The following is a 115,343-nucleotide window of genomic DNA, read 5'->3' as shown; positions in this document are numbered from 1 at the left end:
CCTGCATTTAAGCATGGAATAAAAAAAGGGTTTCTGAAGAGTGTATACTCTGCAGAAACCCTTTTCTCATTTTACCTACATGATTTTTCCATCTACATAACACCATACTTTATTAAATTGCTTAAAAGTTGATTTTTCATGATGTATCTGAATCTCGGATTGTGGGTTCATGTAATGGGCTTTGAACTCTACTGTTTGCGGAGTTACATGAAGAATTTCGAGGTGCATCCACTTGTTTTCCTGAGCCCATTGTCTGATGTCTTTTTTGTTTTGAAAACGTCGGGTGGATGGATGAAAACTGTCGTAAATAAAATCCACCAATTCCAGGTAAAACGCTGTGTATCTTGCCCGCATCAATTTTTCTGCAGAAGTAGCTTCCTGAATGTTTTTATGTATATTCTGACAACAATTCGGGTAATCTTCACCACTACCACAGGGACATTTTTGAACCATATTAGCTTTTTAAAAAGCTAATATAAATAGATTCTTTCAGATGACTGCAGATTGGTTTTTGCCGAAGGTGTAAAATGACTGTTTCTGCATGTAATAAAGAAACTAAAATATGCTTACCGTTTTATTTTTACTACCCTAATGTCATGCGATTATCACATCATCTTTTAGTATAAACTATAATGTGTACTTTTACGTTATAGATAAAATTGCTAAATAGAATTAACCCCGTTATGACTTCAATAAAAAATGAACTGGTAGGGAGTTGGAAGCTCCTTTCATATATAGAATTACCCATCGATGGTTCCGATTCCTTATTTCCTGTCGGCAAAAATCCGGAAGGAATACTGATGTATAGTCCGGATGGTTTTATGTCCGTACAGATTATGGCGCAGAATCGTCCTCCTCTTATTTCCGGTGACCGATTTGCAGCAACACAGGAGGAATCACTGGCTGTTATCAATACGTTTATAGCTTTCAGCGGAGCTTATCAGATTCTGGAAAACAGAGTGGTTTCATATCAGATCAAAACTTCTTTGTTTCCGAATTGGGCAGGACAGACACAGGAGCGAACGTTTGATTTTGAAGGAGATGTGCTGTATCTGAAATCTACAGAACCTATTCTCTCGAATGGCGTGATGGTGAACTCGTATATGACCTGGCAGAAGCACAAAAAAGCTCAGTATAAAGAAGCACAGCTAGAGAGACAGACAGATTATTAGGTTAAAGATACCTCGAATAGAAAAAGGGTTCAAAATTTAAATTTTGAACCCTTTTTCTATATATGATTATACGGTGGCCTTAATTAAACCAAGCAAGTACTTCATCTTTTGTAGGCATACTTATTTCCAGTTTCATTTTTTTACGCATTCCGCCAAGATCGTTGAATACCTTGTTCGGATTTGCTTCTTTCAATGCCGGAATAGTCGTAAAACCCATTTTCTGCAATACAGGTACCCAGTCAGCTGGTATACCCAATGCAGTATAATCTTCTGTAGAAGCTACTTTCGTTACTTTTTCAGGGCGCATTTGCGGGAAGAACAGTACATCTTGTATAGAAGCCTGATTTGTCATCAGCATGGCAAGGCGGTCAATACCGATACCGATACCTGCTGTAGGAGGCATACCGTATTCTAATGAACGTACAAAATCGTAATCAATAAACATGGCTTCATCATCACCCCGCTCCATCAACTTAAGCTGATCTTCAAAACGCTCCAGCTGATCAATAGGATCATTCAGCTCTGAATAAGCATTAGCGACCTCTTTACCATTAACCATTAATTCAAAGCGCTCTACCAATCCGGCTTTCTCACGGTGTTTTTTTGTCAATGGAGACATCTCTTTTGGATAGTCTGTAATAAAAGTAGGTTGTATGTAGTTCCCTTCACACTTCTCACCGAAAATCTCATCAATCAGTTTACCTTTACCCATTGCTTCTGTGGTCGGGATATGCAATTGCTTACATATCTCTCTCAGACCCACTTCGTCCATCTCACTGACATCAAATCCGGTATATTCTTTAATAGAATCGTAAATAGAGATACGTTTGTATGGTGGAGCAAAGTTGATTTGATTTTCTCCTACTTGTACAGATGTAGTTCCGTTAGTGGCTAATGCTACTTTTTCAAGAAGTTTTTCAGTAGTTTCCATCATCCATACGTAGTCTTTGTAGGCTACATAAAACTCCAGCACTGTAAATTCAGGATTATGGGTACGGTCCATACCTTCATTTCTGAAGTTACGGCTGAACTCATATACCCAGTCAAAACCACCAACAATAAGGCGTTTCAGATACAATTCGTTTGCAATACGTAAATATAAAGGAATATCTAAGGCATTGTGATGGGTAATAAATGGCCTTGCTGCAGCACCACCCGGAATAGATTGTAATACCGGAGTATCCACTTCCAGAGCTCCCTGTTCATTCAGGAAATCACGAATAGCCGTTTTTACTTTGGATACTTTTACAAAAGTATCCCTGACCTGCGGATTGACTACCAGATCTACATAGCGCTGACGGTAGCGGAATTCAGGATCAGTTACAGCATCGAAAGTCTTACCATCGGCAGATTTTACAACCGGAAGTGGTTTCAATGATTTAGCCAATACAACAAACTGCTCCACATGAATACAGATAGCATCGGTCTGTGTTGTAAAGACATAGCCTTTGATACCTATGATATCACCGATATCCAGTAATTTTTTGAAAACGGTGTTATAGAGTGTCTTATCTTCTCCGGTACAGATGTCATCACGTTTGAAATAGGCCTGAATACGACCGGTAGAATCCTGCAATTCGATAAATGAAGCATTCCCCATTACGCGTCTCGTCATCATACGACCAGCAATACTGACGGTCTTATAGTTTAGCTTGTCGCGGTCATAGTTTTCCAATATATCTGCTGCCGTCACATTGACATCGAATTCCTCGGCAGGATATGGGTCGATTCCCAAATCAATAAGCGCTTGAAGAGCTTGTCTACGTTGTTGTTCCTGTTCGGATAATACAGTACTCATTTATTTTCGATTATTAAGTTGCAAAAGTAGGAATTTTATAGGTAAAATGGATACAGACATTTAAAATAGAAAAATGTAAGGAGGCTGTAGCGAAAGTGGTTTAAAGGCCGTTATATGCTAAAATATGTTTAAATCTTTAGTGCAGACTAAATGACGGTGGATTTCTAATGTATGCAATAATTAATAAATTGATGTTAAATTAGCAAAAAACAATCTCCGCCATTTGTGAAATTACTTCGTAAATACACTGACCAAAAGGAACCCATGAGCCTTCGTAAAGCTCTGGATGACTGTGGTATGGGGCGTGGAGAACGTGGTAAGGCATATGTGTACAAAAAGTATTATGGTTATTTGATGGCCATTGTTATTCGGTACATTAAGCATGAAATGGAATCTGAAGAGGTCGTAAATGAGTGTTTTGTAAAGGCCTTTGCAAAATTAGATTCTTTTAATCTCGATGTGGAGGAGGAACGCTTGGAAAAATCGTTTCGTTCCTGGATAGCACGGATCGCTGTCAATCAATCTATAGACTTTTTGAGAAGTAAGAAGCAAATGTTGATGCTGGATGACGTGTCCGAGTATGAGCTTGTTCCTCATGCTGTACATAATCATTCCTCACTGGAGGTTCAGGATATATTAAAATTGTTGGATGAATTGCCGGAAATTCAACGTACCATATTCAATATGTATGAAGTAGAAGGTTTTTCGCATGATGAGATTGCGTCGCTGTTGAATATTCCGGACAGCACCTCCCGTACGTATCTGACAAGAGCAAAACAGAAGTTAAGAAAATTATATGTAGAGCAGTTTCATACTGCAGATCACAGAAGTTAAGAAATGGCAAAGGATAATAAAAAAGAGTTAATTGATGACATAGCGCATAAGCTACGAGATTACGAATTGCCGTACCGGGAAGGCGCCTGGGAGAAGTTTGCTTCTTTGGATAAAGGAAGGAAACCACGTGTGCTCTGGCCTTACTGGAGTGCAGCTGCAGTGCTTTTAGCTTTAGGTATTTCCTATATGACATACAATACAGGCGATCTGCAGGGAGATAGTACTGGTGTAAGTACAATTGCAAAAAAAGAGAATACAACACAGCATGTAAATCCGGAATCAGAGAAGAATACGCCTTCAGCCGGTATTGAATCTTCAGATGCGAATGTAAATCAGGTTCATCCGAATATCATAAATTCTTCTTCAAAAGAATTGGATAACCGTCTGGCTTCACTTTATGACTCTCAACAGCATGCAACAACATATATTGCTGCAGATCAGTCTGCACGTGTAAGTTTGCCTTTCAACGAGTTGCGTACAGCAGCCCTGTCTACAGATCAGATCAGTAGAAAAGGATCTGAATTGCCGGATAAAACCGGAGCGGGGCTTTCCCATTATAAGGGTCTCTCCGGTATAAAAGCGGATGATGAGTCACAACAGGAGTCTAAATTCAGTCTGAGTATCTTAGGAACGGATAATCAGCAACAGACATTAGCCCATCAGCAGATAAACAGACCTAAAGGTATGGGACGTAAATGGGAACTGGGGGCTTTTGTATCTCCGGCCAGTGCCAGTAGTGAGGTGAGTATGGGTGGAGGACTTTCTGTTGCCTATAGTCTGACTAAAAAACTAAGTGTACGATCAGGAGTTGCCCTTCAGAACTATCAGATGGCTATGGCACTTAATCCCGGGAAACCCTCTTCAGCATCTCCGGCATATATGGATTCTCCTGCATCGAACAATGCTTATCTCATAGATATGTCAAGTGCACAGTCCAGAATGAATCCCAATTTTACTGCGGTATCCGGCTCAGTCCTGACACTGGATATACCTGTTGAAATGAAATATGCGGTAACACGCAATCTGTATACCTCAGTTGGTGTGTCGATGGTGTCCGTATTGCAACAGGAGCGCCTGAATCATTATGTGGAAAACATCAACGGTAATACTTTTGCAGGTAAAAATGCAAATGGAGTAGGAGCGGCCGAATCAAATAATATACAGGCGGTAAATAAAACGGTCAAATCTAATGAACAAAATGTAGAGACTAATGGATTTAACGGTTTTATCAATCTTTCGATCGGACGTAAGGTTCCGATCAAAAAGACGTTTTCAATATCTGTTGAACCTTTTTACAGAATGCCACTGGGACAGTTTAAAAATTCTGACGTTAATTATTCCAATGGAGGAATTAAGGTTATTACGAATTTTTAGTCTGCCCCAAATAAATTTTACAGCTGGTCTATCCTGACCCAGCCCATACCGGCATTGATGGCACCTTGTACTCCCGGATCACCATCTTCCAGTACAATACATTTTTGAGGATCGACACCCAGGTGTTTTGCTGCCAGTAAAAATGGTGCTGGATCCGGTTTCCCTTTAGGCGTATCTCCTGCACAAACCAATGTTTCGAACCGGCCTTCAACATCTATAACCTTAAGTGTGATCTGTAGGGTAGATCTTGTTCCTCCCGATACGACACCTATTCTCTTAACTCCTTCATTAGCCATCAGATGTGCCAGTACATAATCTACAGGCTGAGTGTTCTGAATAAAACGCTCAATAAAAATAGCGGACTTTCGCTTTGAGAATACTTCAAAATCAAATGTCGTTTGATAACGCTTTGCAATCTCTTGTGCTACAGCTATAGTGGGCCAGCCGGCAGTTTCATCGATAAGATCAGTATCCAGATCTACTCCATATTCAGCTGCTGCTGCTTTGTAGGAAAGTTTGTGTGCCAGCATATTATCTGCCAAAGTACCGTCTACATCATATAGTAAGGCTTCATAAGGAGCAGTGATTTCCTGGAGTTTCTGGAGTTTACGTTGGGATTCGGGAGTCATCGTTTGAAGATTGTACTAAATATTATTATGATTAAACAGCTACAGAAAGATTACTCTGCTTCTGTAGCTGTTTTTTAGGATTTGAAAAAATAGTGATTCACTATGCTCTTCTGGAAGATTTTCTTCTCTCTTTTTCTTTAATGATCAGAGATAGCTCGCGTCCGGTCTGTCCGCCGACAGAAGTGTTTTCCTGTGCACGGCGAAACAGATAAGGCATAACAGCTTTTACAGGTCCATAAGGCATGTATTTAGCGACATTGTATCCTGCAGCCGCCAGGTTGAAGCTCAGGTTGTCTGACATCCCCAGTAATTGAGCAAAGAAGATGTGGGGGTGTTGATGACTGATATTACGCTTATTCATTTCTTCAGCCAGTAACTGACTGCTTGCTTCATTATGTGTACCTGCCATTAAACCTATCTGATCAACATTATCCAGACAGAATAGGATCGCTTCGTTATAATCGATATCCGACGCTTCTTTTGTCGGCTGTATCGGAGAAGGATAGCCCTTTTGAGCTGCACGTTCTCTTTCAATTTCCATATAAGCTCCGCGTACTGTTTTTGCACCGAGATAAAAGCCTTGTGTACGTGCATAAGCAAAATCTGCTTTTAGCGAGGCTAATTTGTCATGTCTGTATAGCTGATAGGTATTATATACAATGGGTTTTTCCTTGTTGTACAATTCCATCATCTCTCTTGCGATATCATCAATCACGTCCTGTATCCAGGAGTGTTCGGCATCTACAAGTACTTTGATATCTGCTTCATAACAAGCTTTGCATATACGGTTGGTACGATCCCACATTCGCTGGTATTCGACCGTCTCCATATCGGAAAGTTCTTTTTTAGCATTTACTTTTTCAAACAATTCAAATCTTCCCAATCCTGTAGGTTTGAATACTGAAAACGAAATATAAGGATTGTTTTTAGCTGCGGCTACCGTACGAAGAATCTCTTCACATGTATAATCGAAAACTTCTTCCGTATCCTCACCTTCTACAGAGTAGTCCAGTATTGTACCAACACCATTTTCACCTAATTGCTGAATTGCAGGCGAACATCCCTGTATAGTCTCTCCGCCACAGAATTGCTTGTAAATAGTGTTTCTGATAATGCCTTGTATCGGAAGACCAATATTCAACGAAAAATTAGTAATCGGAGTTCCGATTTTGATCAGGGTATTGCTGGCCACCATTTTAAATAACCAGTAGGCGCGGTCCAGATCTTTATCACTCTTACTTTTAAATGCTATTTCCGTATTATCAAAGGATAATTTACCGGGTGCAGCTGTATTTGACATATTGTAGTTTTAATATGGGGACAAAATTAAACATTTGTTACTTAAAAGACCTAAATATTCCTGTTGGAATGCTGTTTTTTTAAATTATTTTTGTCTTATGCAAACGTTCAAATTAGAGGGAGAGTATATCGCTATGATTCAATTGCTGAAAGCAATGAATTGGGTAGAGCACGGTGCGATGGCACAATGGGTTGTAACAGAGGGGTATGTGAAATATAACGGTGAAGTGGATTTTCGTAAACGTCTCAAAGTGAGAGTCGGAGATATTGTTGAATTTGATGGACAGCAGGTAAAAGTAGTATAAAAAACGTATCTTAGCTTACAATAATTATAAACATGCACGTAATAAACAGCTTAGGGTATCAGGTCGTATTCGATGATACTTTAGCCTCCCTGAGAACTTTTCTAGCAGAGCGCGAATATTCAAAAATTCTGGTATTAGTAGACCGCAATACAAACGATCACTGTCTTCCTATTCTTCAAATGGTCCTTAACGATGTAAAGGATTACGATATTATTGAAGTCGATCCGGGTGAAGAAAACAAGAACATTGATTTCTGTATTGGAGTATGGAAAACCATGCTCGATTTTGGTGCAGACCGTAAAAGTCTGATGATAAATCTTGGAGGAGGTGTGGTGACTGATATGGGAGGCTTTGCCGCTTCGACGTTCAAAAGAGGATTAGATTTTATACAGATCCCAACTACGCTGCTGAGTCAGGTAGATGCGTCTGTGGGAGGTAAAACAGGTATCGATCTGGATAACGTGAAAAATATTATCGGAACATTCACACAGCCACAAGCCGTATTTATCAATACTAATTTTCTCCACACACTGGATAACAGACAGCTAAATTCCGGGTTTGCAGAGGTGATCAAGCACGGGTTGATTTTTGATCGCGATCTATACAATACTATCAAAGGAATGACGGATGTACGTGGTATCAGTACTGATATTATTTTTCGTTCCGTAGAGATCAAAAATGAGGTTATTACTCAGGATCCTACTGAAAAGGGGCTTCGCAAGATTCTGAATTTTGGACACACTATTGGTCATGCGATAGAAGGTTTCTCTTTATTTAACGATGATCAGCCTCTGTTACACGGAGAAGCTATTGCTATCGGAATGATCTGTGAAGGCTATCTTTCGTACAAATTGACGGATTTGAGCAAGGAAGACCTTGACGATATAATCACCACATTCAGAAGCCACTATCCGGATTACCGTATCTCGATCGAAAACTATGACGAGTTTATTGCGTTGATGAAAAACGATAAGAAAAATGCCGGCTCTAAAATAGGATTTGCTTTATTGACAGGTATAGGATCTTGTACATATGATCATTATGTTGAAGAAGAGTTGATTATCGAAAGTTTAGATTTCTATCGGGAACTAATTACATAAAATATGAGGAAAATAATCACACTATTCATTATTTCTGTTGCATGTGTACATCTTGCATTTGCGCAAACCGGGGAAAAAAATGTTTTAATTTTTAGTAAGACTGCAGCATTTCGTCATAAGAGTATAGAACATGGCGCTGCAGTACTTAAAGATCTTTTGGCGAAGAATCATATCACTTCTGATCACAGCGAAGACGCAGGTGTTTTTTCTGAAGATCAGTTAGCAAAGTATGATGCGGTATTGTTTTTAAGTACGACAGGAGATATCTTCAACGATAGCCAAAAGGAAGCTTTTCAAAAATTTATCCGCTCCGGAAAGGGATTTGTCGGAATTCATGCTGCCAGCGATACAGAATACCACTGGCCGTGGTATGGTCAGATGGTAGGTGGTTATTTTGTGAGTCATCCGGCTGTTCAGGAGGCATTGATCCATGTGCTTAATCGTAAACATCCGTCAACAAAACATTTGTCCAAAGAATGGAAACATAAGGATGAATGGTATGATTTCAGAGATATTCAGCCGGATAATAAAATCCTGATGAAGGTTGATGAAAATTCGTATAAAGGGGGTAAAATGAACGGTAACCATCCTATAGCCTGGTACAAAGAGTTTGAAGGTGGTCGTATATTTTATACCGGACTCGGACATACAGAGGAATCGTACGATGAACCAGACTTTCAGCAACATGTGCTGGGAGGATTGCGCTATGTGCTTAAGATAAAGTAGTTATAAGATCTGTTTCTTGATTGCCCTTAGTCAATAAACAGACCTGTTTTTTTTGTTTTTATCTCTAGCACAAGCATTATCGTAGCGGTGCTTGTGCTAGAGATAATATTAGTATAAACCTCTCTGCCCTGCGGGCATCTCTCCTTAAAAAGGAGAGAAAATATTAGCTGATTCTTAATCACTTTTCTGGTAAGCGTCCGCTTGTGCTTATCCAGTTATACATTAATATAATCTGATAAATTGTTATTATCTACTGAAAGAACAGTTGAATTTTGCACCCAGGCTGTACCAAATGCCGGGCATAGGAACGGCTCCAGCCTGTATGTACGTGACATTAAAAATATTCTGTACATCTGCATAAAGACTGATTTTGGTCCAGTTATAGGCTAACTTAAGATCTGACAGGAAATAAGATTTATAAGAAATCCGCTCGCTGAAGCGATTGGAGGTTGTCAACGACCATGCACTGTGTTGTACTGTCAGGTTTGCAATCGCCTGATGGCGCAGACTTTCTATCGCATATTTTGAATCTGTACCCGACTCTTCTTTTTTAATTGATGGGCGGAGATAGTTGTATCCGAGGTTAATGAAATACCGGGTTACATCCTGATCATCTCCAATCTGATAACGTAATGATGCATTCAACCCATTTACTTTATTGTTGCCGATATTAAAGGGTTGATAGGGGACGGTGCTGATTTCTCGTGTCCAGTCAATAAAATCGGATATAGAGCGATAAAAATATCCTCCCTGAATAATAAGGTTATTGTTGATATACTTCACCCCGGTCTCAATCTGATAAGCATTCTCCGAAGTAAGATCGGGGTTTCCTATATTCCCGGGCTGTTTCAGATAAAGATCCGTGAAAGAAGGAATACGCTGACTACTTCCTGCATTTAGTACCAGCTTCCATTTGCTGTCCAGATCATAGCCAAGATCGATTCCGGGAAAAACCTGCCATCCATAGTCCGAATTGTAATTGACATATGTACCTACGTTGATCATCAGATTTTGTATAGCTTCTGTCTTAAATTCTGCATAAGCCCCTTGATTTTCTCTTTTGTGTGTGCCTATATTGGAACTGTTGATCCGTTCCCAACGGGATTCAATTCCTAATCCGAAATCTCCGAATGAAGTCTGGTACACTCCGTTCAGTTCGGCTGTAAGGGAGTTGTTAAAATGTTTACTTCGTGCTTTTGAAAAATCCTGACGGTAATAGCGGTAGTCATCCTCATTGTAGCGATTGCTGATGCGGGGAGATACCGAAAGTTTTTCGGTAAGCTGATGTCTGGAAGATAGGGTTGCAAATGCTGTTTTTACGCGTTCCTGAGATTCCTTATCTCCCGGAGCGGCATAAAACCCGTTTGCCCCAAATTTGTTGTCAATATAACCTGCAGACCAGTTGATATGATCGGAATCTCCGGGATTATATTCACCCTGATAGTACAGTTTATTATTTTCGGAAGCTGTATTGTAGCGCTGTCCGTTTGATTTCTGATAGTTATAAAAGAAAAGATGATTGTGTTTTTCCTGGTGCCATGCGCCTCCGATTTGTGTGCCTGCACCGTAGTATTTTTCTGATGTCTTCTCTTCGTTATCTTTAAAGGAGCTGCCACCATATACGTGTGCTGAAATAAAACTTTCTTTTGGTTTCTTCGTGACGATATTGATTGCACCTGTCAGACTGTTGATTCCATATATTCGGGAAGCAGGCCCTCGGATTACTTCAATACGCTCTATCGCATCCAAAGGGATTGGCAGATTGAGGGCATGGTGCGCAGTTTGCGGATCAGCCATTTTTACCCCATTTACCAGTACCAGTGTTTGTTCAAAACTGCCGCCGTCAATGCTGATATCTGCCTGTGATCCAAAAGGCCCCCGCTGTCTTATATCTACTCCATTTACAGACTGCAGGATTTCATTTAAAGAATTCCCTGGCAATCTTTTTATCTCCTCACTGGTTATAATCTGAATATTTCGGCTTTGCTTTGCAAACGGGATTTGTAATCTGTTTTCACTGATCATGATCTCATTCAGTTTCGTTGTATCCTGACGAGTTTCCATTTCCTGCGTATTTAATGAAGCTTTTTGTCCATATACAATGATGGTGCTGCCTAAGGATAGGAGTATCAGTATTGATCTTAGCATAATCTTGTTAAAAATTTTGCCAAAGCTATAAAATTAAATATTGATCTGATACATTCCTGTATTTAAATATCCTAATGACAGAAATATTATTGTTGCTACGGCCATTCTTCTCTGCCCATAAATGTTTGTGAGGATGGGGAAGGGATTTCTTTCTCCGGTTCTGAATCTGTATTTTTTAATTTCCGCAGATCAGGTTGGCCGGCTTCTATCCAGGCAGAATACCATAGACTTCCAATGCGCTGAATAGCTTTTCGCATGCGTATTTCAACCATTCCGTTAAGAGCCTCGTGATAAGCTTTGGCATATGGATCCGAATAGGTAAGAATCAATATATTATTACGTGTGAGATAGGTTTTTTTCTGCGATGGTGAAAAGTGATCGGAGAGCTCTTTCTCTATACGGAGAACTGTATCTGCAAGAGGGGCACTTTCATATACAATAGTCCATCCTAACGCCGCCGGATCGGAAATAAACTGTGCTTTCCCGGTAGCCAGCTTGTAGCTTTGCGCAAACATTTCCGGTAGCCGGCTTTCCCAGAAGGCATGTATTCCTGTCTGGCCGGTATATTGACCATTGTAATTTTTCGTGGTATGTAAAGGAACATGAGCATCTCCTACATAATGTCCCAAATCTGCGGAATGTCGGATGATTTTAGTCTTATCACGTGCTATAAAGGCTTTTACAAGTTTTTGATAGGTGATATAGATTTGCCAGGGAACAATACCATTGGATAATAATCTTCTTTCATCGATTTTCTCTTTAGCTCTGGACCAATGAACAGGCAGAGTATCTAAAGCATCAGCATCGTATGTATCGAGATCAATAAAATGTCGTGGTGATTCAGCGGTATCAATATAACAGCGCTTGTCAGCATCTACTGCTTTTTCTGTAATCTGATCTATATTTTGCTTATAAAATGCAGCAAGTTCAGTGGGCAATGTAAATACTGCATGCCTGTTGATAAGCTTATGTGCATAAAATCCCCATGAACTGCAGAGCAGGATGATCAATATACCGGGGAGAATCACTGGTACTTTCTTCATATGACATAATTCAGGACCTCTAATGTACGTATTATATTAATGGAAAAAGGGATTTTTGGCATTAAGCGGGACTTTAAGAACGTGTAACTTAATAATTAATTAACGTTAAATTTTCCGTATTAATTTGTATTTTGCAAACTATATAAGGACGCTATATGAAAGTACTTTATGCTGTCCAGGGAACTGGAAATGGACATTTATGCAGAGCTATGGATATTGTTCCCTGCTTACGCAAAACAGCCGATGTTGATGTACTTGTAAGTGGTATTCAGGCGGATATCAACCTTCCGTTTGAAGTAAAATATAAGCTTCATGGCCTAAGCTTTATCTTCGGTAAATCAGGAGGAGTAGATTTATGGAAAACATTCATGAGTTCTACAGTGAGGAAATTTACACAGGAGATCAAATCTTTGCCGATCGAAAACTACGATTTGATTATTAATGATTTCGAACCTATTTCGGCCTGGGCTTGTTACTCAAAAGATAAACCCTGTATAGGGCTCAGCCATCAGATCGGTGCGCTGGATGCATCAAGTCCTAAACCGGAAGAAAAAGATATGCTGGGTAAATTTATTATGAAGAATTATGCCCCCAGCTCTAAATCTTACGGATTTCATTTTAAGTCTTATAATGACCATATTTTCACCCCTGTAATCCGCGAATCTATACGTAATATTGAGCCGGAAGATCATGGTCATTATACGGTATACCTGCCTTCTTATGATGATGCTCATTTATTGAAGCATCTGAGCAAATTTCCGGATATACGATGGGAGGTCTTTAGCAAACATAACAGTAAACCTTTTCGGATGCGCAATGTGTTTATACAGCCCATTAATAGTGAAGAATTCGTGAAAAGTATGTCCACAGCCTCCGGGGTGCTTTGCGGAGCCGGATTCGAAACGCCTGCTGAAGCCCTTTTTCTAAATAAAAAATTATTGGTCATCCCCATGAAAAACCAATACGAACAGCACCTGAATGCTGCTGCACTGGAGGAGATGGGAGTGCCTGTGATCAGTAGTCTTAAACAAAAGAATGAATACGCTATAGAGGCCTGGTTGAATAGCCGAAATAAGGTTGAAGTTCATTATCCTGATTATACACAGGAAATTATCGATAACATCTTAAACAAATACAAATAATAAAAATGAGAAAAGTTTTAGCGGTTGGTTTTCTTACTGCACTAACATTGTGTGCCGGAGCTCAGGTGAAGAAAAAAAGCACGGGTACATCCAAAAAAGGAGTATCTGCACAACGTCCTGCACAGCAGGGGATAATTTTGAAAAATTCTGCAGATTCTGTTTCCTATGCTTTAGGTTTCGATATAGGGTCCTCCGTCAAGCCTATGGAATTACCTCTAAATGTTGAGTTGATGAAAAAGGGCCTGGAAGAGGCGCTGAAAGGCAGCAATGGTAAATTTACGAAGGAACAGAATGTCGAGATTATTCGTAATGCTATTCAAAAAGCAGCTGATGCAAAGAATGCTGTAGCGCTGAAAACTGAAAATGAATTTTTTGCTAAAAACAAAACCAAAGCTGGTATCATCACAACTCCTGAAGGCCTGCAATATGAGATTCTTACCAAGACAGAAGGCCCTAAACCTACAAGAGAAGATGAGATCGTTGCACATTATAAAGGTACATTGTTGGACGGTAAAACATTTGACAGTTCATATGACCGTGGTACGCCACTTACCTTGAGTCTTCAAAGTGTAATTGAAGGTTGGAAATTAGGTATTCCTTTGATGTCTGTAGGTTCAAAGTACCGCTTCTATATCCCTTCTAAACTGGGCTACGGGCCAAATGGTTCAGGGCCAATTCCGGGAAACAGTACTTTAATTTTTGACATAGAATTATTAGAATTCAAAAAAGAAGAATTAAAGTCTTATCCAGTGGTTGACGTTACAGATGATAAAAAATAAACTAGGAAAATCAGATCTGGAGGTTTCTGCAATTGGATTTGGTTGCATGTCTATCCGTAAGAGTCTGACATTTTCCGGAGTAGACTTAATTATGCAGGCCTATGAAGGAGGTGTCAATTACTTTGATACGGCAGATCTGTATGATCATGGTTGGAATGAAGAGTTCGTCGGAAAGGCGGTCTCTTCTTTTCGACAGGATATTCTGCTGGCAACCAAAGTCGGCAATCAGTGGCGTGCAGACGGAAGTGGCTGGGATTGGAAAGCGTCCAAATCGTATTTAATCAAGACAGTGGAAACTTCTCTTTCCCGATTGAATACGGACTATATTGATCTGTATCAGCTTCATGGCGGAACTATAGATGACCCCATCGATGAAATTATTGAAGCTTTTGAGCAATTAGTGACTGAGGGCAAAATCAGGTATTACGGATTGTCCAGTATTCGTCCGAATGTGATACGTGAATATGCTGAAAGATCTAATATTATTAGTGTTATGATGCAGTATAATCTTTTGGATCATCGACCTGAAGAAACAATGCTGGACGAACTTTTGAAAAAAAATATCAGTGTAGTAACCCGGGGGACAATCGCTAAAGGGCTGTTAATAAATAAGCCTGCAGAAGCCTATCTGCAGTTTACTGCAGGAGAGGTGCAGCATGCGGCTAAACATATTACAAAAATTGCAGAAGAAAAACAGGTTTCGCCCTTAAGTGTGGCTATGGGGTATGTATTGCAGCACCCTGCTGTAGCTTCTGCTATCATGGGAATCCGTACTAAAGCACAATTGAATGAGGTCTTGGAGGCTTCGATGACATTAGATAGTTTTTCTGCTCAGGACTGGACTCGCCTGCGTCAGGAAATGCGTCCGTTTTTATATACGGAGCATCGTTAGGTATCTTCTGAAAATCTGGCACTTATCTTATTTCTGTTTTTAATGTTTTAATTTATTAGGATTCTCTATTTATTATCTTCATTTTTAAGATAATTACTAACCTACTCTTATGAAAAGAATATTTGTTTTTGCGCTAACCATTTGTCTGGCAGGGCAAACTTATGCACAGAAAAGAACCCGGGATTTTTTGCTTATCTCTCCTTCAGAGAAGGTTGAAACGAGTCTGTATAATACTATTGATGTTATTGATAATCGGGATTTCAAAGAAAATCTGGGTATTATTCAAGTTGGTCTCCTTAATTCTAAAGCGCAGGTCATACCCGAAATTCCTTTGGAGAAACAAATTCAGCAACAATTGGGTTTTCTTGTATCGGGCGAAAAGAGTGACGGGGCACTTACACTCGTAATACAGAAATTTGCTGTTGCCGAATTGACGGGTGCTTTCTCTGAATCAGGTTTTTTTGATTTGAGAGCCAGTTTATTCGTGAAGAATAAGGATGAATCTTATCAAAGGCTGGCTACAATTGATACAGCTCATATTAATAAGGGGATGGATGTAACTAAGGAGTTGCTCCGTCATGCCAGTTATATTGTAAGCCATTTTCTGAAAGATAATTTAGGAAAATCGCCTACAGATACCATCCGATATTCTCAATCACAGGTTTTGGATTTTGAAAATATAGAAAAGTCTAAGGTGACTCTTTACAGTAATGGAATTGTTAATGATGGGGTGTATTATGATTATTTACATTTTAGAGATCAGTTACCTCAAGCAAATGTGTCTCTCCTCAATAATGATTTAACGAAGGGGTTTTATTCTCCGGATTCTAATGGAAAACTGAAGCGCCTGAAAGCCAATAAGTGTTATGCTGTCGTTGTTGACGGATTGGCTTATATTTCAAGTGAAGGCACATTCTATCCGCTTTATAAGAATGATAAGGACTATTTTTTTAACGGACTAAGCAGGACGACAGCTTCTGCCAGCAATGTAATTGCTGCTTCTGTTTTATTTGGTGCATTGGGCGCGGCTCTCGCTGCGAATAATACAGAACAATATGTTACTAAAATTGACTTTTACAACGGTAGCTTTATCAAAGTGTCAAAATTATAGTTGATTTGCTAGAAGTCTGGGCAACGTGTATTAGCGCTATAAAAAAGGATAAGATAGATTTACCTGAAGTACGTCTGCATAATATGCTCCAGATCTTCCGGTGTATCTACAGCGATGGTCTCATGTGTAGTCACAGCAGTCTGAATCCGGTATCCGTTTTCTACCCAGCGCAGTTGTTCCAGTGATTCCGCTTTTTCAAGAATGGAAACGGGAAGCCTGGTCAGTTCCTGCAGGATGTTTGTGCGGTAACCGTATATGCCTATATGTTTATAAAACTGATGTGAAGTAAGCCAGTTTTTCTGTTCGGTATTCCGGATAAACGGAATGGTCTGACGACTGAAATATATAGCTTCACCGCTTATATTCCGGACTACTTTTGGTATATTGACATTCAACAGCTCGGTTTCAGTGTGAATTTCTTTGACCAGTGTTGCGATCTGTGTATGTTCATTTTCAAAACAGGAAATCAGCAGCTCGATCTGCAGTGGATTTATAAAAGGCTCATCACCCTGAATATTAATCGCGATATCAAATCCGGATACTTTGGATATAACTTCTGCACAACGATCTGTACCTGATTCGTGTATTTTAGATGTAAGGACTACATTTCCGGCAAAACTGCGTACATGTTCCTCAATCCGGGTATCATCTGTAGCGACTACAACTTCGTGCAAACCGGGTGTTTGCTTCACTTGTTCATATACACGCTGAATCATTGATTTTCCTGCAATATCGACTAGCGGTTTTCCCGGAAACCGGGAGGATGCATAACGTGCAGGGATTATTCCAATAGTTTTCATAAATGTATAGTGTATGTAAAAGATCAGGAAGTGATTCCATTTTATTTTTTGTCACTTCCAGATCTTAATTGTTTAGCTTTTAAAAAAGTCCGAAGAGTTCGGCTTCGATTTTTTGGATGATAAAACCCAGATCTTCCGGTTTACTGGTAAAGTCCAGATTGTCTTTGTCCAGTATCATCACTTTACCATCCTTATAGTTGTTGATCCATTTGTCATATTTGTCGTTTAATTTAGACAAATAGTCCAGACGGATTGCAGATTCATAATCGCGACCTCTTCTTTGTATATTATTGACAAGGGTCGGAACGGATGCTTTCAGATAGATCAGCAGATCCGGAGGTTTGATATAATGAATGATGCTCTGGAAAATATTACTGTAATTTTCAAAATCACGCTCACTCATCAGACCCATATCAAATAAGTTCTCAGCAAATATATAAGCATCTTCGTATATGGTACGATCCTGTATCATATCTATGCCTTTCTCCTGCAGCTGTACAATATGTCTGAATCTGCTGTTCAGGAAAAAGATCTGCAGATTAAATGCCCATCTTTTCATATCTGCATAGAAATCTTCCAGATATGGATTATTATCTACTGCTTCAAACTGAGGCTCGTATTTGAAATGATTTGCTAAAAGCTGAGTCAGGGTTGTTTTTCCTGCTCCGATATTTCCTACAATAGCAATGTGCATATTATTTTTCCTAATTCTTCTTTTTAATAAAACTTTTTAAATCCAATAATCTCCCGTACTTCTTTTATGGTCTTACGTGCAGATTCGCCGGCTTTGTCAGCCCCTAGTTTGACAACTTTGGAGATGTAATCGTTATCTGCAGAGATCTCTTCTATGCGAGAACGGACATCATCTGTCGCGATGATCATATCTTCTGCCAGTTGCTTTTTGAAGTCGCCATAGCGGATTTCACATTTTTTGTAAAGATCATCAAAATGTTGAACTGTAGAAGCCGGAGATACGACCTTCATCAGGTCAAAGAGGTTCTGTATAGGTTCAGGTTTTACCTGATTCATTTCAGTAGGTCCGCCATCTGATACAGCACGCATTACTTTTTTACGGATAGCGTCCGGTGTATCTGACAGGTATATGCAATTGGCATCTCCGTTGGATTTACCCATCTTACCCTGTCCGTCGAGTCCCGGTACTTTAACCAGCTTGTCAGAATAGGAAAAAGCGAATGCTTCTTTGAAATAATCTACTTCATAAAGTCTGTTAAAACGGTTCCCAAAGGTACGGGTCATTTCCAGATGCTGTTCCTGATCTTTTCCTACAGGTACTTTAGTTCCATGATGAATCAGAATATCTGAAGCCATTAATACCGGATAGGTCAGCAAACCTGCATTCACATTGTTCGGATCAGCTCTGACTTTATCTTTGAAAGAGGCTGCACGCTCAAGCTCTCCCATATAAGCATTCATGTTCATATACAGATATAGCTCTGCGACCTCAGGTACATCTGACTGAATATAAATGGTTGATTTTTCAGGATCGATTCCCGCTGCTAAATATTCAACAACTACCTGTCTCACCGTTTGTTGAAGACCGTGAGGAGTAGGATGGGTGGTTAAAGAATGTAGATCGGCAATAAAAAAGAAACAATTATACTCATTTTGCATTTTTACGAAATTGCTTAATGCACCATAGTAGTTTCCTAAGTGTAATTTTCCGGTACTTCTGATACCGCTAACAACAGTTTCCATATTGATGCGAATTTAGCGATTTTTATTTTGATTTACGTTGTATTTCGTGTCAGCTGCAGAGATTTGTATGCTCCTCTTATGCTATATGCTCATTGGGGACTGATTGATAGTAAAAACAAAAAAGGAGAGCATATAGCTCTCCTTCAGAGGTATCTTTAAAAAGACGGATCGGCTGGTGTATTTGTATTATTATCTCTTTCCTGAAACGGATAGGGAAAGAAATTACGTTTGCGGTCTGCTGTAGGCTGATTGAAACGTCTCATATCTTCTATTTTTAATCCCGAAGCGTAGAGTTCTATACAACGGTGTTTGTAGATCAGGTCATAGATTTGTTGTTGAGTAAAATTACCTTTCAATTCGGGTAATCCTGCTCCCAGTTTATAGAACGGATCAGATTCCGGTAGCTTCGTTATTACTTTATTCAATTCTTTCAGAGCATCGGGAATATTATTCTGACGCGCCAGTACTTCTGCTTTTGTCAGTATCACTTCTCCGGGTAAATAAATAGGAAATGGGGTAACTGTTGTATCAGCAAAGCCTTTCATCCTGATTGTGGGAGGTGTAGTTGGAGTGCCTCGATATTTAGTGTAAAAGGCAATACGTTTATCAGCCGCATCAGGCATATTGCTTCCCGTCAGACCTAAAGCATCATTTTGTGGCTGGAATACATTGTTTGAAGTGACAACAGCTGATAAAGTGTTAGGAGAAAGAGCATCAAATCCAAAGGATGATGCTTGTGTCAAATCTACTAGCAGAGCTTCATCATATGCTAAGGTATAATTTTCCGAAAATAAAGCATATCTTGATTTCAGTGCATGCAGCGTGTTGATAATATTTATATCTTTAGGTATCCTACCTAAAAATTCAGAAGAGATTGGATTTGCCTCAATAACTTTCAAAGCGTTATCTAATATTTCTATGGCTTTATTGAATGCATCCTTTCTGGTCATAAACGGAACATTATATCCCACTCCATTTGGTACATTTTCCCAGTATTGTGCCATATTGCCAATGGCCATTGCTTTAAAGATACTGGTATAGGCAATAAGGCCAGAAGCGTATTTTTTATCCCCCAATTTATCTGCATTTTGCAAGACCAGATCTGCATCATAGACGATCTTGTTGGAACTTGTCCATAGATTCGCCAGAATCGTATTGGTACCATCCACTGCGCTTCCTCCTGTACTAAGCTGTAATTCAGGAATATTACCTGCATTTAAAAGTTTTAATTCATTGGTTACAAATCCATTTGCAGTTACAGAGTTGAAGAGTACGCTTGTACGTCCCAATGTATAGACTCTTTGCAGGCCGATTGCGACAGCTGTGAGTCCCTGTGAAGTACCGAGAGCAGTATTATTATCCGCTCGTGACGGATCCATGTATTCTTTGGAACAGGAGGTGATCAGTAATATAAAGCTGAGACCTATACCAAAGAACTGACGTGAAGTTATATTTTTAAATTTTTTCATGATCTTTTTCGTTAAATAAATTAAAATTTAGTCGATAAACCTATACTGAAAGAGCGAGGAATAGGTACTGCTCCGAAATCAATATTTCTCAGGATAGTAGATTGTCCTCCTGCATTCAGTTCCGGATCATATCCTTTATAATTATCCCATGAGATCAGATTTCGTCCGCTGACATTAATGGTCAGATCCTTAATGTATTTAACTTTGCCCACATTATAGCTTAGTGATACTTCCCTTAATTTGACGAACGATCCATTGTCAATACGCCATTCTTCGATAGCGTATACTCCGGAAACATATCCCCGAGGTAATTCGCCTTTTTGTTCCTGCTCGGCTACTTTGCCATTTCCTACACCTTGACGGGTTCTCCAGTCTGCATTCCAGACATCTCCTCCTCTTACGGCATCAAGTTGTACATGAAGGCTTAATTTTTTATAACTGATATCATTGACGAAAGAAAAGGTATAATCCGGATTTGGGTTACCCAGCACTTTACGCAGTGTAGTGCCCGTAGGCATTCCGTTTGCGTCACGCTGTGGTGTAAATGTAGTCGCCGAATTTTGGATACCGCGTTCCATCATCGGAATACCTGCTGCATTGGTCAGTAAACTACCATCCGGATTGCGGGCGAAGAATGTGCCGTAGAATACCCCGATAGGTTGTCCGGTGATAATAGATACCGGAGCTCCTGAGTTAGTAGGAAATAATCTGAGACCGCCCACATCCAACGCTTCATTTCTATTTCGGCTATAGATAAAGGAAGTATTCCAGTTCCATTTTTCTCCTTTTACCGGTGTACCATTTACAACGACTTCTATACCTTTATTTCGCAGAGAACCGATGTTATCCAGTAAATTGGAAAATCCAACTGAAGGAGCAATCACACTACGGAGTAAAAGATCATCTACTTTCTTGTTATACCAGTTGAATTGCAGGCCTAAACGATTTTTGAAAAAGGAAAGATCTGTACCCAATTCAAGCTCACGCTGGCGCTCTGGTTTAACATTTTCATTTGCCAGCGTTGCGCTGGAGAATAGAGAAGCTCTACCCAGGAAAGACTGGGTCTCGTAGGCGTTGAATCTTGCATAAGCCCCTATACCTGTCAGGTTGCCGGATTCGCCATATGCTCCACGTATTTTGAAGGTATCCCACCAGGATGATACACCTAGTTTTTTCCAGTATTCCGTGGAAGATAATACATAACTCACACTACCTTTCAGATATTTCTGCGTACGGAAATCTTTTCCGAATACAGATGACTGATCAATGCGTAAGGCTCCGGTTACAAAGAGGTGGTCTCTGTATTTGAAATTTTGCTGTATATATCCGCCACTGACAGATAACTCTGTACGACCGTCAACTCCCGGAAGAGGAGTGGAAGCCGCATTTACGGTTTCGATGAGCGGAGCAAGCCCCCGGCCACTGATCAATGCATACTTGCTTTTTTCGTATTGATAGGAATAGCCTACTTGTGTGGTGGATGATAAAATATCTGATAACTTAGCTTCATATGTTGCATTCAGTTCATTATTAAACTGAAAGGCATTATTATTGGCTGTACTTGCATAGCCATTGACAGTCCCGTCCAAACCTGCTCCTCCGCCAAAGAAATCAGTGTTTACATTATACGCAAACGGTGGAATATAAGTAGTACCGTTCTGGGCAGAATTGTCAACACCCATGGTAAAATCTAAGGTCAGATTTTTTACAGGAGTAAGTTTTAGATTGGCATTCGCAATAATTCGATCTGTCTCTTGTCTTTGTTTGATGTCTTCAATAACCGAAACAGGGTTGACACGTCCGCGTTCACCGACAGCCATTAAGTTGCCGTTCTCATCCCGTGCAAATATATCATGGAAATTTCCAATAATTGTCACCGAGTTCATAGGGGAGAAGAAGGAGTTTCCATCCGGTTTTTCATTTGCAGAACTCTTCACATAATTCAGTCCGGCACTAAATTTAGCCCAGTCATTCAGTTTCTGGTCTAAATTTGTTCTGAAATTATATCTTCTGAAATTCGTGTTTTTGATAATCCCCTGATTGGAGAAGTATCCTGCGGAAGTATAATATTTGGTGTTGTCATTTCCGCCAGAGATAGAAAGGGTATTATCAGTTCCTGTGGAAGAACGGAAGATGTAATCCTGATAATTATACCGTTGAACAGGAGTAGTTGTCGTTTGTAACGGTGTAGCAATTACATCCTGTGTAAATACATTTGGGGAACCCCCGAATTTCACAGGCGATTCATTTACCTCTACTTGTTTGCGTAAGTGACCTACGGTCAGACTGGTTCCGAAATTAATCTGCGGGGCTCCGCTCGCACCTCTTTTGGTGAATATCTGGATAACACCGGCATTGGCTCTGGATCCGTATATAGCAGCGGCTGCTGCGCCATTTAGCACCTCAATACGTTCGATATCTGCGGGGTTGATATCTACCATTCTGTTTTGCCCGATACTCCCCACAAAATCACCTCCGTCATAGTTAGCGGAAGTGTTTGTTACTCTTGTTGTATTATTACTCACAATAACACCATCGATGATATAAAGAGGCTCAGAAGAAGAATTGACAGAGCTGATACCGCGTAATCTCACACTGATTCCTCCGGCCGGATCTCCGGAGTTCTGACTGATCTGGGCACCGGCTGTCTTGCCTTGTAAGGAAGCTAACACATTTCCACTTGGCGCTTTATTCAGATCATCGCCTTTTACAGAACTTACGTAACTGCCTAATTGTTTTCGGGTTGTTCCTTGCGAAGTACCGGTTACGATGACTTCATCCAGTCCGACGGCATCCGACTGTAACTGGACAGCTATAGTTGTTGAAGTACCGACCGTTTGTTCCTGTCTTACATAGCCAATATGTGAAAATACTAATACATCACCTTGCTTTGCTTTGACAGAATAATCCCCTAATTGATTCGTTAGGGTCGCTTCTTTTGTGTTTTTTACACTGACGGATACCCCGGCTACCGGAGTTCCGCCTGACGTAACTTTTCCTGAAACAGTTATTTGTTGCGCTATAGCCTGGGCCAGAAGCAGAAACGTACTTAATAGAAGTAATGTAGATTTCTTCATAATCGAATGTATTAAAATTGTTAGTTCGTTTTAAAACACGCAAAGTAGCGCATTTTTATTGTTTAATGTAAATTTGGTTAATTAAGCTTGATTTAAAAAATAAAAAATTGTTTTTGCGTGTAATAATTTGCAATTAATTATTAATAGTCTGATTTTTAACTAATTAAATTTTAAATTCATGTGAAGTGTTTGAAAGTTTTCCATTTTTTTAGTCAATTAAATAATTGTGCATATTGTTTTTAAGCATCTGTTTGTTAGTTTGTTATGTTTATTTTCTGATGTTTTATTCGAAAAACGCAATCATGCAACTTATTTCGGTATTATTTAGTAATAGCGAAATAAATTGCACTTTGTGAGTGGAATAAAATAGAGTTGGAATATACTTTTCTGAAGTAGGAATTGTTCAGAACAGGAGGTTAAAAGTGTAGTTTGCGCATTTGCAAATGCAGGGTGTCAAACAGTACAAATTCGTTGTGAAGAGTGGGTAATCCTGTTATTAGTTTTAATGCTTCCTGTGCCATCATGCAGCCTATAATACCCGGAAGTGTACCGATGACTCCGTTTTCATCACAATTAGGAACATCTTCTGAAGGTGGGGGTAAGGGAAACAGATCTCTCAGGTTTTTAGAGCCCTTGTGATTAAATACAGCGAGTTGTCCCTGGAAATTCAATACACTTCCAAAGACCAGCGGTTTTCCCAATGACACACAAGTATCATTACTGAGATAACGGGTGGCAAAATTATCGCTCCCATCAATAATCAGATCATATGTATCAAAAATCTCTGTTGCATTAGAAGGATCTAATTTTAGTGTATGTGCAATAAACTCAATACCTGAATTATGTTGCTGCAGTTTAGAGATGGCTGTTGACACTTTATCTTTTTTCAGATCGCTTTCTGTAAAAAGAATCTGCCGGTGCAGATTATCTGTTTCAACCCTGTCAAAATCAATAATTCCGATAGTACCTACTCCGGCACCTGTAAGGTAAGAAAGTACAGGTGATCCCAGGCCTCCTGATCCGACCACCAACACACGGGCGTTGCGTATTTTTTTCTGACCATCCATTCCGATTTCCGGAAGCATAATATGTTTTTTATAGCGTAGTATTTCTTCTCTGGGTAGCATTTGATATAATTTAAAAGCAGTAGAATCTGTTCAGTTTTTGTGGATGATTATGAAAATACAGAATCCCAATCCTTCCATACCGCTTCATATCCTTTGGATCTGATAAGCTGTTCTATATCGGATACTGGTCTTTCATCGGATATTTCAAACTGTTCCAGAGATTGCGGATCCACTGTATATCCTCCGGGATTTGTTTTGGATTCGGCACTCATGGTTGTGACACCCAGAGGAATGATATGGTTTCGGAAGTGTTCACTTTCCCGTGTGGAGATAGAAATCTCGAGATCTTCATTCCAGAGTCGATATGCACATATCAACTGGACCAGATCCCGGTCATCCATATGGAAATTAGGTTCTCCGATACCCGATGCAGGACGTAAACGCGGGAAGGATACAGAATATTTGGTTTGCCAATATGCTTTTTGCAGATAATCAATATGGAGTGCGTTAAAAAAACTATCTACACGCCAGTCTTCCAGTCCTAACAAAACGCCAAGTCCTATTTTATGTATTCCTGCCTGACCGATTCTGTCCGGGGTATCCAGTCTGAAATCAAAATTTGATTTTTTGCCTTTTGGATGATAGGTCTTGTATACTTCTTTATGGTACGTTTCCTGATATACTAAGACAGCATGTACTCCAGCCTGCTGAAGGAGCTCATATTCCTGTAAGGTAAGAGGTTGTACTTCAATAGAAATGTTGGAAAAGTAAGGTTTTATCTTGTCCATAGCATTCAGAAAATAAAGTAAATTGACTGTGTAATTTGCCTCTCCGGTGACCAGTAATACATGGTCAAACCCTTTATTTTTGAGAAACAAGACTTCACGTATCAGTTCTTCATCATTAAGTGTTTTTCTTCTGATCTTGTTGTCCATGCTGAATCCGCAATAAGTGCAGATATTGTTGCATTCGTTGCTAAGATACAGTGGTGCATACAATTGAATGGTTTTTCCAAATCTCTTTTTGGTCAGATGATGGCACTGTGTGGCCATATCCTCCAGAAAGGAAGCTGCAGCAGGAGAAAGGAGAATCAGAAAATCCTGCAGATTTCTTTTGGATTTGGCTAATACCTGTTTGACCTGTTGTTCAGTGACTGCATAAATCTTTTCCTTAATCGTATCCCAGTCGTATTGATCGAATATATCTTTAAATTGGGTTTTCATGGTTTTATATTAGGTCTGTTGCAGGAAAGAAGTGAATGGACTTGATGCATGGCTTTGTTGGACCACGGCTGGAAGCTTGGCCAGATAAGCTGTTCTGCCCGCCTGTACAGCGAGCTTAAAGGCGTGTGCCATGGCCTGAGGATCGTCTGCTGCTGCAATTGCAGTATTGACTAATACCGCATCGGCGCCTAATTCCATTGCTTTTGCGGCATCAGAGGGAGCCCCTATTCCTGCATCTATAATTACCGGAACCGAGCTTTGTTCGATGATGATCTCCAGAAAGTCAATGGTCCGTAGTCCTTTATTACTACCTATTGGCGACCCCAAAGGCATGACAGTTTGTGCACCTACATTTTCCAGTCGTTTGCAAAGTACCGGATCAGCATGTATGTAAGGCATGACAATGAACCCCAGTTGTACGAGTTCTTCAGCTGCCTGGATTGTTTCTATAGGGTCGGGTAGCAAATATTTAGGATCCGGATGAATCTCCAGCTTGATCCAGTTAGTTTCTAAGGCTTCACGCGCAATCTGAGCAGCCAACACAGCCTCTTTTGCTGTACGTGCACCGGAGGTATTGGGTAGTAAATGAATATGTGGATGATGCAAATGACGGATAAGATGATCCTGCCCGTCATTGGTATTGATCCGTTTCAGCGCTACGGTTACTAATTCGCTTTCAGAGGCTAACACAGCCTTTTCCAGCAACTCTCCGGAACCGAATTTTCCGGTTCCAACAAATAAACGAGAATGAAAGCTGCGGTTGGCAATAGTAAGATTATCCATAAAATTCATGATTGATATGTTGAATGATTGATTGCGTACTGACCGATTGAGTCAGCAGGGAAGAGACTGCCACACCGTAGATGCCGATATGCTGCAGTTGAAGAATATCCTCCTGTTTTATACCTCCGATAGCATAAATAGGAGGGTGATCTTGATCTTCTTTTTGTATCTCCTGTATAATGTTTTGATATCCTTCATAACCAAGAACCGGACTTAGGTTCTGTTTGGAAGAGGTGAATCTTAAGGGACCAAGACCTATGTAGTCACAGTTTTCAGCAATGCGCTGACGTACATCTTCTGCTGTATTGGCTGTACCTCCGATAATTTTATCAGAGCCCAGAAAATTTCGGGCTTGTTGTACGGAAAGGTCTGTCAGCCCCAGATGAACACCATCACTATTGACCTTGTAGGCTATGGAGACATGGTCATTGATAATATAGGTAAAATCGAATTGTTTTTTTAATTCGGTAACCTGATAAGCCAGATCGATCAGTGCTGTTTCTGGAGCATTTTTCCATCGAAGCTGTATCCAGTCTCCTTTATTTTCCAAAACCTTTCTGATGTTATTCAGCTGTTCATTTACCGTATTGCCGGTGGAGATATATTGTAATCTACTGTACATATGATATATTTTGAGAAATAGAAAGACATTTTTCAGCAGCAGAGAGGGGATTCTGATGTTTCCAGATATAGCCACACATAGCAACATCATCGTATCCTAAAGTTTTTAATTCAGATATATTGTATTCCGTGATTCCTCCTAAAGCAATCATTCTGCTGTTAAAATTGGTTCTGTGCTGTATATTGTGGATTTTGAAATCTGCTGTTGCCTGATATCCTTCTTTTGAAATACTGGGATATACCGGACTGATAAAAGCATAAGCGATATCTGCATCCAGACTGTTAAACTCATCTACATGATGTGTAGATGCGGACAGAATCAGATCTGTGTCTGGCAGGCTTATTTCTTTTTTCTTATCCGGGGAGATATGTACCCGTCTTATACCTGCCTTTAATGCAGTTTCTTTATGATAGTGTAATACAATAAAGGGATAGAGGTGTCTATCAATATCTTTAAGTATATGAATTATATCATCCTTTGGTGTAAAGGGTAAACGAAGATGATACAGCAGCTCATCCGACCAGGGAAAGGAGTGTATCAGTTCTAGATGTTGCGGAGTGATCGTATCCGGTGATATTATAATCATATCTGTCAGATATAAAGTTGTTTCCCGTTTTCGATAAATTCCTGTGATTTCTCCAGCAGTCCCTGTTCTGTCGCTTCCCGGATTTCCTGTGTTATTTTCATGGAACAGAACTTAGGTCCGCACATTGAACAGAAATGAGCGACTTTGGCTCCATCTGCAGGCAGTGTTTCATCATGAAATTCTCTTGCGGTATCCGGATCAAGAGATAGATTGAACTGATCTTCCCAGCGAAATTCAAAACGAGCCTTACTTAATGCATTATCCCTGTACTGTGCACCGGGATGTCCTTTGGCCAGATCGGCCGCATGGGCAGCGAGTTTGTAAGTAATGACTCCGTCCTTAACGTCTTTTTTGTTTGGTAATCCCAAATGCTCCTTTGGGGTTACATAACATAGCATAGCACAGCCAAACCATCCGATCATAGCGGCTCCGATAGCGGAAGTGATATGGTCATATCCCGGGGCAATGTCCGTCGTAAGAGGGCCTAAGGTATAAAAGGGTGCTTCATGGCATTCCTTCAGTTGCTTATCCATATTTTCTTTGATGAGGTGCATGGGAACGTGTCCAGGACCTTCGATCATAACCTGTACATCATGTTTCCAGGCAATATGTGTCAGTTCGCCTAGAGTTTCGAGTTCAGCAAACTGTGCCGCATCATTAGCATCTGCTATTGCACCTGGGCGTAATCCGTCTCCAAGGGAGAAAGCTACATCATAGGCTTTCATAATTTGGCAGATTTCTTCAAAATGGGTGTATAAAAAATTTTCCTTATGATGGAAAAGACACCACTTAGCCATAATTGACCCTCCGCGGGATACGATTCCGGTAACTCGTCTGGCAGTGAGGTGTATGTAACGTAGCAATACACCGGCATGTATGGTAAAGTAGGATACACCTTGTTCAGCCTGTTCGATAAGCGTATCTCTGAAAATTTCCCATGTAAGGTTTTCAGCTACACCGTTTACTTTTTCCAGTGCCTGGTAGATCGGTACTGTGCCAATGGGTACCGGAGAATTGCGGATAATCCATTCCCGTGTTTCATGAATATTCTGTCCTGTTGAGAGATCCATTATTGTGTCCGCTCCCCACCGGCATGCCCATACTGCTTTTTCTACTTCTTCTTCAATACTGGAGGTGACGACGCTGTTCCCTATATTCGCATTGATTTTAACCAAAAAATTACGCCCTATGATCATAGGCTCACTTTCCGGATGGTTGATGTTATTGGGGATAATAGCTCTGCCAGCTGCAATTTCATCACGGACAAATTCAGGTGTTATCTTTCCTGCTGGTGTATTGGCTCCGAATGAATACCCCTTGTGCTGATGTTCCATACCTGCTGTAGCCTGTTGTAACTGTTCGATTTTTTGATTTTCACGAATGGCTACATATTCCATTTCGGCCGTAATTATTCCTTTGCGGGCATAATACAGTTGTGTTACATTTTTCTCACCTGTTGCTTTTTTTGGTTGATGGGCGTATTCGAAACGCAGCGAATCAAGTTTAGGATCTTGTTTTCTTCTGATACCGTATTCTGAACTTATACCGGATAGTATTTCTACATCTTGTCTGTCCAGTATCCATTGTTCACGTATACGGGGTAAACCTTTGCGGACGTCTATCACGGCATTTACATCAGTATATGGGCCCGAAGTGTCGTAAATGGTAATCGGAGGATTGTGCTGTACACCTCCGTTAGCGAGTTTGGTATCACTTAATTTTATACGGCGCATGGCTACCTTTACAGGGTGGAGCTGACCTTCTATATAAACCTTTTCAGAATTAGGAAAGGGTGTGGCTGAGATGCTGTGTTGATCTTTCATGTTTTATGGAATAATGCTGTGATGAATTAACCTCCCTGAGCGGCAGTGAAGATGAGAATATTGTCATTAGATAGAATGGTGTGACCAGTCCATTGATCTTTTGGGATGACCTGATCATTGATAGCTACAGCAATACCAGTCTGTTTATCCGGAATTTCCTGATCCAGCAATTGCTTTAATGTGAGTGGAGAAAGAAGGGGTTTGGTCTGACCGTTGAGGGTAAAGTTCATATTCCTAAAGTTTAAAAGTGATAAATTTTACTTTAGGAATGGCTACGGTGTGTACGGGTACACAGGTCAGTCATCTACTTTTCCCTACGCTAGTATGAACTAGATCAGGTTCAAAGGGTAATTCTCAGCCTGCTCTCGCAGACACCCCTAAAGTATTACAAACATATGGATTTTTATGAGATAAAAAAATCTATATGCATATTTTAAGTTTATATAACTATTTGATTTTTTTAGCTTCGTTCCAGTAGACATCCATTTCTGCTAAGGACATATCCTGCAGTTTCTGGTTGTTTTCAGCTGCTTTTTCTTCCAGGTATGTAAAGCGCTTTATGAATTTTTTGTTTGTTCGTTCCAAGGCATTTTCCGGATTGATACCTGCATGGCGCGCATAGTTGATCAGTGAAAACAGCAAATCTCCGAATTCGCCCTCCGCTTTTTCAGCATCAATTGCTACTCCGTTATCGATGTTAAATTCCGCTTTAAATTCGGCCAGTTCTTCCTCAACTTTTTCCCAGACTTGTTTTTTATCCTCCCAGTCAAAGCCTACACCTCTTACTTTATCCTGTATACGGTAGGCTTTTACCAATGCAGGCAATCCTTTGGGGACACCTGAGAGTACGGATGCATTTCCTTCTTTTAACTTGATGGCTTCCCAGTTAGATTTTACCTGTTCATCATTTTCTACCTCTATTTCCCCATAGATATGCGGATGACGGTTAATCAGTTTGTCGCAGACTGCATTGATTACATCCACCAGGGTAAATCTGTTTTGCTCTTCTGCTATACGGGCGTAGAATACGAGGTGCATCATGACATCTCCCAGTTCTTTTTTGATTTCGGGATAATCTTCATCCAGAATAGCATCCGTAAGTTCGTACATTTCTTCGATAGTGAGGTGTCTCAGAGACTCCATTGTCTGTTTCTTATCCCAGGGGCATTCCAACCTTAATGTGTACAGGACATCGAGTAAACGTTGAAAGGCCGTAGCAGGACTGTATTGCGGAACGGGAGGAATATGTGCCATAGACTAAAATTATAGGTTAAAGTTACGGATATTGTTGGGGACAGTCGTAAATATTGTAGAATTTTAAAGGTATTAAACAAACAAATATGTGGTACAGTAAGTTATTATGAAGTTGTTTTTTGATAATTGTCAATGTTTACAACATCGTATTTTCCGAAGTTTGTACCCGTTATTACACATTGAATATTCTGTATGACCATTTCTAATTTGTTAAAGAAGATTACTCCATTTGCGAAACCGTATAAGAATCTTATTGTTTATACGCTGATCCTGACTGTTATCGGTTCTTTTGCGGCACAGGTAAACGCCTTCATTCTTAAATATACAGTAGACTCTATCAGTAATCTGCTGGTGGCGAAACAGCCTTTATCTAAAGGACTTTATCTGCTGACTGTTATTTCAATCATTTTGTTATTAAAGGAGATCATTTATTCCTGTGTGCAGTTCGGACAGAAATTTTATGGTGAAAAGCTGAGAATCTATATTGCAAGGGATTTTGCCCAACTGATCGTTGAGAAGATACTCAGCTACCGTATGGCTTTTTATACATCCTCCAAAAATGAATCAGGTAAGCTGCAGACACGGATAGATTCCGGAATCAGCAGCCTGACACGTCTGGTTCAGAATTTCTTTATTGACATATTGCCCTTATTCGCAAATGCTATTGTGGCTCTTGCCTGTATGTTTGCTGCTAATTTTTATGTAGGACTTGTCGGGCTATTGATCGTGCCGATATATTTTTACGTTAGTCAGGTACAGGCAAACCGGTTGAGTGGTTTTCGTCGTAATATGCGCAGATACCGGGAAAATAAGAGTAATCAGATTATCAACCTCATTGATTCGATTAATGTTATCAAGTCGTTTGTCAGAGAGCGACTGGAAGCAGACCGTCATGAAAAGATTCAGTATGAAATGACAGAAAATCAGATGGCAACGCGAAAAACAAGCTTTCTGTTTGATAGTATCAAGAGCTTTATAGAACAGATCGGAATCGTGATTGTCATTATTCTGACGGCTTATTTTGTATTAGACGGTCAGATGACCCTTGGGGCCATTATGTTTCATGTAATGCTATTCAACAATGTGTCGGCACCGATCAGACAGTTGCACCGTATTTATGATGAGGTCAATGATGCATTGATCTATTCGGAGAGTTTTTTTGAGATACTGGAATCTGATGAAGAGATTGAGCAGTCCGGCAAATACCGTCCTGCACGTATCAAAGGTTTGATAGAACTTAAAAATGTATCCTTTGAATACCCTAACGGAACAAAAGCGCTGAAAGGCATAGATATGACTATCCGGCCTAATGACATTACAGCTCTTGTCGGACTGAGCGGAGCTGGCAAAAGTACAGTTATCAACCTGATGGATAAATTTTATGAACCATCTTCAGGACAGATTTTGCTGGATGGGGTAGATCTGGCCGAATATGATACGGCTTTTCTGCGTGAGAATATTGGTCTGGTCTTGCAACGCAATCATATTTTTAAAGGATCGGTTGCAGAAAATATCCGCTATGGTAAACCTGATGCTACTATGGAAGAAGTGGTGTATGCTGCAAAACAGGCGTATATTCATGATCAGGTACTGGAGTTGCCGGACGGATATGAATCTGAGGCGCACCTGATGTCTGGGGGTCAGCAGCAACGGATAGCTATTGCACGTCTCTTTCTCAAAAATCCCCCGATTATTTTTCTGGATGAACCGACGGCTAATCTGGATGCTATTGCTACTGAACAGATAAAAAATAGTCTGGATGCTATAAAGGTGGGTAGAACAGTAATTATTGTCTCTCATAGTATCTCTCAGATTATAGATGCTTCTCACATCATCGTGATGGAGAAAGGACAGGTCATGGAGGATGGGACGCATGAGGAACTGTATGAACAGAAAGGAACGTATTATAAAATCTTTATGGCAATGGCAAATAGTCTGAATATCGATAAAATAACAAACTCTATACGGGAATAGATTGTTATATAATACGGAGAGCAGAATGAACTGTTCAGAATAAATAAAGTAATATATGATACCATCACATAGAGAAATAGCTGAATCATTTTCGTCTCTTGATTTTGATCTTGTCCTTCCTCATTTGTCAGATTACGTAGAGTGGCATATCAGTGAAAAGGAAGTATTAAAAGGAAAGGCTGCTTTAGTGGCGTACAGTAAAGAGTTGAAGGCTTCAGATACCACCGGTCAGGTTACTTTGGATATCATTAATGTTATTGAGGATGATAATAATGTCGTTATCCAGGCGAAAGTAGCTTTTGGTAATGAAGAAACGGGAGAGAAGGTAAGGCAGATCTGTACGGTTTATGACTTTGATGATCTGGATCACTTGCATGTAATCCGAACGTATACTATGACAGAAAAATAGGTAAAAAGACCTTTAGCATGATTTTCTCCGCTAAAAAAGGAGATCATGCTAAAGGTTTCTTCGGACAAGTTATCCTTCGAGTTCCATGATTTCTTCAGCCAGCTCTTCCCAGTTTTTCTGTAGCTGGTTTAGCAAGGCTTTTTCAGAATTGTACCGGCGGGTATGATCCTGAAGTTTGACCGCATCCGAATAGATTTCTTCTTTTGCAATTTCATTCTCTAAAAATTTCACCTCATTCTCTTTTTCGGAAATCTCCTGTTCAAGTACAGCTAATTCTTTATTTTTTTTGCTGATAACTTTAAATTTATCCTCTGTAGGAGCGATTTTTACCTTTTTAGGTTGTTCTGCTACTACTTTCTTCTCAGGTTTTTTCTCGGCAGGATTCAGGATGCGTTTGGCATTCCATTCTTCATACTCCTGATAAGTACCCGGATATTCTTTGATTTCCTTGTCTTCAATAAACCAGATTTTATTGGCTACATGATCCAGGAAATAACGGTCGTGAGATACGACGATTAATGTACCTTCATATTGTTGTAAGGCCTGTATCAGAATATTGACCGACTGCATATCCAGGTGGTTGGTAGGCTCATCCAGTACCAGAAAATTGGCATCAGCGGTAAGGGCCTTCGCCAGTGCTACACGTGACTTTTCTCCTCCGGAAAGCACTTTGATCTTTTTGAATGCATCATCACCTGAAAACAGAAAACATCCCAGAATGGATCGAAGTTCTGTTTCGGTATGTTTGGGTGCAAAAGCCTGCATTTCCGCAATAATGGAGTTCTCCAGATGCAAAGCTTCTAATTGGTGCTGTGCAAAGAACGTTTGTGAAACATTGTGACCTTTTGTACTGGTTCCGGTGTATTCATGATCTGCATCAGCTACAATACGAAGCAAGGTAGATTTTCCTTTACCGTTAGCTCCGATGAGCGCAATTTTATCACCCTTTTCTATAAGTCCGTCCGTGTTTTTCAGAATCTCCAGATTCGGATACGATTTGCTTATGTTTTCAAGCGTGACAACATGTCGTCCGGATGGTTTGGAAAATTTAAACTGAAAGTTGACCGTAGGATTGTCATCATCCACATCATCAATTTTCTCCATTCGGTCCAATGCCTTAATACGGGATTGTGCCATCTTTGCTTTTGAGGCTTTGGCTCTGAAGCGTTCGATAAGGCGTTCTTCCTGTTTAATTTTTGCCTGCTGGTTTTTGAATTGATTGGATTGAATCTCACTGCGCAGTGCTTTCTCTTCCAGATAGAAGCTGTAATTACCGGCATAAAGCGTCAATTTTCCTTTACGGGACTCTACTGTCTTCTTGATAATACCATCCAGGAAATACCTGTCGTGCGAAACGATGACAATGGCTCCTTCAAATGCCTGCAGATAGTTTTCTAACCACTTGATAGAAGGTAAGTCCATGTGGTTGGTAGGCTCATCTAATAAAAGAATATCAGGTGTCTGCAACAGGATCCTCGCCAGCATGACACGCATGCGCCATCCTCCGGAGAAGGTGGCTAAGGGTCTCTTCTGCTCATCTTCTGAAAATCCCAGACCCGCCAGTATTTCATGTGCACGGAACTCGATGTTGTAACCGTCCAGTGCTTCGAACTCCATCTGCTTATCACTTAGTTTATTCAGGATTTCATCCGAATAGTCAGTTTCTAGTTTTTGCAGGAGATTTTCTATTTCTGTATGAAGCTGATTCTGGCGTTCGAAAGCCTCCATCGCTACATGTAAAATACTTTTATCAGAGTGGTATGACAATAAATCCTGGTTTAAATAACCAATTTTTAAGTCTTTGGCCATAGAAATCGTTCCCGAAGTCGGTGTATACTGTCCGACGATAAGGCGCAATAAAGTTGATTTACCGGTACCGTTAGCTCCGATCAGACCGACTTTATCTCCTGGTTTGATATGCCAACTGGCCTCATCGTACAATGCCCGGGAGCCAATTTCAAATGTTAAATTATTTATAGATATCATTTCAGGTGCAAAAATAGTGAAATTTATGCTTCTTTCTCTACCTTTGCAAAATGTACAAACTGATCAAACCATTTTTCTTCTCCATGAACCCTGAATCTGCCCATCATACCGTAACAGGAGGATTGCAAACGTTCACGAAAATATGGGGGGCAAAATCCTTATTGAAATCTATTTATACGGTAGAGGATAAACGCCTGGAACGCGAAGTATTCGGATTAAAATTCAAAAATCCGGTTGGTCTGGCGGCTGGTTTCGACAAAAATGGAGAGTACATTGATGAAATGGTCAACTTTGGTTTCGGCTTTATAGAGATCGGTACCGTTACACCGAGACCTCAGCCAGGCAATGATAAACCACGTATGTTTCGATTGGTGTCTGATAAAGCGCTCATAAACCGTATGGGTTTTAACAATCAGGGGGCTGATGTCGCAGCAGGAAGACTGAGACATCTGAAGCAAAGAGGTAATATTATTATCGGCGGGAATATAGGTAAGAATAAAATAACTCCAAATGAAGACGCTGTTCTGGATTATATTTACTGTTTCAAAGCACTGTTTGACTATGTAGATTACTTTGTTGTGAATGTAAGTTCGCCTAACACCCCCGGACTGCGTGATCTGCAGGAAAAGGAGCCACTGATGAACATTTTGCGTCAGTTGATGGATATCAATAGTAAGGATGGCATTTCAAAACCTATACTTCTTAAAATCGCTCCGGATCTGACGAATAGTCAACTGGATGATATTGTAGAGATTGTACAGGAAACTCAAATTGCAGGTGTTATTGCAACGAATACTACCATATCCAGAGACGGCTTACAAAGTGATCCGAATCTGGTCAAAGAAACCGGAGGCGTAAGCGGACGGCCCCTGACAAACCGCTCTACAGAGGTGATCAGGTATCTGGCGGATAAATCAGGTCGTTCCTTTCCGATAATAGGAGTAGGGGGAATACATTCCGCTCAGGATGCAATAGAAAAGCTGGATGCCGGAGCGAGTCTGATTCAGGTGTATACCGGATTTATATATGAAGGCCCCGGGTTGATCTCTGATATCTGTAAGGGAATACTCAAGGCCGGAAAATAATGCTTTTGCGTTAGTTGGCGTCCTCGCCAACTGTATAGAGGAGGAAGTTTTTGTATTGGCTTATAACCTCTCTCCCGATTCATCGGGATCTCTCCTTGAAAAGGAGAGAAAGAGGCTTACTTAAAAAGCCTGTGTATGCACCTCAGTAACCACGACAGGATACGAAGTCAGCTTACCTCATCCGTTATCTTCTATATGGCAAAGGAAAATGCTTCTGCGTCAGTTGGCGTCCTCGCCAACTGTAGAGGAGGAGGAAGTTTTTGTATTAGCTTATAACCTCTCTCCCGATTCCATCGGGATCTCTCCTTGAAAAGGAGAGAAAGAGGCTTACTTAAAAAGCCTGTGTATGCACCTCAGTAACTACGACAGGATACGAAGTCAGCTTACCTCATCCGTTGTCTGCTATATGCAAAGAAAATGCTTCTGCGTTAGTTGGCGTCCTCGCCAACTGTAGAGGAGGAGGAAGTTTTTGTATTAGCTTATAACCTCTCTCCCGATTCCATCGGGATCTCTCCTTGAAAAGGAGAGAAAGAGGCTTACTTAAAAAGCCTGTGTATGCACCTCAGTAACCACGACAGGATACGAAGTCAGTTTACCTCATCCGTTGTCTGCTATATGCAAAGAAAATGCTTCTGCGTTAGTTGGCGTCCTCGCCAACTGTAGAGGAGGAGGAAGTTTTTGTATTAGCTTATAACCTCTCTCCCGATTCCATCGGGATCTCTCCTTGAAAAGGAGAGAAAGAGGCTTACTTAAAAAGCCTGTGTATGCACCTCAACCACGACAGGATACGAAGTCAGCTTACCTCATCCGTTATCTGCTATATGCAAAGAAAATGCTTCTGCGTCAGTTGGGATCCTCGCCAACTGTAGAGGAGGAGGAAGTTTTTGTATTGGCTTATAACCTCTGTCTTTGAGAATGTGCTTGCTTGAAAAACTGGCTGTAAAAAAAAGACGTCCCGAATTTCGGGACGTCTTTTTTTTATTATAGCAACCGGAGCTTAGTTTAAAGCATCGATTTTTGCCTGCACTTCTTTACTTTTTGCTTCATCCTGAATGAAGTCATAGTAACTTTTCAGGTATTTTAACGAATCTACATTTTTAGGCTCTAATTCTACCAGTTTTAACAAATAAGGTAAAGCTGGTTTTAGTTTGTCCTTAGCAGCAGCTACAGCAGCATTGTATTCTGCTGGTTTCAATGACCGGTCGTTGTTTGCTTTGTTGATATCTTCTCTAACCAAATTCATAATAGTAACAGCAGCATTTGTATTTGCTTCGAAATAATTAGGATCTAATTCGATCGCTTTTTTGTATGCTTCCAATGCTTTGTCTGTTTCTTTTGTAGCACTGCGTGCTATACCCAGATAGTAGAATAATGTTTTGTTTGTAGGATCTTTTGCCAGCTGACTTTCGATATCCGAAACGATTTTCTGCTCATTACCTGCGATCAGGTTAAGTTCGATATTCTGAACAGCAGCAGCATTGTCTGTAGGATATTCTTTAGCAGCGACACTTGCATATTCTAATGCACTTGTAGTATCCAAAGCCGAAAGATAAAGTTTAGGCAAATCTACTAATACACTTTTGTGGTTAGAAAATGTTTTTTCAGGGATCAGCAATTTATATTTTTCAATTGCACTTTTGTAATCCTTATTCTGAATCGCAGCAAGACCTGAATAATAAGTCAATGTTGTATCTCCCGGAAGGTACACAAGTCCTTTATCGAATGATTTGTAAGCATTTTGGAAATCTTGTTTCTCCCAAGCTGCAACTCCCTGATTGAAGTTATACTGACCTAAGATCTGAGTTGCTACCTTAATGTTGTCGGCATTTTTCTTATCGGTATCTAATTCAGTAGCTTTTTTGATTCCTTCTTCCGCTTTCTGTGCATCTTCAGCAGAATTGTTAATGGATGCATAGTTTGCGTTTACTAAAGCGTAGTATGTCCAGGTTTCCGCCAGATCTTTTGTTTTTTCATGAGCAATAGCTTCGTTTATCGCCTCAGAAGCTGTTTTTAAATTAGATTCTCCTAATTTAGCTTGTCCAGCACCTTTCAGTTCTTCAAATTTAGCAATTGCCGCTTTTGCTTTTTTTAAGTTTCCCGTTTGTGCAAAAACAAATGTTCCTGCAGATAACAGTACGGATAAAACTATTGTTCTTTTAATGTTCATGTTTAATTATTTGTAAGTTGGTTCAATAATAAATTGACACGATCCAATTGTGTCATATCATCAGCAGCTTCGTAATACAAAGCCAGTGATTTTAATGCATTAATTGCATAAGGTTTTATCTCATTTGCTTTCAAAAGATAGTTCTGCGCATTATACTGCGCTTCATTATTATCTTTGTTTGCCAGAAAATCCTTCAGATAAATCAATCCTAAAGCCAGATTGGCTTCATAATTATTTTTATCCAGACGAATTACTTTTTCATAATAATCCTTTGCTTTGGCGATATTGTTAATAGATTCATTTGCATATCCGGCCAGGTAATTCATTTCAATATTTTCCGGCTCGTAGGATATAGCTTCATCGATTACTGGCACAATAGCATCATAGGATTTATTATTTGAATATACCTGAATCAATTCAAACAGTATTTCTTTACTTTTTGGAAACTGTTGTCTTCCCTGACTCAGAACGTCTAAAGTAGCCTGTTTGTTATCCTGTATTGTATAAACATTTGCAAGTTGCAGATAATCGTTTGGTGTTACTTTGTCGGACTGAATGATGCCTTCATACAATTCTGCAGCTTTAGTGTAGTCTTTGTTCTGCACGGCCAGTACAGCCAGATTACTGGCTACAGCAGCATTGTCAGCACTTAATTCGTCTACACGCTCGTAATATGAATAAGCTTCTTTGTATTTTTTCTCGTTAAGGGCTTTATTGGCTTTAAAGATAAGTGCAGAGACCAGATTCTGTTTTACATAGCTGATTTCTGTTCTGAATTCATCATTCCCACCCTTTTTATCAATCAGCTTGAGCGATGCCTGTGCAATGTCAATCGGATCTGAAGGATACTTTTGCTTGCGCAGCGAATCGGTTACGGCATAAGAACTATATACCAGTGCACGTAAAATATTATTTTTGACCTGCGCTGAGTCTCTTTTGTTGGCAAAAGCAGCATCGGCAAATTTACGTGCATTATCCAGATTTTTGATATCTCCGGTTTTGGTATATAAGGCAAAACTGTTGTTGCCCTCCTTTATATTGGATTGGGCAACAACAGTTAAGCTGAATGAGGTAAATATTAATAAAGCTATTAAAACTTTCTTCATCATGATGTTTTATTCTTCAGTGGTATCGATGTTTGTATTTTCACCGTCTTCTCCTTCTGTTTCGATATCTGTGATTTCTTCCTCTTCTTCTCTTTCTACTTTAGTGATAGAAGCGATTTCATCATTATCTTTCAGATTGATCAACCGAACACCCTGGGTAGCTCTACCCATTACTCTTAAGTCTGCTACTCCTATACGAATGACAATTCCTGATTTATTAATGATCATCAGATCTTCGCTGTCGGTCACATCTTTAATCGCAACAAGTTCACCGGTTTTGTCTGTGACATTGATGGTTTTGACACCTTTACCACCCCGGTTGGTTACCCTGTAATCTTCGATATCCGTACGTTTACCATATCCTTTTTCCGAAACGACAAGTACAGTTACTTCCGGATTATTAACACTAATCATGCCAACAACCTCGTCTTTTTCGTGTGCCAGCGTGATTCCTCTTACACCTGTAGCTGTTCTTCCCATAGGTCTCACGGTCGATTCGTTGAATCTGATCGCTCTTCCCGAACGCAGCGCCATAACTATTTCGCTGCTTCCGTCGGTCAGACATGCTTCGATCAGTTGGTCACCTTCGTTGATGTTGATTGCGTTGATACCGTTAGCACGAGGGCGGGAGTAAGCTTCAAGAGATGTTTTCTTGATTGTACCCTTTTTGGTACACATAATAATGAAGTTGTTCTCCAGATATTCCTGATCTTTCAGATTGATTACTTTGATGTAAGCTTTGATTTTTTCATCTTTCGGAATATTGATGATGTTCTGTAAAGCACGTCCTCTGGAAGTTCTGCTTCCTTCAGGTATCTCAAAGGCTCTCAGCCAGAAACAGCGTCCAGCTTCAGTAAAGAATAACATATAATTATGCGCGGAAGCGGTAATGATATGCTCTGTAAAATCTTCTTCACGGGTGTTTGTTCCAATGGAACCGCGACCACCGCGTCCCTGTCTTTTGTATTCAGATAGCGGAGTACGTTTTACATAACTGTTATGTGAAATGGTGATGACAATCTCTTCATCGTCGATAAAGTCTTCCATGCGCATATCTTCTGCAGAATGCACTATGATAGAGCGGCGTTCGTCACCATATTTATCTTTGATCTCTAAAAGCTCGTCTTTGATGATTTTCATACGCAGACCCTCATCAGAAAGAACTTCTTTTAAGTATTCAATGGTCTTCATCAATTCATTGTATTCTTCTTTAATCTTATCGCGTTCCAGTCCTGTAAGACGACGTAAGGTCATGTCGAGGATAGCACGTGCCTGAAGATCTGAAAGAGCAAAGCGTTCCATCAAACCTGTACGGGCATCTTCCGGAGTTTCGGAAGCACGTATCAGTTTGATAACCTCATCCAGATGATCCAGTGCAATCAGATATCCTTCCAGAATATGAGCACGTTTCTCTGCTTCGGCAAGTTCAAATTTGGTTCTGCGAATAACGACCTCATGACGGTGTTCCACAAATTCGTGGATCATGTCTTTCAGATTCATCATCATCGGTCTTCCTTTTACAAGAGCGATATTGTTTACTGAAAATGAGGTTTGTAGGGCGGTATATTTATATAAGTTGTTTAATACAACATTGGCATTTGCATCACGTTTGATATCGTATACAACACGGAAACCTTCTCTGTCCGATTCATCTCTGATCTCCGAAATACCTTCGATCTTTTTCTCATTGACGAGTTCGGCAGTACGCTTGATCATATCCGCTTTATTCACCTGATACGGGATCTCGGTAACGATGATGCACTCCCGTCCGGATTTGGTGGTTTCGATCTCTGCTTTTGCGCGCATGACTACGCGTCCACGTCCTGTTTCGCAAGCTTCCTTGACGCCATTATATCCATAGATAATACCTCCTGTAGGGAAGTCAGGACCTTTGATATATTGCATCAATTCAGATATTTCAATTTCGCGGTTGTCGATAAAGGCTATTGTTCCGTCTACAACTTCTGACAGGTTATGAGGAGCCATATTGGTTGCCATACCTACAGCAATACCGGAAGCACCGTTGACCAGAAGATTAGGGATACGAGTTGGAAGCACTGTTGGTTCTTCCAAAGAGTCGTCAAAGTTTAATTTGAAATCAACAGTGTCCTTGTTGATGTCAGACAGCATTTCTTCCGCAATTTTTTTCAATCTTGCTTCAGTGTAACGCATCGCTGCCGGAGGATCTCCGTCAATCGATCCGTAGTTTCCTTGTCCGTCTACTAATGGGTAGCGCATACTCCAGTCCTGAGCCAGACGTACCATTGCGTCATATACAGAAGAGTCACCATGCGGGTGATACTTACCGAGGACGTCACCGACGATACGGGCAGATTTCTTGTAAGGCTTGCCACTGGTAACTCCCAGATCCAGCATGCCGTAAAGCACACGCCTATGAACAGGTTTAAGACCATCACGTGCATCAGGTAGTGCACGGGAAACAATTACTGACATCGAATAATCGATGTAAGCAGCTTTCATCTGGTCCTCAATATTAATAGGGATTATTCGGCCATTAGCCGATAAATTGTTTTCGTTTTCTGTTTCTTCAGCCATATTAAGTTGGGTTCGATAAAACTAATGCATTATCGTAGTTAAACTAATAACATACGCAGGCGAAGATACGAAAAAAATACCTATTTTGAGAAGCTTTCAGGGTGTTAAATTTTAGGTTTACAGGCTTTCATTTTTATGCCAAAAGCCCTCTTATGAAAGGGGAGGATTCCTGTGTTCCAATCTCCTTACTGATTAATCATTTGATTGGGAATGTCAAATATCATTTGGTGGTATAGAACGTAAGATAATAAGTTTAGTTATTGTATTTTTATTGTTGATGTAAAAATATTTAAACTTCTCATTATAAATATTTTATAATTTTTATTCCAGGTATTTATGAATAAATTTTAAATACGTTGAAGTATTTCTGCAGGTGTTCATGAAGATAGGTTTGTTTTATCCGGAGGCATCGTCGAGAGATGAACAGATCACCCGAAAATTGAAATTCCTGAATTAGAAATTGATTGCAGATTTTGTACTTCAAAGAAGTATTGCGGAGTCAGGTATTTTTATCTTATATTTTCTATGCTTTTCACTTCTGCACTATACCCGTTCAATGCATCTTTTTTGATAACAATTACCATGTTGGCCAATGACTGTTTTCCTGTACGGCGAATGTTCAGGATGAGTTGATCTTCTTTGGTATTGATTTCTGTGATTACATCATGTGCAATAGCATTCGCCATTAATTCTAAATAAGGATATTCAGATTGATAGATGTCGTTATTTATCAGTCTTAGTAATCCTTTGTAATTATCTCCGGAGTTTGAAAACAATAGCGGCGTATGCAGGTCGCAGTTTGCGGATGTATCTGATAGGGCATTATAATTTTCAAGACGTACAAAGCTGTATTTATCTTTTTCTATCTGAATTTCTTTAGGTGCTTCCTCAGAGGTGGCAGAATAAATATATTTTCCATTGATTATGGCCTGTTCGTCCTGTATCTGTATTCTTACATAAGCATATTTATTGCATATGCTGGTGTCATTTGCTGTAAACGGGTAGAGATGTTCACTGATACCCGATATTTTTACAAGCTTACCTTCTGCACTAAGGGTATCCGTCGCTTGTAAGCTGTCATCTAGTAAAGCGATCTGTTCTCCGATAATGAACCCTTCTGTTTCCATATTTCGGTAACTGAGGGGTAAGCTTAGAGCAGAGCTTCTTTCCGAAGAATCCTGTAAGGACAGACTATAGCTCTTACTGTTATTTTGACAAGAAGTAAAGCTAACGCTTAAGATAAACAGGGTTACTGCAGCGAAATTGTACAAAGTATTAGTCATAAAAATGTATTAATGTCTTCAAAAAGTAAAAAAAGCTGTGAGGGAATTTGCTGAAATACCCCTGATTTTTGTGTTGTATGCAAAAAATATACCTGTTTTCACTGCGCAGTGTAAACTTATTTTATAAGATTCATTGTTTAGGTTCAGAAATCATTGTGTTTTAGCGGAATAAGTCCTTATCTTTGATATATCCGTTCCGGTATTTAGTGATTTTAATAGTTATAAAGTAAACTGTTGTAAATTAATGAAAATTTAAACTGCGCTTTATAATTACAAAACAATAAATACGTTATTTCGTTTTTATCAATATACGCTTTCACTCTTTAATAAAATTATCTATGATTTTCAAACGTGTAAGTTACCAGATTTTGAGTGAATTAAAAGCCAAAGGTTTTAATTTATTAGTTTCGGATCATACCACTTCCGATCAGACTCCTATTTATTTTCCTATCAAGGTCGAAAATGTACAGAGTTATGTTGTCAGGCATTTTGATCGTGCGAGTGAGAAACTCTCCAAAACCAAATTGATGTTGCTCATCGATGAGGCAATGATGAAGTATGATGAGGAGCAGGTTTCAGGTGTCATTCAACTAGACTAATTCTAATTCCGGTCGTTGCTTTTAATGTAAAGGCTTAACTTAATAAGCTGCATATAATATATTGCGTTTGAATGAATAAAGCGCAGGGTATTTTTTTGCGTGCAATGCAATCTTTTCTTTGTAAGCTCTTATAAAATCTTCTTTTATTTCCGGGTCTATTCTTTCCAGATACGGAATTAATGTAGATCCTGCAATAAACTGGTACAGATCATCCGGAGATTGTGCAATTATAGGATATACCTTCTGCATGACTTCTTGTTTTTTACTTCCACTCTCAAAAAGTAACTGAGCATAATCATCTATACGGAGAACAGGGGATTCTTTTTTCCAATAATTCAGCGCTTTTGCGTAAGGCTCTTCCTGTGCCAACTCCAGAATCAGTATATTCAGAATGTTGTCATTCTGTGCCGGAATTTGTATGGCTAATTGTCCCCCCGGATTAATATGTCTTATAATGGCCGGAAATAAGGATTCATGATCGGGAATCCACTGTAACACTGCATTTGAGAAGATCAGATCCCATTTTTCATCTCTATCCAGTTGCTCCTGAATATCTCTCTGCAGAAATATGGTTTTGTCGTTTGCAAAAGGAGATGTCTGCGTCAGCATTTCGGGTGAAGCATCGATACCGGTGACGAAAGCGTCTTCCAGATAATCGGATAGTTTGCGGGTAAGTTCGCCGGTTCCACATCCCAGATCTATGGCCTGTATACCTTTTTTCTTTTCAATAGGAGTTATCAGATCATAGAATGGAGCGAAACGTTCTTTTTTGAATATAATGTATTGTTCTGGATTCCAACGCATAGCTTTTAATTTATGTTAGTCTATTTTTTTGAATGCAAGGTCATGGAAGTCGTAACTAAAGTCTGTAAGCGGGGAAATAGCATTCATTTTAAATCCCTGCAACTTTTCCTGGTTTATATCCAGAAGTAAAAAGGCATCTGCATGGAAGTATCTGTTGTTCCACCTGACGACATATTTATTCTCTTTATAGAAGAAAAGCTCACCTGTTAATTGTGGTGAACGTTTGGAGGCGAATATAAGTTTACCGTTTTCTTTGTAAATATTGACTTCCCCCAGCCAGTTATCAACAAATTTACCGGTCAACATGTTTTCATAAGGATTGGAATTTTTGTTTTTTTCTATGGTTTGCCTGACCTCTTCTGTTATTTTGTCTGCTGAAGATGTACTTGCTGCTATGCTGGATTGAAAAGTGGCGACCCAGTCTTTATGTGGCAATCCCAGATAGAAATCTTTGATAGTATTGGATATGGACATGAAGGCAGCTCCTTCCTGTTGATTGGTGAGTACTATTATTCCGAGCTGCAACTGCGGAAGCATGACAATTTGAGTGACTATACCCTCCAGTCCGCCGGTATGCGATACTTCGAGTTTGCCGGCTACATCTGTAAGTCTGAATCCTAATCCATAGGCCCGGAACAGTGAATTGTAAGGAGGGGTTGTGGCTACTGGCATAAGGGTTTGCGGAGTACTGAGCTCAGCAAGCTGTTCTTTACGAATTAGCTGTTTACCTTCAGCATCGCCTTTATTTAACTGAAAAAGCACCCATTTAGTAAGATCCTCTATATTGGAATAGATACCTCCGGCAGCATCTACGGTCGTGCCGCTGTATCTTTTAATGACCTGAAGTTTTCCGTCTATGGGCACGTGCGGATCAATGGAATTATCTTTGCTTCTTAACAAATGCCAGTTTGGTGCGGAGTGATTCATCTGCAGAGGTGTCATTATGCGTTCCTGTATAAACGATGCCCATGAGAGTCCTGAAACTTTTTCAATGACTACTCCAGCTATCACGTACAATAAATTGTCGTAATCGTATTTGGTCCGGAAATCAGACACTGGCTTCAGGTATTGCATATTCCGGATAATATCTTCCGGTGTAAAATCGTTTCCGTCCGGCCATATCATCAGATCTCCTGCGCCCAGACCGAGTCCGCTTCTGTGAGTCAGTAAGTCGCGGATTGTGAAATTATCGGACACATAATCGTTGTACAGTTTAAATTCAGGTATATAAGTGCGGACACGATCATCCCATTTGATTTTTCCCTGGTCGACAAGCATAGCCAACGCAGTAGCTGTGAAAGCCTTGGAATTGGATGCGATCCCAAAGTTGGTCAGCGGATCGACAGCTTGTCCGGTGTTGATACTGGATACACCGTACCCTTTCTTGAGGATGACTTTTCCGTCTTTAACGATACCTACAGCTATACCGGGTACATGGAATGTTTTCCTGACATGCTCTACCAGTTCATCTACTTTGCTTTCTTCGATTTGTTGTCCATAAGTGAAGTGGAAGCTGCAAAGGCCAAAAATAACGGCCAGATATATTCTTTTCAGGTTTCCAGGGGGTATCTTATACATATGTCTGTACTTTATTCCGGTGGTATATTATAATTGAAGCATGTTTTTAAGAGCAGGAATATCTTCTGCGATATAGGTTGCTCCCGCATGACTCAGCTCTTCCTGATCCCCAAAACCATATAAGACCCCTACAGAGTCCAGACCTGTGTTTTTAGCACCGATGATATCATGCTTTCGGTCTCCGATCATTAATGTTTCTGACAGGTCCTGAATCTTGTTTTCCTCTAGTACATATTCAATAACATGGGTTTTGGTTGGCCGGGAATCATCCAGTTCGCTACCTCCAACAAATTCGAAATATTGATCTAAATTAAAATGATGGAGTATCTGTACAGCAAATACTGTAGGTTTGGAAGTCGCCAGGTAAAGTTTGTGTCCTTTCGAACGGGCTGATGCCAAAAGTTCGGGTATACCTTCAAACAGGATATTTTCAAAAATACCTTTGTCTGCAAACCTTTCTCTGTATTTAGCGACACCTTCATTCGCCTTCTGCTCGTCAAAATGATATATTTCTATTAAAGATTGCTTGAGGGGAGGACCAATGAGAGGCTTCAAAGTGTTCAGATCCGTTGTCTCAATATCAAAGTGTTCAAGGGCATATGCAATTGATTTGGTAATGCCTTCAAAAGGATCTGTCAGTGTACCATCCAGGTCGAAAAGCAAATTGCGGTATTGTTTCATATATGTCAATATAACATAAAAGTGTGAATATATGATACACAGATCGGTTAAATTTTAATAATGGAATTATCACCTAATTGTTTTATTAGAATTGCAGTCCTGCATTAAGTTAATTATCACCCTGACAAAAATTGATAATCTTATTGGAGGATGATGTTGAAGAAAGGAGCAAAATTGATTAGTTTAGCGGCTGAAGTAAACATAAACTATGCAGGATTATTCTAAAAAAGGTAAATGGCCTATTGTTTTTATTGTAAAAGTTGTCGTATGGCTGGCATTGATCTTATCTTTTCCTCTTCTTCAGGATGTGTACAACAGGAGTGCCTATCTTTCTCAGATTGCATATGCATTGAATACTTTTCTGACCGCAAGTGTTTTATTTTCAGTAGGTCGCTTCGTGATGATCGCCTTATATACGCGCAGAACCGAACGCCAGAGTGTGCGCGGTAATTTTGTGCTGGGTATTAACAGGGTGACCGCAGTATTAAATTCCATTTTTGCCATTATTGCACTGATGCTTGCTTTCGGTATCAATCCTGTGGGATTTGTGACAAGTATGACCATCGTTGCGATGGCGATAGCTGTCACATTCAGAGAGTATATTACCAATATGATCAGCGGTCTTATTCTTATGTTTTCAGATCAGTTTTCGATCGGAGACCGGATTAAAGTAGGGGAGTATCATGGCAAAATCGTGGATATTACGTTGGCTAATATTGTGGTCAAGAACGATGAAGATGATATTGTGCTGATTCCGAATAACGCTGCTTTTACAGAGAAAATCGTTAATAAGTCTGTCAATCAGTCTAATAAACTATCTGTCAAATTTGAGCTTCCCTTATATGCTGCTGCAAATATGGAGGAGCTGGAAGATAAGTTAAAGAAATTACTAATGCATCATCCGGATGTACACTGGACAGATGATGTTGCGCTCAAAGTTGTGAATATAGGCAAAGATTATGTGCAATATAAAATTGAATTTAATGCGTTAAACAGCACCAATAAATTGCACCGTCAATTGGAAAATGAAGTATTAACGCTTATCTTAAAGCAGCAACGTGAACATTAAATTTTTCTGATTTTTACTTTTCTGACGAAGTGGTGATTTCCTTTTTCAAGGATCAGATCTGCGCGGTTGCGCGTAGGGAGGATGTTTTCTATCAGGTTGGGTCTGTTGATTTCGTTCCAGATATCAGTGGCCATTTGGGTGCTTTCTCCCTGATCCATGCTGGCATATCTGTGGAAAAATGATTTGGGATCCTGAAAGGCTGTGGCTCTAAGTGATTCAAACCGATCAATATACCATTCCATAATATCTTTTTCCTTGGCATCTACGTATATGGAATAATCAAAAAAGTCCGAGACAAAGACTCCTGTGCGCTGTGAATTGACCTGAAGCACGTTGATTCCTTCTACAATCAGGATGTCAGGTCCGTCGATGACAATCTTTTCGGCAAGAACATCGTAGGCAAGATGGGAGTATACCGGAACTTTTATATTGGATTCTCCGGACTTCATATCCGAAAGAAACGTTAACAGACCTTTAGTATCATAACTTTCCGGAAATCCTTTTCTGTTCATAATCCCTCTTTCCTGTAGTATCTTGTTGGGATACAGAAATCCGTCTGTTGTAACCAGATCTACTTTAGGTTTTCCGGGTAGCAGCGAAAGTACTTTTTGCAGCACACGAGCTGTGGTGCTCTTTCCTACAGCGACTGAGCCTGCTATACCGATAATAAAGGGTAGCTTCTTATTATTAGCCTGAAAAAAACTGTTTGTATCGTGATGTAATATTTTGGAATGTTGAATGTGTATGTCAAGCAGATGCGCTAACGGAAAATATACTTCTTCAATTTCTTCCATTGTCAATGGCTCATTCAACGCACGTAAATGTTGAATATCGCTATCTGAGATGCTGTGTGAAAAGTGGCCGTTAAGCTGTTTCCATTCTTCACGGGAGAGCTGTTGAAAAGGACTATTGACTGAATTTGGATTTGACATCAGTATATATCGATACTTGTGAGGTGCAAATATAAAATGTTCTTTAAAATATTAATGTAAAATAATTAAAGCATATTGGAGTCGATCACAATCGGATTGGATAATATTTTGTGCACAGGACATCTGTCTGCAATAATTGCTAATCTTTTTTTCTGATCGTCATCGAGATTCCCTTCAAATGAAATATGACACTTGATATAGGTGGTTTGCTGCTGGACACTTCTCTTGACTTCTGAAGAAAGACGGATGATTACTTTATTCAGCTCCCATTTTTTCTGATCTGCATACATCCGGACTGTAATCGCTTTACAGGAGCCTAAGGATGACAGTAAAAGTTGTGTAGGTGCCAGGCCTTTATCCTGTCCGCCCACTTCTGCCGGCTCATCTACAATTAGCGTATTTACATTGTCTGTAATTGTTGTCTTGTATTTTTCCTGTTCTATTGTAACGGTAATCTCTCTGTTCATGGGGAATGTAACGTCTGTATCTTTGAAAATATTAATCTTTATCTTCCAGCAAACCTTCAATAATAAGTGCACCGGTGGCAGGGTTGGTTGCTAAAGGTACATTGTAGAGGTCGCATATACGCATCAGCATCTGTATATCCGGTTCGTGGGGATGTTTACCCAGCGGGTCTCTGAAAAATATAATACCATTGACCAAACCTTCTGCTGCCATTGCTGCAATCTGTGCGTCACCTCCTTTAGGGCCGCTTAGTTTGAGTTCTACCGGCAATCCAGTCTGCTGTACATAGGAGCCTGTAGTGCCTGTTGCAACAAGATGTGCGTGTCTCAGGGATTCAATATGGTCTTTGACAAAGGCTACCATTTCGGCTTTTTTTCCATCGTGAGCAATCAGGGCTATTGTTTTTTTCATCTCTACTTTTTAAAAGTTAACCAAAGAAAATATATGCTATTATAATTGCTGCTATCAATCCTACCGCATCTGCAATCAGACCGCAGGTCAATGCGTGACGTGTGTTTTTGATGCCGACAGATCCAAAATACACCGCCAGTACATAAAATGTAGTCTCTGACGAACCTTGTATAACACTGGCTAATCTTCCCTGAAATGAATCTGCACCATATGTGGTCATGACATCAACCATGAGTCCTCTGGCTCCGCCACCACTCAGTGTTTTCATCAGACCGACAGGTAATGCGGGTACAAACCGGGTATCAAAGCCCATGGCAGCAAAAGCAGAACCAATTCCGTTGACAATGTAATCCATACAGCCTGTCGTGCGGAATGCAGATATAGCCACCAGTATGGCAATCAAAAAAGGAATAATCATGACGGAAGTTTGAAAACCTTCTTTCGCACCATCTATAAAGGCATCATATACATTTATCTTTTTTGCAGCTCCGTAAGCGATGAACAGTACAATAATAGAAAAAATGAGTAAACCTCCGATAAGACCGGTGATCTTTTCGATCTGCTCGGGCGGAAGACCGTTGAGGCCAAAATAAAGAGCGGCCATCAAACCTGCAAAAATACCCAGAAAGATCAGTATCGGAAGTTTAAAGAGATTGATCTTCTGAAAGAAAGCAACGGAGATCATCCCTGCAATAAAAGAAATAAAGGTACCTATCAAAGAGGGGATAAAGATATCGGCCGGATTGGCTGCTCCGTTAGCCAGGCGAAGGGCTATTACAGAAGTCGGTATCAGAGCAATTCCGGCAGTATTAAGCACCAGAAACATAATCTGTGCATTGGTCGCTGTATCTTTCTGCGGATTAAGTTCCTGCAGTTCTTTCATAGCTTTCAGTCCTACAGGAGTGGCTGCATTGTCCAGTCCCAACATATTGGCGGAGAAATTCATAATGATAGAACCGTTTGCCGGATGGTTTTTAGGTACTCCGGGAAATAGTTTGCTAAAGAACGGATTTACGCCTTTTGCAAATAAGCTTATCATACCAGCCTTTTCACCTACCTTCATAATACCCAGCCAAAAAGTCATCATGCCTACAAGACCCAGTGAAATTTCAGCTCCGGTCTTGGCACTGTCAAACATACCGTTGATAACCTGAGAGAATATTTCGGTATCACCGAGGAAGAGTAATCTGCATAGCGCAACAATAAATGCAATGATAAAGAAGGCTATCCATACGTAGTTTAAGGCCATATTGTTTATTTGATAGCGTAAAAGTAGTGTTTTAGTCCTTATTCTTCAAAAAGTTCCAGGCAGATTTGCGATTTCTGGATTTCCGGTCAGCAATAAGATCAACTACGATGTCGTCTATGAGGGCTTCATTCTCACTGATCATACGGTCGGCAAGTGATTCTAATTTCTGGATATTGCTTTTTGTTGCTGCATCCAGTGAAGATTCTACCGACAGTAAGTTGTTTGGTTCTATCCGGATGTAGTTTTCGGTACGTTGTACAGATCTGAAAAGCTGCCGAAGGAAATAATCTGTGCTCTCCGATGAGCTGCTGGTCATAATGTCGACAAGAGCAGGACCAATCGAAATAGCCCATTTTTTCTTAAAATCTTCATAATTGTACGCATTTCTCGCTACACCTGTTCCCAGTGACAGAATAGATATGTCCGTTATCTTGAATGTATTGAAGTTTTTTAATACTTCAAGTAAGGCCGAAATGGAAGGGTTTTGAGCGAATACGCCACCATCCAAAAGTGGGTAACGGATATTAGCCAGCGAAAATATTTCAGCTACTGAAAAGTAAGTAGGTGCTGCTGCAGTGGCACGACACACATCCCGCAGGTAAAAATCTCTCGATTCACCATGGCTTATGGCTTTTTGTTGTCTGAAGAAATGATTTTTCCGCAACTCAATATTATACGCTGTGATAATACAGGGTTTGATGAGCTGGCTCAGTTTGGTATCTCCAAAGTAATCCATGAGCACACTTTCGAATATAGATTCATCATAAAGTTCACTCAGGACACCGAATTTACTTAAAAATCTTCTCCAGCGTGTGGTGGAGAAAATCTGAGGTCCATGATCCAGATAAATATTAAGCGCTTCACGGGTAGAGAAGCGGGGGCGATTGGGATTATCCTCACTCGGACATAATAACAATGCTGTGAGAATACCTCCTGTACTGGTCCCGGCAAAAAAATCGAAAAAATCCGAGATATGGATATTCGGATCATTGGTGGCTATTTTAAGTTTATCTTCAAGATTGACCAGCAGAAGACCGGGGATAATACCACGGATTCCACCACCATCTATGGAAAGTATTCTTTTCATTAATATCTGAAAGTGTTTGAGTAAAAATATTAAATTTTGTTGAAAATGAATGTATTACTAACGTCACAAAATAGCTATCTTAAAAGTGTGCTTGGTATTTCGGAAATATATCTTAGTTTCGGGTATGAAAGATCCGGTACAACTAAAAGAAAAGCTTGTTAAGCACATTAAAGAGACTACTGACAGACGATTGCTGGAAATTGATACAGCACTGGTACAGGCGCAGGAATCTGCTAATGATGACACCAAGAGCAGTGCAGGGGATAAGTACGAAACTTCACGTGAGATGATCCAGCAGGATATCAACAGATTGCAACAGCAACGGACGGAAGTGATACGTGAACTGGATATTATTAATAAGATCGAGCAGGAGGGAACTGATGTTGGAAAATTGGGTGCTCTGGTGGTCACCGACAGATTTACCTATTTTCTGGCAACGAGTCTTGGGCAGCTTATTATCGATGGAAATAAATATGCAGTTGTTTCTGCTCAATCACCAATAGGTAAACAACTGATTGGTAAGAAAAAGGATCAGGATTTTGAATTTAATGGTATCCGGCAGGTAATAAAAGGGATATATTAAGATCTTACATCCATTCAAACAAATTGAAATCAGAGTTGTTAGTATGATAGTCTTTTCAGTATGAATCCTGAATAAGATGTAAAGGTTGAATATAAGAACTGTTAAATTAAAAAATTATGAATGTAAAAAGATTTATTCCCGTTTTATTCATGGCCGGACTTTTGACTATGAGTATGATTTCATGTAAATCCAAGATCTCGGATGCGGATCTGAAAACGAAGGTTGAAACCGCTGTAAGTGGTAATCCTGATGTATTGGTGGATGTGAAAGACGGAGTTGTCACGTTATCCGGTACAGTGGCTACTGAACAAGAAAAGATTAGTCTCGAAACTGCTGCAAAATCGGCAGAAAAAGGTGTTAAATCTGTTGTCAATAACATTATTGTAGAGGCTGCGCCGGTATTACCTACTCCTGTAGATGATACTTTAGTTAAGAATGTTGCAGATGTAATGAAGGACTTTCCTGCCTTATCGGCAAACGTGAAAGATGGAGTTATCCAGGTGACAGGAACAATTGAACAGGCGCGTATCAAAACATTGAAACAAGCTTTGGATAATCTGAATCCTAAAAAAGTAGATCTTTCGGGATTATCGGTCAAATAATCATTTTAAAGAAGCATTAATATGGCATTACAGGATAAATACAGAGCATTATTAGATACTGCTCAGGCATCAGGAATAAATGATTTGCAATTCGCTGAACAGGATGGTGTACTTCGTATAGCTGGAACAGCTCCGACAGCGGAAGTGAAAAATAAACTTTGGGATATCTACGGGCAGATTGACCCTAATTTTCTGACCGGCGATGTGGTCATGAATGTAGATGTCGCTACGGAAGTACCGGGGAGCGAAGTGCGTGTAATTACGGAAAACAGTAATCTGAATATTCGTAAAGGCCCGGGAACAGATCAGCCTATTGTAGGTAAGGCGGCAAAAGGGGAAATTATCACGCTGATCAGCAAAGCAAACGATCAGTGGTGGCTTGTACGTACAAAAGATAATGAGGAAGGGTATTGCTATGCGCAGTATCTGGAATCTGTATAACTTTTTCTACATAGGATATAAAAAGCCGGATCATTGATCCGGCTTTTTTATTGTTAATACTTTTGCTGGTGTCCCCACCAGCAAGATCAGCTGTGTCTTTAGCTTTTTTACTCTAATGTTAAATAGACATTCCAATTCTGTTAACTTTAGTTATTTTTGATTATCCAATCGTGATGATATGAAAAAATTACTGAGTGTTTTATGTTTTATGTTGGCTTTGTCGGCATTTGCGCAGGAATTATATATTCCCCGAAATATTAAACTGGCTTATGAGCGTGGTACACGCAGTCTGTCCGGAGCTCCCGGACCGGCATACTGGCAAAATAAGGGTGTATATGATGTGCAGGTGAAAGTAGATGCGAATACAAAGATGGTCAGTGGTATGGAGACTATCGTATATACCAATAACAGTCCGGATACATTGAGACAGGTGGCGATTCGATTTGATAATAATGTGCACAAACCTAATTCCCCACGAGCCGCTTATGCTGAAACTGATTTTCTGACTTCGGGATTGAAAATTCATTCTTTTGCTATGAATGGCAATCAATATGAGGTAGATGCTCAGGATTGGGGGACTGTAACTTTGGGTGCTTTTGAAGATGCTATCTTGCCTAACGGAAAAGCGACGTTTACGATTTCATGGGAATATCCTTTATCTGTACAGAGTGACAGGGAAGGGCAGATTGATCCGGAGACATTTTATGTGGCTTATTCATATCCGAGAATTGCAGTGTATGACGATTATAACGGATGGGATATGCTCGCGCATAATGGAAGGCAGGAGTTTTACAATGACTTTAATGATTATACGTTTACTATTGCTGCACCCAAAAATTATGTAGTATGGGCGACCGGTACATTTCTGAATCCGGAAGAGGTACTGATGCCTGAATTTTTAAAGCGATTCAAACAGTCATTAAACAGTGATACACGTATGCATATCGCGAATGAACAGGAAATGAAATCGGGAAATGTTACCCAACCTAAAGAATGGAACATATGGAAATTTAAGGCTGATAAGGTTACGGATTTTTGTTTTGCAATGAGCAACCATTACGTCTGGGATGCTTCAAGTGTACAGCTGCCCTCTAAGCGGGTAAGTGTACAGGCGGCTTATAAAGCGGGAACGAAAGATTTTGAGCAGTATGTGGGTTGGGAGCAGTATTGTATTGACTGGTTTTCCAAACACTGGCCGGGGGTAGAGTACCCGTATACGACGATGACCGCTGTACAAGGGTTTGCGGATATGGAATATCCCATGATGATAAATGATTCGAGTGTACCGGATAATCTGCTGGATGCGCGTCAGACGGTGGATCATGAGATTGCGCACACCTATTTTCCGTTTTATATGGGTACTAATGAAGCCCGCTATGCTTTTATGGATGAGGGCTGGGCTACAGCTTTTGAATACCTGATCGGACTTGACGAGAACGGTGAAGCTACTACGAAAAAAATGTTTCAGGATTTCAGGGTTAAAGGATGGATCTCGGATCCTTCTGCTGAGCAGGATCAACCATTGATCTCCATGAGCTCTCAGCTAAGCGGTACCGGATATGGAAATAACTCTTATATCAAATCAGCGCTTTCTTATCTTGCACTTAAAGATTATCTGGGAGATGCTTTATTTAAAAAAGCATTACATCATTATATGAATAACTGGAATGGTAAGCATCCGATTCCCTGGGATTACTTCTACTCTATGAATACCGGATCAGGGAAAAACCTGAACTGGTTTTGGCAAAACTGGTTTTTCAGCAATAATTATATTGATCTGAAAATTAACAACGTGAAGCCTGTTTCCGGCAATATAGAAGTATCAGTAGACAATATCGGAGGATTCGCAGTTCCGTTTGATGTACATATTACTTTTGCCGATGGTAAATCTACCACAACACATTATACTCCTCAGGTGTGGGAGAAAGATGCAAAACAAACAACTCTGCGTATTCCTGTCAAACAAACGGTGAAGAAAGTGGAACTGGATGGTGGTATTTTTATGGATTATACTCCTAAAGATAATGTAAAAGCACTTTAACAGGGATTTTTCTAAAGTGAAAAAGGATCTGCAATCAAACTGCAGATCCTTTTTTTTGTTGAATATTATCAGAATAAATAAGCAATTTGTGCACCTAGCCTTGTTCTGTTTTTTCCAGGTACAGAAAGAGGATCAAAGGAATAAGTTGGTAACTTATTTCTCATCTCGTAGTCAATATCAAAAGAGAAGCGCCATGCCGAACTTTTAATTTTGTTAATATTAAATCCCCATGAAGTGCCAACTTCAGTTGAAGAGGAGGCATTGTACAGATAGTCATGGTATATTAACGTTTTGGCAAATACACCCGAATTGGTGACAGGTAGAAGTAATTCCTGCGCTATCGGTAGCCTATGTCTTATACGCAGAGATCCAATTAAATCTGTTAGTCTCGTTAAGTTAAATGTTTTTTTAGTTCCCAATCCTGCAGTCATTGTGGAAATCGAGATGTGATTACCTGTTAATCCTTCTTTTTTATCTTCAGACTGATAGCCTATTATTCCATTGAACTGATAGCTTCTCCATACTTGTGTAGCATCTGCTTTTACGTATTCCTGACGATACAGATAATTATTCTTCATCAGATCGTAGTTAAAATCCCGCCCGTCAATAATTCCTCCTTCTAATCCCACAGCTGTCTGATGATTCAGGTCTTTTTCTAATATCCACAATGCAGAAGCAGTATAACTATCCCTTTTATATTTATTCATTGGGATATAGGTCAATACTGAAATATTGTATTGTTTAAAAAATTGTTCTTCCTGAATAGTTGCAAGATTAACATAAAGACGCTGCTCTCTGTTTAACTGATGACGTACATGGACACTGATACCATGTCTTTTGAGGTCATTATTGTAATTGATATCTTTAATACGTTCAATAGCATTTCCATATCCATTCATAAACCAATTTACGTATAGCGGATCTGATGTATTTTCAGTGTATTTACTGTTTTTAAATGCAACATTTACACGTTCTCTTCCATATCCGTACAAGCCTCTTAAATGGTAGATCCATTTTTCAGTTTGATAACCTACTGATAGTGCGGTATTGAAATTGTGATCTTTGACATCTCCTCTGGGATCATTGTTTGAAAAATTATTTCCTACCCGGTAATCGAGATCTAATGTCACAGGAATACGGTTGTTGAAAAAAACATGCTGAATTCCTGCATCTAACTTGTAGGTATCCCGCTCATAATAATTGTTTTTTAAAGAACCATAATAAACAGGAGCGTCCTCATTCCACCTTGTCTGATGTCTTAATCTTGTGCTGTCTTCCATTTGTTTGGAATAGGCAAATTTACCCCAAAGCTGAGTTCCTCTCCATTCTGTTTTTCCTTCAGTTTGTACTTGCAGTTTTCTGAGCCTGGTTGCATCCTGTGAAGCAATAAAATCCCCGGTATTATAGTTGCCGGCAATCAGGATCTGATTAAAGTTATTCTTTACTTCTTTTGACATCCATACACTGTTTTGGGCAGCCATCTGATAACTTCTCATATATACCGAATGTGTGGAATAGCTAATGTTGGATATACTGTCAATAACAGGATATTGCTGAGCCACAATTCTGTGAGATGGAAGAAAAACTATCAGGCCTAAATAGAAATACTTTATGTATGCTTTCATTTGAATAGAAAAGAATAGAAAGCGTGTCTTTGTAAAAAGACACGCTCAGTTATTAGTCTGCAAATCCTCTTGGGTTTGCTTTTATTACTGTAAAATCTTCTGTTGAGTTATTTGTATCTTTCAATACTCTCCGGCCTGAGACAGTAGTCGCTGTTTTGCGGATAACAGATTGTGAAGAATAAGAGCCGTCTGTTGCGAATGTATATCCTGAATCAAATGCAGGAAGTAATTTTTTAGGTATACGGCTATCTGGTAGATTAGGTTGAACTTCTACAGCATCCATTAACCATGCTGATGGGATCTGTCTGTATGTTTTTGCACTTGCTGACGGAGCTGATAAAGTCGGTTCATAGTAGCTTTTCAGTGCTTCTACTGCCTGGCGTGTTTGTCCTTTAAATATAAAATAAGAATCTCTTCCCGGACTGTCCAGGATCCAGTCACGCGCTTCATAGTCGATAATATCAACATTAGGTACGGAAGGATTGTCAATATCGGATGGTAAAGGGTTTATACTCGGTAGTTTACCATAATATACTTCAAAATTTGCACCGCTCAGGTCAACTGTTAATTCAGGTTTTTTAATCGGAACTTCTTTACCATCTGCTCCTATAAAAGGAATTTTATGGTTCAGTGCGTTTTGCGCAATAATAATGCTTTGACCAGGCTGTACCGGATAATTTTTCCCTGTTCCCGGAACCATAAATAAATCACGACCATATACATAATCTGTATTAGCAGCATTTCCTACAGTCATGTTAAGAGATTTACTCCAGTCATGCTGACCATTGGCCTGTATATGAGTCGTAGCCGTTCTGGTACTCTGTCTTCCATACAAACGACCGAAATAAAGACTGTCAGCATAAAGAACCTGATCTGTATTGTTGTATATTTCTATAAACTGATCTCTGTACAGCGCTCCTTCCTTGTTATCTGATCCTGCATAGTAGATTTGTTTGATTACAAATGAGCCTGTCTGCCCGGCAATCAAATTAAATTCAAGTGATGTAGCGTCAATCAGAGATACTCTTTTATTGGATGCATTAAATGTAATGTCTGTTCCGGGATCTTCTCCGGCAAGAGTAGTGTATTCTTGTCTGGGAATAGTTACAGATGCATCTATGTCATATGATCCCGGTGCTAATCCGGCAATCTGAAAAGTACCTCCGTTTGCAACATATTTTGTGACAACATTTGTAGACAGATTTCTTAATGTTATCTGAATATTTTTCAAAGGAAAGGTTTTTTGAAAATCAGTATTGGAGTAATTGATCTTTAAATCAACATCTATTGTTGCAACATCCGGAGTTTCCTTTTTACATGCCGCAAACGGGAGTAGTAGGATGAAAAGGTAAAGTATTTTTTTCATGTTATTAAAATATAGTGTTAAAATTTATAGGTAATCTGTGCGCCATAATTAGGTGAAGAATTAGGTGTTTTCACGGTAGTGTTTTGAACTATATAATATCTGGGCTGATAATCTAAGAAGTTGTATACATTAAAAGACAGACGTAAGTTTTTATTGATTTCTTTAGCCATACTAAGATTGAAATTGCAGAAGATACCATCGTTTTCACTATTGTAATCTTTCATTTTTTTTACTCTTTGTTCATACAAATAGAGATGTGCAGGGTTTTGAGGGTCATATTTTGTAACCTCATAGTAGGTTAGATCCCTGGTGTAGTATGCTATCGGATAGTATTGGATGTCTGTAAGTGAGGAATAATTAAGGAGTTGAAAGTCAGCCATTATTTGTATAATGAGACGTAGTTTTGGAAAATGTGTTGTTGTGCCGACACGAGCGTTGCTGAGGTAGCTGTTATTTTTAAGCGGATTAAAAATTCCGAGGGTTACATCCTTTGGATCAGAACCTGAAGTATTGAAACTCTCTTCATATTTCGCATTACTCTTTGAGGTCGCTTTAGTCAGACCTCCTGCAATATTTACAGATGTGTAGAGTGCTTCAATCTTTGGAGAACTGTATAGTACTTCAAACCCGTAATTATCTGTACTTAGCGAATTTTGAAGTGTTCTTTTATTAAGCATATAGGCTTTTTCTCCAACGACTTCCACTAATGGCTTGCTTCCTGTGACAGGAGTTGCTTCATAGACCGGTAACATTAATCTTTCACGGTTAGATATGGTATTAATTCCATTTCTGTTTTGCTTCAAAAAGGCATTTACACGAACGGAGTGGTTGTGTTTATTCCACATTGCTGAGCCTTCTAATGTTTGCGAATACTGAGCTTTTAATTGTTCACTTGGCGGATCATACCGGTGGACATATATTCTTGATGTACTTTCAGCTTGTTTTCCGTTGTATGCATTCAATAACAGGTATTCGGTAAATACCGGTCCCGGATAGAGATGGGCGAGACTCGGTGCTTTAAAGGATAATCCATAAGCAAGGCCAAGCTGTAGTTCTTTGCTGGGTCTGTAACTGATATTTGTGCGTGGTGAAAAGGATTGGTGACCATTTTGTGTATCCCATCTTACTCCGGCTGATACAGCAAGCGGATTGCCAAAAACGGATGCTTTGAACTGATCTTCAAGATATAGTCCTAAATTCTTTACAGGCGTAAGGAGAGAAAAGTCGTAATACCTTTCTGTATTAAGGCTTAGGCCTTTATTGGGTCTGCTGGGATCAGCCAGTCTTCCTTTTCCATTATTTATAGAATAATCCGCATTGACACCAAAATTGATGTTGTGTGTTAAGTTTCCAATCTTCCAAACGGCATTGGTTTCTAATCTACCGGTTAGATTTAAGGGCCTTCCATCCACATGATCAACGGCAGTATATTGACCTTTATCGTAATTTCCTTCTACGATTCCAGTTTGTAACGTGTCTGTATAAAGGACAAAAGCGTCATTATAATAATACTCTTTATAAGATTGCTGATGAGCTGTGCTAACGCCTAAATTTAATCCAAAACGTTTGAAAAAACTGTTATTAATCTGATAACTGGTCCTGCTTGATGCATTAAAGTTCCAGTTGCCATATTTTACTATAGTAGATTGTGTATCATCTTCATCTTTGGCTACTCCATCCAGCACTTTGTTGTATGTACCCTGCAGAGTATGTTTCCACTGTTTTTTATTCCCGAATCTGGTTGTCCAGATTACAGTACCGTTAATTCTGCGATACTGTTTGATCTTATCGCGGTTGTCTGCAAAGGAATTGACATATCCCATGTCTACATTTAGATCACCTAAAGCAGGACTCAGACTGAATCCTTTGGAAAAACCATATGAGGTCGCATTATTTCTGCTTTGAAGACGAACAAACGCTGGAGTTTTACCCGCTTGTCTCTCAATAATAATTGCTCCATCAGATATATCTCCATAGCGTACCGGAGCTACACCGGAGATAACTTCTATACGTTCGATATTCTCTGTCGGAATTTGCCTTAAATCTATTCCTCCAAAACTGCTCTCTCCACTGTAGCTGTTTGCCGTAGCAGCCCGATTTCCGGTCAGGTTGTATTCAGATTGCGATACCGCGAGGTTAGAACCGCTCAATCCAAAAATACCTGGATTCCTACTTTGCATATTTGCATTGTTACTCATCGCAATATCATCCATAATAATGGCGACACCGAAAGCATTGCTCATCCCGTGCACATTTCTAAATCGGCCTGAAGTCTCTTCAAATGCTCCTCTTAAAGTTATGTTCTGCATCTCCTGAACAGATGGGGCAGAGACTTTTCTATTAGGGAGCAAGTTGAGCAGATCGTTCAGACTCAACGATGGATACCGCTCAATCATATCTCTGTCAATGAGGAGAGAGGAATTACTCTGAGATCCTTTAGTAGCTTGCACAGATACTTCCTCTAAAGCCAGACTATTGTTATATAGAGTAACTGGAGGAATTGTACTCATGTTATTGAAGTTATACTCCCGTTCAATGGTCTTCTTTCCTAAGAATGAAAACCGGATGGTATAACTGGAAGGGATTGCTCCGTTTAACTGTATACTGTATGATCCTTTCTCATCAGAACGTGTATCCAATCCAATTTCTAAAATCTGTATATTGGCAAAAGCGAGTGGTTTGGATTGTTCATCTGTAAGAGTACCTTTTATTGTCTTTTGTTGTGCGTACAATTTATTTGGTGTTCCTATAATGGAGGTGACCTCAAGCACAAAGAATAAATATATAGGCAGAAAACGAAACATACAGAAAAGTTTGGGTTAACCTCTATTTTAAATTAATCTAAATAGACGGCAAAAGTACGCAAAGAAACAGATTAGTTGCAAATTATTTATACTAAATCTAAATAAAAAAGTTAATTTTGTGCCCAGAAACGTCGAAAAATGAGGATTGGTATTATCTTGAGCTTAATAATTGGTTTTGTAGTGTTGCTTTCTTTTAAAGGATTTGAGTCACAACACGAACAAATAGGAGTGGATTCTTTACGGTCTTTATATCAGCGTCCGGTTGGAGAATGGCCGAGACCTGTTATAGATTCGGGGGTGAAATGGGAAGAATTCAAATCTCTGCCTAACTTTGATACCGGATATTTTGCTATGATGGAACGCCCGGAAGTGATTCTGGGTAAAAATCTTTTTTTCGATCCCATATTGTCCGGCTCAAATCAGATCTCATGTAGTTCCTGTCACAATCCGCAGACCTCATGGGCAGATAAAGTACAGGTGCCTGTAGGACATGATCATCTGAGTGGCAACCGTAATACACCTTCTCTTCTGAATGCACATTCCCGTAAGACCTTTTTCTGGGACGGACGAGCCGCTACATTAGAAGAGCAGGTACTGGGGCCGATCCAGGCACATAATGAAATGGCAATGGATGCTTCTCAGCTTCCGGCCAAACTGCAGCAGTATAAAGCTTACCGTGAACTGTTTCAAAAGGCTTTCGGAACAGATGTTATTACTTTCAATATGATTACCCAGTCTCTGGCAGCATTTCAGAATACTATATCCAGCCGGAGAAGCCGGTTTGACCGGTTTTTAGATGGCGAATATAAGTATCTTTCGGATCAGGAAATCAGTGGTCTGCATCTTTTCCGAACCAAAGCGCGTTGTATGAATTGCCATAACGGGCAGTATTTTACAGATGAGGATTTTCATAATATCGGTTTGACTTATTACAAACGCAAGTATGAAGATCTGGGACGTTATCATGTAACACATAATCCGGATGATGTAGGTAAATTTCGTACACCATCGTTGCGGGATGTAATGAGTACAAACCCCTGGATGCACAATGGATTATTTTGGGATATCACAGGATTGCTGAATATGTATAATAGTGGTATGCAGATGAATAGTGCTACTGCCGAGCAGAAGGCCAAAGATCCGATGTACCCGGTGACTGATCCGCTGATGAAACCTTTAAAACTGACGAAAGAAGAGATACAGGACGTAGCGGCATTCCTCAATGCAATTACCGCTACAGACTATAAAATGCGCAGACCGGATAAATTACCCAGAGATTAGGCAATCCGGATTTGTTTATTTCTCCATTTGAAACAAATTCTCAGAATACAATTTTGTATAAGAGCGTATCTTAAAAATACGCTCTTACCATTTTCTTAACTGATAAGCTGCCTCCCAAAACTCAAATTCCAGTCGGGAAGCTGTGACAAAGGCCTCTGTCATTTTTAGACGGATGTCTGTAGTTGCTGATGTGGCTACTCTGTCACATATAGCGATTGCTTTTCGGACCTCTTCTCCGAATTCTTCACCTGCATAGGTGTCTATCCATTTCTGATAAGGATTATTTTCCTGTCGCTGATGTGTATAGATATAATCGCCTACCTGTTTGTAAATCCAGAAACAGGGAAGTAAGGCGGCAATTCCTACTTCGACTGCATCCAATGCTGCGGTGCTTTTCAAAAAGTGAATGTAGTGATGACATGCCGGCTGGATCTGTCCGCGCTCCGTAACACCAAAATCTTTAAAATAAGACTCATGCAGGGCATTTTCAACAATAATTGCATTGGCTCCGAAGCGCATAAATGCCAGAGCATCCTGTATGTGATCTGCACGTGCTCCGATAAGAGATAATGCTCTTCCGAAATGTTCCAGATAAGCGGAATCCTGTGCCATATAGAACTGAAACTTTTCAACAGCTAAGGTGCCATTCCTTAATTCAGTAATAAAAGGCATCTGCAATATATTCGTATAGACCGGCTGGATTGTTTTCCAGGCTTGTTCAGACCAGTTCATGTTTGATAAGCTTTTGAGGGTTGAAAAAATGATTAAGTGGGCCGTTACCTTTTCCGATCTGTACGTCTTTACCGTTCAGAATTGCCTGGTGGACATAGTCCTGTCCGAGTCTGACAGCTTCAGACAGGCTTTCTCCCCGGGCCAGATAACTTGCGATAGCTGAAGACAGGGTGCAGCCCGAACCATGTGTATTATTTGTTTCGAATTTTTCAAATTCGAATGTTTGTACTGATCCCGATTGATCGAAGAAAAGAGAGGTGAGCATGGAAGTTTGCAGATGACCACCTTTTAGTAATACCGACTGACAGCCAAGTTTTAGTATTTTTTCACCGGCTATATACATGTCATCCAGCGTTTTTACGTCCATTTCGGCTAATATAGCCGCTTCATCCATATTGGGTGTAAGTACTGTTGTGATTGGGAAGAGTTGTTCGACAAGCGTACGGATAGTGCTTTCTTCTATCAGCTTGTGTCCGCTTGTAGCGACCATGACCGGATCAAAAACGACAGGTACAGAAGGATAGTGGCCTAAAGTGTCTGTTATAATGTGAACCAGTTCAGAGGTGTGAACCATTCCTATTTTTATGGCTTTTGGAAAGATATCATCCAGGATAGTGTGTATCTGTTCCTGTACGGCAGCGGTAGGAATGGGATAAATGCTGCGTACTCCCTGTGTATTTTGTACCGGTAGTGCAGTCAGGACAGAGGTGGCATAACATCCGAGCGCTGAAAAAGTCTTCATATCGGCTTGTATGCCTGCACCGCCACTTCCATCAAATCCGGCAATACTGAGTACGGGGATATAATTGTATCTGGTATTCATGAGGTTAAAATCTTGTTTTTAAGTTCATATGCGGCCTGCTGCGGGTTCGCCGCTGCACAGATAGCAGATACTACAGCGATAGCATCAGCTCCTGCCTGCATAACAGAAGAGATATTTTGTGAATTCATATGGCCAATTGCAATCAGTGGTTTGTCACTTCGTTGCCGGATCTGCTGTATACCTTCCAGTCCCCATTCAGTCACGGTGTCTGTTTTGGTGTCGGTGACGAATACAGGACTGATACCCAGATAATCTGCCGTAGCCGTCTCGGGATTATCCAATTGATCCAGATATTCTATAGAATAGCCCAGGCAACTGCAGTCCGGCCACTTGTCACGGATCACAGTAGGTGGAGTATCGCTGTTGCCTACATGTATACCAAATGCATCTACTGCGATAGCCACTCTTAAATTGTCGTTGATCATAAGTGGGATATGATACTTTTCTGTGATTTCTTTCAATCGCAGTGCCTTCTCAATAAATTCACGGGTGGAAGCATGCTTTTCCCGAAGCTGAATTATGTCTACCCCTCCGAGTATAGCCTGTTCAGCTACATGAAGAATATCTTTTCCCTGACAGTCGGCCTCAGAGATGACAAGATAGAGCGGATAGGGAAAAGCAGGATGTATTTGCATCAGCTTTGAATCTTTAGAGTATCGATAAACTGTTGCTCCGTGATATTATAGAGTTTGTCCAGTATGTGGACCTGCAGCGATCCCGGTCCGGTACTGATCTGTTGTGCCAGTTCTCCTGCAATACTGAACAAGGCTGTCGCTGCAACAGTCGCCTCAGCTTTATCTTCTATTACACCTATAAATGCTCCAATCACTGCTGTTGCACTGCAACCTAGTCCGGTAACCCGAGTCATCAGCGGATGGCCGTTAGCAATACGGTATATGCGGTTTTCCCCGACAATAATATCAGTCTCTCCGGAGATGCAGACTACACTGCCGAAGGATTGTTGTAATTGTCTGGCGGCTTCAAGCGCTTCGTCACTTTGATTACTGCTGTCTACACCTTTTGTAGGAGAGGTATTGGTCTTAGCCAGTGCCATGATCTCGGATGCATTTCCGCGGATCACGGCAGGTCTGTAAGGGAGCAGTTCGGCCAGTATCTGATCCCGGTAAGGAGTTGCTCCGGCACCAACGGGATCCAGTATCCAGGGTTTTTCCAATTCGATAGCAGTTTCAATAGCCAGTTTCATGGAAGTCGTTTTGTATTCATCCAATGTGCCGATATTGATGACCAGAGATTGGCAGATACTGATCATATCCTTGACTTCGCTGTGTGCATGTGCCATAATAGGAGATGCACCGATAGCCAGCAACGCATTGGCTGTATTGTTCATGACAACGTAATTGGTGATATTATGTACGAGCGGAGCTTGTTTGCGTACTTCGAGAATGTGTTTCCAGAGCATTTTAATTTTGTTTCAATGTGATGAATACTATAAAAATGGCTTGAGGAAATTTCCGAATGGAAGCAGATAGGATAAGACTATAATCAGTCTTATGCGCTTTTCCCTACGCCGGTGTAAGCCGGATCAGGTTCGAAGGGACTGTCTCAATTCTTTTTCAGAATACCCCTAAAGCCAGTACTAAGGTAGTAAATATCCGGAGGGAAAGCAAGAAGCAACAATCTTTGTCATTGAATTTGTATAGCTAAGGATTGTAGTAGGGGGGCGGTTGCTTGATTCCTCACCATAATAATTTACTTTTTCTAGGTACAAAAAGTATCTTTGTCTATCCATGTATTTAATAAAACGTATCCATACCACTTTTAAGAAAAATAGTATACTGTTACTTGATAAGCTGCATCAGTCTTTTTTTCGTTTTATTCCGGCCAAAACTTTTAAATATGGCTTTTGCGGAGGGAGTGTATCGGCATTGAATATTTTTATTTACTTTATTTCCTACAACTTCATTCTGCAAAAACAAATCGTACAAATCAATAATCATATTGCAGTCAGCCCGCATATCTTTGCTTTTATTATCGCATTTGCTATTAGCTTTCCGATTGGCTTTTATCTGAATATGTATGTTGTTTTTCAGGAAGCCAACAGACGAAAACGGATACATCTTTTTCGTTATTTTCTGGTGGTACTTCTCTGTATCTTGCTGAATTACTGGTTGATCAAATTGTTTGTAGAGGAGTTTCATATTTATCCTACTCCTTCCGCAATGCTGACAACTGTGATCGTAACTGTAGTAAGTTATACCTTACAAAAAACCTTTTCTTTCAGAGGAAAGAAAAGGCTGATCGCTGAGCATCAATATTAGGTATTACCCTTACTGTCTTTTTTCTCTGGAATACAGATTCAGCAGAGGAATATCCAGTTTTAAGCCCAGGCTAAAGACCCATGCATCTATAACCCGGGTATTCATTTTTGTGTTCAGTGTCTCATCATAATAAGATTTGAGCGGAATTCCTTTTCCTCCTGCAAAAATCACTAATGGTGTATTTTTGATGCTGTATAAAAGATTTAAACCCGGACTGAATACCTCTGTGAAATGAACTTCCTTATTATAAGCTGAATCCGGTGTAACTAAATAATGGTTGACAATATTACCAAGATCAAGAAGTTGTGCATGGAGGTTGATATGTTTAAACCAGCCATTGTTTTTATATGTTATTCCTATAGGAGCTGTGATACCACCTGTAAACTGCTTACTTAGAGAAGCATATTTGTGGGTAACCAGTTTTCCTCCGAAAGCACCTACATATGCATTAAGATCTACAGATGTTTTCATTTTTTGTTTTAGCTTATAAGAGGTAGGAGGGAGTGCATACGATTCGATTACCTGCGCTAATGCATTGGCATCCTGAGTCGCCATTACATCACCGAAGAAGCTGGTGAGTTTGAGTAACTGTTCTCCATATTTATGGAGATAGGTACTTCCGAATTGTGAGCTGTCACCTGATATTAATAATGCTTTTAAATCATTTAAATTTTGCGGGTTAAGCAAGTTTGAATACGCCGAAATGCTTTTTTGTACTCCTTGTAAATCTGATTGCGAAGTGATCTTTTCATAGAAGGAGATGATCTCGAAAAACTTAAACTTCTTTTCTTTTAATGTGTTGTTTATAAGCTCGTTAATTAGGGTTTTGCTTGTGTCTGAAAACTCCTTTAATACTTTTTTTCTGTCCTTTTCATTCAGATGCCCGGTTATTAATGCTATTCTGTTTATTTGTTCCAGTTCTTTTTGGGTAAGAATTATGGGGGCGGAATTATTGGTCTTCCAATATTTAACTTCTAGTGCATCTTTTGTTTGTTGCACAGTTAGTTGATTTATCCCCGGTAAAGTGAATTGTGTTTTGAAAATTTCCTTTTCGCTTCCGGATTTAAGGATCAATAAATTATCCTTGATATTCAAAGATATCTTATTTAAATCTGCTGATTCATATTTATTTCCATAAAATTGATCTGCAAGTTTTAGAGTTTTCTGCGTAGCGGCTGTAAAGTTCTTCTGCTGGATATCTTCTATTATACCAAGTATATGCTGAACACTTTTTAGGTGTTGACTCATTGGAGAATTGCTTACTGCACCGGTGTAAGGCGCAATATCTATGCCTTTGATGACCTGATTCAATACTTTCCAGATACTGGTAAGGGATTGTCCTGTATTATCAGATTTATCCGATTTCAGCAATTGCTGCTGCTCCTGGTTGATCTTATCAAACTGATTGAGCGATATCAGCAGGTTACTGATCCATTTGGTAATATTTTGATAATCTTTTGCCTGATCTCCCATTTTCGTATACAGATCAGAAAACTCTGAGCCATACTTTAATTTTAATAATTCTATGAATGTATTCCATTGATTCTGATCCAGCGTTTTTAGCTCCTCATAGGATAAGAGGCGATAGGTGGGTTTGTTGTCTACTGTATGCAGGGTGAAGAGCTCGTTCGTTGCTATATAGAGGACGACAAAAGATTTGCGTAAAGATTTGGATAATTCTGTCTCGTTATTTTTAGCGTATTGCGGATTCAGATAAAAATTCCGGATAATGTCTCTGTAGTTATATCGTTCCATAATCAGACTATTGAGATCATATCCAAAATCCACCGCGATTTTCAGGTCTTTTTGTTTATCAGCCGGTAAGGTTTGTTTTATCCAATTGCCGTTAACCAGATTTTTGGGCATTTTTACAAAATCACTGGCGATTGCATATCGCCATGATTTACCAAAATTGGCGGTATGGTATTCTTCCAGATTATCCAGAAGAGCAATTGTTTCGGGAAAAGTGTCATAAATAAGGGGATTTTTGACTCGTTCACGCAACTGATCCATAAACCAGATTGCGGCTTCCTGTTTTGCTCTTTTGGCTAGAAAAATAGCCATAGCCTCAATCATCTGCGATTGACTGGGGATACTAAGTCCACTGTAAGACAGGCTCTGTTGTGCATTTTGAGAGTCTGTTATAATAGAGATTTGGGTATTTTGGTTATTTTTTGTTTCTATAAGATTCTCAAAATAAAATTTTATGTCTCTGGATTCTGTTTGATTTTCAAGAATTTTATTTGTTTGCCTTTGCAACAGTTGTTTGAATGCTATTTCTTTATTACTTATATGTGTTTTAAGCGTGTTTTCTTTATAGTTTTTTAATTCTGTTTTTTCATTACTAGTGTTTTTTATAAGACAATTTAGAAAAGAGGAGAGGGAATCCGGATTCGTTAAAAGGGATTCATTACAAAGGTCGTTTAATTTAATTCCATCGATAATAAGTCTGTTTTTATTTACTTTCTGATGTTGTTCCAGAAGAAAATTATTTGACGTATCCTTTTTCAAACTATCTTTATCTATATTTTTTAAAACTTTTTCCAGAGCATCCAGGTCAGAAATTCTATTGTTGATCTGAATGTCAAGATTTATCAAATTATCCAGTGTATCTTTTTGCTTTTTTAAACTGTCTAAAGAGATTTCAGTTTTGTTCTTTGTTAAGTTTTCAAGTATTCCAATGGTAATGCTGTTTTCATATTCAGTGAGAAATGTTTTTACATTTATATATGGGCTATCTTTTAATAAATTCTGTATATTTTCTTTCCCAATTTGTTGCCTTAAAGCATTGTATATACGATCCTTTGACTCTGAATTTTTACTTGTTATAAACTTACTTAAATAGAATAAATTATATAATGGAAGTTCATTTGCTGCAGATGGAGATATATCAGCAGTATTTGAATGACTCTCTTTACCAGTTCCGGAAGATTGGGCGAATGTATGCGCACAAAAAATGAGAAAGAGCACCGCTAAGCAAATGGACCTGTTCATAACTAATAAATTCAAGTTAAATAATTTCGCTCTGTTGAAGAAAGAGCATTGTTAATAATTGTATTTCTAAGGTAAGGTTGTTTTGTTTAATTTACAAATTAAATTTTTATTAATATTTAATTATAAGTTGTCTTAATCAGATGGTAATTTTTGCTTGCTTTTATCCCTCTTTCGAGCATATACAGAAGGATAGCTTATACTTAGAATTGTTAATTTGTTATCAGGAGGATTTTATGAAAAAAGGAAGAAGATAAAACTTACTTATTGTAACCTTATTTTACTGATTTAGTTATACTATAACTGGGCGAAACCTGATCTGTCATATCCAGTACAATATCATATACTCCTTCCTGAATTTTGATATTATAACCGTTATAGGTAAGTTTTCCCGTATTATTCAGTGCATAGCTGTTGGTCGGGTCATTATTAAGGCGGAATCTCAGATCGCCTGTATTCAGTTTGTAATTATTCAGGTAGTAGATATTGGGTTTGTCTGGATCTCTGTCCAAAGGAATATCCTGGCCTTCCGATCCGTTCGGAGTAGCGGAGCCTGCTATTCCCCAGACAAAAGTGTTGCTTACTTTTTTACCACCTATTGTATTCCCGTTCGGAAAGTTGATGATCAGGGAATCAATGTCCCCTGTAGGAGTGGGTTTGAACGTAAATGTAAAATTGTCATTCAACTGGAATTTATTCGCGGATATCGGGAAAAGTTGATTGCGGGGATAATTCCGCTCATTGAATATAACCAGTCCGTCTATAATCTTAACACAGAAGTCATGATCTTTTGAAGAATAGATGCCTTCCAGTTTTTGCAAAGAGTCATCCGATACAGGCGCATTTTGCGGGATCTCGTAAGGTTTATTATATAGAATAGAAGTGATTTTACTCGTTATGAAATCCACTGGATTCATTTCCGCATTACAGAGGAGGATAACGGTAATATCATCTTCGGGAAGATTAAAATATCTGCATCTGTAGCCGGGACCACCACCGCTGTGACCTATTCTTTTTTTACCGTACAGGGAGTCAATTTCATAACCGAGGCCATAACGTTTGTCCTGATAAGGTATCTGTGCCTTTTCCAGAGTAGCTTGCTTGAGAATTTTATTGTTTTTCATGCCCCTGTTGAACTTCCACAGATCTTCTACAGTAGAGTACATGGCTCCGGCACCGAAAGGATGTGCCGTTTTAAAGCGTAAGGCTTCATTGGAATGTTTATCCGATAAGAATTCATATCCCATTGTTTTGTTCTCGTTGTGCAGCGTTTTTAAGTCAAATCCGCTATTAGTCATCTGCAGCGGTTTGAAAATATAGGTGCTTATCGCTTTGTCATAATCCATTCCACTGACTTTCCTGATGATATAGCCTAGCAGATAATAGTTGGAGTTGGAATAATTCCAACCGGTATTGGGTGGGAAATCAAGTTTTTTACCGGAAATAAAAGGTAAAAATGTCTCTTCATTGATCGTATAGTCAGCATCATCAGCGCCCGGTATTCCGGAAGTATGATTCAGCAGATTTTCAATATTTATCTGATCTCCTTCCGGCAATCCAGGGAAATATTTGGAGAGCTTGTCCGATAAAGAAAGTTTACCTTGTTCTGCTAATTTGAGAATAACAGTTGATGTGAATATTTTAGTTGTAGAATAAATCGTATAGATACTGTTATTGCTGTTCTTTTCCCTTTTCGGACCGTTTTTATAGCCATAACTTTTTTCGAAAATTATATTTCCCTTTTCTGCTATCAAAACGGTTCCGTTAAATTGGGAGGCTTTTTCATAGTGGGTGAGAAGCTCATCTATACGCTTGCTTTTTTGACCATACAATTGTACCTGAATACCAAGTATTAATATAAAAGGGATCAGAATGTTTTTCATAGTAGAATTATAAAAGCCTGCAACTGTAATTTTTGCTTATACTAATATATGAAAAATACTTCATCTGGATATGGGTTGATCATAACCAAGACCGGATCATTTCCAATCCCTTTCTTTTCCTGATTTTCCTAAGAAACATGTGGAAGTATATCTTCCAGACAGCTTAATTCAACAAACTGAGGATGCTCGAGGCGATGTTCATGCTGTTCATGCGTCCAGGTGACATGATAGGGAATATGTGCCGCATGTCCTCCGATCTCCAGTACCGGAAGGATATCCGATTTGATCGAATTGCCCAGCATCAGAAACTGTTGGGGCTGACAATCCAGATGTTTCAGGAGTTTCTGATAATCAGGGATCTGTTTGTCGCTCATGATCTCAATATGATGGAAATAATTTTCCAGTCCTGATTTTTTTAATTTACGTTCCTGATCCAGCAAATCTCCTTTGGTCGCCATGACCAGTTTGTACCTGCCCTGCAGTTGCTGAAGAGTTTCTTCTACTCCGGGTAACAGCTCAATGGGTCTTTGTAAAAGATCCTGACCTAATGCGATTGCTTTCTCTATAAGGCTAAAAGATGCCGTTCCCTGTGATACGCGTGTGATGGTCTCAATCATACATAGCATAAATCCCTTGACGCCATACCCATAGAGGTGCAGGTTTTTCATTTCTGTACGAAAGAGCTCCTGTGAGATGCTATGGTGAGGCAGGTAGTCTTGCAGAAGATTACAAAATTCTCTTTCCGTTTCCTGAAAATAGGGTTCATTGACCCAAAGGGTGTCATCTGCATCAAAAGCGATAACCTGTATTTGATTTTTCATGTTTAATCTTTACTTTTCACTTGCGAAGTTGCACATATAAATAATTTCAAAAAAGGACATTTGTCCCAAGCCCTATGTTACGAACTAATCTGGATCTTTTATCCTATATCAGCAGTCTTTATAATCGTCAAGATCGTAAGGAAGATATTATACTGCGGAAATTTGAAAAGGGAGAATTGCTGTTGCAGCAAGGTGATCCATTGTCCAGACTGTTTATTGTGAATGAGGGTATTACAAAGTGTTATTTCCGGGAGGAGAACGGTAAGGAGTTCGTCGTTGAATTTTTAGGAAAAGGAGAAATACTGGGTGAAGTAGAGGTTATCAGCCGTATCAATTGTTTGTGCAGTATAGAGGTACTCGCTGAAACAGAAGCTTTTTCTATTGCCGTACCTTATTTTAGAATGCTGCTGGAAAAAGATATTGTATTTAACCGGTTACTTATGGAATCCTTTTCCAGCCGTATCGTGAATACCAGCAGCAGGGCTTCATTCCAGCAATTATATACGGTCGAATACAATCTTTCCAAATTGTTGCAGCTGCAGGCAGATCAGCAGCTGGATATCTCCAAAGAAGATATGGCCGCTTATCTGGGTATTACCATACGAAGTCTGAACAGAACGTTGAAGAGTCTGAAATAAGTATCTGAGAGATAATAAAAAATAGTATCTTTAGCACACTAACCAGTAACATCAACCTTATGAAAACAATCTTTATTAGTCCGCTGATTGCACTTTGCATATTGGCCTCTTGTACGCATGCACCGGAAGAAAAAATAAATACCCTTTCTGGAAGCTGGAAATTAATCGAAAGTAAGACAATAAAAGAAAAAGATACTACTGTCGCCTTTACGGATACCAGTAAAACGGAGATGATTAAGATGTTTAATGATACAGATTTTGCTTTTTTCAATCATGACAAGAGTAAAGGTAAAGACAGTACAGCTTTCTTTGTAAGCGGATCAGGTAAATATATTTTGAAAGGAGACCAGTATCGGGAGAACCTGCAGTATTGCAGTCTGCGGGATTGGGAAGGTAAAAGTTTTGATTTTACGCTGACGATGAAAGGAGATACACTGATTCAGAAAGGAATTGAACATATTCCGGAATTAAATGTTGATCACGAGATTATTGAAAGTTATATCCGGATAAGATAACAGAGACCGAAATATCCGGTCTTATTTTTTGAAAGAAAGTAATTGGATCGGTTTAAAATCTCTTATTTTTGATACTGATTGATGATACTTTTTCGCTTATAACTATGAACTTTTCTCTTCACCCCCTTCTAGAAAATGACTATGTGGCCTTAGTCCCTTTATCCGAAACTGATTTTGAACCGCTATATGCAGCTGCTTCAGATGAAAAAATATGGGAACAGCATCCTAATAAGGATCGATGGAAGAGAGAGGTTTTTCAGTTGTTCTTTGAAGGTGCTGTAAACAGTAAGGGGGCTTTCAAAATTGTAGATAAGCAGACAGGAGAGATCATCGGAAGTACACGCTTCTATGATTATGACGAAGAAGCTAGCAGTATTCTGATCGGCTATACTTTTTACGCAACGAAATATTGGGGTAAAGGAATTAATCCTGCGGTCAAAAAGATGATGCTGGATTATATTTTCCAATATGTAGATACGGTATATCTGCATGTCGGAGCAGATAATATCCGTTCTCAGACTGCCGTTGAGCGAATCGGGGGAGTAAGTCAGGGTAAGCGGGAGGTTGCTTATTATGGCGAACCATCCCGTACAAATGTCGTTTATCAGATTACTAAAGAGTCCTGGCTGTCCGCCTCGGGTAATTCCTGAAGTACGATTAATAGACGACTGTTTCTTTGACCTCACAGTTTTGGGAAATCCATGCTGCATCAAAGTCACTTATTTCTTTGCGTTTGCCTTTGTAGATATAATAGCTTTTTTCTTTTTCTCCTTTTACAGCCGGGCCGGGCATTTTGTTGGTGATCTTTTCTTCGGGACAGTCTCTGATGAGTTCTTTGGGGTTCGATGTATTTTGCTTAACGGCATTGCAACTGCTTAACAGGCAGATAAAGGATAGGTAAAGTATAGGTTTCATATCGTATTTGATTTGATAACAGAACGAATAGGAAAGGGAATACGATACACAGGCCGAATAAAAAATATAAAAAGGGAGATAATCCCAGACCGCTAATGAAAGTTTTTTGAAACAACATGTGTTGTCTGTTGTTACTTTCTTAGCTGAGAGCTTACTTTAAAAGAGTGCAAAGGTGGTTATCAAATGAAAAACAACAGTATGAACAGATCTATTTTAAAAGGAATTTTAATCCTGACATCCGGAATATTACTTGTATCCTGTCAGTCTTCAGGACGTTCTGACTCCACTCAGGATAGTATTAATACGGAAAGTAATCCTGTACCTGTAACGTACAGCTATCAGAATAACGGTGATACTATAGTGCTTCAACTGACAAATCTGGAAGGTAAGGTGACAGGTGAACTGGCTTACCAGATTAAGGAAAAAGATCGCAATACCGGAAGCATTGAGGGCGTATTGACGGACAGCCTGTTGCTGGCAGATTATGTATTTCAGTCTGAGGGTACAACTTCTGTGCGTCAGGTCGCTTTTAAGTTTAAAGGAGATACGGTAATCGAAGGGTATGGGGATATTGAAGAACGGGATGGTAAAATGGTTTTTAAAGAGCCGGAAAAACTTCAGTTTCTCTCTGAAATGCCTTTGGTAAAAAAATAAATGAGGATAAAAGATATAGTTGTTTCGGCGTCCGTAATACTTATTTAACCGTTGTTGCTTATCTGGCGCAAAGATGTTGCTTGTGCCTTTTTTGTTCTATGTTCTAACCTCTCTGCCCTGTGGGCATCTCTCCTTGGAAAGGAGAGAATTATCTGGGTTTAACCGTTGTTGCTTCTCTGGCGCAAGGATATTGCTTGTGCCTTTTTCGTTTCATGTCCTAACCTCTCTGCCCTTGTGGGCATCTCTCCTTGGAAAGGAGAGAATTATCTGGGTTTAACCGTTGTTGCTTATCTGGCGCAAAGATGTTGCTTGTGCCTTTTTTGTTCTATGTTCTAACCTCTCTGCCCTGTGGGCATCTCTCCTTGGAAAGGAGAGAATTATCTGGGTTTAACCGTTGTTGCTTATCTGGCGCAAAGATGTTGCTTGTGCCTTTTTTGTTCTATGTTCTAACCTCTCTGCCCTGTGGGCATCTCTCCTTGGAAAGGAGAGAATTATCTAGTTTAACCGTTGTTGCTGTTCTAGTACAAAGGATATTGCTTGTCCCTTTTTCGTTTCATGTTTTAACCTCTCTGCCCTTTGGGCATCTCTCCTTGGAAAGGAGAGAATTATCTGGGTTTAACCGTTGTTGCTTGTGCCTTTAATAGCCAAATAGCTATGGTGTGTATATTCCGTTGAATAAAACAACCCGCCAGCCATCGGGATCTTCATAGGTTTTACTTTTATCTATCCAATACGGATTTTCAGGTGCTACAGGTATAATATTCATGTTCTGTAACCTTTTATTAGCAGCTTCATATTGTTCCGGACGATCATAATACAGCACCAATAGATTTTCCTTGGTAGGAGCGGGCAATGAAACAGGATCTGCATATTGTGTGAATTCGAGATGATGCCTGCTGTCCGGTAGGCCCAGCATTACACCATCATATCCTTCGTGTCCGTTAAATGACCCTAACTGCGGCAAACCTAAACCTTCCGTGTAGAATCTGACGACTTCTTTTAAATTGTTGGTCGGTCTTGCGATCCGGAATTGTACTGCTTTCATTTCTGATTTTGCAGATGTCGAGGATTGGGCATAGGCAGAAGTCTTTATCATAGTACTAAGAAGAGGTGTAAGAATGAGATAAGTTAATATTACTTTTTTCATAAATGTATTGTATTTGATAACAATACAAAAGTCGTGCGTTGAGGTCTGTCGTACAATATCGATACTACGGTTTGACGTATCAGTTTTACGGTTTTTGGCGAAATTCTGTTGGGGAAATACCTTTTGCCGTTTTGAAATATCTGGAAAAATGAGAGGCGGTATCAAAATGCAGCTCCTCTGCAATTTCTTTGATACTCAGAGTGCCATAATTGAGCAGAAGTTCAGATTCCAGGATAATCCGCTGTTGAATAATGTGTATAGCCGGTACACCGAGTTGTGCTTTGACACATTCACTCAGGTATTTGGGAGAAATATGTAAGGTTTCAGCATAATCTTTCACGGTTTTCCATTCTTTGAAATGCTGCTCGACCAGTCTTCTGAATGCGTACAGAATCTGAAAAGGCCTGTTGACTCCGGTACCTGAATTTAATAAACAGATCTCGCAGATACGATTGTAATCATAGAGTAGCTGTAGTGCATATAGCCGGACAATATCCGGGAAGAAAGGGGACTGTAAGCTGATTTCATGCTGTATTCGGCTCATCTTGTACATGCTGTCATTGAAATCGGCTTCGGGCAGATCAAAAACGGGAGGGTAGTCCGGGTTGATATATAAAAGTTCATCCATGACTTCGCTTCTGACGAACCCTTTTTTTATAAAATTGCTTTCAAATATAAAAACACAGGCCTGAAAATCAGTGCTGTAATCTTGCAGGCTGTAAAGAGTTTCCGGCGGAATTATAGTGATGGATGATGGTCTGATTTTAAACTGATGCTGGGCTACGGTTGCGTTACCTTGCCCTTCTATACCAAGTATAATCATATGAAAATTATTCCGGCTGGTCACAAGTTCTTCAGATAAAGAACAGAGCTGCACAAAAGCAAATTCTGAAGGCTTTAGCAATACGGCATCTTTGATACGGCTGTATTTTTCTGAAAAGTAACTAATGGTGAGTAGCATAGGGCATGGATATTATATTATCCCTCCTGGGTAAGAGCCTGATGTAGTCCTATTCTGTTGCCTTCGGTATCTTTAAATTCGGCGACAAAACCCCACTGACCATTAGAGGTCACCGGATAAAGTATTTCTGCACCATTTTGAACAGCAGTATTTAGTGTTTCTGTAATATCTTGTGTATAAAAATAGATCAGAATCCCTGTCAGAGTGGGTTGATAGATATCTCCTTTTGCCAAAGCTCCGGATATTCCCTTTTCTTCCTCTTTAAAAGGAAAGATAGCCATTTCATTGTGATCAATATTATCCATTTCAAACTCAAAACCGAATACGGCTTCGTAGAAAGTACGTGCACGGTGCAGATCAGTAGCGGGAATTTCAAAATAAACAACCGGATTGGAAGACATAGTATACTGCAATTAAAATGTGTTAATAAACTTGTATTAAAAAGAATTTAAATATAAAGATCCTTATCTGATCTAATGTCTTAGAAAAGTCTTTATTACCGGATTTTTTATTGTTCTAATTCAGTTTTAATACCTTGCTCAACAGGCTGCGTTCCTCTTCTGTAAGAGGAGCTAATTGTTCCATAAGGGGCAATATATTATCACGTTGCGGGGTGGACAGGAGTAAGTGTAGTAACCCAATTAATGTTTTTTCAGTTTCTGTCTTTATACCCATGAATATTTTGGGTTGTATACAGTAGAGTTCTTTGATCACATGCAACAAGTCTTGTTTTTTATCCTGTTCCGCACTGGAAAATACAGGAAGCACAGCCTTTTGCTCTATATCTGCCAGATAGGTAGCGGCTGCCTTTTCTTTGATATATTTCTTTTGTTTCCGATAGAGAAATTCCTTCAGGTCACTGTTTAGTTTGCGATATACAATATGATGATTGAGCTGACTGAAAAGATTATCCTGTTCGCCGTCGGCTAAGGATTCCCGTTCAAAGGAATCAAAAAACGGAGATTCAATATATACACTATGATGAAAATCTATCGCATTATTATTGTAGCTGGTCAGTTCTTTTGCAATCTCTACTTTGTCCTTATTCAGAAAATAATAATAGTAACGGTCACCTATGCTGTCTCCCCAACGGATGTAGTTGATCCGGAATGGATATACCTGTTCCTGATGATCGGCTATAGTCCATACAACGGCATCTTTTTCTAAGATTAGCTGCTCATAGGCCAGCGGTTCGTCTGAGATCGAAAGATTGAATCCCAGATCTTTATTCAACAATAAAAACCAGCCAAATTCCTGAGCCAGAAACGTATTAAACTCAGCGCTGCTCAGTTGTGCTGCGGTGATGCCGAATACACCTTCCAGAATAACTTTTGTGCCGGTATGGGTGGCTTTAGAAATGACTTTATTAATATCTTCATATTCATCTTTCTGATTACGTTCTATAACAATACTGTATTCCAGAAGACTTCCTTCATGAAGATAAACGGTGTGCCAGGTTGCGCGGGTCGCAAACAACGAAAAAGAAAAACGACCTTTTCCTTTTTTACCCCTGGTGTAAGAGGATCGTTGAATATTTTTCTTTTTAAGGGAATCCAGGAAATTTCCGAAAGAAATATTCAGGGTTTCCAAAGGAATCCCTTCGCCGTTGTCTTCAATGACTATACGCTGAATATGTCCCAGTTCATTGGCTTCGGCATACAGATTGACATGTGTCGCTTTGGCATCAAATCCATTCCAGATATACTCGGCAATGGCCTGACGATAATCTTTTGGAAGTCCTGCTGAATCAATACTGGCATTTGTGACGTTGGCTTTGTTCTTCATTTCGGGGAAATTATATCAATATACGAATGTAAGAAAACTTTAAATGTTTATCATCTTTTGCTTTTTAAGGAGCTGATCGTAAAAATATGGACGATCATAAGGGAAGATTGTACAATAAGCCGTATTTTCATGTCGGACAGTATAGTGAGCTTATGTCATAGCTGCAAACTTACGCTCCGTCAAATTGTTATTGCATTAAATACTTGCGTATATGAACCTTTTATATTCCCGGAGAAGTATCACTGCACTAGTCGTAGCATCGATGTGTGCAGCGTTTGTGGCCTGTAATTCGAATAAATTTTATCAAAAGAAAGACTATTCTTTTTACCAGCCGGACTTTCAGTTGAGCGACACCTCTATGTTGCGTACTGACGGAGTGTATGTCCTGCAGGAAATATGGACCAGTCAGCGTGACAGCAAAAGATCTGTGGCAGCTAAGGAAAGAGAAATTTATAAATTTTATCCCACAGGTCAGGTGAATATGGTGCTGGATCTGGATGATACCCTACTCCGTAAAGGTACGTATGCAGATGCTTTTAATAACAGCATCGAAGATCAGATGATAAAAAAGAGCCGTACACTTTTTCAGAGTTATTACAGAACAGAAGGAGAGAGGTTAGTCGTACAACGTATGAATACACCTTTGGCACAATTTAATTATACTTATTTTACGGTTAAAAAAGATACATTGATACAGGTATCTTCTACCATAGATGGAGGAGGGCAGATCAGGGATAAGTATTATACGGATTATTATAAGGCATACTATATATTTGTGCCGGTGAAAGATACTTTTACGCCTCCCAATTGGTAATCAGTTCGGAGGGTAGAGGGATTTAAATATTATCTGCGGAAATTCATTCAAAAAATAAAGCAAATGGCAATACAGATCAACTGGGGTATGATCGGAGCGGGGGATGTCACGGAGGTCAAAAGCGGACCTGCATTTAAGAAGGTTGCAAATTCGGATCTGATCGCTGTGATGCGAAGAAATGAAGAAAAAGTTAAGGATTATGCCGAAAGACATGGTGTATCCAGATGGTACACGGATGGTCCGTCGCTGATAGAAGACAAGGATGTGAATGCTGTATATATTGCTACTCCTCCGGATTCACATGTGGCATATGCCATAGCAGCTATGGAAGCCGGAAAAGATGTATATGTCGAAAAACCTATGGCATTAAACAGTACGGAAGCGGAAAAGCTGGTGCAGGCTCAACAGTTATACGGACGCAAACTGGTCATTGCTCATTACCGCCGTGCTCAGCCTTATTTCAGAAAAATAAAAGAATTATTAAAGGAAGGAGCTATTGGCACCGTCAGACTGGCTTCGGTAAATTATTATCAGAAGATTCTTACAGCAGAGCAGTTAGAACAGCCTAAAATACAGTGGCGGATAGATCCGGAACAATCCGGAGGAGGTTTGTTTCATGATATTGCGCCCCATCAGATCGATCTGATGTATTATTTTTTCGGTAAGGTAGTGACAAGCACCGGTATCTCTCACAACCAGGCCAAAGTATATCCGGCACATGATATGGTATCGGGACAAATCTTATTTGAAAGTGATGTCATGTTTCAGGGGACATGGGCTTTTAATGCATACGAGGACCGGGACGAATGCGAAATCATAGGTTCAGAAGGACGTATCTCTTTTTCATTTTTTGATCAGCGTATTATACGGTTATCCAACACGGATGGGGAGCAAGAGTTTGAATTTGCGCTTTTACCTCATGTACAGCAACCTATGATTGAAGAAGTTGTCAACTATTTCGGTGGTGCGGGTACAAATCCCTGCAGTGCAGCTGAAGGCTTGGCTGTCATGCAGGTAATGGATAGTTTTACCGGACATTGAATTCGGAAGTCTCCGGAATATACTGTCAGTTTTCCGGATACGTATACTGATTCCTCAAATAAACATCCATGAACGAAAGTTGGAATTTAGTTCAGCCTTTCAAAATAAAATACGCTTAAAGATGTACACAAGACCCTTATCCACGATTGGAGGATAACGGTCTTGTGTTACAGAACTTCTGGATGAAGTTGTTTTTCAGGAGGCATTGGCATCTGGATTCATTTCTATGCCTTTCAGCTCAAAAGGTTTCGATTCTTTTGTTGGTCTGAATTCTATAATCAGTTTTTTGTCTTCAAAATCTTCCCTGAAATATGTGGTCTTTATCCATCCTGCGCCATCTTCTGTAAGCGTTGCTTTCCGCCCGTTTATCCATACTTCATAGGTGAAGGGGTATGTGGTGTCAGCACCTTTTATGCGGATAGTACCCAATGCAAGCGTGGTGCTGATAATCTCGTATTTCTGAGCTGAAATTTTTCTGAATCTGGTTTCGGAAGGCATTTTTACGATCATTTCAGAAGAAGCATCCGTTTTACCAGGTTTCTCTTCCTGTTTCTCTTCTACCGGAGTGTATTTGTGGATTAACCAGCTCTTGCTTAATGTTTGTTGCGGGTCGAATTTATCTGAATTCATATAGTGGAGCAGACTCGATCTTAGCTGACGTGCAGCAGGGCGTCTGTCCAGCTCGTTTTCAAGATCATACCCACAAATCAGTATCCTGCCATTTCCATACCTGATTTCATAGATAGCGGCCAGTTTTTTATTGTTATGGAAGTCATCTATCGGTTGTACAATAGGAGAAATGGATAAGGCTTCTCCATCCAGAACAGTTCCTCGGGAATGGTTACACAGGTCCTGCCATTGCCAGTCTAGCGCCTCACCGGAAGGGAAAAGTGCCATGGCCGGATGAGTATTGGCTATAGATGCACCTAATGTTTGCGTGCCGGCCCCCGGAAAAAATATAGTGGACCAGAATACAGGTACAAATGCCGAAAAATTCTTTTGAGAAGCAAAACCGGCCTTATGTGCGAGGAAAAGTACATTATTTCCTTTCTCTGCCAAAGTAAGTGTCTCTTCTATAGAAGTACTTATGATTGCAGAACCTACAGTGTTAATTTCCCTTTCAGGATATACCCAAAAGTCCCAGCTGTTTTGTATGATGCTGTCTTTGCTGTAAAGACGCAACGTATATACCTCTGCCGTATTTATTTTTGGAAAATCTATTACGGCTTTTCCAACGGAAGTTACCGTGCCGTTAGATACAGATTGTTTTCTGATCTTACCTGAACGAATGGCAGGCTGTCCGGTTTTTCCCAGTTGCCAATGCCATTCTGTATGTAAAGAGGAACCTTTGTAATTGGCAATTTTGAATTCTACCGGAAGTTGTTCGGTATTTGTGAAGACCCTTTTAGGAAAAGCTGCGAGCGCTACTACACTATTGCAGAAGCGGCTAAAGAGGGCTGGAGTCGTGATTCCTTTGCTGTCATAGAAGGCATCCAGCCAGCCGACTAAGGCTTCTCCCTGTCCGGTATAATCATTCATCTGAAGCAGGTTGAATCCGGCACTGTATCGGGATGAAAACTGTCTTTCTATTTCTTCTTTATATAATACCTGCTGTAGGTGGCCTGAAGCTTTTCTGAAGGTTTCGTCCTGATGATCGATCTGATTTTCTTTTGCCAGGGCCAGACTGCGTTCCAGATTTATAAACCTGAATACGGTGCTGTCATATTTTTTTATTTCGGACCAGACAGGGTAAACCGGAAACTGGCCGAGTTCATGTGCAATGACCGGAACCTTACTGTGATAATACGCTGAATCGTAGTTGGTGAGGGTGGAAGGGTTTCCGGCCTTATTGACTACTGCACCTTTTCCGGGTACAAGATGAGAATCCTGAAAATCGTCATGAGGCAAAATCATTCTGGCCGTTGTTCCGGCATACAGACGACGGGGATCATCCGTTTTAAATTCTTCTACCCATCTGTCAATTTTTTCTTTGTTCAGATTGTCCATTTCATTACCGAATGCAAAAAAGCAGAAGGATGGGTGATTGCCGTACTGATCCAGCAATCTGCGGGTTTCTCTGTACACAAAATCATCTATACTGCGGTCATTATTTCCTAATCCCTGAGGTACCCCCATCGTGGCACTGATAGGACGAATATCGGGTTTTGCATTGATGGAAGTCATCCACACCAGTTCCACCATAATATAAATCCCCAGTTCATCTGCAGCCTGAAAAGCTGCTTCAGGAGGACAGCTTGAATGAAATCTTACCTGGTTGAGATTATATTGTTTGTATATACTGAATATTTTACGCCAGGTTTCTACATCTGTAGGAGGGTAACCTGTAGGCGGATAGCCTAATGCTTCCTGATTTCCTCTGATGAATGTAGGTATATTATTGATCAGTATCTTATGACTCGTGGTATTGATATCACGAAAGGAGAACGTAACAGGGGCGATCTGCTCCTGCTGTCCATGTACAGTTATGTACCCCTGTGCGGTATATAGCGGTTGTTGAAATTCACTCCATAAAGCGATGTTGTCTACCGGAATAGTGATTTTTATGCGGGCAAGACTGTCTGTTCCGATTTGCTGTTTATGTTTGACTTGTCCGATCCGTAAGTGTTGTTTGTCCTGTAAAGAGAGATAAAGCTCGGCAGCAGCCTCTTTTCCGGTGGGGTTATACAGATCAATTTCTGCAGTAACTGTTTTCTTCTTATAATCCGGAAACAGTCGTATTCTTTTTGCCGTGATTATGTTTTTGCGCACTAATGCTATTTGGCCCACGATACCATTCCATATACTTTCCGTCTGTTCTGTATAATTATGGCCTTTGTCACCTATTGGGTGTATCATGCGATTATCCACCCGTACGGTAAGTATATGCTCTCCCGGAGATAATTGCCCGAGAGTATGCATATGCGATGTGACAAGACCATCCTGCGGAGCTCCGACCTCTTTGCCGTCTATCCATACCCGGCTTTGCCATTTGACCCGTTCTAACAGCAATTCTACCTGATAGGCGTTCCAGTGCTGCGGTATTACAATCTTTTTCTGATACCAGGTGACACCAATATACTTATGTTTTCGTTGCAGGTAATTGATCCACGGAGACTGATCCGGAATCCCGTATCCGGCAATATCTGTTGTCCCGGGAAGTGTAATCTGATCGCGTAAGGTCCCTGTAAACCATTTTTTATGAATGCCCTCATCATTTATGTCGAGTGCGATACCCCATTGACCGGCTAGCGAGATAGTCTGCTGATCCGAACCGGAAACAGCATTTTCCTGAGCCTGTAAGGGATTTGTTATAAAAAGAATAAAAAGTAGAATGAAGAGGTTGATTTTGGTTGTCATTTTCAAATATATATAATCAACCTGTACTTATCCTGTAAGCATTTACCCCTGTTGTTCACTTAAACGTTTTCGTAACGGTAATATTTTTATGACAGTATATGTTGGAGTTGATTTACCTTTAAATGAAGCCTTTCGAATCTCGAACAGAGGTATAGCAGTCTGCTTTTCTAACATTGTTGTATACCTTTTATTGAAATTTCTTTTTTACCAATCGTATTTATACATTTGTACTGCATTGTTACCTATTACCTATAAAAACTGACGTCTGTTATGCGTCCAATTCTTTCTTCATGAAACTTTTGTTTTATTTTTTGTCCTGGTTTGTTCTGTTTTTGACTCCATGTTCTTTACTTGCACAGCAAACAGCAGCTGACAGCATTCTGGCTAAGATTGATAAAGAACCATCAGATTCTTTAAAGGCAGTTTATTATTACAAGCTGGCTTCTACAACATATCTTCAAGATGCCAAACGTGCTCAGGAATGGGTAAATAATGGTATGCAGCTTACAAAAGAGCGGAAATTAAAAGATCTGGATCTCGACTTTCTGAACCTTAGTGGTGTTATATATCTGAAACTGAATGAGTATGATAAGAGTATTGAAACTCACTTTAAGGTTTTAAAACTCCGGGAAGCAAAAGGAGATAAGAAGGGAATGGTGCGTGCTTTTATGAATATCGGAAACGTATTTAATAAAAGCCGGGATACCAAGCAGGCTTTACGTTATTATCAGGAGAGCCTGAAACTGGCCGAACAGATTAATGATAATCAGTCTATCGGGAATCTGTATAATAATATTTCGAATATCTACAGCCAGGATGCTTTGGATAACGGGGAGCCTGAGACGATTAAGCAGGCGGTGCAGTATCTCCTGAAAACAATACAATTTGCAAAGAAGAATGTGCCTGATCAGGATCTTTCAAATACATATATCTTATTGAGTTACGTCTATCTGAAGGATGATAAGCTGGATCTCAGTAAAAAATACACAGATCTCGCAGTAGCACTTACAGATAAGACAAAAGATAAGGTGGCCGGTTCGTATGCACGTATTAACCGTGCTAATATTCTGGTGAAGCAAGGTTTGTTTGATGAGGCTACACAGGAGGTTGCCCGTATTAAAAAACTGATCCGGGAGAGTGGACTGGATTATCTGAATGATGAATTCAGTACTGATTTTGAGAAAATTGCGAAAGCTGTAAAAGAGAAAGATACTTCAGTCTTGTTAACGGATAAAGATAGTCTGCTGCGCGTGAGTGAAGAAGAGGCTGGTCTGCAGCGCCTCAAAGTGAGGGAAGAACTTCGTGAAAAATATGAAAGCGAGAAAAAAGATCTGGAGAATAAAAATCTGCTGCTGGAGAATCGAAGTATAGAGCAGGAAGCCAACCGGATCAAGATACTGTGGGTGGCTACAGGAGCTATCGTACTGATACTGGCGATGCTGTTTGTGTTGATAAGGCGGAAAAATCATTTGTTAAATGAAGAGAGAGAAAGATTGCTTAAGGCAAATGAAGAAATACAGCAGCAGACAGAGATGATTAAGGAGCAACATCGATCATTGGTAGCAGCTGAACGGTTCAGGTCACGTATATTTTCGGTGGTTTCACATGATTTGCGTGCACCTATCAGTACTTTTCAATCCTTGTTATCTTTTTCTAAGATAGCGGAGATTCCACCAGAAGATATCCGAAGTTCATTGCTCAAAATCGGGCATGAAGTAAATATTGCATCTACAATGCTGGATGAATTGTTAGTCTGGTCTGCAGGGCAAATGTCCAGTGAAGAGCTTCGGCTGGTCCCTCTTGAAGTCCGGGAAATCGTGCAATCCGGTCAATTGGTTTTTCAGGAAAGGATCACCATGAAGAGCTTGTCTGTACTCAATCATATACCGGACACATTGATTGTACAGGGAGATAAAAAACGTTTTGAATTTATTATCCGTAATCTGATCAGTAATGCCATTAAATTTAGTTTTACAGGTCGTCCGATCACTATCGGAGCCGAACGCTCAGATACAGAACTACAGATTTATGTGAAAGATGAAGGAGTCGGAATGAACGAAGAACAACTGCTTAGTCTGAAGAGTATCTCCACGAAAAAAAGCCATCCCGGCACCTGGGAAGAAAAAGGTACGGGTCTGGGACTCTTGTTATGTGATGACTTTGCTGCCCGGATGGGCTGGTCTATTTCTGTCCGCAGTCAGGAGGGCTTCGGAAGTATATTTTATATTCACATCCCTCTTACAGATCTCAGATAAGCGGAAGATTTACAGATACACAGGGATTCCTCAGGTTTTAGATGTCTTTCGCAATCCGTATGTCAGTGCTACGAGAAGCATCAGGGAGGCAATCAGCAAAAAGGCCGTATCTATGGAAAAACGGAAAGAGATATAACCCAACATAGCCGGTCCAGCCAGCTGACCGGCATATCCCATGGTGCTGATAACCGGTATTGCAATCGTGGCCGGGACATTGCGGATACGTCCGCCTTCACTAAAGAATACAGGGACAATATTCGCAGCTCCTATTCCCAAAAGTATAAATCCGAATAATGTAAGCGGAAGCCAGGAGGTAGCTACAGCAATGAAAATCCCTGCAGCAGCAATCACTGAACCGCCTACAACCACAGTCTTTCCGTCTAATCGGGTAACAATACGGTCGCCTAAAAGACGCATGGTTGCCATAGCTACAGAAAACGCTGCGTAACCAATGCCTGCAAGCTCCGGTGCTACACCTTTATTTTCCCGAAGAAATATGGCACTCCAGTCTAACATCGCTCCCTCAGAAAGAAAAGTAATAAAACACATCAGCCCTAAAAACAGAATACTCGCCTGTAGCCAGGATATACCTGTCTTTTTTTCTTCGTCAGGTGCAGTCGCAAATTTTGCAATCAATTCCTTTTCGGTATGCATATCAAATAAAAATCTGAAATTCCAGGATATAATACCGATCAGTAAAAGGCATATAGCAACAATTGCAGTGACAGGAGGGAGCCCCATCTTAATCAGAAAGCCTAGCCCTAAAGACCCCAACAATCCACCGACACTGAAAAGTCCGTGGAGGGAAGACATAATTGGCTTTTCTGCACTGTTCTGTACCTGTACACCATGTGCATTCATGGCTACATCCACGGTGCCAAGTGCTCCTCCGAAAAGAAATAAAGTAACGCCCATCCATATCGTCGAGCTAATAACCAGAAGTAAGGGAAGTATAAAAGCTGTAGCCAGTGCCGCTACAAGTATAACCCGGCGTGTACCATATTTGTGAGATAATATTCCGCTAACAGGCATCATCGCAATAGCTCCCGCACCCAAAAGCAAAAGTAAAATTCCCAGATCGGCATCATTGATTCCCAATCTGTCTTTGGCATAAGGAACCATGGGCGCCCAACTGGAAATTGCCAGCCCACAAACTAAGAAAATAGCTTTGGTTGCGGTGATGGCCTGTGTTGTTTTGAGTTTCAATTCCATTATTTGATAATTTTGTTTTGCAAATAAATGCAAATTTTCATAAAATTGCAAAATAATTAATAGGTTGTCTGAAAATATAATAGGTATTTACCATGAAAATAGAACATCTGGCGCTGTGGGTAGCTGATCTGGAAAGAATGAAAAACTTCTATATAGAATATTTTGCTGCTGTGGCAGAAGAGAAATATATAAATGAGAAGAAGCAATACATGGCGTATTTTCTTCAATTTTCTGAAGGTGGTACCCGTCTGGAACTGATGAACAGGCCGGATATCTTTCCTGCTCAATACAGAGGGATTATCGAAGGGCTTACACATTTTGCGATTACTGTAGGAAGTAAGGAAGATGTGGATAGCATGACAGAAAGATTGCGCAGAGACGGATTTACGATTTATAGTGAACCTCGCACTACCGGAGACGGATATTATGAGAGTGTGGTACTGGATCCGGAGGGTAATCATCTGGAGCTTATCGCAGCCTGAAGTGAAATTTTTAATCTGTAATTTTTTACATTATGCTAAAAGAAGAACGTTTTGATCATATACTGACTGTACTGAGGGATTCCGGAAAAGTGGGGTATGCTCCGCTTTCTGCTGATCTGTCAGTTTCGGAAGATACCATCAGACGAGATATAGATATACTGTCCGATCGTGGACTACTGGTAAAAGTGCGGGGAGGAGCTATATTGCCAGCTAAAAATCCGCTTAACTTTCAAGACCGAAGGTCTTATTTTACTACAGAAAAGGAGATCATTGCATTGAAAACACAGCCGTTTATCAAATCCGGACAAACGATTTTTATGGATGGAGGTACAACTATCTGTGAAATTGCTGCCCATTTGCCTGTGCATGCGAATTTCAGAGTGATTACTAATAATCAGGCGTTAGTTCCTGTGTTGTCTATGTACAAAGGAGTAGAAATTATAGTACTGGGCGGAACATACAATCGCGAGACGCAAACAAATACCGGACTGCTAACCTGTCAGGAAGTCGGTTCCTATGTGGCTGATCTTTATCTGATGGGTGCCTGTGCTATTCAGTATCAATACGGTATTACGGTAGCTACAAAAGAAGAAGGTGATGTTAAACAAGCAATGTTGAAGTCTTCTCTGCAACAAATTGTTGTGAGTCATACTGATAAACTGAACAGTACATATCCTTTTAAAGTATGTGATGTGTCGGAAGTGGGTATGTTGATAACGGATGTCGCAAGTGATGATAAACGGCTGGATGATTTCAGAGGATCAGGAATTCAGCTTGTTTAAGAAATCAGAAATGATTTTTACCGCAGTCTATCCGGTTTTTATTCCTATTTTAGATTCAAAATGTAGCAGATGCTACCGGATATTTACCTGTTAATGAGAAATAATTATGATTAAAAGAATCTTTTTGTTCACACTTTCGGCCGGTTTTCTGGCGGTTTCATGTCAATCAAATACAAATCAGGACAACAGCAGTAAAAATGCAGCAGATACCAGCGAAAATGTGTTGTCTGAAAAAATAGCGGACATTCCGTTTACAGAAGCTGAACATTACTTTGTTAAAAATACCTATACGAACAGCAAACCGGAAGAGTTGAAAATCACTTCACAGGAAGAGTTTGACCGTATTTTTGGTATGGCAGCAGTGATGGGAGAGGATGGAACACCTACATCTATCGATTTCGCTAAGGTCTATGTGTTAGCCGTGATCGGTACTGTAACGGATACCGCTACCACGATATCGGCTTCGACATTGAAGCAGGTTGGGGATCATATTGTACTGGATTATACAGTTAAAGAGGCAGGTAAGCAGTCTTATACCGTGCACCCTGTACTCATGATTCTAGTAGATAAACAATATCAGGGAGAAGTCAGGTTCAATAAGCAATCCTGATCACTGTATTTAAAATTGCTGTACATGCAGCGCAAACATATTTCTTCTGCACAGAGTGCTTTTTGAACTGAACTAAAAGGGCGGACATGTCAGTATCCTTGCCGTTACGAGTAGTTGCCCGGTATGCCGTTGAGTATGTTCAGCTGCATGGAAAAGCAGTCCTGTTAAAGTAGTAGGTATACGCTTACGGCCCAGGTAACGGGTCGCAGTGAGCTGATTGGTATCTGTATTGCACAATTGAGAAATAGCGGCTTGCAGTTGTGTTTCCAGCTGAAGTAACAGGCTTTCTACAGTTACAGTCGGATCTACCAGACCCTCCTTCGACAGGTAGCTCAGTTGCTGTTCAGAAAGCGGGAGGTCCAAAGCATATGTAAACATACGGTCTATAACTCCGCGGATATGCTGTAAGTGAAATCCTATAGAAGCCGCTCCGGATGGTCGTTGCCAGAGATGATGCTGATCTATACCTTTTACAGCATTGGTGATATCTTCCTGTGCCTGTAGAAGTGCATGTGCGACTGGTTGCAATAATCCCGGTACGCCGGCAACCGGCCCCCGCATCCACACTTCAGGTTCTGTTGCCTTTTTCATATTGATCTGTAATATACCATAAGTTAGTAATTATTTTTGCACATTAAGGCATTCGAACTCCTGTGTTTCTTATTTGTATTGTCTTCGTAAATTATGTTTTCTTTTTTGAAAAGCATCCATACTCCATAGTGCCCAGATAATAAGTACGGGTTGCATAAATAACCGAAAAAGCCGTAGTCCGTCTGTATTTAGTCCGAAAGCGTCCCTTTGTTCCGTGTATTGTGCTACATTACCTGGAAAAACAGCAATAAAGAACAGAGCCACAAACCAGGGAATCCAGTTTTTACGCTGTCCCCAGATAAGGATCAGTAAGGCAAGTCCAATCTCTGCAATTCCGGACAGAATGACAACCATATCTACATCCATCGGAACCCATGGCGGCACTTGTGCCCGAAATTCCAGTCGGGCAAAACTCAGGTGACCGATACCTGCAAATAAAAGAAATAGTCCTAATGCAATACGGGCAACATGTCGGATCGCCGATGTCTTTCTGTTTCTCATGGTCAAGGTAATTGATGTGTAAGATTAGAAACAGCCGACAATGGATAAAGTTTACTAAAATATCGCCCTTTTTTAAAATTCCATAGTCCGTAAGGTTATAAGTGAGCTAGTGTGGCGAAGTGAAAAACCATAGACAAATAGCCTTATGCTACTGTCTATGGTTTCCTGTGTACTTAACGCGTGGTATAACCCCCATTTGCAAAAATGGTCTGACCTGTGATCCACCAGCCTTCTGTAACCAGAAACTGGATCAGTGGCGCAATGTCTTTGATATCTGTCAGTCCTCCAAGAGCAGAGGCAGATTTGTGATACGTAACGGCATCTGCAGATTCCTGACCATAGAAGAAAGGTGTGTCCATCGGACCGGGACCTACTGCCGTGACAGAAATACCACGCTCTCCAAATTCCTTGGAAGCCATTCTTGTAAAATGTTCAACAGGTGCTTTAGCGCCCGCATATGTGGAGTACAATCCTGTATAGGCCGCCAGAAGAGAGGTCACTATTGTACATATCTTTCCATTATTGTTTAATGTTTTACCTGCTTCCTGTATAAAGAAATAGGCGACTTTGGAATTGATATCAAACATCGTGTCGTATTCTTCTTCGGTTGTCTCCAGAAATGGTTTTTTTAATACCATTCCAATGGTGTTGACAGCAATATCAATACCCCCGAATTTTGAAATAGTTGCTTCAAAGAGTTTTTTGATGTTTTCTACATGTGTCAGATCTGCCTGAAATAAAAATGCTTCTCCTCCGGCATTTTCAATATCAGCTAAGGTTTTTTCTGCCTCCGCTTTTGTGCTTTCGCTATTAAAGTGGATGGCTATTTTTGCTCCCTGACTAGCGAAATTCCTACTCAACAGTCCCCCAAGGTTTTTACCTCCGCCTGCGATTAATACTACTTTTCCTTTTAAATCATTTCTTGCCATAAGATTTTTAATTTGTTTGTATGGCAAAGTTCTGCAATCAAAATCAGAGTGATATGGTGAACTTTTCGGAAGTTTTGGGTTGACACTTACTTTGTGCTTGAATTACGGAAATCTCCGGGAGTCATGCCCGTCCATTTTTTGAAGAATTTAGAAAAATTGGAAGGATCGTATGTCATTTTCATTGCTATATGTGCTATCGGGAGTGTGGTTCCGGTCAATAATGCCTTTGCTTTTTCGATGATCTTTTCATCATAGAAATGACAGGGGTGATTTCCTTTTTCCTTCTGGATGGTATCTGTAAGGTGCTTGTGTGATACCGCTAATGCGCTTGCGATCTCATTGAGCTCCATAAATTCGTCTGTACGTCCACTGATGACATCATCGACATGATGATCTAAAAAATCAAAGTATTTCATGGTGATTTCTTCACCTCTTTTTGTTATCATTTTCCGGATCTTTGTCATATATGTGAATCTACTGATACTAAAGTTAAATAATTGTAAGCGTATTCTACCCAGTCTTATTGTATAATTCAGATCAGTACTATATTTTTGTGGGCTAATAAAGGGTAGTTCAGTTTGATTTGAATTTATTGAAAAATACAGATAAGCTATATACATCATAGTATCATACATTATCTGTAAAATTGCCTTTATTATTACCTGATCTATACGAAGAAGATGTATATTAACCATTATTGCCAATAAGAAAATGCTGAAAAGTAACCTGAAGGAATTAAGCATTGAAAGATTAACCTATAGAAAAAATCTTATAAAGGGTATCCTTATCGGAGCTGTAATAGTGTGGATTGCTATGTTGGGTATGGCTGTATATGTCTACTTATATATATCATCTCTGAAATTATTTATTCCTGTTGCGGCGTTACCAGTAACACTTATTCCGATGGTCAGCGTATTGAAAGTGTTGAATACCGAGATTAAAAACAGATCAATTACATAGAATTACAAACCAAATGATAGAAAAGAATTGCCTGAATTGTCACGATGAAATAGTCGGAAATTACTGTAAAAGCTGTGGGCAGAAGAGCAGTACACACCGATATTCTCTCAAACATTTTTTTGAACATGATCTGGTTCATGGTGTATGGCATGTGGACAGGGGAATTTTGTTTACTATTAAGGAATTATTTACCCGTCCGGGTCACAGTATAAGAGAGTATATACTAGGGAAGCGGGTTGGTTATTTTAGTTTTGTCACCCTTATACTGATCGTCGTGGCGGTGTCAGGGATTATCGGACATTATTCAGATATCAAATTAAGTGATCTGATGCCGGAGCAGAGCCGTGAAGCAACAGGACCGATTGAGAGGATTTTAACTAAATATCCTAAGCTCGTTCCGTTAGTTACGATTCCGTTATATTCCTTGTTTAGTTTTTTATGGTTTCGGAAAGCTAAATTCAATTACTCCGAGCATTTGGTTTTGAATTCATATAAATCTGCGGCCGAGTTAGTTATCGGTTTGCTATTTACAATTCTTACCGTTTTCTATACCGACAAAACAGTACTTTTCTTTTTATATTATACTGTTCTCAGTATATCCATGTTGATTTATACGGTGTGGGTGTATTATCAGTTTTTTTCGGAATCCGGATATTCCAGGAGAGGGATAATCATAAGAAGTATAATGATTCCGGTGTCCTATGTGTTGCTTTCTATGGTTTTTGGTATAATATGGGGTATAATAAGCCGGTTCAAGTAGAAACTGTCAATTACAGAAAAGGAGTTAGCCTTATATTTTTGGTCTTGAATTCTTAAACCAGATCAGGATAATGATATTAAAAAAGAGAAGGTGACCTTTTGAGTCACCTTCTCTTTTTTAGTTCTTCTTTAAAAATTCCTGAACGAATTTATCATCATTCAGATGTGGATATTCCATATATATCCTGTCAATTTCTTCTTTTTGTCCGGTGGACAGTTTTTCATTTGGATTGAGACACCATATACCTTTCATCAGGCCTTGTCGTCTCAATACTTCATGAATGCCGGGGATACACCCATGAAAGTGGTGTGCAGGGTCAAAAAATGCAGCATTGGCATCGGTCACTTCTATATTTCGGGATAGCAGATCGTCTGCTTTTTCATTGGTTTTGTGTTTACGGTATTCCTTTATTTCTTCCATCAGCGCCACAGCCTTCTGCGTCCATACAGCCCAGTGACCAAGCAGACCTCCTTTAAAGTTAATTTCTATACGCTCTCCGTTTACAGTAAACCGGTAAGCCGATAGCAAATCAGCAATAATATTGTCGTCGTTGCCGGTATACATAGCAACATCATTTCTTCGGGATGAATTGGCCAGTGCCCGCATTACATCTAAAGTCTGGTAGCGGTTGAACGAAGCACATTTAATGGCTTCTACATTGTCAATCTCTACAAATTCCTGCCAGAATGCATACGAGAATATTCTTCCGCCTACGGATGGCTGTAGATAAAAGCCAAATACAGGAATGATAGCAGCGACTTTGCGTACCCGATCCAGAATCTGTTCTTCCGTCCAGTCCTGCAATCCACCCATACTCAGCAGGCCAATGTCATAGTTGTATCGTACAGCAGTCTCTGCTTCCCGTATAGCTTGTTCTGTAGGTCCGCAGATACCCGCTACTTTAATAAAGGGGCGTTCTAAGTCTGCTTTTTGTACTTCTTCTGCTGCCCACTGAAGTACGGTTTCGAAGAGATTGATCTTCGGATCGCGAATTTCAAACTGAGTCGAATGTACCGCTACTGCGATACCTCCGGCACCACTCGCCATATAGTATCTGGACAACAGACGCTGACCTTCTTCATCGATACTGCGATCTTCATGCAAGGCTAGCGGATGTGCAGGAATGACAGTGCCTTCGTGTAAAAGCTTTTTTAAGACAGGATCTAATTTTTTCATTAAAATTTTCCTCCTCTCTCCTGAAAATGGGTGTCCTTATTGAAGAGTTCACCTCCTTCAGTAAGCCATTTGGCTGTGATATCTATAGCTTCACGGATAGTGACTCTAGGATAACCAAACAGACGGTGACATTCGGAAGCATTGTTGAGAAGAGCTGTACCGGCCGGCTCATGTTCAAAATGTACTGTTTTACCAAATATCGCTGCAAATCGTTCCGCAACCCAACGTGTAGATAACGTTTCCGGACCGGTTACATTGAGCATCTTCGCCGGAGCTTCGCAATGTAGTAAGGAGCGCAAAGCAATTTCATTGGCATCTCCCTGCCAGATTACATTTACATTTTCAGTCCGCAGATCGATAGGTTTATCCTGAAGAACTGCTTTGGCAATTTCTACCAATACTCCATAACGAAAGTCTACCGCATAGTTGAGTCTGTAGATCAGTACATCTGTCTGGTTCTTTTTTGAGAAATACTGGAAAATCCTTTCCCGTCCCAGACAGGATTGTGCATACTCTCCGACAGGCTCCGGTGAAGATTCTTCCGATACGCCTCCTGATGTGACCGGGACAAAGGGAAGTACATTTCCGGAAGAAAAGGCGACAATTTTAGAATTCCTGAAATGCTGAGCAACCATGCCCGGCAGATAAGTATTCATCGCCCATGTAAAATCTTCATTTCCTGTGGTGCCGAATTTGTGTCCGGCTAGGTAAATAATATTAGGTATCTGAGGGAGCTGTTTCAATTCTTCCGGATTGAGGAGGTTGCAGGATATGGTTTCGATGCCATAAGCCTCTAATTCTGATTTAACCTTGTTATCTGAGAATCTGGAAACACCAATTACTCGTTTTGATAATCCGGCTTCGCGGATGGCACGTACAGCCAGTCTGCCCATGCTTGGTCCCATTTTGCCCCCTATACCGAGGAGCATAATATCACCTTCTATACGTTTGATATCTGCAATTAATGCAGCAGAAGGAGTCAGAATCTCTTCTTCTAATTGAACTAAGTCTCTGTTCATATGCTTTATTTTATTAAAGTGATCAGGTTACTTATAGCCAGACCTATAATCAGGATCAGACCCAAAGCACCCCATATTTTGGTTGATGTAGAGTTGACACGTTCCTTCATCAGCGTTTTATCATTCCCTATGAGATATAAAGTGAAGCCGATAAACGGAACGAGTAGGGTGGTAATACTCTGCGCAAAGACAATCAGCTCAAGAGGAAGTTTACCAAATACAAGTGCGATAACAGACCCAAAAATCATGACAATGGAAATAAATAATTTAACCATTTTATTATTCAGATTGTTGCCATATCCGAATGTATCGCCTAAAAGAGAACCTCCCAATACCGCATTTCCGATCAGGGAAGAAAAGGATGCTCCGAACAGTCCGATATAAAATAACTGAGAAGCATAGTCTCCGAATAAAGGTTCTAAGGCTTTCCCCATTTCAGTCGCTGAGTTAACTTTGATGCCTTGAGGATGCAGAATATTAGCCGCACATACCAATACGCCTGTACTCATGATGCCCAGAATAATAATGCCGACCCGACTTCCAAGCATTTCTGTGCCATTTTGCTGATCGGAAGTAACCATTTTTTTACGCTCCTGTACCAGATAAGATTGATAAAAGGCACCCACAAGTGAAAAACAGGAGGCGATAAATGCAATAATGAGTACCATCGAGCCATCTGGTATGCTAGGAATAATTCCTTTGCTCATATCGATCAGATTAGGCTGTACAAGTATAGCGGTCGTAAGAAATGAAAATAACATGATGATAATCAATACCAACATAAGTTTTTCCAGTACTTTATAAAAGGAACGAAAGAATAACAATAGAATCCCGACAACATTGAATACCACTATCCAGATTTTCGGATTGGATCCTGTGGCTTCACCTACTGATATGGCCACACCGGTAGAATTGCCTGACTGGAATGATATGGCGACCAGAAATATCCCCAGACCAATAAATATAGCTACAGGCTTTCCGAATTTATTTCTTATCAGGGTAAGCAGCGATTCCCTATTCTGAGCACCTATCCTTGCGGCCATAGTCGTGAAGACCATCATAAAGAAAATGGCCAGAATGATAACCCATAGCAGGTCGTAGCCATAGTCGGCACCCATTTTAGAAGTAATGGTCATTTTACTCGGACCAAATACCAGTGCTGCGGTAATAATACCGGGGCCGAGCACAGAAAGCCAGTGTATCTTAGCCTTCGGAGAGTTTGTAGGTTGTGTTGACATTATCGGTTAGATTTTACTTGGATAGCAGAGATGGCACTTGCCTTGTTGTTAAAATTGCTGCGGATATAAGTCGCAATAGATGCAATCTCTTCATCCTGAAGAAAGGAAAAGGAGGGCATTGCACCTTCATATTGCACTTTGCCTGTATTTTTGTTTGTTAATCCCTTTAACAGAATATGGATCAGCGGATCAGGAGCTCCGTTGACAAGGGTGGATTGTTTCAGAGGAGGAAAGGAGGATAGTACACCGCTGCCATCTTCCTTATGACAGGAAGCACAATAGGCTTTATACAATTCCTGACCACTTTTAGTCGTCGGAGCAACAGGCTTTGTCGGTTTGATGGTTTTTTCGGGACGTACATCTGTTTTACTTAATCTATAAATTACATCATCGTCAGGTTTCGGAAATCCCTTTTGTGGGTTCCAGTCCCTGTTGCTGCTGCAAAAATAAATGTCCCCATTAGGCAGAACCAGTACGGATCTCAGCCGGCCGAGCTTGTCTGCAAATACTATATCTTCATCTGTAATGCGGTTGCCGTTACCCGAGAGTTTCAGTATGCGTAAAGACTGACTTTTCAGTGTCGTTAACAGCAATGAGTTTTTCCATTCCGGGATAGCATCATGGTCATAGTAAGCCAGTCCTGCCGGGGCGATAACCGGTGTCCATGAGCGGACAGGCTCTGTACGCAGAGATTTTTTAGCAATCGCTTTTTCCGTTTCCGTATCGTGCATACCTTCTATCTGTGGCCAGCCATAGTTGTGCAGGGGGCGTATGAGGTTTATTTCGTCTTCTATAGCATCACCATGTTCTGAAGTGTAGATATTTCCGGAAGGAGACTGTGTCAGTCCCTGCATATTTCTGAATCCCCATGCATAGACATAGCTGCCTGGGATCGGATTGTCTTTCGGGATAGATCCGTCCGGATTGAGGCGCAGAATCTTACCGTTGAGAGAGGTGCTATCCTGTGCATACGTATCGCTGGCCGCATCACCTGTAGCCCAGATTATTTTCTGATCTTGTGTTATTATTATGCGGGAGCCGTTATGTCCCGTATTTCCGGGGATTTTGAGCAGTGTCTTGGGATTGCTCAGTTTACTGGTTGTGCTGTAATCATAACGCACCAGATTTGAAAATATGCTGTCTTTGGATTTGGATGTATAAGAAAGATACAGATAAGAAGGAGTGTCTTTTTCCTGCAATAAAGCCATTCCCAGTAATCCCAGTGTACGTTGATGATATACTTCCGGGATAGTCATCAGGTTTTCAACTTTTGATGTTTTAATATCCAGTTTTTTGATTTTGCCGGCTATTTCCGAAAATATAATCGCATGAGCGGCCTTATCATATTGTAAATCCCAGGGAACATCCAGACTGTCTGCTTCTTTTGTCAATGACAATACAGTCTGCTGTAATTGCACAAATTCGACGTTTTCCGGTAGTTTTTCAGGTCCACAGGATGCTATAAACACACTAGCAGCAACTATAATAAAGAGGTTAAATTTAAGCATGTATCAAATTTCAGGTTTACGGGCATCTCTCCTCAGGTAAAAGATAATGCCTCAATTGTTGAGTCAAATGTAAATATTAATCTGAGAAAATCAAATAATATTGTATACAATTTTAAACTTTATTTGTTTACAATATTAAATATGCTGTTACAAATGCTTATATGATCTGAAGTAGAAATATACGATTTGATTTCTTCTGATAGATAGGTTTGAGGTTTGATTCTTTCTAAATGAAAAAAATAAATAAATAATTTTTGTTGTTTACAAATTATTGATATAATTGTATACATTATTGTTGAAATAATGTTTATGAAAGGATATACTTATATCCTAAATTATGGAGAACCGACAGTATTTTACAGTACTTTTTTATCTCATACCATTCCTTACTGTTTATTTAGCGCAGGTTAAAAAATAAGGCAGTGATCATAGGAGAGAAAAAAGTAAAAATGTTACCTGAAAATCGATAAACCGATAATTACCTATGGAAAGGAGGCCTATGATCACTAGATAATTACCTTATTGTCAAGATAAAATGATCTCTTTTTATCAGTCTGGATGACGGGTCCAGTAAATTTTCAAAATGTTTACAATTATAAACCATGATAAATAATGAAAACAAACATTAACCGGAACAGGCTTTTTGGTAAAACAAAAAACCATCTTTTTATCATTCCAGTTATTCAACTTCTGGCACTTAGCCCTTCTTTTACTTTCGCTACGGGGACTCATCCTGTTAAAGATCCGCATGCTTTAGGTGTGACAGATCGAATACAGGTGTTTGCTACTTCTTTTCAACAGACAACAGTCAAAGGGAAGGTCGCAGACGGCAATGGAAACGGACTGGGAAGTGTAGAAGTCCGAAATCTGACCAGTAATGTCGTTGCACTGACACAGGCAGATGGTAGTTTCAGCATTGTAGCAGCACCATCTGATAAACTGCAGTTCAGACTTATTGGTTTTCTGTCACAGGTAAAGGACGCTAAAGATGCTGCATCCGTTACACTGCAGACTTCACTGGAAGAGCTGGATGAAGTGGTCGTTGTCGGCTACGGTACACAGAAGAAGGTCAATCTGACCGGTTCAGTGGCTTCGGTGAAGATCGATGAAGCTGTAACAAGCAGGTCCATGTCTAATGTTTCTTCAGCTTTACAAGGACTACTTCCCGGATTAGCTGTAAGTCAGAATTCAGGAATGGCAGGAAATAATGCTGCAGACCTCATGATTCGCGGATTGGGAACAGTCAATAATGCCGGACCATTGATCGTCGTAGACGGAATGCCGGATGTCAGTCTCAACCGGATTAATATCAATGACGTGGAGAGTGTGTCGGTATTAAAAGATGCTGCTTCAGCCTCTGTGTATGGTTCCCGGGCTGCTAACGGGGTTATTCTGATTACAACAAAGACCGGAAATCGAAATGCTAAACCTAAAATAAGCGCTTCAGGAAGCTGGACCCTGGTGAAACCAACACAGAGTTTTGAATTTTTGAGTAATTACGCAAAGGCATTGACGGCCACACAGCGCGCGCAGGCTGCCACGACCTTGCCGGGAAACTTTCAATTTAAAAACGGAACCATAGATCAATGGCTTGCACTGAGTATGATAGACCCCAAGCGCTATCCGAATACCGACTGGTGGGATGTGATCCTTCGCGACGGAAAATCCAATACCTATAATGTATCGGTAAACGGTGGAGGTGAAAATTCAAACTATTACGTCTCTTTCGGGGCGCTGGATGAAAAAGGTATTCAGATCGAAAATGATTTCAAACGCTACAATGCGGCATTCAACTTTGATCTGAAGGTGACTAATACCATTAATACCGGTGTTAAATTTTCAGGTAACTGGTCCAAATATCATTATAATTATGAAGAGGGGATGACTGCAAATAGTCCGAATGGTCTGGATATTTTTACAGCACCTGCCGGTATTCTGCCTTTTGATCCTGTGACAGGTTATTATGGTGGTGCTATGGCTTATAATGAAAGCTCACAGTCTACCAATCCTTATGCGGATTATCTGGTCCGCAACAGGAATACCATGAATCAGAAAGAAGCGTATCTGAATGGATACCTGGATTGGAAACCTTTTCAGGGATTTACCGCCCATGTTGACTATTCCTTAAAATATAACAACAGATTTGACTGGCGTGCGGATCTGCCCACACGCGCATATAATTTTCAGTTAGACGACTGGGGCCCAAGGATCTATGTTGGAAATAATGAGCCTATTTATAATGTAGACAGAGAAGGGTATAAAACCCAATTGACGGGAAGATTAAACTATGAACGTAAATTCGGTGATCATGATCTTTCTGTTATGGGGGCCTACAGTGAAGAATTCTGGAGCGACCGCTATCTCTCTGCCAGCAGAGGGGATCGTCTGAACCCATTATTGCATGAAATAGATGGTGCATTGAATAATGTGCAGACTACAGGAGGTTCTTCCGATAATGAAGGACTGCGTTCCTACATAGGTCGTATTGGATATATTGCATTCAATAAGTACCTGTTAGAAACAAATTTCCGTGTAGACGGATCTTCTAAATTTCTCAAAGGAGATCAGTATGGCTTTTTCCCTTCAGCATCTGCAGGATGGCGTTTTACGGAAGAAAGTTTCTTCTCGGATCTGAAATCTAAAATAGCGCTGAGCACAGGTAAGTTACGTGCTTCATATGGTGCATTAGGTAATAACAGTGGCGTGGGGAGATATGAACAGCAGGAATTGCTGACTGCAAGTAATTATATTTCTGGTGGAGTTCCTGTTATTGGTCTTACGAATAAGAAATTTATTAACTATAACCTGACCTGGGAACGTACAAATGTACTGAATCTGGGGATGGATCTTGTTTTCTTCAATAACAGACTTTCCTGGGAGGTAGATTATTATGATCGTCTCACTAAAGGAATGAACCGACCTTCAGATGTTTCCATCCACCTGAGCGGTGCATACATTGCTCCGAGAAGAAATATTGGAGATATGCGCAACAGGGGGGTAGAATCCAATCTGACATGGACAGATCGTAAGCAAGACTTCCAGTATATGGTCAATTTCAATTTTTCTAAAAACTCAAACCGTCTGCTGTCCTGGAATGAACAATTACCTAAAGGCTCCACTTTCCTCGATATGCCTTATAATTTTGTGTATGCCTTTGAGTCATTGGGGATTGCTCAGACCTGGGAAGATGTCTATAAAGCTGCTCCTCAGGGAGCTTCTCCTGGAGATGTGCTGATCAAGGACGTAAACGGAGATGGTAAGATCGATATCAATGACCGTGTAGCTTACCCTAAATCGCAATTAGGAAGACCAAGTACTAACTATGCGTTGAGAGGAAGTGCAAGCTGGAAAGGATTTGACTTCGCCTTCCTGCTTCAGGGAGCAACCGGACGTAAAGAGTTTTGGATGAACAGAATTAATAGTCCGTTTATCGGTACCACTAATCAGGCTATCACTGAGGATCAGTGGAATAATACCTGGAATCTGGATAACAGAGATGCTGACTATCCAAGATTGTTGCCAAGTACATTGGGATCGACAAGTACCAGCAATTACCTGAGTACACATTGGTTACAGGATCTGTCTTATCTGCGAGTCAAGAATATACAGGTTGGATATACCTTTAGTAAGGGGTTGGTAAAGCGTATGGGTGTCAATAAACTAAGGGTATACGGATCAGCTGATAATCTGGCTGTAATTACGAGTTTCAAAGGATTAGATCCGGAGAAAAGTTCGTATGCAAATGATGCATATCCCATTACCAAAACTTTTGTGTTAGGACTGAATGTGGAACTATAAGAGATTTATAAGGATGAGAACGAAATTAAATATAACAGTTGTTTTTAGTGTTATAATCGCAACTGTGACAGGATTGTCATCATGTCGCAAGGATCTGCTGAATCAGGTACCTACAACGGCACCGAGTACACAGACATTTTGGGCAAGTGAGGATGATGCATTGAGTGCGCTAATGGGGAATTACGCTGTTTTTCGCCCCTGCTTTGACCGGGATTATCATTTTGACGGACACGGCGATTTTCTGAAGGTATGGAATGTAGGAGCTGCACCGATTACGATGACGGTGAATAGTCCGAGTAACTATGGTGGTGGTGCTTCAGCATTGTACCGTGCATTATATGGCTCGATTACACATTCCAATTATGTGATTGAGAATATCAATAAGCTGATGCTGCCAAATGCAAAGACGGAGACTTCGCTTAAAAATCTGGAAGCAATAGCCGGGGAAGCAAAACTGTTACGAGGTATTGCTTATTTCAGATTGATTTCGCTTTGGGGAGATGTGCCGTATTTTTCACATATACTGCGTGATCCTATAGAAGCGGATACGGCATCACGGATGCCTATTGCACGGATCAAAGATTCCATTATGGCCGATTTTACTTATGCATATGATAAACTGCCAGTGAAAGGTGCGACGATAGGTCGTGCAGCCAAACCGGCTGCGTTAGCTTTCCGGGGTAAGCTGCAGTTATTCTGGGGATCCTGGAATAAAAATGGCTGGCCGGAGCTGGAACGTTTTACCCCATCTGCAGCTGTAGCCCAGGAAGCATACCGTGGTGCTGCAGAGGATTTTAAAAAGGTTATTAATGATTACGGATTACGGCTGTTCCGGAATGGTGAGCCGGGCGAATGGGGAGAAATGGGAAAGGCCGACGTGCTGCCAAACTATTATTACATGTTTATCCCGTCTACAGGAAACCCAAATACCGACGGAGAGATGATCATGGTATTGACGCACGGCGGGAACGGTACAGGTCAGAGTGAAGAGTATATGCGTGTATGGACCGGTGTGTCTGTAGGTTTATCTCAAAATCAGGTAGTAGCCCGTTATGAGATCGCCAATCGTTATCAATCAACTATTACGGGAGATTTTCTGCCACCCATGATACAAGTTGCCCCAACAGTAGCGGGTGCACGTACGATGCCTAATTCGGCAATTAATCCGGAATCTTACCGTAACCGGGATTATCGGATGAAAGCAACTTTGCTTTGGGATTATGAGAAAATCATGGGAATGGGTACAACGGAATTAACAGGTTATGTTCCTTTTATTTACAAGACATGGGGTGCAGCAGTCACTATAGATGGAGTTCGCTATACTTCATTTAATGATAACGGTACCAATCTGTCGGGTATTGAGACACGTAAGTTTGTGCGTAATTATGGCGGTCAAAACAGAAGTTCGGGAGACTACAACTGGCCGATGATGCGTCTGGCTGACGTATTCCTGATGTATGCAGAGGCTACAAATGAGGTAGGCGGACCACAGGCTGATGCAATAGACCTGGTAAACAGAGTGCGTCGTCGAGGTAATCTGCCGGCTCTTTCCAGTACAAAAACCAGTTCTAAGCAAGCATTCTTTGATGCAATAGAGCAGGAACGTATTGTGGAGTTATTTGGTGAAGGTCAGCGGGCTTTCGATCTGAGACGCTGGAGAACCATAGAAAAGGTGTTTGGAGCTGCTTATGGCAATGGAAAATGGTTTCAGGATACCTATGGCAACAATTGGGAGCGCTTTTTCTTTAACGAGCCGGAGCTCACTTACCAACGGTGTTATATTTATCAGATTCCGGAGACAGAACGTGACCGCAACAGCCGTCTCACACAGAATATTCCCTGGAGATAATATATTAATCGATATCAATATGAAATCATCAGGATGTTTCAAAAGAAAGATCTGAGCGTTTCATCAACATTAAAAAATAAATTATAGACAGATGAAAAATATTATAAAAGGCCTTTTATTTACATTGTGCATCTTGGTGGCAGGCTGTCAAAAAGACTATCCAATGGATGGAGACGGGCTGCTGATCACAAACAGGGCAGAATGTTACGTCAGTAATTTTGAATTGCTGGGCGCTGATTTTCAAACTGTACGTACCAAAGCTGCAGTAATCGATACCGTAGCGCAAACTATAAAGGTAGAAGTGATGTTCGGTACTGATCTTCGGAACCTTTACCCGCAGTTTAGCTTAGTGGCAGATGCCTTATTAGATCCAAAAATCGTCGGTAAAGAGGATTTTTCTAACCTGAGCAGTCCACGCAAATGGACGGTAGTATCAGGTAATCGTAAGGTGAGAAAAGAATATACCGTTACATTGACTGTTAAACAGTAAAAAACTGATAAAGATGAAGAAATTAATATATTATATAGGAATCGTTAGCATGCTTACCCTGTTTGTAACAGCATGTAAAGAAGATTCCTATCAGATTCCAGAGGCGGAATCCGGATTGCATAACGATGTGATCAAGCGATCAATGGGGCCTAATGTAGTTGGGACAAATATTGAATTCGCCTACGCAATGGCACTTTTGCCGACAGAAGGTAAAATAGTCTCGGCTACAGTGGAAGCAACCATTGCCGGAGCTAGTGGTACTTATCTGGATAATAAGTCGTATTATACAAATAATTCGGGAATAGATGTAGGTGTTCAGATTGGCGATCCTTCCGTGACTACCGGTACGGCCACTACAGTCAATTTCTCAAGAGATACAAGTGCTGCTACCTTACGCTATTATTATAAAATACCGGAAGAAGCCCGTGGAAAGACTGTTTCTTTTAAGTTTTCAGCAAAAGCCAGCAACGGACAGACAGTTACCTATAATCTTGGTCCTTATGATATCCGTAAAATGGATATGAAACTGGATCTGGTCGCTAAGGATGCACAGGCCTGCTATATCTCGATTGCTGATATGGCGGTATATGATGCTGCGTATGCGGCTCAGAATCCGGATAAAATAGATTTGGTGTACCTGTATCGTATTATTCCGAATATAGATTTTAAACACGCTGTAGTGGCTCCGTCTGCTAATGCTATTTATTTGCCGGGAATAACGTTGCCGGCGGGAGTTAAAAATAACACAAAGCTGATTAAAGCGTGGACAGTACGTGATCAGCAGTTGGCACGTCTGCAATACGGAGTTTTTGTGGATGATCTGGATCTGATACAGAAAGACTTTACAGATGCTCCTGATTTCGCTGTCAATGTACGTAATGAAGGTGGATTGTGGGTGGAGACAGCGGATAAGAAATACAGGGCATATGTGTATATAAACAGTTCAACTGATGCAACAAAAGAATTGAAAATCAGTATGAAAAGATTATCAATGAACTAATTTCAGTATAATTGTTTTGATTGTTTAATCCGGATTTCCTTTCCACAGAAAGGAAGTTCGGTTTATTAATTTGTTTCAACAAGTAGAATATGTACAGCCAAAGATCCTTAACGAAGAAATATTGCCGTATCCCCTTTATCCTAACATTATTCACGCTGATAGCTGTGTCTGTCGTATCCGTACATGCACAATCATCTGCTTTGTCCGTATACGAAAAAGTATACCGTGCTTCTGATGCTGGTATCAATACACACACCGTAATAAGATCTAAAGAAAATAAGTCGCCAGAAGCTTATATAGTGTTAAAGAATAACATTAAGAGTTCAATACAAAAAATTGATTATAAGTATGATGTAATTTTCAAAGTAGATATTCCTGCGGATGGTAAATATACGTTGGAAACTGTAGTTGAACCATCAGATCCGGAGGTTTTAAAAAGAGAGGATAAGACGGGTCGCATGACGCAGAATGTTAAAATGCAGATCGATGAAGAGCGGCCTACCAGCCGTATCTTGTTTGATGCGCATATGGGGGGCCGGCAAACACTTGGCAAGTTTCAGCTGAAAAAGGGTCGGCATCAGATAAAGATGTGGCTACCTGAATATGTCCGGTTTCAGAAGATTAAAATCCGGAGTTTTGAAGCTCCTCAGGTCCCTGATGAAGCCCTTCATTATAAGCCTGCTATTGTACCTCCCAAAAGCAGACCCCGTATATGGGTCAATGAAGAAAGTCTGGTGACGGTCAAAAACAGATTAAACAGCGAAGAGAACAGACCTGAATGGGAGAAAGTAAAAGCAGCAGCTACTGCAGCTTTTACCTTCAATATCCATCCTGAACAGGAACAGTTTCATAATGAAACTCTGGAGAAAAATATAGAGACAAAAGCTTTTTATTATCTGATGTCAGGGGATCAGTCTGTTGGAAAAGAAGCTGTTCGTCTGGTTTCAGATTACCTTTCTGTGCTGGAATTCGGAAATATTACTTACGGAGACATTACCCGTGAGATTGGACGTGCTATCTACACGTCAGCAGTTGTGTACGACTGGTGCTATGATCTGATGACGGCCGAGCAGCGGGCGCATATTCGTCGGCATATGTATCGCTTAGCGGATGATATGGAAATCGGCTGGCCTCCATTCTATGGTCAGGAAAGCATTATTAACGGACATGGTAATGAAGCACAGATCTGCAGAGATCTGTTAGCTATGAGTATAGCTATATATGATGAGGATCCGTTGCCCTATCAATATGTGTCGTACACCGTATTAGAGCAACTGGTGCCTATGCGTAAATTTGAATATCAGTCTCCACGACACAATCAGGGAATAGATTATGGTGGATATCGCTTCGGCTGGGAAATGCATGCGGTATGGTTCTATTACAGGATGACCGGACAGGAGGTATTTGATGATAATATCAAAGATATGCCTTATTACTGGCTGTATATGCGCACACCAGATGGTAAAATGTTACGGGATGGCGATATGTTCAATGTCAAATATGCTTCCAGTACTAATTTTTACTGGAAAAATCCCCAAACTATGTTGCTGTGTTATGCATATTCTCAAAATCCTCTGATCAAAGCCGAGTTTTATAAGCAAGGCGCATTGCCGGACAATCCGGTTTTATTTCTGTTGCTAAATGATCCGTTGCTTAAGCCGGACAATAATTTGAATCAACTTCCTAAGACAAAGAATTTTGGCCCGGTATTGGGAGCTATGGTTGCGCGTACCGGATGGAATATGGATCGTAATAGTAGTGATGTAATTGCTGAAATAAAAGGTGGTGGTTATCATTTTGGGAATCATCAGCATGCAGATGCTGGAGCTTTGCAGATTTATTATCACGGTATTCAGGTCGGAGATCTCGGGTTGTATTTGTCTTATGGTTCGCCTTATGATTTTAATTTTAACAAGCGCTCGGTTTCTCACAGTATGATGCTGGCTGTAGATCCTCAGGAAAAACTATTGTTCAGAACAAAAACGAATGATGGTGGTACACGTTTCAGTCAGCGTTTTCCGAGAACAGCGACAGAGGCAAAGACCGATCCCTGGTACAATGTTGGTTTCGTACGCTCCGCTGCTGTAGGCGCTGACCCTATCTCACCGGATTTTAGTTATTACAATATAGATCTCACAGCTGCATATACTTCTAAAATGAATAGCTATACCCGCGGTTTTCTTTTTCTTGATCTGAATCGTAAAGATGTACCTGCAGCTATTATTCTAACGGATGATATGAAAGTGAATGATCCGGCCTTTAAGAAATACTGGCAGATCAATACGCTGAATGTGCCCAAAGAAGAGCGGGGACAACTGGTGTTGCATAGTGAATTGGAAGGAAGGACCGGGAAAACCTATGTCAATATGTTGTTGCCTAAGCCTGAGCACAGGTTGGTCAGCGTTTTGAGCGGTGAAAAAGCTAATCAGGTTTTTGGGGATGATTATGACGTTAAATCAAACTGGCCGGAAGCACGTGCATACCGTATCATGGTTACACCTGAGCAGAAAAATCAACAAGATCGTTTTCTGACGGTTTTTCAGATGGTAGAAGGGCAATCCGTTCCGTTGCCTCTTCAGTATGAAGAAAGGGCAGCTTATTATGTGATCCGGCTGGATGATCGTATTGTCTGTATCAGTAAAGGCGGACAGCTGATCAGTGAACCGATTGAAATAACAGTTCCGGCAGATAAAAAATACAAAATCATTCTTGCCGGGTTGAAGGAAGGATTTTGGAATATTCAATCCGGACAGCCGGTTTCAGATACAAATATTCCGGTTGATGCGGGTAAACATGTTATCCGTTATGAATCCCAGGGAACTGTTCTGCAGTTTACCCCCGGAAGAAAATATGGAGCAAATGAGATAAGGTTGAATAATAATTAATTTATTGTTTGTGCTGTCATTTATTTTTTTTAGTAAGTTACAGGAATGCATTTTATTATTGCAATAAATACAAGATGTATTCTTATTTTTGATATTAAATTGTATACAATATGAAGGAAGACTCGTTGTCTTATAAAGCGTATTTAGAAATCAGGAAAAAAATATTGTCCAATCAGCTTGTTGGTGGTGCCAGACTGATCGAGAGTTTCTGGGCAGACAAATTAAGTGTGAGTCGGGTCGCTATCCGTGAGGCTTTTATGCGTTTGGCCGGAGAGCAGCTTGTTGAGTTTGGAGGAAAGGGAGGTTGTTTTGTTAAAAAAATGACAGCTGATGATATCAAGGATATCCGTGAACTGCGTGAACTTCTGGAAGTCGGTGCACTCAAGATCTTGTTTACAAAAAGAGATAAAGCAGTGATCAAAGAGCTTGAATTGATCTGTGATGATTTTTCTTCTATGGTAGAAAAAGGATATTATGGGGGCGCATGTGAAGCGGATGTCCGTTTTCATGAAAAAATAATCGAATCTACTGGTAATGAACGCCTGCTACATATCTATCATAATAGTAATATTCCGTTGTTTCACCTAAAGCTGGGCAATGCTCTGAGTCATATGGATGACTATAAACAGACGGAGGTAGAGCATCGTAAAATAGTCGAATACCTTAAGGAGGGTAAATTAAAAGAATCTATAGATACGTTGCTGGAGCACCTTGACAGAGGAGAGAAGGAATCTATTGAATTTTAAATTGTTAGATACAATCATCTGTATAGACATTATTGACGGCCGGAAAAGAAATCTTCCGGCTTTTTTATACTCCACAACCTTGTATAAAATAATACCTTCCCTATAAAATACCTCTGTACGCTGTCTGATAACTGATCAGCAGTCCCTTTTCTGCTTCTGTAATAACCAGTCCCAGAGTTCCACTCGGATCAAATGCACAGTTTGTCGGATTGTTTCCTGCAACAGGTATTTTTGCTGACAATTGTCCCTGAGGATTATACTGATGTATCGTTCCTGATCCGTATACGGCAATATACAAGTTACCTTCTTCATCAAATGCCATCCCGTCAGGACCAACAGGGCCTCCGGTATTTGTGAAGCGGACGGGATGAGTCCATTCCATGTTCTGGCTGTCCCATTTGCCTTTCCAGATATCGTGTGTGCCGGTTTCAGCAATAAAAAGCTTGCTGTGGTCTGCATTGAAAGCTAGTCCGTTTGGGTAAAAAGAAACGGTTCGGAATACCTTTAATTGTTTTCCAGGTGATAGTGCGCATATATATCCGTCACCTTTGGTAAGGCTGTCTCCGGAGCAGGTGAAGAGTAGATTGCCGTCTTTGTCGAACGCCAGATCATTAGGAAGGTTTAAAGGGTTGCCTTCCACCTCGCTTACGATTACTTCCTGATTCTCAGTCAGACTGTTGAACGTTCGTATCTGATTGCGTTCCGAATCACAAAACCAGATCAGACCACTGTTATCTATAGCGATGCCGTTAGGTCTGCCGCCGACTTGATGCCGATGTAATATACCGTTACGGTATCGGCTCAGGCAATTTCGCTGCTGCTCTACAAACCAAAGATCTCCGTTTGGGGCAAATGCAGGACCTTCCGGAAAAGCGAGATCATTCAGCAGGATAGTAGTAGCGTTGTTGTTCATAACAGGTCAAATATAAAAAAGTAAAAATATATTTTAATTGTATACAAATATAATGTAATTTAGTATACAAATTAATCAGTTAGTTATAAGCCTGAATATACAGAATTGGACGATCTTATGATATCTGTACGTGTATATTAAAAACCATTGTACATCCATTCCGGCATACAGCATATAACCGCATGTGATTATTTTTCACAGTAGTGACAAGAAGTAAAAAATAATTGACAATCTAATATGACAAGATCTAAATCGTCCGGTATATTGCTGGAAAATGAAAAATGGATTCCCGGGGGAGTTGTGTCCCTAAATAGAAAATCTGAACCTAACATTTGTTTCAAAAGCGGTAATGGCAGTAAAGTGCGTGACCTGGACGGAAATGAGTATATTGATTATCAGGCTGGATTTGCCGCTTCTTTTTTGGGGCATAATGATCCGGATGTTAATCGGGCGGTACTGCATACATTGAGCGATCAGGCTGTCTTAATGGGAGCCGGCCCCACTACTCTGGAAGGAGAGTTTGCTTCTTTATTCTGCCAGTCAGTACCTACAGTAGACAGTATACAGATTACAACTACAGGATCTGAAGCCACTTATCACGCTATACGGATAGCCAGAGCGGTGACGCACCGTGATCATATTATTGTAATGCAGGGCGGATACAACGGTTGGCACAATGATGTTTCCTGTAATGTAATCAGTGCATTGGAAGATATTGGTCCGCGTGTAAGTCCCGGAGAATATCCATTTGACTCTTCGTCTGCAGGAGTACCCAAAGCACATAGCTCTTTAGTTCATATTGTCAATTACAATGATCTGGATTCTGTAGCTTACCTGCTAAAAAGGTATGATATCGCCTGTGTTATTCTGGAACCTATTTTACAAAATGTCGGAATTGTAAAACCTAAAGAAGGATATCTGGAAGGTTTGCGTAAATTGGCAGATGATAATGGTTTTCTACTTATTTTTGATGAGGTAAAAACAGGCTTCAGGCACGCCCTTGGCGGATATCAGTCTATCTGTGGAATCAAACCGGATCTGTCTACTTTTGGAAAAGCAGTTGCCAATGGCTATCCTTTAGGGGTGATTGCCGGCAAGAAGGAATACATGGACTACTTTGTGCATCCGGATAAGAAAGAAAGAGTACTGATTGCAGGTACCTTCAATGCTTTTCCGCTGACAACTGCAGCTGCTATTGCAACTTTGCAAAAGTTGTCTTCAGCAGAACATGATGTGTACGGTCATGTGGAGCGCCTGGGTGAAATGCTGGAAAACGGACTAAAAGATATTTTTACAGGTAAAGGAATTACGCATTATATTGCAAGACAGGGTTCAGCCTTTTGTACCTATTTTATGGATCATGCACCAGTGGATTTTCATGATATTGTCAATCATCATGATTTTCAGTTGGATACGGTATACCGTAAGAAACTGATCGAAGAAGGGATATTTAATTTCCCGGCTCCGATCAAACAAGGAAGTATATCTTTTGCCCATTCCGTAGCAGATATTGAAGAGACATTGGAGAAAACCAGAAAAGTAGTAGATCAATTATAACAAAAATACATATATGAAAATTACAGCTATAGAAACTTATGTGTGCCATGCACGGATGAGAAACTGGATTTTTGTAAAGGTAGTGACGGATCAGCCCGGATTATGGGGTTGGGGAGAGGCTACTTTGGAATGGCATACAAAAAGTGTTGTTGGCGCTATTGAAGATATTTCACAATTGCTTATCGGAGAAGATCCCAGACGTATAGAACACCTCTGGCAGATGATGTACCGTCAGCATTTCTGGCATGGCAACGGCATTGTCCGGGGAACGGCCATCAGTGGGATTGATATTGCGTTGTGGGATATTCTTGGTAAAATCCATAATGTACCATGCCATGAACTATGGGGAGGCCGTGTGCGGGACCATGTTCGTCTGTACTGCCATTTGGGTGGAGGTAAGATGGAAGATTTTTATGAAACTGCTCCGGGAGATGCAAAACGATTTGGTGAATTAGCATTACAGGCAGTAGAAGAAGGTTTTACCGCATTCAAATCAATGGCCGTACCAGAGACTATGTCACTGGAAGGATTACAACCCGTCAAATATGCGGAAGCGTGTGTACGTGCAATGCGGGAAGCTGTCGGCGATCAGATCGACATTATGGTGGATTGCCATGCACGCCCCAGCCCTCGTATGGGGATGATGTTTGCAAAAGCGCTGGAACCTTATGGACTGTATTTTTTTGAAGAACCTTGCTGGCCGGAGACGATGGAAGATATTGCGCTTATTCAGCGAGCAGTGACGACTCCGATTGCATCAGGTGAACGGCTGGTAGGTGTACATGCATTCCGGGAATTATTGGAAAAAAGAGCCGTTAGTGTTATTCAGCCTGATATAACCCATTGCGGAGGGTTGACTGAGGCCCGTCGTATAGGTGCACTGGCTGAAGCTTACCGGGTATCTATGGCTCCACATAATCCACAGGGGCCTGTCAGTACAGCTGCATCGTTAGAATTAGGCTTTTCCAGTCCTTCCTATATTATCTGCGAAAGTGTCCATAGTGATGTGGAATGGCGTTCGGATGTGGTATCCGAAGGATTTACCGTTCAGAAGGAAGGACGTATTGTACTTCCGAATCAAAAACCGGGATTGGGAATCGAGATCAATGAGGAGGAAGTCAAAAAGCATCCTTTTCAACAAGAGCTGTTACAACGTACCTTCTACAAAGATGGCAGCGTAGGTGACTGGTAAAGAATATACAGATGAACAAAGAAAGTTACTTTAATAATCAGGTAGTACTTATTTCCGGCGGGCTGGGGGATATAGGTCTGGCGACTGTCAAAGCTTTTGCAATGCAGGGAGCACGGGTCGCTATTGGAGACAGGTTAAGTGCTGAAGCAGCGGCTCCTCAACTTGCCCGGTTGCAGGAAGTCGGATATTACTGCAGCTACGATCAGGTGGATGTACAGGATGCAGCGGCAGTGGAGCAGTGGGTAGAATCAGTCGTCCAATATTGGGGAAAGGTAGATATAGCGATTGCAAATGCAGCAACGGTTACTTTAAAAGATTTTCAACAGATCAGTACCGCTGAATGGGATCAGGAGATAAAAGTAAACTTAAACGGTTCATTTTACCTTGCAAACGCGGTTGCCCGCAAGATCGTACAGCAGGGGAGTGCAGGTAATATTGTATTTCTGGGAAGCTGGGCTGCACATGTCGTGCATCAGAATCTGCCAGCGTACTCAGTTTCGAAAGCTGCCATACGAATGTTGTGTCAATCTATGGCACTGGAATATGCTCCGCACGGGATTCGAATTAATGAAGTCGCTCCTGGTTATGTCAATGCCGGATTGAGTAAGGAGGTCTGGAGCCAGCATCCGGGTCTGGCAGATCAGGCGCGTGAAACAGTACCGGTACGGGCGCTGATTGAAGCTGAAGAAGTCGCTGATCAGGTCGTCTGGATATGCCATCCGAAAAACAGACACCTCACGGGAAGCACCATTCTGATGGATGGAGGTTTGTCCCTCAGCAGAAAAAGTTAACCGCCAATCAAACCTGAATTATGACCTTAAATGATACTTTAATAGCTGTTCAACATTCTTTTACAGGCAACTTTGGAGTAGCTGAATGTGATATTACCCCTCCTCTGGAAATCTACGCACGCAACTGGGGTGCCGCGCCATCTGATCAGGCATCCGGATTACATCGGCCATTGTTGATGCAGTGTGTACTGTTTCAGACGGAGGAAGAAATTTCTCTTGTAATGATCACTGCAGATCTGGGCTGGTGGAAAAATGAACAGGATGAACGAAATCTGCGTCACTATATCCTCCAACAAACAGGTCTTCAGGAAGAACAGCTTTTGTTTTGTCTATCACACACCCATTCAGGCCCTGTTATATGTACAGCAGATGCAGATAAGCCGGGAGGAGAATATATACAGCCTTATCTGGAATCTCTGGCTTTACAGTCTGTAGATCTGATTCAGCAGGCTCAGCATAATCTTATAGCCGGAACACTTACATGGACTTACGGTAAATGTGACCTGGCGACAAAACGCGATTTAAAAATTGACGACACCTATCTGATCGGTTATAATCCATCCGATCGGGCTGATGATACGGTATTGGTGGGTTGTATCAGAGATAATGCAAATCGTATTCTGGCAACGCTTGTCAATTATGCCTGTCATCCAACAACATTTGCTCATGAAAACAGGCTGTTATCTCCTGATTTTGTAGGTGCTATGCGGGAAGAGGTGACTGGGAGAACCGGTGGAATCTGTTTGTTTTTACAGGGAGCATCAGGAGATCTGGCACCTATGGAACAGTATGTTTCTGATCCGTCAATTGTAGACCGGCATGGCCGGAGACTGGGTTTTGCGGTATTATCTGCACTTGAATCACTTTCTGCTAATAACGAAGGATTATATTTTAAGGAAGCGCTGGTTTCAGGAGCACCTCTGGCACTCTGGAAAATCTGCGATCTGCCTCCTCAGCAACTTCTGAAGGCGAAGATAGTCGAAGTTGTTGTCGATTATAAAAAACTACCTGCTGTAGAAGAGATTATATCCGAATATGAAGCCTGTACAGACCGGGTGCTGAAAGACCGGATCTGGCGCAAGCTGAATACACGTAAAAGTATAGGCGATCAGAAGCAAGCTGTTATCAGGTTGTGGATCTGGCAAATGGGTAATAGTGTCATTATCGGGCAGGCAAACGAAGCATATTCCATTATACAGGAGCAGATCCGTGCGGCATTTCCGGACAAATCCGTTGCTTTTATTAATATAGCTAACGGTTATGTCGGCTATTTGCCTCCGGCCGAACTCTACGGACTTGATATCTACGCCGTCTGGCAAACTCCCTATGCAAAAGGAAGTCTGGAAATATTAATTAACAAAACTATTCAAGCTATTCAAGAATTAAAGTAAATGAAATTAGAATTAATAGACATTACGATTTTTGTAGTTTATATTCTTGGTATACTATTTCTGGGTCTTTATGCATCCAAATTCAATGCCCAGACAAAAAGAGATTATTTTTTGGCAGGTGATAAACTACCCTGGTGGATGATAGGCGGGAGTATTATAGCCGCCAATATCAGCAGTCATCATCTGGTAGGCGCTATGGGCGCAGCATACAGCCGAGGATTTGTAGCTATTACGCTGGAATGGGGGGCAATATTGATAGGTTTTAATGCCTTATTATGGATTTTCCTTCCTTTTTATCTTAGAAATGGATTTTATACCATTCCGGAATATCTTCAGAAGAGATTTGGAAAAGCTACCCGAGCCGTATATGCGATACTTATTCTCTTTACCTATATT

104 protein-coding genes and 2 riboswitches (1 of these 106 running past the window's edge) are annotated in these 115,343 nt (G+C 40.3%); of the genes, 46 read left to right on the top strand and 58 right to left on the bottom strand.

Annotated elements, in window-relative coordinates:
- Window positions 1-75: 75 nt before the first annotated feature.
- The gene (locus I6J02_RS21660) at window positions 76-453 is read right to left on the bottom strand and encodes a YchJ family protein (protein ID WP_201679831.1); all 378 of its coding nucleotides are present in this window, start codon (window positions 451-453) and stop codon (window positions 76-78) included.
- A gap of 230 nt (window positions 454-683) precedes the next feature.
- On the opposite strand from I6J02_RS21660, the gene I6J02_RS21655 reads away from it, so the two are divergent.
- Window positions 684-1,172: a lipocalin-like domain-containing protein gene (locus I6J02_RS21655; protein WP_201679830.1), complete on the top strand. Its 489-nt coding sequence runs from the start codon at window positions 684-686 to the stop codon at window positions 1,170-1,172.
- A gap of 79 nt (window positions 1,173-1,251) precedes the next feature.
- On the opposite strand, the gene lysS is transcribed toward I6J02_RS21655, so the two are convergent.
- Window positions 1,252-2,970 carry a lysine--tRNA ligase gene (gene lysS / locus I6J02_RS21650; RefSeq protein WP_201679829.1) on the bottom strand — a complete coding sequence of 573 codons (1,719 nt, stop codon included), beginning with the start codon at window positions 2,968-2,970 and terminating at the stop codon, window positions 1,252-1,254.
- Between the two features lie 225 nt (window positions 2,971-3,195).
- Between lysS and I6J02_RS21645 the strand changes: the two genes are divergently transcribed.
- A complete protein-coding gene (locus I6J02_RS21645; RefSeq protein ID WP_201679828.1) occupies window positions 3,196-3,804 on the top strand; it encodes an RNA polymerase sigma factor in 609 nt (202 codons plus the stop codon).
- Window positions 3,805-3,807: 3 nt separating this feature from the next.
- Window positions 3,808-5,178 (top strand): hypothetical protein, encoded by a 1,371-nt coding sequence (locus tag I6J02_RS21640; protein WP_201679827.1) that lies wholly within the window; start codon window positions 3,808-3,810, stop codon window positions 5,176-5,178.
- A 17-nt stretch (window positions 5,179-5,195) separates the two neighbouring features.
- Here the strand turns inward: I6J02_RS21640 and I6J02_RS21635 are convergent, their stop codons facing one another.
- Together I6J02_RS21635 and I6J02_RS21630 are read right to left on the bottom strand one after the other, a co-directional pair.
- A complete protein-coding gene (locus tag I6J02_RS21635; protein WP_201679826.1) occupies window positions 5,196-5,807 on the bottom strand; it encodes an HAD family hydrolase in 612 nt (203 codons plus the stop codon).
- 100 nt (window positions 5,808-5,907) lie between these two features.
- A complete protein-coding gene (locus tag I6J02_RS21630; protein ID WP_201679825.1) occupies window positions 5,908-7,107 on the bottom strand; it encodes a proline dehydrogenase family protein in 1,200 nt (399 codons plus the stop codon).
- A 97-nt stretch (window positions 7,108-7,204) separates the two neighbouring features.
- Here I6J02_RS21630 and I6J02_RS21625 point away from each other — a divergent pair, with 97 nt between their 5' ends.
- Genes I6J02_RS21625 through I6J02_RS21615 form a run of 3 tightly spaced genes read left to right on the top strand, consistent with a single transcriptional unit; the run spans window position 7,205 to window position 9,237 of the window.
- Entirely contained in the window at window positions 7,205-7,411 is a 207-nt protein-coding gene (locus I6J02_RS21625; protein ID WP_002994127.1) for an RNA-binding S4 domain-containing protein, read from the top strand.
- 32 nt (window positions 7,412-7,443) lie between these two features.
- Entirely contained in the window at window positions 7,444-8,511 is a 1,068-nt protein-coding gene (gene aroB, locus I6J02_RS21620) for a 3-dehydroquinate synthase (protein ID WP_201679824.1), read from the top strand.
- Between the two features lie 3 nt (window positions 8,512-8,514).
- Entirely contained in the window at window positions 8,515-9,237 is a 723-nt protein-coding gene (locus I6J02_RS21615; RefSeq protein WP_201679823.1) for a ThuA domain-containing protein, read from the top strand.
- 246 nt (window positions 9,238-9,483) lie between these two features.
- Here I6J02_RS21615 and I6J02_RS21610 read toward each other — a convergent pair whose 3' ends face one another.
- Together I6J02_RS21610 and I6J02_RS21605 are read right to left on the bottom strand one after the other, a co-directional pair.
- A complete protein-coding gene (locus tag I6J02_RS21610) occupies window positions 9,484-11,385 on the bottom strand; it encodes a TonB-dependent receptor plug domain-containing protein (RefSeq protein WP_236582227.1) in 1,902 nt (633 codons plus the stop codon).
- Between the two features lie 95 nt (window positions 11,386-11,480).
- Complete coding sequence (locus tag I6J02_RS21605) at window positions 11,481-12,428, bottom strand: zinc dependent phospholipase C family protein (protein WP_201679822.1); 948 nt, start codon at window positions 12,426-12,428, stop codon at window positions 11,481-11,483.
- 155 nt (window positions 12,429-12,583) lie between these two features.
- Between I6J02_RS21605 and I6J02_RS21600 the strand changes: the two genes are divergently transcribed.
- From I6J02_RS21600 to I6J02_RS21585, 4 genes are all read left to right on the top strand, one after another.
- A complete protein-coding gene (locus I6J02_RS21600) occupies window positions 12,584-13,570 on the top strand; it encodes a glycosyltransferase family protein (RefSeq protein ID WP_201679821.1) in 987 nt (328 codons plus the stop codon).
- 5 nt (window positions 13,571-13,575) lie between these two features.
- A complete protein-coding gene (locus tag I6J02_RS21595) occupies window positions 13,576-14,349 on the top strand; it encodes an FKBP-type peptidyl-prolyl cis-trans isomerase (RefSeq protein WP_201679820.1) in 774 nt (257 codons plus the stop codon).
- Window positions 14,336-15,241, top strand: coding sequence for an aldo/keto reductase (locus tag I6J02_RS21590; protein WP_201679819.1), 906 nt, complete (start codon window positions 14,336-14,338; stop codon window positions 15,239-15,241). The genes I6J02_RS21595 and I6J02_RS21590 overlap by 14 nt, the downstream gene beginning before the upstream one ends.
- A 109-nt stretch (window positions 15,242-15,350) precedes the next feature.
- Window positions 15,351-16,352, top strand: a complete 1,002-nt coding sequence (locus tag I6J02_RS21585; protein WP_201679818.1) for a hypothetical protein — start codon at window positions 15,351-15,353, stop codon at window positions 16,350-16,352.
- Window positions 16,353-16,411: 59 nt separating this feature from the next.
- On the opposite strand, the gene kdsB is transcribed toward I6J02_RS21585, so the two are convergent.
- The 13 genes from kdsB to mazG all read right to left on the bottom strand — a co-directional run bounded on the left by kdsB (window position 16,412) and on the right by mazG (window position 30,772).
- On the bottom strand, window positions 16,412-17,152 hold the full coding sequence (gene kdsB / locus I6J02_RS21580) for a 3-deoxy-manno-octulosonate cytidylyltransferase (RefSeq protein WP_201679817.1): 741 nt from the start codon (window positions 17,150-17,152) through the stop codon (window positions 16,412-16,414).
- A gap of 79 nt (window positions 17,153-17,231) precedes the next feature.
- Window positions 17,232-17,846 (bottom strand): deoxynucleoside kinase, encoded by a 615-nt coding sequence (locus I6J02_RS21575; protein WP_201679816.1) that lies wholly within the window; start codon window positions 17,844-17,846, stop codon window positions 17,232-17,234.
- Between the two features lie 23 nt (window positions 17,847-17,869).
- Window positions 17,870-18,868 carry a tryptophan--tRNA ligase gene (gene trpS / locus I6J02_RS21570; RefSeq protein WP_201679815.1) on the bottom strand — a complete coding sequence of 333 codons (999 nt, stop codon included), beginning with the start codon at window positions 18,866-18,868 and terminating at the stop codon, window positions 17,870-17,872.
- 155 nt (window positions 18,869-19,023) lie between these two features.
- Window positions 19,024-20,337, bottom strand: coding sequence for a RagB/SusD family nutrient uptake outer membrane protein (locus I6J02_RS21565; protein WP_201679814.1), 1,314 nt, complete (start codon window positions 20,335-20,337; stop codon window positions 19,024-19,026).
- Between the two features lie 20 nt (window positions 20,338-20,357).
- Window positions 20,358-23,414: a SusC/RagA family TonB-linked outer membrane protein gene (locus I6J02_RS21560; protein ID WP_201679813.1), complete on the bottom strand. Its 3,057-nt coding sequence runs from the start codon at window positions 23,412-23,414 to the stop codon at window positions 20,358-20,360.
- Between the two features lie 416 nt (window positions 23,415-23,830).
- On the bottom strand, window positions 23,831-24,541 hold the full coding sequence (locus I6J02_RS21555; RefSeq protein WP_201679812.1) for a HesA/MoeB/ThiF family protein: 711 nt from the start codon (window positions 24,539-24,541) through the stop codon (window positions 23,831-23,833).
- A 47-nt stretch (window positions 24,542-24,588) separates the two neighbouring features.
- The gene (gene thiH / locus I6J02_RS21550; RefSeq protein ID WP_201679811.1) at window positions 24,589-25,704 is read right to left on the bottom strand and encodes a 2-iminoacetate synthase ThiH; all 1,116 of its coding nucleotides are present in this window, start codon (window positions 25,702-25,704) and stop codon (window positions 24,589-24,591) included.
- A gap of 9 nt (window positions 25,705-25,713) precedes the next feature.
- Window positions 25,714-26,496 (bottom strand): thiazole synthase, encoded by a 783-nt coding sequence (locus I6J02_RS21545; protein ID WP_262895881.1) that lies wholly within the window; start codon window positions 26,494-26,496, stop codon window positions 25,714-25,716.
- Window positions 26,480-27,109 (bottom strand): thiamine phosphate synthase, encoded by a 630-nt coding sequence (locus I6J02_RS21540; protein ID WP_201679810.1) that lies wholly within the window; start codon window positions 27,107-27,109, stop codon window positions 26,480-26,482. Before I6J02_RS21540 ends, I6J02_RS21545 begins: the two co-directional genes overlap by 17 nt.
- Window positions 27,099-27,695, bottom strand: coding sequence for a thiamine phosphate synthase (locus I6J02_RS21535; RefSeq protein WP_201679809.1), 597 nt, complete (start codon window positions 27,693-27,695; stop codon window positions 27,099-27,101). Before I6J02_RS21535 ends, I6J02_RS21540 begins: the two co-directional genes overlap by 11 nt.
- A gap of 5 nt (window positions 27,696-27,700) precedes the next feature.
- A complete protein-coding gene (gene thiC / locus I6J02_RS21530; RefSeq protein ID WP_201679808.1) occupies window positions 27,701-29,518 on the bottom strand; it encodes a phosphomethylpyrimidine synthase ThiC in 1,818 nt (605 codons plus the stop codon).
- Between the two features lie 26 nt (window positions 29,519-29,544).
- Window positions 29,545-29,748, bottom strand: coding sequence for a sulfur carrier protein ThiS (thiS, locus tag I6J02_RS21525; protein WP_201679807.1), 204 nt, complete (start codon window positions 29,746-29,748; stop codon window positions 29,545-29,547).
- Between the two features lie 64 nt (window positions 29,749-29,812).
- Window positions 29,813-29,907: riboswitch (TPP riboswitch) on the bottom strand.
- 58 nt (window positions 29,908-29,965) lie between these two features.
- Window positions 29,966-30,772, bottom strand: coding sequence for a nucleoside triphosphate pyrophosphohydrolase (gene mazG, locus I6J02_RS21520; protein ID WP_201679806.1), 807 nt, complete (start codon window positions 30,770-30,772; stop codon window positions 29,966-29,968).
- Between the two features lie 192 nt (window positions 30,773-30,964).
- Here mazG and I6J02_RS21515 point away from each other — a divergent pair, with 192 nt between their 5' ends.
- Both I6J02_RS21515 and I6J02_RS21510 read left to right on the top strand, forming a co-directional pair.
- On the top strand, window positions 30,965-32,746 hold the full coding sequence (locus I6J02_RS21515; protein WP_201679805.1) for an ABC transporter ATP-binding protein: 1,782 nt from the start codon (window positions 30,965-30,967) through the stop codon (window positions 32,744-32,746).
- A gap of 55 nt (window positions 32,747-32,801) precedes the next feature.
- Window positions 32,802-33,155 (top strand): nuclear transport factor 2 family protein, encoded by a 354-nt coding sequence (locus tag I6J02_RS21510; protein ID WP_201679804.1) that lies wholly within the window; start codon window positions 32,802-32,804, stop codon window positions 33,153-33,155.
- A 69-nt stretch (window positions 33,156-33,224) separates the two neighbouring features.
- On the opposite strand, the gene I6J02_RS21505 is transcribed toward I6J02_RS21510, so the two are convergent.
- Window positions 33,225-35,141 carry an ABC-F family ATP-binding cassette domain-containing protein gene (locus I6J02_RS21505; RefSeq protein ID WP_201679803.1) on the bottom strand — a complete coding sequence of 639 codons (1,917 nt, stop codon included), beginning with the start codon at window positions 35,139-35,141 and terminating at the stop codon, window positions 33,225-33,227.
- Between the two features lie 50 nt (window positions 35,142-35,191).
- Here I6J02_RS21505 and I6J02_RS21500 point away from each other — a divergent pair, with 50 nt between their 5' ends.
- The gene (locus I6J02_RS21500) at window positions 35,192-36,226 is read left to right on the top strand and encodes a quinone-dependent dihydroorotate dehydrogenase (RefSeq protein ID WP_201679802.1); all 1,035 of its coding nucleotides are present in this window, start codon (window positions 35,192-35,194) and stop codon (window positions 36,224-36,226) included.
- Window positions 36,227-36,950: 724 nt separating this feature from the next.
- Window positions 36,951-37,139, top strand: a complete 189-nt coding sequence (locus I6J02_RS21495; protein ID WP_201679801.1) for a hypothetical protein — start codon at window positions 36,951-36,953, stop codon at window positions 37,137-37,139.
- Window positions 37,140-37,223: 84 nt separating this feature from the next.
- Here the strand turns inward: I6J02_RS21495 and I6J02_RS21490 are convergent, their stop codons facing one another.
- The 4 genes from I6J02_RS21490 to I6J02_RS21475 form a co-directional block, all read right to left on the bottom strand.
- Window positions 37,224-38,393: a tetratricopeptide repeat protein gene (locus I6J02_RS21490; protein ID WP_201679800.1), complete on the bottom strand. Its 1,170-nt coding sequence runs from the start codon at window positions 38,391-38,393 to the stop codon at window positions 37,224-37,226.
- A 2-nt stretch (window positions 38,394-38,395) separates the two neighbouring features.
- Complete coding sequence (locus I6J02_RS21485; protein ID WP_201679799.1) at window positions 38,396-39,502, bottom strand: tetratricopeptide repeat protein; 1,107 nt, start codon at window positions 39,500-39,502, stop codon at window positions 38,396-38,398.
- Window positions 39,503-39,508: 6 nt separating this feature from the next.
- The gene (gyrA, locus tag I6J02_RS21480; RefSeq protein WP_201679798.1) at window positions 39,509-42,055 is read right to left on the bottom strand and encodes a DNA gyrase subunit A; all 2,547 of its coding nucleotides are present in this window, start codon (window positions 42,053-42,055) and stop codon (window positions 39,509-39,511) included.
- A 509-nt stretch (window positions 42,056-42,564) separates the two neighbouring features.
- Window positions 42,565-43,182 carry a hypothetical protein gene (locus I6J02_RS21475; RefSeq protein WP_201679797.1) on the bottom strand — a complete coding sequence of 206 codons (618 nt, stop codon included), beginning with the start codon at window positions 43,180-43,182 and terminating at the stop codon, window positions 42,565-42,567.
- A 494-nt stretch (window positions 43,183-43,676) separates the two neighbouring features.
- Between I6J02_RS21475 and I6J02_RS21470 the strand changes: the two genes are divergently transcribed.
- A complete protein-coding gene (locus tag I6J02_RS21470; RefSeq protein ID WP_201679796.1) occupies window positions 43,677-43,937 on the top strand; it encodes a hypothetical protein in 261 nt (86 codons plus the stop codon).
- A gap of 39 nt (window positions 43,938-43,976) precedes the next feature.
- Here the strand turns inward: I6J02_RS21470 and I6J02_RS21465 are convergent, their stop codons facing one another.
- The 3 genes from I6J02_RS21465 to I6J02_RS21455 are packed head-to-tail and all read right to left on the bottom strand — an operon-like array spanning window position 43,977 to window position 47,000.
- Window positions 43,977-44,741: a methyltransferase domain-containing protein gene (locus I6J02_RS21465; protein ID WP_201679795.1), complete on the bottom strand. Its 765-nt coding sequence runs from the start codon at window positions 44,739-44,741 to the stop codon at window positions 43,977-43,979.
- Window positions 44,742-44,756: 15 nt separating this feature from the next.
- Window positions 44,757-46,319, bottom strand: coding sequence for a serine hydrolase domain-containing protein (locus I6J02_RS21460; protein WP_201679794.1), 1,563 nt, complete (start codon window positions 46,317-46,319; stop codon window positions 44,757-44,759).
- Between the two features lie 27 nt (window positions 46,320-46,346).
- The gene (locus tag I6J02_RS21455; protein ID WP_201679793.1) at window positions 46,347-47,000 is read right to left on the bottom strand and encodes an HAD family hydrolase; all 654 of its coding nucleotides are present in this window, start codon (window positions 46,998-47,000) and stop codon (window positions 46,347-46,349) included.
- A 208-nt stretch (window positions 47,001-47,208) separates the two neighbouring features.
- Here I6J02_RS21455 and I6J02_RS21450 point away from each other — a divergent pair, with 208 nt between their 5' ends.
- Window positions 47,209-48,069: a mechanosensitive ion channel family protein gene (locus I6J02_RS21450; RefSeq protein WP_201679792.1), complete on the top strand. Its 861-nt coding sequence runs from the start codon at window positions 47,209-47,211 to the stop codon at window positions 48,067-48,069.
- On the opposite strand, the gene coaA is transcribed toward I6J02_RS21450, so the two are convergent.
- From coaA to I6J02_RS21425, 5 genes are all read right to left on the bottom strand, one after another.
- Window positions 48,066-49,001, bottom strand: coding sequence for a type I pantothenate kinase (gene coaA / locus I6J02_RS21445; RefSeq protein ID WP_201679791.1), 936 nt, complete (start codon window positions 48,999-49,001; stop codon window positions 48,066-48,068). The two genes, I6J02_RS21450 and coaA, sit on opposite strands and share 4 nt — an antisense overlap.
- 65 nt (window positions 49,002-49,066) lie before the next feature.
- A complete protein-coding gene (locus I6J02_RS21440) occupies window positions 49,067-49,468 on the bottom strand; it encodes an OsmC family protein (RefSeq protein ID WP_201679790.1) in 402 nt (133 codons plus the stop codon).
- Window positions 49,469-49,499: 31 nt separating this feature from the next.
- Window positions 49,500-49,877: a methylglyoxal synthase gene (locus I6J02_RS21435; protein WP_002994224.1), complete on the bottom strand. Its 378-nt coding sequence runs from the start codon at window positions 49,875-49,877 to the stop codon at window positions 49,500-49,502.
- 16 nt (window positions 49,878-49,893) lie between these two features.
- Window positions 49,894-51,126: a nucleoside recognition domain-containing protein gene (locus tag I6J02_RS21430; RefSeq protein WP_201679789.1), complete on the bottom strand. Its 1,233-nt coding sequence runs from the start codon at window positions 51,124-51,126 to the stop codon at window positions 49,894-49,896.
- Window positions 51,127-51,157: 31 nt separating this feature from the next.
- The gene (locus tag I6J02_RS21425; RefSeq protein ID WP_201679788.1) at window positions 51,158-52,213 is read right to left on the bottom strand and encodes a patatin-like phospholipase family protein; all 1,056 of its coding nucleotides are present in this window, start codon (window positions 52,211-52,213) and stop codon (window positions 51,158-51,160) included.
- 124 nt (window positions 52,214-52,337) lie between these two features.
- Here I6J02_RS21425 and I6J02_RS21420 point away from each other — a divergent pair, with 124 nt between their 5' ends.
- The 4 genes from I6J02_RS21420 to I6J02_RS21405 all read left to right on the top strand — a co-directional run bounded on the left by I6J02_RS21420 (window position 52,338) and on the right by I6J02_RS21405 (window position 55,880).
- A complete protein-coding gene (locus I6J02_RS21420; protein WP_201679787.1) occupies window positions 52,338-52,796 on the top strand; it encodes a hypothetical protein in 459 nt (152 codons plus the stop codon).
- Between the two features lie 116 nt (window positions 52,797-52,912).
- Window positions 52,913-53,398 (top strand): BON domain-containing protein, encoded by a 486-nt coding sequence (locus I6J02_RS21415; protein WP_201679786.1) that lies wholly within the window; start codon window positions 52,913-52,915, stop codon window positions 53,396-53,398.
- Window positions 53,399-53,419: 21 nt separating this feature from the next.
- Entirely contained in the window at window positions 53,420-53,839 is a 420-nt protein-coding gene (locus I6J02_RS21410) for an SH3 domain-containing protein (RefSeq protein ID WP_002994233.1), read from the top strand.
- 178 nt (window positions 53,840-54,017) lie between these two features.
- Window positions 54,018-55,880, top strand: coding sequence for a M1 family metallopeptidase (locus I6J02_RS21405; RefSeq protein WP_201679785.1), 1,863 nt, complete (start codon window positions 54,018-54,020; stop codon window positions 55,878-55,880).
- A gap of 68 nt (window positions 55,881-55,948) precedes the next feature.
- Here the strand turns inward: I6J02_RS21405 and I6J02_RS21400 are convergent, their stop codons facing one another.
- From I6J02_RS21400 to I6J02_RS21390, 3 genes are read right to left on the bottom strand one after another with little or no spacing between them, the layout of a single operon-like run.
- Window positions 55,949-57,505, bottom strand: a complete 1,557-nt coding sequence (locus tag I6J02_RS21400; RefSeq protein ID WP_201679784.1) for a DUF6850 family outer membrane beta-barrel protein — start codon at window positions 57,503-57,505, stop codon at window positions 55,949-55,951.
- A gap of 52 nt (window positions 57,506-57,557) precedes the next feature.
- Window positions 57,558-58,871, bottom strand: a complete 1,314-nt coding sequence (locus I6J02_RS21395) for a DUF4876 domain-containing protein (RefSeq protein ID WP_201679783.1) — start codon at window positions 58,869-58,871, stop codon at window positions 57,558-57,560.
- A gap of 17 nt (window positions 58,872-58,888) precedes the next feature.
- Entirely contained in the window at window positions 58,889-61,675 is a 2,787-nt protein-coding gene (locus tag I6J02_RS21390) for a TonB-dependent receptor (RefSeq protein WP_201679782.1), read from the bottom strand.
- Between the two features lie 156 nt (window positions 61,676-61,831).
- On the opposite strand from I6J02_RS21390, the gene I6J02_RS21385 reads away from it, so the two are divergent.
- Window positions 61,832-62,956, top strand: coding sequence for a cytochrome-c peroxidase (locus tag I6J02_RS21385; RefSeq protein WP_236582226.1), 1,125 nt, complete (start codon window positions 61,832-61,834; stop codon window positions 62,954-62,956).
- Window positions 62,957-63,040: 84 nt separating this feature from the next.
- Here I6J02_RS21385 and tenA read toward each other — a convergent pair whose 3' ends face one another.
- Genes tenA through thiM form a run of 4 tightly spaced genes read right to left on the bottom strand, consistent with a single transcriptional unit; the run spans window position 63,041 to window position 65,931 of the window.
- Window positions 63,041-63,688 carry a thiaminase II gene (gene tenA, locus I6J02_RS21380; RefSeq protein WP_201679780.1) on the bottom strand — a complete coding sequence of 216 codons (648 nt, stop codon included), beginning with the start codon at window positions 63,686-63,688 and terminating at the stop codon, window positions 63,041-63,043.
- A complete protein-coding gene (gene thiD, locus I6J02_RS21375) occupies window positions 63,675-64,511 on the bottom strand; it encodes a bifunctional hydroxymethylpyrimidine kinase/phosphomethylpyrimidine kinase (protein ID WP_201679779.1) in 837 nt (278 codons plus the stop codon). The genes tenA and thiD overlap by 14 nt, the downstream gene beginning before the upstream one ends.
- Complete coding sequence (gene thiE, locus I6J02_RS21370; protein WP_201679778.1) at window positions 64,508-65,146, bottom strand: thiamine phosphate synthase; 639 nt, start codon at window positions 65,144-65,146, stop codon at window positions 64,508-64,510. The genes thiD and thiE overlap by 4 nt, the downstream gene beginning before the upstream one ends.
- Window positions 65,146-65,931: a hydroxyethylthiazole kinase gene (gene thiM, locus I6J02_RS21365; RefSeq protein WP_201679777.1), complete on the bottom strand. Its 786-nt coding sequence runs from the start codon at window positions 65,929-65,931 to the stop codon at window positions 65,146-65,148. The genes thiE and thiM overlap by 1 nt, the downstream gene beginning before the upstream one ends.
- 83 nt (window positions 65,932-66,014) lie before the next feature.
- A riboswitch (TPP riboswitch) is annotated at window positions 66,015-66,108 on the bottom strand.
- 151 nt (window positions 66,109-66,259) lie between these two features.
- Here thiM and I6J02_RS21360 point away from each other — a divergent pair.
- Entirely contained in the window at window positions 66,260-66,790 is a 531-nt protein-coding gene (locus I6J02_RS21360) for a GtrA family protein (RefSeq protein WP_201679776.1), read from the top strand.
- Between the two features lie 9 nt (window positions 66,791-66,799).
- Here I6J02_RS21360 and I6J02_RS21355 read toward each other — a convergent pair whose 3' ends face one another.
- The 3 genes from I6J02_RS21355 to I6J02_RS21345 all read right to left on the bottom strand — a co-directional run bounded on the left by I6J02_RS21355 (window position 66,800) and on the right by I6J02_RS21345 (window position 72,485).
- The gene (locus I6J02_RS21355; RefSeq protein ID WP_201679775.1) at window positions 66,800-69,784 is read right to left on the bottom strand and encodes a hypothetical protein; all 2,985 of its coding nucleotides are present in this window, start codon (window positions 69,782-69,784) and stop codon (window positions 66,800-66,802) included.
- Between the two features lie 272 nt (window positions 69,785-70,056).
- Window positions 70,057-71,664, bottom strand: a complete 1,608-nt coding sequence (locus I6J02_RS21350) for a serine hydrolase (protein WP_201679774.1) — start codon at window positions 71,662-71,664, stop codon at window positions 70,057-70,059.
- A gap of 128 nt (window positions 71,665-71,792) precedes the next feature.
- The gene (locus tag I6J02_RS21345) at window positions 71,793-72,485 is read right to left on the bottom strand and encodes an HAD family hydrolase (protein ID WP_201679773.1); all 693 of its coding nucleotides are present in this window, start codon (window positions 72,483-72,485) and stop codon (window positions 71,793-71,795) included.
- A gap of 74 nt (window positions 72,486-72,559) precedes the next feature.
- Here I6J02_RS21345 and I6J02_RS21340 point away from each other — a divergent pair, with 74 nt between their 5' ends.
- From I6J02_RS21340 to I6J02_RS21330, 3 genes are all read left to right on the top strand, one after another.
- On the top strand, window positions 72,560-73,123 hold the full coding sequence (locus I6J02_RS21340; RefSeq protein WP_201679772.1) for a Crp/Fnr family transcriptional regulator: 564 nt from the start codon (window positions 72,560-72,562) through the stop codon (window positions 73,121-73,123).
- Window positions 73,124-73,182: 59 nt separating this feature from the next.
- Window positions 73,183-73,638 carry a DUF5004 domain-containing protein gene (locus tag I6J02_RS21335; RefSeq protein WP_201679771.1) on the top strand — a complete coding sequence of 152 codons (456 nt, stop codon included), beginning with the start codon at window positions 73,183-73,185 and terminating at the stop codon, window positions 73,636-73,638.
- A gap of 104 nt (window positions 73,639-73,742) precedes the next feature.
- Window positions 73,743-74,288 (top strand): GNAT family N-acetyltransferase, encoded by a 546-nt coding sequence (locus I6J02_RS21330; protein ID WP_201679770.1) that lies wholly within the window; start codon window positions 73,743-73,745, stop codon window positions 74,286-74,288.
- Window positions 74,289-74,295: 7 nt separating this feature from the next.
- Here I6J02_RS21330 and I6J02_RS21325 read toward each other — a convergent pair whose 3' ends face one another.
- Window positions 74,296-74,553 carry a hypothetical protein gene (locus I6J02_RS21325; RefSeq protein ID WP_201679769.1) on the bottom strand — a complete coding sequence of 86 codons (258 nt, stop codon included), beginning with the start codon at window positions 74,551-74,553 and terminating at the stop codon, window positions 74,296-74,298.
- 198 nt (window positions 74,554-74,751) lie between these two features.
- On the opposite strand from I6J02_RS21325, the gene I6J02_RS21320 reads away from it, so the two are divergent.
- Window positions 74,752-75,207 (top strand): hypothetical protein, encoded by a 456-nt coding sequence (locus I6J02_RS21320; RefSeq protein WP_236582224.1) that lies wholly within the window; start codon window positions 74,752-74,754, stop codon window positions 75,205-75,207.
- Window positions 75,208-75,859: 652 nt separating this feature from the next.
- On the opposite strand, the gene I6J02_RS21315 is transcribed toward I6J02_RS21320, so the two are convergent.
- The 4 genes from I6J02_RS21315 to I6J02_RS21300 form a co-directional block, all read right to left on the bottom strand.
- On the bottom strand, window positions 75,860-76,354 hold the full coding sequence (locus I6J02_RS21315; protein ID WP_201679767.1) for a VOC family protein: 495 nt from the start codon (window positions 76,352-76,354) through the stop codon (window positions 75,860-75,862).
- A gap of 85 nt (window positions 76,355-76,439) precedes the next feature.
- Window positions 76,440-77,315 (bottom strand): helix-turn-helix domain-containing protein, encoded by an 876-nt coding sequence (locus I6J02_RS21310; RefSeq protein ID WP_201679766.1) that lies wholly within the window; start codon window positions 77,313-77,315, stop codon window positions 76,440-76,442.
- Window positions 77,316-77,332: 17 nt separating this feature from the next.
- Entirely contained in the window at window positions 77,333-77,716 is a 384-nt protein-coding gene (locus I6J02_RS21305) for a VOC family protein (RefSeq protein ID WP_201679765.1), read from the bottom strand.
- Between the two features lie 115 nt (window positions 77,717-77,831).
- The gene (locus tag I6J02_RS21300; RefSeq protein ID WP_201679764.1) at window positions 77,832-79,100 is read right to left on the bottom strand and encodes an ATP-binding protein; all 1,269 of its coding nucleotides are present in this window, start codon (window positions 79,098-79,100) and stop codon (window positions 77,832-77,834) included.
- A 211-nt stretch (window positions 79,101-79,311) separates the two neighbouring features.
- Between I6J02_RS21300 and I6J02_RS21295 the strand changes: the two genes are divergently transcribed.
- Complete coding sequence (locus tag I6J02_RS21295) at window positions 79,312-79,914, top strand: hypothetical protein (protein ID WP_201679763.1); 603 nt, start codon at window positions 79,312-79,314, stop codon at window positions 79,912-79,914.
- A gap of 63 nt (window positions 79,915-79,977) precedes the next feature.
- Window positions 79,978-80,955 (top strand): Gfo/Idh/MocA family protein, encoded by a 978-nt coding sequence (locus I6J02_RS21290; protein WP_201679762.1) that lies wholly within the window; start codon window positions 79,978-79,980, stop codon window positions 80,953-80,955.
- A 195-nt stretch (window positions 80,956-81,150) separates the two neighbouring features.
- Here the strand turns inward: I6J02_RS21290 and I6J02_RS21285 are convergent, their stop codons facing one another.
- Window positions 81,151-84,312: a sugar-binding domain-containing protein gene (locus tag I6J02_RS21285; RefSeq protein WP_201679761.1), complete on the bottom strand. Its 3,162-nt coding sequence runs from the start codon at window positions 84,310-84,312 to the stop codon at window positions 81,151-81,153.
- A gap of 290 nt (window positions 84,313-84,602) precedes the next feature.
- On the opposite strand from I6J02_RS21285, the gene I6J02_RS21280 reads away from it, so the two are divergent.
- Both I6J02_RS21280 and I6J02_RS21965 read left to right on the top strand, forming a co-directional pair.
- A complete protein-coding gene (locus tag I6J02_RS21280; RefSeq protein ID WP_201679760.1) occupies window positions 84,603-86,567 on the top strand; it encodes an ATP-binding protein in 1,965 nt (654 codons plus the stop codon).
- Window positions 86,467-86,703 (top strand): PTPA-CTERM sorting domain-containing protein, encoded by a 237-nt coding sequence (locus tag I6J02_RS21965; RefSeq protein WP_411028012.1) that lies wholly within the window; start codon window positions 86,467-86,469, stop codon window positions 86,701-86,703. The genes I6J02_RS21280 and I6J02_RS21965 overlap by 101 nt, the downstream gene beginning before the upstream one ends.
- Here I6J02_RS21965 and I6J02_RS21275 read toward each other — a convergent pair.
- Window positions 86,598-87,779: an MFS transporter gene (locus I6J02_RS21275; protein WP_236582223.1), complete on the bottom strand. Its 1,182-nt coding sequence runs from the start codon at window positions 87,777-87,779 to the stop codon at window positions 86,598-86,600. The two genes, I6J02_RS21965 and I6J02_RS21275, sit on opposite strands and share 106 nt — an antisense overlap.
- 92 nt (window positions 87,780-87,871) lie before the next feature.
- Between I6J02_RS21275 and I6J02_RS21270 the strand changes: the two genes are divergently transcribed.
- From I6J02_RS21270 to I6J02_RS21260, 3 genes are all read left to right on the top strand, one after another.
- Complete coding sequence (locus I6J02_RS21270) at window positions 87,872-88,261, top strand: VOC family protein (RefSeq protein ID WP_201679759.1); 390 nt, start codon at window positions 87,872-87,874, stop codon at window positions 88,259-88,261.
- Window positions 88,262-88,293: 32 nt separating this feature from the next.
- On the top strand, window positions 88,294-89,043 hold the full coding sequence (locus I6J02_RS21265; protein WP_201679758.1) for a DeoR/GlpR family DNA-binding transcription regulator: 750 nt from the start codon (window positions 88,294-88,296) through the stop codon (window positions 89,041-89,043).
- A gap of 106 nt (window positions 89,044-89,149) precedes the next feature.
- Window positions 89,150-89,653: a hypothetical protein gene (locus tag I6J02_RS21260; RefSeq protein WP_201679757.1), complete on the top strand. Its 504-nt coding sequence runs from the start codon at window positions 89,150-89,152 to the stop codon at window positions 89,651-89,653.
- Between the two features lie 72 nt (window positions 89,654-89,725).
- On the opposite strand, the gene I6J02_RS21255 is transcribed toward I6J02_RS21260, so the two are convergent.
- From I6J02_RS21255 to I6J02_RS21240, 4 genes are all read right to left on the bottom strand, one after another.
- Entirely contained in the window at window positions 89,726-90,244 is a 519-nt protein-coding gene (locus tag I6J02_RS21255) for a DinB family protein (protein ID WP_201679756.1), read from the bottom strand.
- Between the two features lie 69 nt (window positions 90,245-90,313).
- Window positions 90,314-90,745: a hypothetical protein gene (locus I6J02_RS21250; protein ID WP_201679755.1), complete on the bottom strand. Its 432-nt coding sequence runs from the start codon at window positions 90,743-90,745 to the stop codon at window positions 90,314-90,316.
- 173 nt (window positions 90,746-90,918) lie between these two features.
- On the bottom strand, window positions 90,919-91,674 hold the full coding sequence (locus tag I6J02_RS21245; protein ID WP_201679754.1) for an SDR family oxidoreductase: 756 nt from the start codon (window positions 91,672-91,674) through the stop codon (window positions 90,919-90,921).
- A gap of 86 nt (window positions 91,675-91,760) precedes the next feature.
- Window positions 91,761-92,120: a helix-turn-helix domain-containing protein gene (locus I6J02_RS21240; protein WP_236582222.1), complete on the bottom strand. Its 360-nt coding sequence runs from the start codon at window positions 92,118-92,120 to the stop codon at window positions 91,761-91,763.
- Between the two features lie 265 nt (window positions 92,121-92,385).
- Between I6J02_RS21240 and I6J02_RS21235 the strand changes: the two genes are divergently transcribed.
- Together I6J02_RS21235 and I6J02_RS21230 are read left to right on the top strand one after the other, a co-directional pair.
- Complete coding sequence (locus I6J02_RS21235; RefSeq protein WP_201679752.1) at window positions 92,386-92,634, top strand: hypothetical protein; 249 nt, start codon at window positions 92,386-92,388, stop codon at window positions 92,632-92,634.
- A 13-nt stretch (window positions 92,635-92,647) separates the two neighbouring features.
- Window positions 92,648-93,394: a DUF3667 domain-containing protein gene (locus I6J02_RS21230; RefSeq protein ID WP_201679751.1), complete on the top strand. Its 747-nt coding sequence runs from the start codon at window positions 92,648-92,650 to the stop codon at window positions 93,392-93,394.
- A 117-nt stretch (window positions 93,395-93,511) separates the two neighbouring features.
- Here I6J02_RS21230 and I6J02_RS21225 read toward each other — a convergent pair whose 3' ends face one another.
- Genes I6J02_RS21225 through I6J02_RS21210 form a run of 4 tightly spaced genes read right to left on the bottom strand, consistent with a single transcriptional unit; the run spans window position 93,512 to window position 98,335 of the window.
- Complete coding sequence (locus tag I6J02_RS21225; RefSeq protein ID WP_201679750.1) at window positions 93,512-94,570, bottom strand: dihydrodipicolinate synthase family protein; 1,059 nt, start codon at window positions 94,568-94,570, stop codon at window positions 93,512-93,514.
- Complete coding sequence (locus I6J02_RS21220) at window positions 94,570-95,589, bottom strand: NAD-dependent epimerase/dehydratase family protein (protein WP_201679749.1); 1,020 nt, start codon at window positions 95,587-95,589, stop codon at window positions 94,570-94,572. The genes I6J02_RS21225 and I6J02_RS21220 overlap by 1 nt, the downstream gene beginning before the upstream one ends.
- A gap of 5 nt (window positions 95,590-95,594) precedes the next feature.
- Window positions 95,595-96,827 carry an Nramp family divalent metal transporter gene (locus I6J02_RS21215; protein WP_201679748.1) on the bottom strand — a complete coding sequence of 411 codons (1,233 nt, stop codon included), beginning with the start codon at window positions 96,825-96,827 and terminating at the stop codon, window positions 95,595-95,597.
- Window positions 96,827-98,335: a PQQ-dependent sugar dehydrogenase gene (locus I6J02_RS21210; protein ID WP_201679747.1), complete on the bottom strand. Its 1,509-nt coding sequence runs from the start codon at window positions 98,333-98,335 to the stop codon at window positions 96,827-96,829. Before I6J02_RS21210 ends, I6J02_RS21215 begins: the two co-directional genes overlap by 1 nt.
- Window positions 98,336-98,947: 612 nt before the next feature.
- Between I6J02_RS21210 and I6J02_RS21205 the strand changes: the two genes are divergently transcribed.
- From I6J02_RS21205 to I6J02_RS21180, 6 genes are all read left to right on the top strand, one after another.
- Window positions 98,948-102,133, top strand: a complete 3,186-nt coding sequence (locus I6J02_RS21205) for a SusC/RagA family TonB-linked outer membrane protein (RefSeq protein ID WP_201679746.1) — start codon at window positions 98,948-98,950, stop codon at window positions 102,131-102,133.
- A gap of 13 nt (window positions 102,134-102,146) precedes the next feature.
- Window positions 102,147-103,982, top strand: coding sequence for a RagB/SusD family nutrient uptake outer membrane protein (locus I6J02_RS21200; protein WP_236582221.1), 1,836 nt, complete (start codon window positions 102,147-102,149; stop codon window positions 103,980-103,982).
- A gap of 91 nt (window positions 103,983-104,073) precedes the next feature.
- Complete coding sequence (locus I6J02_RS21195; RefSeq protein ID WP_201679744.1) at window positions 104,074-104,472, top strand: hypothetical protein; 399 nt, start codon at window positions 104,074-104,076, stop codon at window positions 104,470-104,472.
- Between the two features lie 13 nt (window positions 104,473-104,485).
- On the top strand, window positions 104,486-105,472 hold the full coding sequence (locus I6J02_RS21190; protein WP_201679743.1) for a DUF4466 family protein: 987 nt from the start codon (window positions 104,486-104,488) through the stop codon (window positions 105,470-105,472).
- 89 nt (window positions 105,473-105,561) lie between these two features.
- Window positions 105,562-108,357, top strand: a complete 2,796-nt coding sequence (locus I6J02_RS21185) for a hypothetical protein (RefSeq protein WP_201679742.1) — start codon at window positions 105,562-105,564, stop codon at window positions 108,355-108,357.
- Window positions 108,358-108,467: 110 nt separating this feature from the next.
- A complete protein-coding gene (locus I6J02_RS21180) occupies window positions 108,468-109,103 on the top strand; it encodes a GntR family transcriptional regulator (RefSeq protein ID WP_002994377.1) in 636 nt (211 codons plus the stop codon).
- Between the two features lie 100 nt (window positions 109,104-109,203).
- Here I6J02_RS21180 and I6J02_RS21175 read toward each other — a convergent pair whose 3' ends face one another.
- Window positions 109,204-110,016, bottom strand: a complete 813-nt coding sequence (locus I6J02_RS21175) for an SMP-30/gluconolactonase/LRE family protein (protein WP_201679741.1) — start codon at window positions 110,014-110,016, stop codon at window positions 109,204-109,206.
- Between the two features lie 237 nt (window positions 110,017-110,253).
- Between I6J02_RS21175 and I6J02_RS21170 the strand changes: the two genes are divergently transcribed.
- The 5 genes in view from I6J02_RS21170 to I6J02_RS21150 are tightly spaced (at most 20 nt apart) and all read left to right on the top strand, a layout consistent with a single transcriptional unit that may run on beyond the window.
- Window positions 110,254-111,573 (top strand): aspartate aminotransferase family protein, encoded by a 1,320-nt coding sequence (locus I6J02_RS21170; protein WP_201679740.1) that lies wholly within the window; start codon window positions 110,254-110,256, stop codon window positions 111,571-111,573.
- A 13-nt stretch (window positions 111,574-111,586) separates the two neighbouring features.
- Window positions 111,587-112,765 (top strand): galactonate dehydratase, encoded by a 1,179-nt coding sequence (dgoD, locus tag I6J02_RS21165; RefSeq protein ID WP_201679739.1) that lies wholly within the window; start codon window positions 111,587-111,589, stop codon window positions 112,763-112,765.
- A gap of 11 nt (window positions 112,766-112,776) precedes the next feature.
- The gene (locus I6J02_RS21160) at window positions 112,777-113,556 is read left to right on the top strand and encodes an SDR family NAD(P)-dependent oxidoreductase (protein ID WP_201679738.1); all 780 of its coding nucleotides are present in this window, start codon (window positions 112,777-112,779) and stop codon (window positions 113,554-113,556) included.
- Window positions 113,557-113,576: 20 nt separating this feature from the next.
- On the top strand, window positions 113,577-114,947 hold the full coding sequence (locus tag I6J02_RS21155) for a hypothetical protein (RefSeq protein ID WP_201679737.1): 1,371 nt from the start codon (window positions 113,577-113,579) through the stop codon (window positions 114,945-114,947).
- A protein-coding gene (locus I6J02_RS21150; protein WP_201679736.1) for an SLC5 family protein crosses the window boundary here: on the top strand, window positions 114,948-115,343 show its beginning. 1,170 nt of this gene lie beyond the right edge of the window; 396 of the gene's 1,566 nt are visible here — the first part of the coding sequence; its start codon is at window positions 114,948-114,950; the stop codon falls past the right edge of the window.

Origin of the sequence: Sphingobacterium spiritivorum, from assembly GCF_016725325.1 — a bacterium.
Taxonomy (GTDB): Bacteria; Bacteroidota; Bacteroidia; order Sphingobacteriales; family Sphingobacteriaceae; genus Sphingobacterium.
The sequence above is the reverse complement of the archived record's forward strand: the minus strand, read 5'-3'. Positions and strand labels throughout refer to the sequence as shown.

Coding starts and splice junctions, on each gene's coding strand:
- I6J02_RS21275 (WP_236582223.1), bottom strand. CDS start 87,779: ATGGAATTGAAACTCAAAACAACACAGGCCATCACCGCAACCAAAGCT.
- I6J02_RS21430 (WP_201679789.1), bottom strand. CDS start 51,126: ATGGCCTTAAACTACGTATGGATAGCCTTCTTTATCATTGCATTTATT.
- lysS (WP_201679829.1), bottom strand. CDS start 2,970: ATGAGTACTGTATTATCCGAACAGGAACAACAACGTAGACAAGCTCTT.
- I6J02_RS21185 (WP_201679742.1), top strand. CDS start 105,562: ATGTACAGCCAAAGATCCTTAACGAAGAAATATTGCCGTATCCCCTTT.
- I6J02_RS21260 (WP_201679757.1), top strand. CDS start 89,150: ATGATTAAAAGAATCTTTTTGTTCACACTTTCGGCCGGTTTTCTGGCG.
- I6J02_RS21655 (WP_201679830.1), top strand. CDS start 684: ATGACTTCAATAAAAAATGAACTGGTAGGGAGTTGGAAGCTCCTTTCA.
- I6J02_RS21625 (WP_002994127.1), top strand. CDS start 7,205: ATGCAAACGTTCAAATTAGAGGGAGAGTATATCGCTATGATTCAATTG.
- I6J02_RS21180 (WP_002994377.1), top strand. CDS start 108,468: ATGAAGGAAGACTCGTTGTCTTATAAAGCGTATTTAGAAATCAGGAAA.
- I6J02_RS21400 (WP_201679784.1), bottom strand. CDS start 57,505: ATGAAAGCATACATAAAGTATTTCTATTTAGGCCTGATAGTTTTTCTT.
- I6J02_RS21420 (WP_201679787.1), top strand. CDS start 52,338: ATGAAAGATCCGGTACAACTAAAAGAAAAGCTTGTTAAGCACATTAAA.
- I6J02_RS21460 (WP_201679794.1), bottom strand. CDS start 46,319: ATGTATAAGATACCCCCTGGAAACCTGAAAAGAATATATCTGGCCGTT.
- I6J02_RS21590 (WP_201679819.1), top strand. CDS start 14,336: ATGATAAAAAATAAACTAGGAAAATCAGATCTGGAGGTTTCTGCAATT.
- I6J02_RS21595 (WP_201679820.1), top strand. CDS start 13,576: ATGAGAAAAGTTTTAGCGGTTGGTTTTCTTACTGCACTAACATTGTGT.
- thiH (WP_201679811.1), bottom strand. CDS start 25,704: ATGAAAACCCAATTTAAAGATATATTCGATCAATACGACTGGGATACG.
- I6J02_RS21230 (WP_201679751.1), top strand. CDS start 92,648: ATGATAGAAAAGAATTGCCTGAATTGTCACGATGAAATAGTCGGAAAT.
- I6J02_RS21250 (WP_201679755.1), bottom strand. CDS start 90,745: ATGAGAAACAGAAAGACATCGGCGATCCGACATGTTGCCCGTATTGCA.
- I6J02_RS21205 (WP_201679746.1), top strand. CDS start 98,948: ATGAAAACAAACATTAACCGGAACAGGCTTTTTGGTAAAACAAAAAAC.
- I6J02_RS21405 (WP_201679785.1), top strand. CDS start 54,018: ATGAAAAAATTACTGAGTGTTTTATGTTTTATGTTGGCTTTGTCGGCA.
- gyrA (WP_201679798.1), bottom strand. CDS start 42,055: ATGGCTGAAGAAACAGAAAACGAAAACAATTTATCGGCTAATGGCCGA.
- I6J02_RS21565 (WP_201679814.1), bottom strand. CDS start 20,337: ATGAAAAAATTTAAAAATATAACTTCACGTCAGTTCTTTGGTATAGGT.
- I6J02_RS21360 (WP_201679776.1), top strand. CDS start 66,260: ATGTATTTAATAAAACGTATCCATACCACTTTTAAGAAAAATAGTATA.
- I6J02_RS21305 (WP_201679765.1), bottom strand. CDS start 77,716: ATGTCTTCCAATCCGGTTGTTTATTTTGAAATTCCCGCTACTGATCTG.
- I6J02_RS21585 (WP_201679818.1), top strand. CDS start 15,351: ATGAAAAGAATATTTGTTTTTGCGCTAACCATTTGTCTGGCAGGGCAA.
- I6J02_RS21340 (WP_201679772.1), top strand. CDS start 72,560: ATGTTACGAACTAATCTGGATCTTTTATCCTATATCAGCAGTCTTTAT.
- I6J02_RS21485 (WP_201679799.1), bottom strand. CDS start 39,502: ATGATGAAGAAAGTTTTAATAGCTTTATTAATATTTACCTCATTCAGC.
- I6J02_RS21390 (WP_201679782.1), bottom strand. CDS start 61,675: ATGTTTCGTTTTCTGCCTATATATTTATTCTTTGTGCTTGAGGTCACC.
- dgoD (WP_201679739.1), top strand. CDS start 111,587: ATGAAAATTACAGCTATAGAAACTTATGTGTGCCATGCACGGATGAGA.
- I6J02_RS21175 (WP_201679741.1), bottom strand. CDS start 110,016: ATGAACAACAACGCTACTACTATCCTGCTGAATGATCTCGCTTTTCCG.
- I6J02_RS21640 (WP_201679827.1), top strand. CDS start 3,808: ATGGCAAAGGATAATAAAAAAGAGTTAATTGATGACATAGCGCATAAG.
- I6J02_RS21435 (WP_002994224.1), bottom strand. CDS start 49,877: ATGAAAAAAACAATAGCCCTGATTGCTCACGATGGAAAAAAAGCCGAA.
- I6J02_RS21500 (WP_201679802.1), top strand. CDS start 35,192: ATGTACAAACTGATCAAACCATTTTTCTTCTCCATGAACCCTGAATCT.
- coaA (WP_201679791.1), bottom strand. CDS start 49,001: ATGTCAAATCCAAATTCAGTCAATAGTCCTTTTCAACAGCTCTCCCGT.
- I6J02_RS21355 (WP_201679775.1), bottom strand. CDS start 69,784: ATGAACAGGTCCATTTGCTTAGCGGTGCTCTTTCTCATTTTTTGTGCG.
- I6J02_RS21295 (WP_201679763.1), top strand. CDS start 79,312: ATGAACCTTTTATATTCCCGGAGAAGTATCACTGCACTAGTCGTAGCA.
- I6J02_RS21440 (WP_201679790.1), bottom strand. CDS start 49,468: ATGAACAGAGAGATTACCGTTACAATAGAACAGGAAAAATACAAGACA.
- I6J02_RS21220 (WP_201679749.1), bottom strand. CDS start 95,589: ATGAACAGAGACTTAGTTCAATTAGAAGAAGAGATTCTGACTCCTTCT.
- I6J02_RS21255 (WP_201679756.1), bottom strand. CDS start 90,244: ATGAAAAAGGCAACAGAACCTGAAGTGTGGATGCGGGGGCCGGTTGCC.
- I6J02_RS21235 (WP_201679752.1), top strand. CDS start 92,386: ATGCTGAAAAGTAACCTGAAGGAATTAAGCATTGAAAGATTAACCTAT.
- I6J02_RS21270 (WP_201679759.1), top strand. CDS start 87,872: ATGAAAATAGAACATCTGGCGCTGTGGGTAGCTGATCTGGAAAGAATG.
- I6J02_RS21200 (WP_236582221.1), top strand. CDS start 102,147: ATGAGAACGAAATTAAATATAACAGTTGTTTTTAGTGTTATAATCGCA.
- I6J02_RS21225 (WP_201679750.1), bottom strand. CDS start 94,570: ATGAAAAAATTAGATCCTGTCTTAAAAAAGCTTTTACACGAAGGCACT.
- I6J02_RS21330 (WP_201679770.1), top strand. CDS start 73,743: ATGAACTTTTCTCTTCACCCCCTTCTAGAAAATGACTATGTGGCCTTA.
- I6J02_RS21300 (WP_201679764.1), bottom strand. CDS start 79,100: ATGAAGAACAAAGCCAACGTCACAAATGCCAGTATTGATTCAGCAGGA.
- trpS (WP_201679815.1), bottom strand. CDS start 18,868: ATGGAAACTGTTGTTAGCGGTATCAGAAGTACCGGAAAATTACACTTA.
- thiE (WP_201679778.1), bottom strand. CDS start 65,146: ATGCAAATACATCCTGCTTTTCCCTATCCGCTCTATCTTGTCATCTCT.
- I6J02_RS21660 (WP_201679831.1), bottom strand. CDS start 453: ATGGTTCAAAAATGTCCCTGTGGTAGTGGTGAAGATTACCCGAATTGT.
- I6J02_RS21575 (WP_201679816.1), bottom strand. CDS start 17,846: ATGCACATTGCTATTGTAGGAAATATCGGAGCAGGAAAAACAACCCTG.
- I6J02_RS21315 (WP_201679767.1), bottom strand. CDS start 76,354: ATGAAAAAAGTAATATTAACTTATCTCATTCTTACACCTCTTCTTAGT.
- I6J02_RS21325 (WP_201679769.1), bottom strand. CDS start 74,553: ATGAAACCTATACTTTACCTATCCTTTATCTGCCTGTTAAGCAGTTGC.
- thiD (WP_201679779.1), bottom strand. CDS start 64,511: ATGAATACCAGATACAATTATATCCCCGTACTCAGTATTGCCGGATTT.
- I6J02_RS21335 (WP_201679771.1), top strand. CDS start 73,183: ATGAAAACAATCTTTATTAGTCCGCTGATTGCACTTTGCATATTGGCC.
- I6J02_RS21635 (WP_201679826.1), bottom strand. CDS start 5,807: ATGACTCCCGAATCCCAACGTAAACTCCAGAAACTCCAGGAAATCACT.
- I6J02_RS21410 (WP_002994233.1), top strand. CDS start 53,420: ATGGCATTACAGGATAAATACAGAGCATTATTAGATACTGCTCAGGCA.
- I6J02_RS21310 (WP_201679766.1), bottom strand. CDS start 77,315: ATGCTACTCACCATTAGTTACTTTTCAGAAAAATACAGCCGTATCAAA.
- I6J02_RS21290 (WP_201679762.1), top strand. CDS start 79,978: ATGGCAATACAGATCAACTGGGGTATGATCGGAGCGGGGGATGTCACG.
- kdsB (WP_201679817.1), bottom strand. CDS start 17,152: ATGAAAACTATTGGAATAATCCCTGCACGTTATGCATCCTCCCGGTTT.
- I6J02_RS21965 (WP_411028012.1), top strand. CDS start 86,467: ATGACTTTGCTGCCCGGATGGGCTGGTCTATTTCTGTCCGCAGTCAGG.
- I6J02_RS21515 (WP_201679805.1), top strand. CDS start 30,965: ATGACCATTTCTAATTTGTTAAAGAAGATTACTCCATTTGCGAAACCG.
- aroB (WP_201679824.1), top strand. CDS start 7,444: ATGCACGTAATAAACAGCTTAGGGTATCAGGTCGTATTCGATGATACT.
- I6J02_RS21560 (WP_201679813.1), bottom strand. CDS start 23,414: ATGAAGAAATCTACATTACTTCTATTAAGTACGTTTCTGCTTCTGGCC.
- I6J02_RS21345 (WP_201679773.1), bottom strand. CDS start 72,485: ATGAAAAATCAAATACAGGTTATCGCTTTTGATGCAGATGACACCCTT.
- I6J02_RS21465 (WP_201679795.1), bottom strand. CDS start 44,741: ATGCGTTGGAATCCAGAACAATACATTATATTCAAAAAAGAACGTTTC.
- I6J02_RS21415 (WP_201679786.1), top strand. CDS start 52,913: ATGAATGTAAAAAGATTTATTCCCGTTTTATTCATGGCCGGACTTTTG.
- I6J02_RS21605 (WP_201679822.1), bottom strand. CDS start 12,428: ATGAAGAAAGTACCAGTGATTCTCCCCGGTATATTGATCATCCTGCTC.
- I6J02_RS21155 (WP_201679737.1), top strand. CDS start 113,577: ATGACCTTAAATGATACTTTAATAGCTGTTCAACATTCTTTTACAGGC.
- I6J02_RS21490 (WP_201679800.1), bottom strand. CDS start 38,393: ATGAACATTAAAAGAACAATAGTTTTATCCGTACTGTTATCTGCAGGA.
- I6J02_RS21425 (WP_201679788.1), bottom strand. CDS start 52,213: ATGAAAAGAATACTTTCCATAGATGGTGGTGGAATCCGTGGTATTATC.
- I6J02_RS21245 (WP_201679754.1), bottom strand. CDS start 91,674: ATGGCAAGAAATGATTTAAAAGGAAAAGTAGTATTAATCGCAGGCGGA.
- I6J02_RS21470 (WP_201679796.1), top strand. CDS start 43,677: ATGATTTTCAAACGTGTAAGTTACCAGATTTTGAGTGAATTAAAAGCC.
- I6J02_RS21190 (WP_201679743.1), top strand. CDS start 104,486: ATGAAGAAATTAATATATTATATAGGAATCGTTAGCATGCTTACCCTG.
- I6J02_RS21280 (WP_201679760.1), top strand. CDS start 84,603: ATGAAACTTTTGTTTTATTTTTTGTCCTGGTTTGTTCTGTTTTTGACT.
- I6J02_RS21395 (WP_201679783.1), bottom strand. CDS start 58,871: ATGAAAAAAATACTTTACCTTTTCATCCTACTACTCCCGTTTGCGGCA.
- tenA (WP_201679780.1), bottom strand. CDS start 63,688: ATGAACTGGTCTGAACAAGCCTGGAAAACAATCCAGCCGGTCTATACG.
- I6J02_RS21615 (WP_201679823.1), top strand. CDS start 8,515: ATGAGGAAAATAATCACACTATTCATTATTTCTGTTGCATGTGTACAT.
- I6J02_RS21170 (WP_201679740.1), top strand. CDS start 110,254: ATGACAAGATCTAAATCGTCCGGTATATTGCTGGAAAATGAAAAATGG.
- thiS (WP_201679807.1), bottom strand. CDS start 29,748: ATGAACTTTACCCTCAACGGTCAGACCAAACCCCTTCTTTCTCCACTC.
- I6J02_RS21285 (WP_201679761.1), bottom strand. CDS start 84,312: ATGACAACCAAAATCAACCTCTTCATTCTACTTTTTATTCTTTTTATA.
- I6J02_RS21630 (WP_201679825.1), bottom strand. CDS start 7,107: ATGTCAAATACAGCTGCACCCGGTAAATTATCCTTTGATAATACGGAA.
- I6J02_RS21535 (WP_201679809.1), bottom strand. CDS start 27,695: ATGATTATAATATCACCGGATACGATCACTCCGCAACATCTAGAACTG.
- I6J02_RS21350 (WP_201679774.1), bottom strand. CDS start 71,664: ATGAAAAACATTCTGATCCCTTTTATATTAATACTTGGTATTCAGGTA.
- mazG (WP_201679806.1), bottom strand. CDS start 30,772: ATGGCACATATTCCTCCCGTTCCGCAATACAGTCCTGCTACGGCCTTT.
- I6J02_RS21195 (WP_201679744.1), top strand. CDS start 104,074: ATGAAAAATATTATAAAAGGCCTTTTATTTACATTGTGCATCTTGGTG.
- I6J02_RS21505 (WP_201679803.1), bottom strand. CDS start 35,141: ATGATATCTATAAATAATTTAACATTTGAAATTGGCTCCCGGGCATTG.
- I6J02_RS21210 (WP_201679747.1), bottom strand. CDS start 98,335: ATGCTTAAATTTAACCTCTTTATTATAGTTGCTGCTAGTGTGTTTATA.
- thiC (WP_201679808.1), bottom strand. CDS start 29,518: ATGAAAGATCAACACAGCATCTCAGCCACACCCTTTCCTAATTCTGAA.
- I6J02_RS21610 (WP_236582227.1), bottom strand. CDS start 11,385: ATGCTAAGATCAATACTGATACTCCTATCCTTAGGCAGCACCATCATT.
- I6J02_RS21510 (WP_201679804.1), top strand. CDS start 32,802: ATGATACCATCACATAGAGAAATAGCTGAATCATTTTCGTCTCTTGAT.
- I6J02_RS21265 (WP_201679758.1), top strand. CDS start 88,294: ATGCTAAAAGAAGAACGTTTTGATCATATACTGACTGTACTGAGGGAT.
- I6J02_RS21540 (WP_201679810.1), bottom strand. CDS start 27,109: ATGTACAGTAGATTACAATATATCTCCACCGGCAATACGGTAAATGAA.
- I6J02_RS21475 (WP_201679797.1), bottom strand. CDS start 43,182: ATGGAAACAGAAGGGTTCATTATCGGAGAACAGATCGCTTTACTAGAT.
- I6J02_RS21160 (WP_201679738.1), top strand. CDS start 112,777: ATGAACAAAGAAAGTTACTTTAATAATCAGGTAGTACTTATTTCCGGC.
- I6J02_RS21455 (WP_201679793.1), bottom strand. CDS start 47,000: ATGAAACAATACCGCAATTTGCTTTTCGACCTGGATGGTACACTGACA.
- I6J02_RS21320 (WP_236582224.1), top strand. CDS start 74,752: ATGAACAGATCTATTTTAAAAGGAATTTTAATCCTGACATCCGGAATA.
- thiM (WP_201679777.1), bottom strand. CDS start 65,931: ATGCTCTGGAAACACATTCTCGAAGTACGCAAACAAGCTCCGCTCGTA.
- I6J02_RS21240 (WP_236582222.1), bottom strand. CDS start 92,120: ATGATAACAAAAAGAGGTGAAGAAATCACCATGAAATACTTTGATTTT.
- I6J02_RS21215 (WP_201679748.1), bottom strand. CDS start 96,827: ATGTCAACACAACCTACAAACTCTCCGAAGGCTAAGATACACTGGCTT.
- I6J02_RS21545 (WP_262895881.1), bottom strand. CDS start 26,496: ATGAATTTTATGGATAATCTTACTATTGCCAACCGCAGCTTTCATTCT.
- I6J02_RS21555 (WP_201679812.1), bottom strand. CDS start 24,541: ATGCTACCCAGAGAAGAAATACTACGCTATAAAAAACATATTATGCTT.
- I6J02_RS21600 (WP_201679821.1), top strand. CDS start 12,584: ATGAAAGTACTTTATGCTGTCCAGGGAACTGGAAATGGACATTTATGC.
- I6J02_RS21450 (WP_201679792.1), top strand. CDS start 47,209: ATGCAGGATTATTCTAAAAAAGGTAAATGGCCTATTGTTTTTATTGTA.